Genomic DNA, 115,343 nt, shown 5'->3' on the forward strand with positions numbered 1-115,343 from the left:
AGGAAACTAGCGATTTTTCGCAGAAAACGGTGGAAAACTTGTGTCAGAGGAAGGCGGTTTCGTCAAAGGACCGCAGTTTTCGGCTATGTAGGCGTTCCAAAGGCATAGTTCTGAGCTGTTCCATTGCTTTTATTCCGATCTGCAAATGACGCGCAACCTGTGTCTGATAAAAGCCCGAAGCCATGCCCGGCAGCTTTAGCTCACCATGCAGTGGTTTGTCTGACACACAGAGCAGCGTGCCGTAGGGCACCCGAAAGCGATAGCCATTGGCGGCAATGGTGGCGCTTTCCATATCCAGGGCAATGGCGCGCGATTGGTTGAGACGCTGCACCGGGCCGGATTGATCCCTGAGCTCCCAGTTGCGGTTGTCGATCGTGGCCACTGTGCCGGTGCGCATAATACGTTTGAGGTCATAGCCCTCAAACTGGGTGACCTCTGCCACCGCCTGTTCCAGGGCAATCTGGATCTCGGCCAGCGCCGGGATGGGCGTCCAGACGGGCAGGTCGTCATCCAGCACGTGATCCTCGCGCAGGTAGGCATGGGCGAGGACAAAATCACCCAGCGCCTGTGTGTTGCGCAGCCCGGCACAGTGACCCACCATCAGCCAGGCATGCGGGCGCAGCACTGCGATGTGATCGGTGGCGGTTTTGGCATTCGAGGGGCCGACGCCAATATTTACCAGCGTGATGCCGTTCCCGTCCGCCCGCTTCAGATGGTAGGTGGGCATCTGCGGCAGCTTTGCGGTCGCGGGAATTTCCGCCTGCGGATCCCTGATCTCGTGATTGCCGGTGCTGACAAAGCTGACATAGCCCGACTTTGGGTCTGCCAGCTGAGCGCGGGCATAGGCCTCGAATTCAGCCACGTAGAACTGGTAGTTGGTAAAGAGCACATGGTTTTGAAAATGCTCGGGCGCGGTGGCGGTGTAATGTGCCAGTCGCGCCAGCGAGTAATCCACCCGTTGCGCAGAGAACAAGGCCAGCGGCCCAATGCCATCCTCGGATTTATAGGTGCCATTGACGATATCGTCATTGGTTGTCGCGAGATCCGGAACATCAAAGACATCGCGCAGGGTAAAGTCAGCAGCGCCCTCCTACGGCACCGTCAGATCGGGGCGCGAGGCGACGGCAAAATGCACCGGGATGGGCGTCTGGGACGCCATGATGGTAACGGGCTGGCCGTGGTTCTTGATCAACAGCCCGATTTGCCGGATCAGATAGTTGCGAAACAGATCCGGCCTTGTCACCGTGGTGGCATAGGTTCCCGGCGCTGCCACATGGCCAAAGCTGAGACGGCTGTCCACCTGGGCAAAGCTGGTGGTGGTGATGCGGATCTCGGGATAAAAGGCACGAATGCGCTGATCCGCAGGGGCGGGTTCAGCCATGCTGCGCATGAAGGCCTCACAAAGATAATTGGTGGCCTGTGAATAGAGCGCTTCCAGACGCGCCACTGCCGCGGCCGCATCGGTAAAGCTTTCAGGGGCAAAGGTCTCGGGCTGTTGAATCAAAGCTTCGGGTGCCACTGGGGTCATGTTTGTGTCTCTGATACAGGGTCAATGAGTGGTTCTATTACCGGGATCATCTCAAAGCTGCGCACATCGACAAGGCCAAGATCCGAGATCCTCAGTTCGGGAATGACCACCAGGGCCAGCAGGGAATGTTGCATATAGGCGTTGTTCAGAGAGCAGCCACAGGTCTCCATTGCCTCAACCAGTTTTTGCGCCTTGGCGGCGACCTCAGTGGCGGGGCGGGCGGAAATAAAGGCGGCAATCGGCAGCTCACCAGCGCCAGCCCTTTTCCATCCCCGTAGATGGGGATGCCGCCACCGACCGCGGCCAGGCGATTGGCCGCAAGCGCCATTTGTTCGCGGTCGGTGCCAACCACGATCATGTGGTGACTGTCATGCGCCACGGTCGAGGCCATAGCCATTTTGCCGGTATAGCCAAAGCCGGAAACAAAGGCATTGGTGACGCCGCCGGTGGCGCGGTGCCGCTCAACCAGCGCGATCTGGCAGGTCTCGCTGTCTTTTGCCATAGTGGCCTCGACCAACCCGTCATGCACCGGCAGCTCTGCCTTCAGCGCCTTGGTCGGCGCCTGATTTTCCACCATGCCGATGACATTGGCCGTGACCGCATTGGCGCCTTCGGGGGCAGTGATTTCAAAATCCGCGGCAGTCAGCGCATGGCCCAGATGAATGGTGCCACGGGCGCTGTCAGGCCAGTCCAGATGCGGGCAATCCACCGTAATAGAGCCTTTTTCAGCAACAATCTGCCCCCGTGCCATCACCAGCTCAACCGGCAGCTCTGTCAGGTCAGAGGTCAGGATCACATCGGCGCGCCGACCCGGGGTGATCGAGCCGATATCGCGTTCCATGCCAAAATGGGTGGCGGTATTGATCGTGGCCATTTGCAGGGCAATCAATGGGTCACAGCCACAGGCGATGGCGTGGCGCACCACCCGGTTCATATGACCGTCATGCACCAGCGTGCCAGAGTGGCAGTCATCGGTGCAAAGGATGAAATTGCGCGGATCCAGCCCCTTTTCGGTGATGGCGGTGATCTGCGCCTCGACGTCGTACCAGGCAGAGCCGAGACGGACCATGGCGCGCATCCCCTGACGCATCCGGGCGATGGCATCGGCCTCGCAGGTGCCTTCATGGTCGTCGGCCGGCCCACCCGCGACATAGGCGGCAAAATTGCGTCCCAGATCGGGCGAGGCATAGTGGCCACCAACAGTTTTGCCAGCGCGCTGCGTGGCGGCGATCTCTGCCAGCATCTTTGGGTCGGCATTGGCCACACCGGGAAAGTTCATCATCTCGCCCAGACCAACAATGCCGGGCCACTGCATGGCCTCAGCCACGTCTTTGGCAGTGATCTCAAACCCGGTGGTTTCCAACCCCGGCGCCGAGGGCGCACAAGACGGCATCTGGGTGAAGATATTGACCGGCTGCAACAGCGCTTCGTCATGCATCAGACGCACGCCCTCAAGGCCAAGCACATTGGCGATCTCATGCGGGACGGTGCACATCGAGGTGGTGCCATGTGGGATCACGGCGCGGGCGAATTCCGCCGGCGTCAGCATACCGCTCTCGATATGCATATGCGCATCACACAGGCCGGGGATCATATAGCGCCCCCTGGCCTCGATCACCGCAGTGTCAGGCCCCATGCAATAGCTGGCATCCGGCCCGACATAGGCAATTCGGCCCGCAACGATGGCGATGTCGTGATTGTCGAGCACTTCGCGCGTGTGGACATTGACCCATTTCCCCTGGCGGATCACCGTGTCAGCGGGCGCGCGCCCTGCCGCAACATTGATCAATTGTGGGGCGATATCGGGCCAGCTGGGGAATGGTCTATCTGTCATGTGCCAATTGTTATGATTGCTGCGGCAAGTTCAAGCCCCGCAGTGCGGGCTTACGTTAGAAACACCTATCTCAATGACAAGAGGATGACAGGCGGCACCGGGGCCGCACTTAGGGGCTGCACTGGGGGGGCGCGAGGCGGAATTTTTTGATGGTCAAAGCGGCGCTGGAGGTTCAGGCTGGCGGCACGAACGGATTTACAACAGGAGCCTGCGAGATGAGCGTCACGGAACTGCGCCCCAATATGGACCACTGGCAGGCGCGCGCCGATCTTGCCGCCAGCTTTCGCTGGGTTGAACGGCTCAATATGCACGAAGGGGTGGCCAATCATTTCAGCCTGGCGGTGAACGAGGCGGGCACGCAGTTCCTGATGAATGCCAATCAGATGCATTTCGCCCGGATCACGGCCTCGAACCTGTTGTTTCTGGATGCGGACGACCCCGAGCCCATGGCAAAACCCGGCGCTCCCGATCCCACCGCCTGGGGGCTGCATGGCTCTATTCACCGGCTGTGCCCACAGGCGCGCTGCGTGATGCATGTGCATTCGATCCACGCCACGGTGCTGGCCTCGCTGGCCGACAGCAGACTGCCGCCGATTGATCAGAACACCGCGACGTTTTTCAACCGCTATGTGATCGACGATGGCTATGGGGGGCTGGCCTTTGAGGACGAAGGCGCGCGCTGTGCTGCGATGCTGACGGATCCAAAACAAAAAGTCATGATCATGGGCAACCACGGCGTGCTGGTGATCGGCTCTGATCCTGCGGACACGCTGAACCGGCTCTATTATTTCGAGCGCGCCGCCGAGACCTATATTCGGGCCCTGCAGACAGGGCAGAAACTGCGCGTGCTGTCGGATGAAATCGCCGAGAAAACCGCGCGCGAGTTGGAAGACTACCCCAGCCAGGCCGAAGCGCATCTGCGCGAGATCAAGCTGATCCTCGACAGTGAAGGCTCCAGCTACGCCAGCTAAGGTCTGGGCCAAGTTGCTACCCTGTCTTACAGTCGCTACGCTGTGTCGGCCGTTACCCTGTGCCGCTTCGCATCTGGCGCGGGGTGGCGCCAAAGGCGGCGCGATAGGCGCGGGTCATGGCGCTGGGATCCTCATAGCCACTGCGTAGTGCCACCTCTGCCACCGACAGATCAGTCTCTAACACCAGCTTTCTGGCCTGTATCAGCCGCAGATGCCGGTAGATCGCCTGCGGTGTTGCCCCCAGCTGCGCCTTCATCCGCTGTTCCAGGTCCTTGCGATTGCGGCCGATCTGGCGGGCAATCTCAACGATGGTCAGCGGTGTTTCTATATGGGCCTGCATCAGGGCCAGAGCGCGCGCCACAGACCGGCTGCGGGCCAGTATATTGGTCTGGGTGGTGGCAACAGAGGCGGCGTGCGAGGGGGTGATTTCAGGGCTCATGAACAGGGCCGCAACCTCTAGCCGCAACGACTGCCCATGGCGTTGGCCAATCAGATCCAGCATCAGATCAAAGGCCGCCAGTGCGCCGCTGCAGGTGATTCTGTTGCCGTCCTGCACATGGCGCAGGCGCTGGGCCTCGACCTGCGGGAAGGTCTCGGCAAAACTGTCCAGCTCTTGCCAGTGAATAGTGGCGCGCCGCCCCTCAAGCAGATCTGCGGCCGCCAAAAGCCAGGCACCAGCGTCAAAGCCCGCCATGATCGTGTAATGTGTTGCTGCCGCACGCAGGGCGCGATTGCTGGTGTCATCGACAAAGTGGCGGTAGCGATAGCTTGGCATGGCCACCAACATGTCACCCTGACAGCCGCTGAGCGCCCCATGCGGGGTCACCTCCATCCCAGAGGATGACACCACGGGCGCGCCATCCAGCGTCAGAAACCGCCAGGCATAAACCTGCCGCCCCGCCAGCGTATTGGCAGCGCGCATCGGCTCTACCGTATTGGCCAGGCAGTGACCTGAGAAATCATCAAACAGCAGCATATCTATCTGCTGCAGTGCAGCGTGATCTTTCACCCAAGTCGGCATGATATTGTCCATCTGTGCATGAAGCGACTTTAGCGCGAGGCTAAGCTGTTCAGCAAGCCAGTGAGAAGGACAGGTGCGATGCAGTTTGGCATGACAGAAGAACAGGCAATGATCGTCGAGACGACACGCGCCTTTGTGGAAAAAGAGCTCTACCCGCATGAGCTTGAGGTCGAGCGCAGTGGCCATCTGCCCATGGAGCTGATCAAGGAGATCCAGGCCAAGGCGATGGCGGCGGGGCTGTATGGCGCCAATATGCCGGAAGAGGCCGGCGGTGCTGGCCTCGATACCCTGAGCTGGCTGATGTATGAAAAAGAGCTGGGCCGGGCCAACTATGCCCTGCACTGGACCTGCGTTGCGCGGCCCTCAAACATCCTGCTGGCCGGGACGGATGCGCAGAAAGAGCAATACCTCTACCCCTGCATGAAAGGCGAGAAATGGGACTGTCTGGCGATGACAGAGCCGGGGGCAGGCTCGGATCTGCGCGGCATGACGGCCTCGGCCAAACGCGATGGCGACGACTGGATTTTGAACGGCACCAAGCATTTCATCAGCCACGCGGATATCGCTGATTTCTCGATTGTCTTTATGGCGACGGGCGAAGAAGAGACGCCGCGCGGCCCCAAAAAGCTGATCACCGCCTTCTTTGTCGACAAGGGCACGCCGGGCTACTCGGTGCGCGATGGCTACCGCAATGTGAGCCACCGGGGTTACACCAATGCGGTGCTTGAGTTTGACGACTGCCGCCTGCCGTCCTCGGCCATTTTGGGCGAGGTGCACAAGGGGTTTGACGTAGCCAATACCTGGCTGGGCGCCACCCGGCTGCAGGTGGCAGCCACCTGTCTGGGCCGGGCGGAACGCGCGCTGCAGCACTCGGTGGAATACGCCGCTGAACGCAAGCAATTTGGCCAGCAGATCGGCAAATTCCAGGGAGTTTCCTTTAAGCTGGCCGATATGGCGCTTGAGCTGAAGGCGGCCAATTTGCTGACCTGGGAGGCCGGCTGGAAATTTGATCAGGGCACAGTGACCGAATCGGATATGTCGATGGCCAAACTGAAAGCCACCGAGATGCTGGCGATGGTGGCCGATGAGGCCATCCAGATCCACGGCGGCATGGGTCTGATGGACGAGCTGCCGCTTGAGCGTATTTGGCGCGATGCCCGCGTTGAACGCATTTGGGAGGGGACGAGCGAGATCCAACGTCATATCATCAGCCGCGAAATGCTACGCGCGCTTGGAGGCTGACAGATGACCACGACCACTGCCCACAAACCAAAGGTGACCATCACCTATTGTATCGGTTGCAACTGGATGCTCAGGGCGGCCTGGATGGCACAGGAATTGCTTTCGACCTTTCAGGACATGCTGGGGGCGGTGACGCTGGTGCCCGGTGAGGTGGGTGGGATCTTTGAGATCACGGTGGAAGATGAGCTGATCTGGGAACGCAAACGCGACGGGGGCTTTCCCGATGTAAAAGAGCTCAAGACACGCGTGCGCGACCAGATCAACCCGCAACAGGACCTCGGCCATCTGGACCGGTCCCCAGGGAATGAATAGACACATATGACGTCTCTAAACAGGCTTTTCAGGCCCAAAACCATTGCTGTTGTCGGCGGTGGAGACTGGTGCCGTTTGGTGATTGAGCAATGCCAGAAGATGGGTTTTGACGGCCAGATCTGGCCGGTCCACCCCAAGGCAGATACCCTGGCAGGATTGCCAGCCTACCGCGATGTCGCCAGCTTGCCGGATGCACCCGATGCAACATTTGTCGGGGTCAACCGCTTTGCCACCATTGAAGTGGTACGGGCCCTGGCCGCACGTGGCGCGGGGGGTGCGGTCTGCTTTGCCTCTGGCTTTCTTGAGGCGCAGGCCGAAGACCATGAGGCGGCGGATCTGCAGGCGCAGCTTTTGGCGGCGGCGGGCGATATGCCGTTTCTGGGGCCAAATTGCTATGGCTTTATCAACTACCTGGATGGCGCCCTGCTGTGGCCTGATCAACATGGCGGCAAGCGGGTCGACAAGGGCGTCGCACTGATCACCCAAAGCTCAAATATCGCGATCAACCTCACCATGCAGACGCGTGGCCTGCCCGTTGCCTATGTGGTGGCGGCGGGCAATCAGGCGCAGTCCGGCATTGCTGCCATCGGCGCCGCCCTGCTGCAGGATGACCGGGTGACCGCCCTGGGGCTGCATATCGAGGGCTTTGGCGATCTGCGCGCCTTTGAGGCGCTGGCTGCACAGGCCCGGAGTCTGGGCAAATCTATTGTGGCGCTGAAGGTGGGCAAATCTGCCGAGGCGCAGGCCGCAACAGTGTCGCATACCGCATCGCTTGCGGGCGGAGACGCAGGGGCTGCGGCCCTGTTGTCACGTCTGGGTATTGCGCGGCTGGAGGATTTGCCGACGTTTCTTGAGACCCTGAAACTGTTGCATGTTACCGGCCCGCTGGGGTCGAACCGCATTGCCTCGATCAGCTGTTCGGGCGGCGAGGCCAGCCTGGCGGCGGATACCGCCCATGATCTACCGCTCAGCTTTCCGGCGCTGAATGCGGCGCAACAGAGCAATCTGCGGGTGGCATTGGGGCCGATGGTGGCACTGGCAAACCCGCTGGATTATCACACCTATATCTGGCGTGATTCCGCCGCGATGACGCAGGCCTTTGCCGCGATGATGGATCCCTCACTGGCGATGACGTTGCTGATTGTTGACTTTCCGCGCCCTGATCGCTGTTCTGCCAGTGACTGGGACTGCGCCATTGAGGCGGCTATCGGCTCGCAAAAGCTCTCTGGCGGCAATGTTGCCATGGGGGCCACCCTGCCCGAGCTTTTGCCCGAAGTGGTGGCCGAGCAGCTGATGGCAGCAGGCGTGGTGCCCTTTTGTGGCTTGCGCGAGGCTCTGGAAGCCTGCGCGGCCGCCCGTTTTTCGCAACCCGTGCTTTCAGAGCCGCTCTTGCTGCCGACGCCAACAGTGGAGCCCAGTCTGATCCCCGAGGCCGAGGCAAAGCTGCGATTGTCAGACTATGGTCTGCGGGTGCCAAAATCGCTGCGGGCAAAGACCCCTGGCGCGGCACGGGCCGCTGCGGCTGACATTGGCTACCCGGTGGTGTTAAAGGGCGAAGGGGTTGCCCACAAGACCGAAGCCGGGGCCGTGGTGCTGAACCTGCAAACAGGTGGCGCGGTCAGTGATGCAGCGGCGCAGATGCCAGCCACACGGTTTTTGGTGGAAGAAATGGTCACAGGCGCTGTGGCGGAGCTGTTGATTGGCGTGGTGAAAGATCCGGCGCATGGCTTTGTCCTCACCCTTGCGGCAGGGGGCACCCTGGCCGAGGTGCTGCAAGACAGCGTATCGATACTGGTTCCGGCCAGCGATGCCAGGGTTCTGGCCGCGCTGGATCAGTTGCAGATATCCAGGATTTTGGCAGGATACCGTGGCCAGCCGGCCGCTGATCGCGGCGCAATCCTGCGTGCAGTGCAGGCGGTGCAGGCCTATGTCCTGGCCGAGGCCGAGGCTTTGGAAGAAATTGAAATCAATCCGCTTTTGTGTACACCCAGGGATGCGGTGGCGGCGGATGCGCTGATGCGCAGAAAGGACTTTATGCGATGACTGATGGCACAACGGACCTTGGACCCGTCAAAATCCGGCGCGAGGACGCAATTCTGGAGGTGACGCTGGATCGCCCCAAGGCCAATGCGAGATTGATCTGGCCACTAGCAAGGTGATGGGCGAGGTGTTTCGCGATTTTCGCGATGACCCGGAGCTGCGTGTCGCGATCCTGACCGGTGGCGGCGAAAAGTTCTTTTGCCCCGGATGGGATCTGAAGGCGGCAGCCGATGGCGATGCGGTAGATGGCGACTACGGTGTCGGCGGCTTTGGTGGCTTGCAAGAGCTGCGCGATATGAACAAGCCGGTGATCGCTGCCGTCAATGGCATCGCCTGTGGCGGTGGGCTGGAGCTGGCAATCTCGGCCGATATGATCCTTGCGGCAGAGCACACAACATTTGCCCTGCCCGAGATCCGGTCCGGCACTGTGGCGGATGCCGCCTCGATCAAGCTGCCAAAACGCATTCCCTATCACATCGCCATGGAGCTGTTGCTGACCGGGCGGTGGGTTGATGCTGGTGAGGCGCATCGCTGGGGGTTGGTGAACGAGATCGTGCCGGGCGGGCAGCTGATGGACCGGGCCTGGGAGCTGGCGCGACTGCTCGCCTCGGGTCCGCCGCTGGTCTATGCGGCGATCAAGGAGGTGGTGCGGGATGCCGAGGATTGCAAGTTCCAGGATGCCATGAACCACATCACCCAACGCCAGTTGCGCAGCATTGATGTGCTGTATTCCAGTGATGACCAGCTGGAAGGCGCACGTGCCTTTGCCGAAAAGCGCGATCCGGTCGGGAAGGGTCGCTAAGGGCAAGGGAGCGCTCCCGCCCCTGCCGCAGCAGTCAGAGACTGCCACTTTAGGGTTGGGCCTGGCACCGCGCTGGCGCGCGGTGCCAGGCAGTCCCTTGTGTGCGTTGAGGCCGGAGCGGCCGGGAGTTCAGGCCTTGTTGAACAGCGCGATAAAGGCTGTGTCGTGGCGGTGCTCTGCGCTGGCTGCTGCGCCGTAGATCGAGACTTCTGGCAGAGAAAAACCGGTGATTTTGCCGTCCTGTTCCAGAGCGGCGAAGGCTGTTTCAAAGCCAGCCAGATGGTAGAACTTTTTGTTGATTGACAGGGCAAACTGCGCGCCCCGCTCGGCGACACGGAGCAGTTCTGGAAAAGCCTCAGGGCCGATGTGGCCATGGGTGAAGGTGCCTGAGGAGACGACGCCCTGATAGCGGCCATCGGGCACTGGAATACCGCGGAGAAGATCGGCTTCGATCACGGCGCGGTAGATGTTTTTCTTCGTGGCCTCTGCCAGCATGTCAGCGCTGATATCGGTGGCCTCTAGCTGTGACACCCCGAGATCGGACAAGGCCTGACCGCATAACCCGGTTCCGGCGCCGGCATCCAGAACCGGCCCCCGTTTACCGGACATCAGTCCACCCGCTGTGACAAAGGCCTGTGCGGTTTGAAACGGCAGGTGATAGCTTTGTTGCGCGGCAAAGGAGAGATCATAGCTTTTGGCCCAGTCGGCATAGAGCCGTTTTGAGGCGGCGGGCGAGGTCAGATCATAGGCGGCGGCAAGATCGGGTGCGTCATTTGTCATCCTGCCATCAAAGACCGGCAAAGGATTCGAATCAAGTCTTGCACCTTTGCGGGCTTCTGCCCATTTAGAGACTATGCAAAATACACTTCTTTGTCTTGGCTGTGGGTATACTGCGCGGGCTTTGGTACCGCAGCTTTTGGCACGGGGTTGGCGGGTGCTCGGCACCTCTCGTGAGGCGACAACTGTGCCCGGTGTCGAGATGCTTACCTGGCCCGGAGATGCGATAGAGCTGAGTGGTGTGACGCATATCCTCAGCTCGATTGGCCCAAACGCACAGGGTGATCCGGTTTTGGCACAACTGCGCGCGAGATTGCGGCTGCGGCTCCCGATCTTGTGGGTGGGCTATCTGTCGACCACGGCTGTCTACGGTGACCGCGACGGGGCCTGGGTGGATGAGGCAGCCGGGGTTGCGCCCACCAGCGAGCGCGGCAGCTGGCGCGCCATGGCAGAGGTGCAATGGCAACAGATCCCCGACCTGCCGCTACATATCTTTCGCCTTGCCGGGATCTATGGCCCCGGACGCGGCCCCTTTGCCAAGCTGATGGCAGGCAAGGCGCGGCGCATTGTCAAACCGGGGCAGGTGTTTTCCCGCATTCATGTGGATGACATAGCGCAGTCGCTGCTGGCCTCGATGGATCAGCCACATCCGGGCGGGATCTATAACCTCTGTGATGATGAGCCCGCGCCGCCGCAGGATGTTCTGGGCTATGCAGCCGAGCTTTTGGGCATGCCGGTGCCTGCCGAGGTGCCATTTGACGAGGCTGGCATGACACCGATGGCGCGCAGTTTTTATGGTGAAAACAAGCGGGTGCGGAACAACCGGATCAAGGATGAGCTGGGCATTGAGCTGCTCTATCCCAGTTACCGTGAGGGTTTGCAGGCGGTATTGCTGGCCGAAGACATGAAGGGTTTTGTGCCCCCGGCAGAGCCCCCTGCGCTGTAGTCGTATAGGTTTTGTCGTGATCAGCTTTCAGACCTTGGGCCGATCATAGGGGAGATGGCATCAATGGTCTCAAGAATGGATTGATGCGACCTGGCGCGCGGACTGGCCAAGCGCTTTTGCTGGATCCGTGACTCGTTGGGTTTGTCCAGAAGGCGCAGCTCAGGGAAGCGCGGTAGCCACCTGAAACCGCTCTCGAAAGAGACCCGAACAAAGGGGATTACGCGCGTTTCTCGCCAATCTGCGCAACACCCAGCACCTCAAGCACCTTGGCTTCGATCTGCGGCGCATTCATCGCGGCGACCTCATACATATCGGCAGGGCTGGCCTGATCGATGAAGGTATCGGGCAGCACCATCGAGCGATATTTCAGGCCGGTATCAAACACGCCTTCCTCGGCCAACAGCTGCGCCACGTGGGAGCCAAAGCCGCCCACAGCGCCTTCTTCAATACAGATCAGGGCTTCGTGATTTGCAGCCAGATCCAGAATCATCTCACGGTCCAGCGGTTTGGCAAAGCGCGCATCGGCAATTGTCGGCGTGATGCCTTTGGCCGCGAGCGCTTCTGCCGCTTTGCGGACCTCACCAAGGCGGGTGCCAAAGGACAGCAGCGCCACGCGCGCGCCCTGTTGGATCATCCGGCCTTTGCCGATTTCCAGCACTTCCGGGATCTCGGGCATCTCGACGCCTTCGCCCTCACCGCGGGGATAGCGAAAGGCGATGGGGCCGTCGTCATAGGCGGCAGCGGTGTGGACCATATGGACCAGCTCGGCCTCGTCAGAGGCAGCCATCACCACCATGCCGGGCAGGTTGGACATAAAGCCGATATCAAACGAGCCCGCATGGGTGGCGCCATCAGCGCCAACAAGACCCGCGCGGTCGATGGCAAAACGCACCGGCAGGCGCTGGATGGCGACGTCATGCACCACCTGATCATAGCCGCGCTGCAGGAATGTCGAATACATGGCGCAAAACGGCTTCATCCCGCCCGCCGCAAGGGCGGCGGCAAAGGTAACGCCGTGTTGTTCGGCGATGCCCACGTCAAAGCAGCGCGACGGGTAACGCTCTGCCATCAGGCTCAGACCGGTGCCATCGGGCATGGCGGCGGTCACGGCGCAGATCTTGTCGTCCCTGGCGGCCAGTTTTACCAGTTCATCGCCAAAAACCCCGGTATAGGAGGGCGCGTTTGAAGGCGTCTTTTGCTGCTTGCCGGTGACCATATCGAATTTGGCGGTGGCGTGGCCTTTGTCGCGGGCGGCCTCGGCGGGGGCGTAGCCCTTGCCTTTTTTGGTCAGCACATGGATCAGGATCGGCCCCCTGGCGCGGGCCTTTACGGTGCGCAGCACCGGCAGCAGCTGGTCCATGTCGTGGCCATCAATGGGGCCGAGGTAGGAAAACCCAAGGGATTCAAACAGGGTGCCGCCCACGGCCATACCTTTGAGCATATCCTTGGCGCGTTTGGCCCCCTCCCGGAAGGGTTCCGGCAACAGGGAGGCGGCGCCCTTGGCGACGGCGCGCAGCTCCTGAAAGGGTTCTTCGGCATAAAGCCGCGACAGATAGGACGACAGCGCGCCGACGGGGGGCGCAATGCTCATCTCATTATCGTTCAGGATGACAAACAGACGTTTGTCCAGATAGCCGGCGTTGTTCATCGCCTCAAAGGCCATGCCTGCCGACATCGAGCCATCACCAATCACCGCAATAGCATCACCGAGGCCCTCGGGCACCACGCCGCCGAGATCACGGGCGACGGAAAACCCAAGTGCGGCGCTGATCGAGGTGGAACTATGGGCGGCCCCAAAGGGGTCATAGGGGCTCTCTGAGCGTTTTGTGAAGCCAGAGAGGCCGCCCTTGGTGCGCAGAGTGCGAATGCGGTCGCGGCGACCGGTCAGGATTTTATGCGGGTAGCTTTGGTGCGAGACATCCCAGATCAGGTTGTCGCGGGGGGTGTCAAACACCGCATGCAGCGCCACGGTCAGCTCGACCACGCCCAGACCAGCCCCAAGATGGCCACCGGTGACGGAGACTGCCGAGATGGTTTCCTGCCGCAGCTCATGCGTCAGCTGCAGCAACTGGCTATCGCTCAGGCCCTTCAGGTCTGCAGGGCCTGCGATCTGGTCCAGTAGCGGGGTATGAGGCCGATCAGACATGGCTTCTCCTTCAGGCGGTTCCTGTGGGCAGCTCGAAAGAGCCAGACACAGATGCGGAACGGCGCACTAGCTGTCGCGGGCAATAACGAAACGCGCCGCTTCCTTCAAGTTTTCTGCCTGATCCCCGTAGGGCGCCAGCGCAGAACAGGCCGCGTCACACAGATCGCTTGCGCGTTGTTTGGCCGCCTGCAGGCCAAGCAGCGAGACAAAGGTCGCTTTGCCCGCCTCAGAGTCCTTGCGCAGGGCTTTGCCCATCTTGTCCGCGTCCCCTTCGATATCCAAGATGTCGTCGGCGATCTGAAAGGCAAGGCCAAGGGCGGTTGCGTATTGTCGCAGCGGCGCAGAATCCGCCCCGGCCAAAACTGCGCCAGACGTCGCAGACCATGCGATCAGGCACCCGGTTTTGCGGGCCTGCAGCCGGGTGATTTCAGCAAGGGTCAGGGGCGTGGTGGCGGTTTCGGCCGCGATATCCAGCATCTGTCCCTGGACCATGCCATCCTTGCCCGCCGACTGCGCCAGATCCCGGATCAGTACCAGCGCATTTGGCCCCAGGTCTGGCGAGGCCAGCAGCTCAAAGCCAAAGCTTTGCAGACTGTCGCCGGCCAGCACTGCCATGGCCTCATCCCATTTGCGGTGCAGGGTGGGTTGTCCCCGTCGCAGATCGTCATCGTCCATGCAGGGCAGATCGTCATGCACCAGTGAATAGGCGTGCAGGCATTCGATCGCGAGGGCCGCATCCAGCGCCGGAGCCTGGGCGACACCGTGCAGGCGGGCACTTTCCAGCACCAGAAACCCGCGCAGCATCTTGCCGCCTCGAACCGCATAGCGCATCGCCTGATGCAGGGTGTCTTCGCCGGCCAGGCGCAGATCCAGATGGGCAGAAATCAGCCTTTGGGTTTGCTGCAAGGCAGCAGCGAATCCGAGGCCCGAGGCATCCAGCGCAGTCATGGTCTCAGCCTGCGTCCAACCCCTGGGTGCCGGTCGGGGTGCCGCTGGCATCCAGCGTGATGGCGGCGACTTTTTCTTCGGCGCGCTTCAGCTCGTCTTCGCAGCGCTTTTTCAGCTCGGCGCCGCGTTCATACAGCGCGATTGAGGCATCCAGAGCCACATCGCCACGCTCAAGCTGGCCAACAACGGTCTCCAGCTCACGCATTGCCTGTTCAAAGCTCATGTCTTTTACGGAGGGGGCGGTGGTCTCACTCATGATGCTGCCTTTATCAATTCTTCCACATGCGCGCGGCTGGCCTGCGCAAGGGCGTTCAGATCATATCCGCCTTCCAAAGTCGAGACGATACGCCCCTCACAAAGCTCAGCCGCCAGCGCGCAGAGTTCCGCCGTCAGCCAGGCAAAATCAGCGGTGCTCCAGTTGAGGCTGGCAAGGGGGTCGTCCTGATGCGCGTCAAAGCCGGCCGAGATGATGATCAGCTCTGGTTTGAAGGCGCGCAAGCGCGGAAAGGCCTGCGTGGTATAGGCCGCGCGCATCTGGTCGCCGCCGGAGTCTGGCGGCAGCGGCATGTTGAGGATCTGGCCGTGACTGCCGTCTTCCTCCACCCGGCCAGAGCCCGGCCAGAGCGGCATTTGCTGGCTGGTGATGAACAGGGCGCGTGGTTCGGCCCACAAAAGGTCCTGGGTGCCATTGCCGTGATGCACATCAAAATCCACCACCGCGACCCGTTTCAGCCCGTGGTGGTCCAGCGCATGTTTGGCGGCCAGGGCGGCATTGCCAAAAAAGCAAAAGCCCATGGCGGTCTCTGTCTCGGCGTGGTGCCCCGGCGGGCGAATGGCGGCAAAGGCGTTTTGCACCTCGCCACCCAGCACCATATCCACCGCGCGCACCGCAGCCCCTGCGCCGCGAAAGGCGGCCTCGAGTGAGCCCGGTGACATAAAGGTGTCGCCATCAATCTGGGCATAGCCTTCGCTCGGGTTGGCCGCGCGCAATGTGTGCAGGTGGCTGGCGGGGTGAATGCGCAGGATATCATCCTCGGCCGCCAGAGGTGCTGTGACCCGCTTTAGATCAAGGGTTTCCAGCGCGTGCAGCACATGTTCAAGACGCGCCACCCGCTCGGGATGGCCTTCGGGGGTTTGGTGCAGCAGACAGTCGGCATGGGTGATCAGGGCAGTGGTCATTCGGCAAGTCCTGTTATCTAGGCTCAAAAGAGGCTGGAGTTGACGGCAAGGCGGTGGAGCAAAGGGTCTTGTTCATTTTTGCACCCCGCAGCGAAGGGGCGCTGGTTGATGGAAGAGACGTGTCGAAGCTGCCAGAGGGCAGCCAGCGTGGCCCGGCAAACCTATCATATGCCCGAACTGCCAACTTGCCTAACTGCCTGCAGAAACTTTCGAGCCTCCCTTTGGTCTTAGTCGGGCGCCAGCATGTAGCCAGCTCCGCGCACCGTCTGCAGGTATGGCTGCTGTTTGGGATTGGGCTCAATCTTGCGCCGCAGCCGGGTGATTTGCACGTCGACTGCCCGCTCCTGGGCCTGCCCCCGGTCGCGGCCAAGGTCTTCGACCAGTTTGCTGCGGCTGACAGGCTCGCCGGTGCAGGACGAAAAGATCTTCATCAGCTGGCTTTCGGTTCCGGTGAGCCGGACCAGCTCGTCGCCCTGCCACATCTCACCGCGTTCGATGTCGTAGCGGATTTGCCCCAGATGCAGCACCTTGGGGGCGCTGTCCTGGGCCGAGGTATCTGGAACCCGCCGCAGGATCGCATTGACGCGCAGCAACAACTCCTTGGGCTCAAACGGCTTTGGCAGATAGTCATCGGCGCCCGCCTCAAAGCCGGTGATCCGGTCTTAGGTGTCGCCCTTGACGGTGAGCAGCAGGATTGGAGTGGTCATGGTTTCGCGCAGCGATTTTGTCAGCGAGAAGCCATCTTCCCCCGGCATCATCACATCCATGATGATAAGGTCGAAATCGAGCCCGGCAAGAACACGTCGCGCATGCGCCGCATCGCGGGCCGCTGTGACCAGAAATCCAGCCCGCATCAGGAATTTCTTGAGCAAGCCGCGAATACGCTCATCGTCGTCGATGATCAAAAGATGCGAGTCAAATGTGCTCATGATCCTGTTTCCCGCAAGTTGATGTAGGCCCGACGCATATCCGCATCCATCATCGCCTCCAAAACCTTTCTAAACCCCTGTACCGCCTCGGGGCCTGCGTCTTTGTAGGCGGCGCGCATCCGGGCGCGCTGGGCGTCCGAGAGCCTTGCCTCAAGAGCCTTACCAGCCTCGGTAAGATGGAGATGACGTTCGCGCTTGTCTGCGACACCCACGCGGCTTTCTACCAGGCCATCGCTGATCAGGGTCCGCAGCACACGGTTCAGCGATTGTTTGGTCACGCCCAGAATGGTCAGCATGTTGTTTACGGTGGTGCCAGGCGCGCGGTTGATAAAGTGGATCGCGCGGTGATGGGCACGTCCGTAGGACAGGTCTGCCAAAATGCGGTCCGGATCGGCGGTAAATCCGCGGTAGGCAAAGAACATAGCCTCGATACCCTGACGCAGCTGCTCATCGGTTAAAAAGAGCAGGCTTTCTCCGCCAAACCCCTGGCTTGACCGTCCTGTTGACCGCCCGTTTGAGCCACCCTCTGGCATGGTGCTCTCCCCTCTTACTCGCCTCAGTCCCTGTGGTCGAGTTTATGTCAGCTATATTGACATTCCAAGGGTGAAGATGTATCGAATCGCAGCTTTGGCGCAAGAATATGTCCGTTTCGGTCATTTGTTGCGCAACTTTTGGAAATATTGACCTGCTTTGAGGAGGCTGTGGCATGGCTGGATATGATGATCGTGACGGTGTGATCTGGATGGACGGAGAACTGGTCGAGTGGCGGGACGCCAAGGTGGACGTCCTGACGCACGCGATGCACTATGCCTCTTCGGTCTTTGAGGGGGAACGCGCCTATAACGGCAAGATCTTCAAAAGCCGCGAACATTCCGTGCGTCCGCTCGCCAGCGCCGCTGCGCTGGACATGCCAATGCCCTATTCGGTGGATGATATCGAGGCCGCTAAAGAAGAGACCCTGAAGGCAAGCGGTCTGACAGATGCCTATGTACGGGCGCTGGTCTGGCGTGGCTCGGGCGAGGACATGGGGGTCGCGTCAGCGAAGAACCCTGTGCGGATGGCCATCGCGGTCTGGGGCTGGGGGGCCTACTACGGCGATGCCAAGATGCAGGGCGCCAAGCTGGACATTGCCGAATACAAACGGCCCAGCCCCGAGACCATCCCGGTGCACGCCAAGGCCGCCGGTCTCTACATGATCTGCACCATCTCCAAACACAAGGCCGAGGCCAAGGGCTGCTCGGATGCCTTGTTCCTGGACTATCGCGGCTACGTGGCCGAGGCGACCGGCGCCAATATCTTCTTTGTGAAAGACGGCGAAGTGCACACGCCGCTGCCCGACTGCTTCCTCAACGGGATTACCCGTCAGACCGTGATTGCGATGCTCAAGGACAAGGGCATCACCGTGCACGAACGCCGCATCTTGCCAGAAGAGATGGAAGGCTTTGAACAGTGCTGGCTGACCGGTACCGCTGCCGAGGTGACGCCTGTAGGTGAGATCGGTCCCTATAAATTTGAGGTGGGCCAGATGACCCGCGACATCGCTGCCGAATACGAGGCGTTGGTGCGCAGCTGAGACGGCTTTCCCTGTTAAATTGAAAAAGCGCGGAAGATGCCTTCCGCGCTTTTTCTCTATGAGCACCAGAGGTGCGGTTGGGGATCGCCGCGCTTTCATCTTGCTACAAATACCTCGGAGCGCGAGGCAGAGCCTCGCAAATGGCCTTGTTTGGGGCTCAGTTTACCTGAGTTGTGACCTCGACATTGCCGCGCACGGCATTTGAATAGGGGCAGATCTTGTGCCCGGCTTCTGCAATGCGCTCGGCCTCAGCCTTGTCGACGCCGGGCATGGTCACTGTCAGGGTCACAGCAAGTCCAAAGCCGCCTTCTGCCCGGGGGCCAATGCCAACACCGGCCTCTACCGAAACATCAGCCGGCACTTTGGCAAGGCTGGTGTCCTGTGTCGTGGCAAACTGCATGGCGCCGATATAGCAGGCGGCATATCCGGGGGCAAAAAGCTGTTCGGGGTTGCTGCCCTTACCGTCGCCGCCCATGGCGGGGGGCGTTGCCGGAACCACATCAAGTCCGGATTCTCCCACGACGGCACGGCCATTGCGGCCTCCGGTTGCAGTTCCTGTGGCGGGGGAGACGGGAGAAATGCTCATCGGTGGATCCTCGTTTGGGTGGCAATTGGTGCCATTTACATCGTGCGCGATTTAAATAGGCAAGGAAAAGACCTGTGGCAAGGGGTTGCGATTTAATCGTGTGCGATTTATTTTCACATCATGCTTGATCGTGCCCTCTCTCTTGATGAATTGCTGTGCTTTGCGCTTTATTCCGCCAACAATGCGATGGGGCGGCTGTATCGTCCTATTCTGGCGCAGCACGGCCTGACCTACCCGCAATATCTGGTCCTGGTGGCGCTCTGGCAGCGTGACGGGCAAAAGGTGAATGATCTGGGGGCCGCGCTGACCCTCGAATCAAACACCCTGACGCCGCTACTCAAACGTATGGAGGCGGCTGAGCTTGTGCAGCGTCGTCGCAACCCCGAGGACGAACGCAGTGTGATCGTGAGCTTGACCGCAAAGGGTCGGGGCTTGCAGCAAGAGGCGGCAGGGATCTCTCGCTGTATTCTCGCGGCTGCGGGCGATGATGTTGCGGATCTTATCGATTTGCGGAGCAAGATCCAGCAGTTGGCGACACGGCTGAACGCCTCGGACTAAATCACTCGCCGATTAGCGCCTGACCCATTCAGCCGCCTTTTGGATCAGTGAGAGACCGTGCCTTGCCGCGCACCAGACCAAGGCGGCTTTCGCGCCAAATCACCAGGATATTCCCCAAAATCACCAGCGTCGCCCCGGCCAGCATCACAGCCGTCGGCAGTTCTGCGAACCAGATGTAGCCAATCGCAATGGCAAACAGCATCGAGACGTAGTCATAAGGCGCCAGCATTGAGGCCGGGGCAAAGCGATAGGAGGAGGTCACCAAAATCTGCGCCACACCGCCAACCAGACCGGCGCCAACCAAGAGGGTCAATTCCCGCAAATCCGGCACAACCCAGCCAAAGGGCAGGGTCAGCAGCGACAGCAGCGAGGCTGTGATGGAAAAGTAGAACACGATGGCGGCGGTATTTTCGGTCATCACCATGCGGCGAATGTGGATCTGCACAAAGCCCCGCGCGATGGTGGCAGCAAGAATCAGCAAGACCCCCATAAAGGCGGTGCTGGACATATCAGCGCTGCCGGTTAGGCGGGGATAGATCATGATCAAAACCCCCAGCAGACCAATACCCACAACCCTAATCCGCACCAGACGAATGCGCTCTCCCAGAAACACCGCTGCCAGAATCAGGGTAAAGATCGGCGTGGCGCAGCCAATGGCCGTGACCTCGGGCAGCGGCAGCATGCCCAGCCCCATAAAGGTCATTGCCATAGCAGAAGTGCCAACCAAGCAGCGCCAGACATGGTTCATGGGGCTTTGGGTTTTCAATCCGTGCTTCAGGTCGCCGCGAATCGCTAGCCAGACAACAATGACCGGGATGGCAAAGAACGACCGAAAGAACACCGCTTCTCCGGCCGGTACTGTATCCGATACCGCTTTGATCAGTGCAGAAAGGGCCGTGAACAAGCCTATAGCCACCACCTTCAGGGCGATGGCCAGCATGGGTCGATGCGATGTTAACGGTTTTGCCATGGCACGGACCCTGCGCCCCTGCAGCTCAAAGATCAATGGGTTGATTTCTGCGCGGCCACTGTCCCGCATTCCGCTGAAATGCTATGAGGGCGCAGATGTAGGATGCCGCGCCCAGGGGTGCAGGCCAATGACCAGAGCCACAGCGCAGGTCTCAGGTCAAAAACCATAGCAGCAGGGTGAGGCTGATAAAGGCGCAGCTGGTGGCCGTGAGCATTGCCAGGCTGGCGGCACCTTCCAGCCCCTGGCGCTGGGCAAGCACGGTATAGATGCCAAACATCGGCATCGCCGCTGACAGAATCAGGGCGCTGTGCAGTGCGGGGCTAAGGCTGATCAGCCCGAATGCGAGCAAACCAGCTGCCGCCAGGGCCACCAGCGCGGGGTGCAGCAGCAGCTTGGTTGCGCTGATCTGCGCCGCCAGTGAGCGGTTGCCATGCAGCGGCAGCCCCACCAGCGAGCCGCCAATCACCAAAAGCGAAACCGCCCCGGCCGAAGCCGCCAACATATCGACAAAGCGCAGGAAGGGTCCGGGCAGCGACAGGCCGGTGAGCGACACCAATATCCCCAGAGCCAGACCGATTAACATCGGCATCTTGGCCAGATCCAGCAGGATACGTCCCAGACGCGGCAGCAAGGGCAGGCCGGGGCCACGGCCTGCCAGCTCGACCAGCAACAGGCAAATCGGGATCAGGAGCAGGTTCTCTACCAGCAGGTTCAGCGCCAGAATGACGCCGGCCAGATCGGGAAAGGCCAGCAGCATCACCGGGTAGCCGATAAAGCCGTTGTTGGGACAGGTCGACCCCATCACCCCAAGGGCGCGCCGCTGCGGGTCGGTGCCGCGCAGGGTGAAAAACAGATAAGACAGGATAATCGTCGCCAGCCCGCCCAGCGCATAGGCCGAGACATAACCGGGCTGGAATACCTGCGCCGGACTGCGCGAGGCCAGTGCAGAAAAGATCAGCGCGGGCAGCGCAATATTCAGCACATAGCGGCCCAGAACGCGCATGTCGGCGGCGGTGAACCAGCCTTTCCAGACCACAAAATATCCCAGCGCCATGGCAGCATAGATGGGAAAGGTAATGCCCAGAATGGCAATCATTTCAACAGATCAGCCCAGTGGTCCGGCAGGTCGGTATCCATTTCCTTGGCCAGTTGCCGCAGATAGGCCAGCATCAGGCGGGCGCGTTTACGCGCAATCGAGCGGCCTTTGTCGGTGGCCATATCACCGGGCAGCTTCAAAAGCTTCAGATGCCAGTGATCAATGGACCAGACCTGATCATCCAGCGGCCGGTTGGCGGCAAAGGGATCATCAGGATCACACAGGGGCCGGTCAATCGTCCCCGCAACCATAAAGGTGCGCGCAATGCCAACAGCGCCCAGCGCATCCAGCCGGTCGGCATCGCGCAAAATCAAGGCTTCAAGGCTGTTTGCGGGCAGCCCTGCGGAAAAACTATGGGCCTCGATCACGTGTTGGGCGGCGGTGATTTCTGCCGCGCTATAGCCCAGATCCCAAAGAATAGGCTCTGATTTATCTGCCGACAGCCGCGAGGCTGTCTCGCGCTCGGGGTGGTCCTTGGGCAGGTTGACCAGATCATGCAGATAGGCACCGGCGATCAGAACCCGCAGGTTGGCGCGGGATGCATCTGCCTTGTTTTCATCGCGGGCAATACGATGGGCATTGGCCCAGACCCGGTCTAGATGCGCGATGTCATGCGCCGGATCCTGCAACATCTGCTCTTTGGCGACGCGGCGCAGTTGCGACTGAAGCTGGTTCAGGCTCATGCGCCGATGGTGCCCTGATTTGTTCCGATCTGGCCGCGATGCAGCAGCAGATGGTCCAGAATCACGCAGGCCATCATTGCCTCGGCCACCGGCACAGCACGGATGCCGACACAGGGATCGTGACGGCCCTTGGTGATCACTTCGGCGGCGGTGCCATCCTTGCGGATCGACTGGCGCGGCGTCAGGATCGACGAGGTGGGTTTTACCGCAAAGCGCACAACGACGTCTTGTCCCGTCGAGATGCCGCCCAGAATGCCTCCCGCGTGGTTGGAGGAATAAACCGGCTGGCCATCATTGCCCATGAAGATCTCATCAGCGTTTTGCGAACCCTTCAGACGCGCGGCATTCATGCCTTCGCCAATCTCCACAGCCTTCACTGCATTAATCGACATCATCGCAGCGGCCAGATCCGTGTCCAGTTTGCTGTAGACCGGCGCGCCAATACCGGCGGGCACGCCTCGGGCCACCACTTCAATAATGGCGCCCACGGAATCATGCGCCTTGCGCAGGCTCTGCAGGTAGTCTTCCCAGTCCTGAACAGCGCCAGCATCCGGCATCCAGAAATCGTTTTGCCCAATGGCCTCCCAGTCAAAGCGCGACCGGTCAATCTCCATCTCGCCCATCTGGGTCATATAGCCGGTGATCTTTAGGTCTGGCACCAGCGCCTTGATGGCTTCACGTGCCACACCGCCAGCGGCAACGCGGGCAGCGGTTTCACGCGCGGATGAGCGGCAGCCACCGCGATAGTCGCGATTGCCGTATTTCTGAAAATAGGTGATGTCGGCATGACCGGGCCGGAAGGTCTGGGCGATATCGCCATAATCCTTTGAGCGCTGGTCGGTGTTCTCGATCATCAGCTGGATTGGCGTGCCGGTGGATTTGCCCTCAAACACACCCGACAGGATCTTAACTGCATCGGGCTCATTGCGCTGGGTCATGTTCTTGTTTTGCCCGGGGCGACGCCGGTCCAGCCACTGCTGCAGCATCTCCGGCTCCAGCGGCACATTGGGCGGGCAGCCGTCAACGGTTGCCCCCAGCGCGGGCCCATGGCTCTCGCCCCAGGTGGTGACGCGGAAAAGATGGCCAAAGCTGTTCATCGACATATGCTGGGATCTCCTTTGCGAGATGTGCTTAGCGAGACGGTGGCCATGGCTCAAGAGCTATTGCGGTTTCGCTTGTCTTTGCCGGGGCGCAGACTTAGGTTCGCGACACCTCGGGGAGCGTTGTGACGCTGAGATGCCTGAGCTGAGAAATCAGTCCGGCGAACCCGTAGAACCTGAACCGGCTAGAACCGGCGGAGGGAAGGTTTCGGAGTTCCTCCACCCTTGCCCGATGCCGCAAAGGAGGATGCCATGAAGTATTCTGTTTTTGCAGCGGCACTATTGAGCGTATCGGCAGCCTATGCCGAGACGCCCGAGCTGACTGTATACACCTATGACAGCTTTGTTTCCGACTGGGGCCCCGGCCCTGCGGTGGAAAAAGCCTTTGAGGCCCAGTGCGGCTGTGATTTGAAACTGGTGGGAGCTGGCGATGGTGCCGCTCTGCTGGCGCGGATCAAGCTGGAAGGCGCGCGCTCTGACGCGGATGTGGTGCTGGGGCTGGATACCAACCTCACCGCCGCCGCCAAGGCCACGGGCCTGTTTGCCGATCATGGCGTTTCGGCGGACTACAGCCTGCCCATCGCCTGGGAAGACGCAACATTTGCGCCCTATGACTGGGGCTATTTTGCCTTTGTCCATAATACGGGCGCGACTGTGCCGACTGATTTCAAATCCCTTGGTGCCAGTGATCTGAAGATCGTCATTCAGGATCCGCGCTCGTCCACGCCCGGCCTGGGCCTCCTGATGTGGGTAAAGGCGGCCTATGGCGATGAGGCCCCTGCGATCTGGGGCGATCTGGCTGACAATGTTGTCACCGTCACCAAGGGCTGGTCCGAGGCCTATGGTCTCTTTCTTGAGGGTGAGGCCGATCTGGTGCTCTCCTATACCACCTCGCCGGCCTATCATCTGATTGCCGAAGAGGACGCGGGAAAAGCCGCTGCCGCCTTTGACGAAGGGCATTACATGCAGGTTGAGGTCGCCGGTATTCTGGCGGGCAGCGATCAGCCAGAGCTTGCGCGCGACTTCATGCAGTTCATGGTTTCGGAAGACTTCCAGCCGATCATTCCCACCACCAACTGGATGTATCCTTCGGTGACGCCGGCTGCTGGCCTGCCTGCGGGCTTTGAACCCCTGATCACCCCAGCCGAATCGCTGCTCCTGTCAGCGGATGAGGCTGCAGCTCTGAGCGATGGCGCATTGGGCGAATGGCTCGACGCGCTCAGCCAATAAGCGCACTGCCAGGCGCTGGCGCGGCCCTTGTTGTGGCCGCGCTGATTTTTGGCACGCTGGCGGCGGTGGCGCTGCGGGCCGAAGCCGGGCGTGGCTTTGGCTCCAGCGACTGGGCGGCGCTGCGCTTTACTCTCACACAAGCGGGACTGTCTGCCACGTTGAGCGTCGCACTGGCCATTGGGTTGGCGCGGGCCCTGGCGCGGCGGCGGTTCTTTGGGCGCTCAGTGCTGATTGCGCTGCTGGGCGCGCCGTTTATCCTGCCGGTGATCGTGGCGATTCTCGGTCTGCTGGCGGTGTTTGGCCGCGCGGGCTGGGTCAGTCAGGCGCTGGGCCTGTTCGGGTATGAGCCGCTGCAGATCTATGGGCTGCATGGCGTGGTGCTGGCGCATGTGTTTTTCAACCTGCCGCTGGCAACCCGTCTGATTCTGCAGGGCTGGCAGGAAATCCCGGCCGAGCGCTTTCGTCTTGCCGCACAGCTGAACGCGGGACCCCGGGCGATCTGGCAGCTGCTGGAAGCGCCGATGTTGCTGCGCGTGGTGCCGGGGGCGCTGGCGGTGGTTTTTGCCATATGCCTGTCCAGTTTTGCCGTGGCGCTGACCCTGGGCGGCGGTCCCCGCGCCACCACAATTGAGCTGGCGATCTATCAGGCCTTTCGCTTTGATTTTGATCTGGGGCGCGCCGCCTTGTTGTCGGGGGTGCAATTGGTCCTGACAGGGTTGGCCGCCTTTGTGGCGCTGCGGGTCTCTGCCGCTGACGGGGTGGGCACCGGGTTGGACCGGGCTCTGCGGCGCTGGGACGGAGACACTGGCCTAGCCCGGGGGCTTGATGCCTTTTGGATCCTGTCGGCGGCGCTGTTTCTCATGTTGCCTTTGGCGGCGGTGGTTGCCTCCGGGGCTTCGGGGTTGTTTTTGCTCAAACCCAATGTCTGGATGGCGGCGCTGACCTCTGTTCTGGTCTCGGGCCTCAGCACGGTTGTGTTGCTGCTGCTGGCGCTGCCGATGGCGGCTTCTGTGGCGCTGGGGCGCAGTGCCATGATCGAGGTCGCGGGCATTCTGGGACTTGCGGCCTCACCACTGGTGATTGGCACCGGGCTGTTCATCGTGATTTACCCCATTGCTGATCCCTTCTCGCTGGCGCTGCCGGTGACGGCGCTGGTCAATGCGGTGATGGCGCTGCCCTTTGCGCTGCGCATTCTGGTGCCGCGCGCGCGTGAGGTGATGGCGCGCTATGGCAAGCTGTCGCTCTCGCTGGATATGGCGGGTGGGCCGTTTTTGTGGCGGGTGTTCCTGCCCCGGATGCGGGCACAGGTCGGTTTTGCCGCCGGGCTGGCCGCGGCGCTGTCGATGGGGGATCTTGGTGTCATCACCCTGTTTGCCGACCCCGAGGTGGCCACCCTGCCGTTGCAGATCTACCGCCTGATGGGGGCCTATCAGATGCAGGCCGCAGCGGGTGCGGCGCTTTTGTTGCTGGGGCTCTCAATGGGGGCGTTTTGGATTTTGGACCGCGGAGGACGCTGGCATGCTGAGGCTTGAGAGCTGTCATATTCAGAACGGCGCCTTCACGGTGCAGGCGGATCTGCAGATCAAGGCGGGATCAAAAGTGGCGGTGATCGGCCCCTCGGGGGGGGGCAAGTCCACATTGGTCGAGGCGATTGCGGGCTTTCTGCCGCTGACACAGGGACGGATTCTGTGGCGGGATATGGATCTGACAGAGATGGCCCCGGGCAAGCGGCCGGTTGCGATGCTGTTTCAGGACGGCAATCTGTTTCCACATCTCACCGTGGCGCAGAATGCGGGGCTGGGGCTGCGGGCCAATCTGCAGCTCTCGTCGCAAGAGCAGGCACAGGTGTTGCGTGCTTTGCAGCGCGTTGGGCTGGGTGATTTGGCGGAGCGCAAACCGGCGGCGCTGTCTGGTGGGCAACAAAGCCGGGTCGCGCTGGCGCGGGTGCTGTTACAGCAGCGCGATCTGTTGCTGCTGGACGAGCCTTTTGCCGCCCTTGGCCCCGCACTAAAAGCTGAAATGCTGGATCTGGTGGCTGAGATCGCCTGCGAGACGCATGCCACGGTGCTGATGGTCAGCCATGACCCAAAGGATGCCCGCCGCATTGCGGATCAGGTTATTCTGGTCGCAGACGGCATAGCGCATGCGCCGCTGGCAACTGCTGATTTGCTGGACAACCCGCCCCCGGCGCTCAAAGCCTATCTCGGCTAGGGCGGTGGATCCTCGGACCCACCGCCGCAGTCATAGTCAGGCGACGGCAGCGAGTTTCTGACGTGATTTGGCGATCATCAGCGCGGCCTTGGCGGCTTCGCGGCCCTTGTCGACAAAATGCGCGCGGTAGATTGCGTTGTGGTGGTCGGTTTCGCTGTACTGATGCGGTGTCAGCGAAACCGACAGCACCGGCACGCCCGTCTCCAGCCCAACGCGCATCAGCCCGTCCACCACGGATTGGGCCACAAAATCATGGCGGTAGATGCCGCCATCGACCACAAAGGCGGCGCAGGCGATTGCAGTATAGCTGCCCGTCTTGGCCAGATCCTGCGCCATCAGCGGCATCTCGAATGCGCCGGGAACGTCAAAGACATCGACCTGTTCGGCAGGAATAAGCTGGGTGAAACCAAGCAGAGCCTGGTCGACGATATCGGCATGCCATTGTGCCTTGATAAAGGCGTAGCGGGTGTGTGTCATGGGTATCTCCTTTAAGCGTTTGACACGTCACCCAAGGCGATAACGAACGGCAAAACAGCATTCGGCCCCAGCCGAAAGCGGTCGTGTCGCACGTTCTCTTCCATCCGGACTATGACCGTCGGCTCTGGCATCACACCAGATCTGCTGACACTTTTGGCGTGTTCCACAATTTGTCCAAAAACCGGTTCCCACTTTTTGGATCGTGGCGACGACAAAAGCCGCTCGCGGGCTCACGAAAGGAAACCCTCCGCATACCGCCGGTGGGGAAGTTCACCCCGCCCTGAGAACGGCGCGACCCTGCCAAGAACTGCGGTGATGCGCAAGGCTGGAAGCGCAAACTGACGCGGCGGCGCATAAATTGGCCGGCACTTGGGCTTTCTATTTGAGCATGAGCCTCTAGGCTGCGGCCAAACGACTAGGAGAGCGCTATGAAACTTCACTATGCCCCGACATCCCCCTTTGTTCGCAAGGTTGTGGTGCTTTTGCACGAGACCGACATGCTGGAGGCGGTGGAGCTGCACAATGTCGCAACCACGCCTTAGGCGCCGAGCGCGGATGTGGAGGCCAGCAACCCGCTGGCAAAAATCCCGGCGCTGGAGCGCGGCGACGGCCCGGCACTGTATGACAGCCGGGTGATTTGCGAATACCTCAACGCGCGCGCCGGTGCCGGGCTTTATGCCGGTGGCTGGGATACCAAGGTGCTGGAGGCCACGGCAGATGGCATCATGGAGGCGGCTGTTCTCGCGACCTATGAGATGCGGATGCGCCCCGAGGAAAAACAGTCGCCAGAGTGGATCAAGGCGCAGCTGGGCAAGGTGGTGAGCGCGTGTTCGGCGCTGAATGCGCGCTGGATGAGCCATCTGCAGGGGCCATTGGATATCGGCCAGATCGCTGTGGGCTGTGCTCTTGCCTATGTGGACTTCCGCCACCCGGATGCGGGCTGGCGCACAGGTAACGAGGCGCTGGCGGACTGGTTCAAGGGCTTCGAATCGCGCCCCTCGATGCAGGCGACCCGGCCGCCAGAGGGTTAATTCTTTCTTTAAAAAACGGGGGGTGAGGCCCCGTCGCTGTGGCTTTGAGGGCTCCGTTTCAAAGAAACTTGAAACTGGAGTGGCATGTGCTGCTTTGACCGCTGGACGAAACCGCCTCACCTGTTTAAGACCCGCGATGAGTCACCGCGTTTTCGTGGTGCATGCGCATTTTTGCCCTAAACGGGCGCTGGAAATGGAGAAAACCTCGTGTCCCACGCAGAAGACAACGAAGGAACCCGGAGAGATTTCCTCTACTACGCCACTGCCGGCGCCGGGGCAGTGACCGCGGGAGCCGCCATATGGCCCCTGGTCAATCAGATGAACCCCTCGGCTGACGTCAAGGCGCTGTCCTCAATCCTGGTGGATGTGAGCGGCGTAGAGGTTGGAACGCAAATCAGTGTGATGTTCCTGGGGAAACCCGTGTTCATCCGTCGTCGTACTCAGGAAGAGATCGACGCAGCCCGCGCTGTTGAGCTTTCGGGTCTGATCGACACCTCGTCGGAGAACCCCAACAAGCCTGGCACCGATGCTGCGGATGAAAACCGCACCATGGATGAGGCTGGCGAATGGCTGGTTATGATGGGGGTTTGTACCCACCTCGGCTGTGTGCCTCTGGGCGATGGATCGGGCGATTTTAACGGCTGGTTCTGCCCCTGCCACGGGTCGCACTACGACACCGCTGGCCGGATGCGCAAGGGCCCCGCGCCCCAGAACCTTCACGTGCCCGTCGCTGAGTTCACCGACGCAACAACCATCAAGCTGGGATAAGGAGACGCCAAATGTCCGGTATTCCGCACGACACCTATGAGCCCAAGACTGGCGCAGAAAAGTGGCTAGACAGCCGCCTGCCCATCGTTGGCCTTCTTTACAACACCATCATGATCCCCACCCCGAAGAACCTGAACTGGTGGTGGATCTGGGGCATCGTTCTGGCGTTCTGCCTGGTGCTGCAAATCGTCACCGGTATTGTTCTGGTGATGCATTACACGCCGCATGCAGACATGGCCTTTGCCTCTGTTGAGCACATCATGCGCGATGTGAATGGCGGCTATATGCTGCGCTATCTGCACGCAAACGGCGCCTCGCTGTTCTTTGTGGCCGTCTACATCCACATCTTCCGTGGTCTGTTCTACGGCTCTTACAAGGCACCACGTGAGATCACCTGGATCATCGGCATGATCATCTACCTGTTGATGATGGCCACTGGTTTCATGGGCTACGTTCTGCCCTGGGGTCAGATGTCCTTCTGGGGTGCGACCGTGATCACCGGCCTGTTTGGCGCGATTCCCTTTGTTGGTGAAGCGCTGCAGACATTCCTGCTGGGTGGGCCTGCGGTGGATAACGCCACGCTGAACCGCTTCTTCTCGCTGCACTACCTGTTGCCTTTTGTCATTGCTGCGCTGGTTGTCGTCCATATCTGGGCCTTCCATACCACCGGCAACAACAACCCAACCGGTGTGCCGGTGCGGACGGGCTCCAAGGAAGAAGTCAAAAAAGACACGCTGCCCTTCTGGCCCTACTTTGTGATCAAGGATTTCCTCGGTCTCGCTGTGGTGCTGGTGATCTTCTGGGCCATCGTTGGATTTATGCCAAACTACCTGGGCCACCCGGATAACTACCTTGAGGCCAACCCGCTGGTCACCCCGGCGCATATTGTGCCTGAATGGTACTTCCTGCCGTTCTACGCGATCCTGCGGGCCTTTACCTCTGAGGTCTGGGTTGTACAGATTGCCTCTTTTGTGACCGGTGGCATCATCGACGCCAAGTTCTTTGGGGTTCTGGCGATGTTCGGCGCGATTGCAATCATGGCCCTGGTGCCTTGGCTGGTATCCAGCCGCGTGCGCTCTGGCCGCTATCGCCCGATGTTCAAATGGTGGTTCTACCTGCTGGTGTTCGACTTCTTTGCCCTGATGTGGCTGGGTGCGATGCCGGCCGAAGAGCCCTATGCATCGTTCTCGCTGATCGCATCGGCCTATTGGTTCGGCTACTTCCTGGTGATCCTGCCAATTTTGGGTGTCATCGAGAAGCCACTGGCAGAGCCTGCTACAATCGAAGACGATTTCGACGCTCACTATGGCGAGAAATCCGACGCAGCCACTCCTGCCGAGTAAGAGAGAAGGACAGCTACCAATGTTGAAGAAACTCGCAATCGGTGCCGCCTTCGCTCTGGCCCTTGCCCCTGTCGCATCTCATGCGGCAGGTGGGAGCGGCCACGTCGAGGACTTTCAGTTCTCGTTTGAGGGACCTTTCGGCGCCTATGACCAAAACCAGCTGCAGCGCGGCTTGCAGATCTACACCGAGGTTTGCGCTGCCTGTCACGGGCTGAAGTTCGTGCCGCTGCGCCCCCTGGCGGATGAGGGTGGCCCTGCGCTGCCCGCCGATCAGGTGCGTGCCTATGCGGCTGAGAACTTCACCGTCTATGACGCTGATCTGGACGAAGATGTGCCCGCCAAGCCTGTTGACCATTTCCCGGCCAACACAGCTGCTGGCGCACCTGACCTGAGCCTGATGGCCAAGGCCCGTGCCGGTTTCCACGGCCCCTATGGATCTGGTATGAACCAGCTGTTCAAAGGCATGGGTGGCGCGGAATATATCGCGTCATTGCTGGACGGCTATACCGGTGAGGAAAAGGAAGAGGCAGGGACGCTCTTTTATGAGAACACTGCTTTCCCCGGCGGCTGGATTTCGATGGCGCCACCGCTGTCGGATGAGCAGGTTGAGTTTGCCGATGGCCATGACAATTCTGTGCATCACATGTCGCAGGACGTTGCGGCCTTCCTGATGTGGACTGCTGAGCCCAAGATGATGGCGCGTAAGCAGGCTGGTTTTGTTGGGGTTCTGATCCTGACCGTGCTTTCGGTTCTGCTTTACCTCACCAACAAAAAGCTCTGGGCGCCTCATAAAGGCAAGAAAACCGCCTGATAGGCTGGTTTCAGGTGAAGCTACCCAACTGATCTAAAAAGCCCCCCGCAAGACAGCTTGCGGGGGGCTTTTTATTTTGGGGTTAGTGAGGGCTGGGGGGAATTGAAGAGCAGGGCAGGGGCGCTGCCCCTCTGGGCGCAAGCGCCCATTCACCCCGAGGTATATTTCAGGCAAGATGAAAGAAGGCCTCAGGCGGTCAGCTGGGTGCCTTGGGTGCCAAGGATACGGGCGCGCAGGATTTCACCCTCGGTCTGGGGCTCTGCAAATGTCACCTCGGTGAATTGTTCTGTCCGGCCCATATGTGGGTTTTCCATCAAAATATGATGGGTTTTGCCGATCTGTGCTGTGAGATGACGCGCGACCTGCTTATCGCCGGCAGCGCGCAGCTTTGCAGCCCGCTCTTTGATGAGTTTGCCATTGACCTGACTGGGGATCTTGGCGGCCGGGGTGCCGATCCGTTTTGAGTAGGGAAAGACATGCAGCCAGGTGAGGTCGCAGTCGGAAACCAGCTTGAGCGAGTTTTCAAAATGCGCGTCCGATTCGGTTGGGAAGCCGGCGATGATATCGGCGCCGAATGTCATCTCGGGGCGCAATTTGCGGGCGTCTTCACAAAAGGCAATGGCGTCATCGCGCAAATGCCGTCGCGCCATGCGTTTGAGAATCATATCATCGCCGTGTTGCAGCGACAGGTGCAGGTGCGGCATCAGGCGTTTTTCAGTCGCGATGGCCTGCATCAGGTTTTCGTCCACCTCAATCGAGTCAATCGACGAGATCCGCAGGCGGGGCAGATCCGGCACCAGTCTGAGGATACGCATCACCAGATCGCCCAGTTTTGGTGTCGCGGGCAAGTCAGCGCCCCAGGAGGTGAGATCAACACCTGTCAGCACCACCTCGTTATAGCCCTTATCCACCAGCCGTTTGATCTGGTCGACTACAACACCAGCCGGGACTGAGCGAGAATTGCCGCGGCCATAGGGGATGATGCAAAAGGTGCAGCGATGGTCGCAGCCGTTTTGCACCTGTACATAAGCGCGCGAGCGGGTGCCAAAGCCGTCGATCAGATGGCCTGCGGTCTCGGTCACCGACATGATGTCGTCAACCTGCACTTTTTCGGTCTCGCCAATGAAATTAGGAGCCATGTTGGTCCAGGTTTCTGGCTGCATCTTTTCGGTGTTGCCGATCACCGTGTCGACCTCGGTCATTGCGGCAAAGGTGGCAGGTTCGGTCTGTGCGGCGCAGCCAGTGACCACGATACGGGCCTCGGGGGTTTCGCGGCGCAGGCGGCGGATTTGCTGCCGGGATTTGCGCACGGCTTCGGCGGTGACGGCGCAGGTATTCACCACCACCAGGTCCTGCAGGCCGGCCGCCTGTGAACAGCTCCTTCATGGCCTCGGTTTCATAGGCATTCAGGCGACAGCCAAGAGTGGTGAACTTTGGGGTGCTCATGTCAGAGGCTTTCCAGAAAAGCGCGGGTAAAGCTGCCGCTGAAGACATGCATGGTGGGGCCTGTCATCCAGACGCCGTCGGCGCGCCAGTCAATCCACAGGCTGCCGCCATCCAGGTCGATCTGCACTTTGCGCCCCGTGAGACCCTTACGGGCTGCGGCCACGGCGGTGGCGCAGGACGACGAGCCAGAGGCCAGTGTCACGCCCACACCGCGCTCCCAGACCCGCATACGGATGTGATCGGGGCCAACAAGATGCGCCCCCTGCACATTGGTGCGTGCGGGATAAAGCGGGTGATGCTCATAGCGGGGACCAAATTCGGCCAGCGGCACCAGATCGGCATTCTCAACAAAGAAGGTGCAATGGGGATTTCCCATGCCGGTGGCAGTTGGTGCGCCCTCAACCGGCAGTTCCAGCGTGTCCATCGCCTCGGCCAGGGGGATGTCCTGCCAGTCCAGCTGTGGCTGGCCCATGTTGACCGAGGTCAGCCCGTCGCCCGCGTCGCAGGCAAAGAGGTCGCCACGATCGGTGGAGAGGTGCAGCGCGTCCTTGCCGCTCTCGTCCCTCAGGTGGCGGGCGATACAGCGGGTCGCATTGCCACAGGCACCCGAGGTTGAGCCATCGGCATTGTAAAAGGTGAGATGCGCATCGCCTGCGCCCTGTTCGATCAGTGCAAGCTGGTCAAAACCAACGCCAAACTGGCGATGGGCGATTCCCTTGGCCAGTGCAGGGGTGATCTGCAGATCCTGTGCGCGTGCGTCGACCACGACAAAGTCGTTGCCCAGCCCGTGCATCTTCATGAAGGGGAAATGGATATGTGATTGCATGCTCATATCGGGCATATAGACCTGCGGTGAAAATGAATCCAGCCTGTGACGCATAAAGTTCAAAAAAGGGCTTGACCCAATACCCCGCTAACCGAAGACAGCCGCAAATCGGGACGCAGTGACTGACCGGGTCACAGCAAACGATAGCAAAATAAGTGGTTGATCCATTTGAAAAACCCCCTTAGACCGCCACAACAAAGTGGGCCGTTAGCTGAGCTGGTAGAGCAACTGACTTTTAATCAGTAGGTCGATGGTTCGAACCCATCACGGCTCACCACTTGTCCAATAGGGCAGGTGGTGTCTCACTTTCCGGGGCAGATGTTTTCAATATCAACCCGAAACCGATTTGAGAATCACTGCGTTTGCGCGCCTGCGAGACTGCAGGCCGTGCGCCGGGCCGCGCCCTTATCCATTTTCGCGCCCTTATCCGTTTTGCAGCATGAAGGGGAGATTCAGTTGCGCCTTGCTACCGGTCTGGGCCAGCTGGGAAAACTGACGACCAAGGCGCTGTTCCGCCTGTAGCACGACCTGTGCGGCGGCGCGGGCATCTTCGCCGGCGTCATGGTGGGTGAACTCAAGCCCCAGCTCACGTTTCAGATTGGCGAGCCCATGGCCACCATTGCCCTTGAACTCTGGCCAGGCGGTTCTGGCGATCTTGACGCTGTCGCTCCAACTCAGATCAGGGGGCGCAAGGCGATAGCAGCGGCAGGCGGCCGCTATGGCGGATTTGTCAAAATTGCTGTGCTGCACCAGATGGTGAATATCCAGCAGCGGCAAAAGCTGCGCCCAGGCCTCGGGGAAGGTCGGCGCATCCTATACGGTTTCGGGACCAATGCCATGCAGCTCAATATTGAAGCGGTCAAAGCGGTGCTCGGGGTTCACATAGGTGGCAAAGCTCTCGATCCGGTTGTCTGAATGCACGCAGGCGAGGCCGATCTGGCAAATGCTGGCGGCATCTTTGCAGGCGGTCTCAACATCCAGCGCAATAAAGCGAAAAGGGCCCAAGGGGAGGGATGCAGGGCGGATGTCCTGTGCCAGATCCTTTTCCGTGTCAGGCCGGGTAGGGACGGATTTTGCGTGCGGCATTTGGGTCCTTATCTTCCAGTATTATTCCAGTAGTTGTCGCGCCTTGGCGATCGTGCCGATTGTTGGTCTGTGACCCTTGAGCAATGCATCCTTCCTATGGTGTTTTACGACAAAAGGAAAATCCCCCGGTCTTTGGCCTGTCTTGCAGAGGTGCTGCGTCGGCTGTGCCGGCAATCCGGTGGCTCAGAGCTAATTCATGCCGAAACGTCATGTATTTGGCCGTTAAACTCATTGGAATTCATGACTGTTCTCCCTGATAAAGGGGGCAGAACAGTCGAAGGGATAGCCAATGGACCGCGCTCAGATCGTGCATCAGAACTTTTTGGACCGGGTTGCTGCTGGCGCTTTGCCGCCGAAGGGGGCCGCAGCGGGGGCAGGAGAGAAGGCAGGGCTGGCGCCAGAAACCGCAGTGGCCATCTACCGCGCACAGGTCTTGAGCCGGGCGCTGGATATCACCAGCCGGGCGATGCAAAAGGCGGGGCAGGGGTTTTACACGATTGGCTCGTCCGGGCATGAGGGCATGGCGGCGGTTGCCCGCGCGCTGCGGCCTGACGATATGGCCTTTTTGCACTACCGCGATGCCGCGTTTCAGATTGCCCGCGCCGATCAGGTGCCGGGCCAACGCATCGCCTGGGACATGTTGCTGTCCTTTGCCTGTTCCAGCGAGGACCCAACCTCGGGGGGGCGTCACAAGGTGCTGGGCTCGAAGGCCCTGATGATCCCGCCGCAGACCTCGACCATAGCCAGCCACCTGCCCAAGGCCGTGGGAGCGGCCTATTCCATCGGCGCCGCCAAACGGCATGCGCCTGAGCACCGGATTTTGCCGCACGACGGCATTGTCATGTGCTCTTTTGGCGATGCTTCGGCGAATCATTCCACAGCCCAGGGCGCGATCAACACAGCGGCCTGGACATCAGTGCAATCCATCCCTTTGCCGCTGCTGTTTGTCTGCGAAGACAACGGCATCGGCATCTCGACCAAAACCCCCAAGGGCTGGATCGAGACCTCGATGAGCGCGCGCCCCGGTATCAAGTATTTCAAGACGGATGGGCTGGATCTTTATCAGGCGCATGCGGTGGCACAGGAGGCGGCTGACTATGTGCGCCGTCGCCGGAAACCAGCCTTTTTGCATCTGCGCACCGTGCGGCTTTATGGTCATGCCGGAGCGGACGTGCCGACAACCTATCTGTCCAAATCAGAGGTCGAGGCGGATGAGGCTAATGATCCGCTGCTGCATTCGGTGCGGCTGCTGCAAGAGGCGGCGGCGCTGAGCCCCGCAGGCGGCTCTGAAGATCTATACCGAGACCTGTGCCCGCGTGGAGAGGATCCGCGCCGAGGTGGTGACGCGCCCGCATCTCAAATCCGGTGCCGAGGTGGCGGCCAGCCTGATCCCGCCAACGCGCGCCTGTAAGCCCAGCAATGGCCCCAGTGATGAGACCCGCGCCGAGACCTTTGGCGGCGATATGCGGGCTATGCAGGAGCCGCAGCCGTGACATCGGCTGATCAACTGGGCTCTTACGGATCTGATGCTGCAGCATGGCGAGATCGTCATGATGGGCGAAGACGTCGGCCGCAAGGGCGGCGTCTATGGCGTGACACAGAAACTGCATCAGCGGTTTGGCTCGGACCGGATGATCGACACCCTGCTGGATGAGCAATCAATTCTGGGGCTGGCCATTGGGATGGGGCACAACGGTTTTGTGCCGATGCCTGAAATCCAGTTCCTGGCCTATCTGCACAATGCTGAGGACCAGCTGCGTGGTGAGGCCGCGACGCTGCCGTTTTTCTCCAATGGTCAGTTTACCAATCCAATGGTGCTGCGCATTGCCGGGCTTGGCTACCAAAAGGGCTTTGGTGGCCATTTCCACAATGACAACTCGCTGGCGGTGCTGCGCGACATTCCGGGGATTGTGATTGCCTGCCCCTCGGATGGGGCAGAGGCGGCAATGATGCTGCGCGAGGCAGTGCGTCTGGCGCGCGAAGAGCAGCGGGTGGGGGTCTTTGTGGAACCTATCGCACTTTATCCGATGCGCGATCTGCATGGCGAGAAGGATGGTGGCTGGATGCGGCACTATCCGGCGCCGGACCAGAGTATTGCGCTGGGAGAGGTCGGCCAGCATGGGGCGGGCGAAGACCTCGCTATCGTGACCTATGGCAATGGGCGCTATCTGTCGGCGCAGGCGCAGCCCGAACTGGAAGCGCGCGGCATCACATCCCGCATTGTTGATCTGCGTTGGCTGGCGCCCCTGCCGGCCGAGGCGCTGATTGCGGCGACCAGGGGCTGCAAAAACGTGCTGATCGTCGATGAATGCCGCACCACTGGCAGCCAGTCCGAGGCGCTGATGGCGCTGTTTGCTGAACAAAGCGACATCGCGACAGCGCGGATTGCTGCCGAAGATTGCTTTATTGCCACGGGGCCTGCCTATGCCGCGACCCTGCCGTCGAAAGACAGCATTCTTGCCGCAGCCCTTGATTTGGTCGGAGAGAACGCATGAGCCGCACAGCCGTTTTGATCTGTCCCGGCCGGGGCACCTATAACAAGCCAGAGCTTGGCTATTTGCATCGCCATCATGCCGATAAGGCGGCTTTGTTTGCCGATTTCGACGCAACCCGGGCCGCGCAGGGGCAGGAAGAGGTGACAGCCCTGGATGGTGCGACGCGCTATTCAGTGTCGAAATACGGGCGCGGCGATGTGGCCTCGCCGCTGATCTACGCTTCTGCTTTGGCGGATGTGCAATCGCTGACCGAGGATATCGAGGTGGTTGCGGTCACCGGGAATTCAATGGGCTGGTATATCGCGCTGGCCGCGGCAGGCGCGCTTGCGCCGCAGCAGGGGTTTGAGCTGGTCAATACCATGGGCACGCTGATGCAGCAGCATCTGATTGGCGGCCAGCTGGTATATCCTTTCATGGGCGCGGACTGGCAGAACGACCGGGCGCGCCGGGCAGAGCTGTTGCAGCTGGTGGCCGAGATCAATGAGCGCGCGGATCATATGCTGGCACTGTCGATTGAGCTGGGGGGGATGCTGGTACTGGCGGGCGACGCGGCAGGACTTGCGGCCTTTGAGGCGGCGGTGCCGGTGTTGGGCGGGCGGTTTCCGATGCGACTGGCCAATCATGCAGGGTTTCATACTGCCTTGCAGGCGCCGGTTGCTGCCGAGGGCCGCAGGCGCCTGCAGGCTATGATGCTGGCCCAGCCAGAGGTGCCGCTGGTGGATGGGCGTGGTGCAATTTGGCAGCCGGGGGCCACAGACCTGCGAGCGCTGTGGGGTTATACCCTGGGTCATCAGGTGGTTGAGCCCTATGATTTTACCCGCGCGGTGCAAACAGCTGCGGCGGAGTTCGCGCCTGATCTGTTTATTGTCACGGGTCCAGGCTCCACGCTGGGCGGCGCTGTGGCGCAGTCGCTGGTGCATCGGGGGTGGCAGGGAATGCGTGGCAAGGCGGATTTCAAGGCCAGACAGGAGAGCGATCCGCTGGTGATCTCAATGGGGGATGCGCATCAACGTGCGCTTGTTACAGGCAGATAGATCTGCACTGCGAGGTGGCGCCTTGAGGCGGTGCTATGAGGTGGCGCTGCGTGGTTGGGCTGTGCCCGCAAAAAAGGGGGGGCTCCCGCGTCCAGCCTGTGTTTTGCAGGCCAAAAAACAAGCTGATCTTGGGCCCGGCGCCGCCCGTGCCGGGCGGCGCGCCCGCGCGCCCGGCCGTGCGTGGTGCTATTTGGCCATTGATTTGGGCGCAGGAGGGGGGCCCTTCAATTCGGGCCGTGGCTGCACCGGAGGGGCGGTGAGAAAAGGGGCCACGGCGTAGCTTTCTACCGGTTGGCTGACGTTGTGCAACTTTAGCGCGCCAAGACCGGTAGAGGTTTGGCAGGACTCTGGCAGGGAATTCTGACTCACCACGATCTGATGTCCCAGCGTTTTGCCATAATCCCCAAGGCGGGCGGCGATATTGGCAGCCTGGCCAATAACTGTGAAATCCAGCCGCTCACGCGAGCCGACATTGCCATAGATCACGGTGCCGTAGGCAATGCCACTGGCACACTCCAGATAGGGGAGCGCGTTTTCTGCGGCAACCTGAGCCAGTGCCGGGACAATGCTGCGGGCGGATTTCAGCGCCTGGGTACGGGCCTGTTCGGGATCGTCGCCGGCAGGAAACACCGCCAGACCGCATCGCCGATGAATTTCAGCACCTCACCGCCATTGTCATGCACAATTGTCGAGGCCGTCTCGAAAAAGCCATTCAGCAGTTTGATATAGTCGCGCCGCCCCAGTTGTTCCTCTAGCAAGGTAGAGCCGCGCAGGTCGCAAAACATAATGGCGGCGTCGATCTCATCGCCTTCGCCACGGCGGATCTTGCCGCCCAGAACCCGCGCTCCGGTGCGTTTGCCAACATAGGTTTCCAGCAGCGATTGCGCATTCTCGCGCTGCATAAAGACCTCGTAGTAGCGCGCAATCACCGCTGAACATTCAAAGATCAAACCCAGATTGGCAGTGGTGAAGCCGTCGGGGTGGTCCGAGGCCACAGTAAGCACATTGATCCGCCCGTCAGAGAAGGGCAGCGGCATAGCGACATAATCGGTGGCTCCAGCGGCGCGCAGGTCGCTTAGGATCGGGAAGGCATCATCAGATGCGTCCTGATCGATGCGATGGCGCACGCCGCCAAGACCCTTGGAGACATGGCGCAGCGGGCTGGCATTATAGGCGGGGTGCTCATAAATCTCATAGCTGGGCGTATAGAGGGAGACCTCATTGGTCGCTTTCTCCCAGATGAAATTCTTGCCGGCGATTTGTGGATGCAGTGACCAGGCCAGCACCGAAAGCCGCGACAGAGAGACACCCTGTTCCAACAGCTTTTGTGAAAAGGCCCTGGTGAAATCTGCAGGCGTGGGGATAAAGGCGGCCTCGCGCAGCAGCCAGTCGACCAGAGCGCCGGAGATATTGCCGTATTCGGGAGGCTCCAGCCGGTTGAGCCCCAGATCGAACTCAGTCTCGCTATCTGGCACAAAGCCGACATAGCCTGCGATCTGGGCGGCCTCGGGTTGGGTGGTCTCATAGACCCAGGCGCCATTGCCGATCCGGCCGTCTGCGAGTTTGAGGTCGTGATAGCAGGCGGTGCCTTTGAAGGGGCAAAAGGTTTGCAGCCCCACCTTTTGCGACAGATCAACCATCAGATCAGACCGCGGAAAATAGATGGTCGGCGCCATGCGGGTTTCATACATCACCCGTGCGCGGCTACTTTTGGCCAGCAGCATGCCGTTACGCCGCACCTCGACCTCGCCGCGCAGGGGTTCGACCAGAATGCCATAGCCCTGATTGGCCAGCCCCGTTTTCTGTGGTCGGCCAGAGGTCTGCGGCTGAGAGGGGGCGTGCACATTCATCGGGTCTGTCCTTCTGACCCCCGCTGTCGGGGTGTCCTGTTGCGTAGCCTAGGGCAAATCCCTGCGCCCCAGGGCCGCGTCCACGGGGGGAGGCTGGCCTATATGTGGGGCGCTTGTCATGAATATCCAGTGGCTGGAAGGATCATCCCTGCACAGTCCCTGTGCTCGCTTGCGTTTCACCCGTGTTCCAACGTGCAAAGAGCAGGGTCTCGCGTAAATGTGATCCATCGCAGCCCCTTTTCAGCCCCCTCTCAGGCCAACTCTTTGTCGTCACTGATGGGCCAAGGGGGGCGCCGGGCAGCCGGAGGTCAGATCATTCGGATGACATCCTTGCTGATGGCCAGAACATAGCCACGCTTGGCGATGTTTTTGACCAAAAGCTCGCTCACCATCTGATTGCCCAGCGTGTCGCGCAGGCGTTTGATCCTGGTGGCGCCTGCAGCCTCTTCGCAATCGCTGCTGTGCCGGCCGAAAATCACCGCCTCAATCTCGGCGCCAGACAGCACATCGTCATCCATACGCGCCTCGGCCAGCGCCGAGATTGACTCCATCGCTGCCGGAGTGAGCCTGAAGCCCATGTTGTTGAGGTAGACGGTATGTTCCTCGCGGCTGATCAGCAGTTCGGTCACCTGAATGCCGGAGCGTTCGATCTGGGCCATGCGACGGTTGAGCATCAGCAGCATGGCGAGAACCACCAGAGCCACGATCATCATGGCAGTGGCAAAGACCAGCAGCACAAAGATCACACCCCGGTAGCTGGCCAGTGTGTCGGCAAAGGCGGTGCCGGACTGGGCCAGAATCTCCAGCAGCCTGATCTCGGCCTGGCTTGTCAGGTCGTTTTCCACAAAGAGCTGTTCGACCCGGGCATTAAAGGCATTGGCATCGGGCAGGGTCAGCAGCAACACGGTGCCGGCAATGGCGAGAAGTGCGCCGATAAAGGCGATACCAAAGGCGATGATGCGGCTACCAGCAGTGCGGGCCTCAGAAACGGAGATAGTAGGGTCCGGCATTGGCCTTCCTTTGCTGCAGGCCTTCGGGGCCAAAAACCGCCATCACGTTCAACAGCGTCCAGCCAGCGGGCGCGATCCGGGACTGGATCTCTGCCTTGGCGGCGGCCTTTTTGCAGGCGCCGCTGATCTGGATCACCCCGTAGTGCAGTTTCAGGGGATTGTTCTGCTTGGCCTTGTAGTCGGCATAGCACTCGGCGGCCTGCGCCGGGGCACTCAGCACCAGCAGGGCCGTGCATAACAACGGTATGGCAAGGGAATGTTTCATGACCTTACCCTGCGCTTCATCGGGCTGATATTCAATAACAACGCAGGTTTGAGGCGGCGGTTATTCGATAGCAGGGCGCTGATATTGCCTGTCTTGAGGGGGCCGGGCCAGGTGAGGTCACAGGCTTTGATGCGGTGGATGATTTGCTGTGCACTGCGATCAATAAGGCCGGGACAACAACAGATTTGGAAAGGTTCCGACATGACACAGGACATGCGCCCTAAACAGCACCGCAAATTCATCGCCCTGATTCTGGCAGCCTCATTGGCCATCACAGGGGTCTCGGCGGTGCCGGCTCAGGCGGGGAGTGATGCGGGCAAAATATTCGCCGGACTGGCCGTTCTGGGCATTCTTGGAGCGGCTCTGCACGATCACAACACCCGTGATCATGGTGCAACCGTAACGGCTCCGCAGCCTCCGCACGGCGGGTACAGTCCTCCTCACTCACACCGCCCGCATCACCCGACCCCAAAGCCGCTGCCGCCGCGTTTTGGCCGCTATGACCTGCCTGCGAAATGCGTCAGGACCTTCCCGCGCTATAGCCTTAGCCACAATCTGGTGGGGGCAAACTGTCTGGAACGGAATGCCCAGCAGCTGAACAGGTTGCCACAGGCCTGCCGGGTGAGTTTTTGGACCGGTCGAAAAAATCGCGTGGCCTATAAGCCGCAATGCCTCAACCAGCATGGCTATCGCCTGGTGAACCGGTAAGGCACCCGCCGAAACGTGGCTGATGTGCAACAATTTTGGCAGAGTTTAAGGGGGCTTCGGCCCCCTACTTTTGGGACGCTTGCACGAAAAAATCAGGCCGGGCTTGCAAAACCTGCCGGGTTTGGTTTTGACAGGTGCTATGGAACATCCTGATGACAGCCTAGAAAACGCTGCCCGTGCCAAGGGCTTTTTGCGGATCGCCGGAGTAGACGAGGTGGGCCGCGGTCCTCTTGCCGGACCGGTCACGGCTGCGGCCGTTGTGCTCGATATGACGAGGCTGCCGCCGGGGCTGAATGATTCCAAAAAGCTGAGCGCAAAGAAACGTGCAGCCCTGGCCGAGGCGATCTGGGCCAGTGCCGAGGTCTCAGTCGCCGAAGCCAGCGTCGAAGAGATTGATTCCATTAATATTCTTCGGGCGTCGCATCTGGCAATGGAGCGCGCTGTGGCCGCATTGGACCCCGCCCCGGACTACCTGCTGATCGACGGCAATCTGATCCCCCGAGATCTCACCATTCAGGCCGAAGCAGTGGTCAAGGGCGACGGCAAATCAGTGTCGATTGCAGCCGCCTCAATCGTGGCAAAAGAAGCACGCGACAGCCTCATGGTGGATTTGGCGCAACAGTTTCCCGGATATGGCTGGGAGAGAAACGCAGGATATCACTCAAAGCAACACCCTGACGCCCTGGTCGAATTGGGGGTGACACCACATCATCGGCGTTCTTTCAAACCGGTACACAAGATATTGTATCAAGAGTGAACCGCAGTCCCCTGATCTAAAAAACAAATTGACCTCGAATCCCGGATAAATCATCCTGTGGATAACCAAAATGAGCGCAAAAATGCGCCGAGTGGTTTTGAGGCAGAGCAAATGACTAAAACAATAACGAAGGGCGCCGCGGCGCTCCCTTTGAACACGATTCTTGATGGTGACTGCATTGATGTGATGTCTGGTCTACCGTCCAATTCGGTCGATCTGATTTTTGCGGATCCGCCCTATAACCTGCAATTGAAAAACCAGCTGCACCGGCCCGACAACAGCAAGGCCGATGCGGTGGATGATCACGGGGACCAGTTTCCAGTTTTGCAGCCTATGATGATTTCACCAGTCGCTGGCTGCACCAGGCCCGCCGGATCCTAAAGCCAAATGGCTCGATCTGGGTGATTGGTTCGTATCACAACATCTTTCGCGTTGGCACGGCGATGCAGGACGAAGGCTTCTGGATCCTGAACGATGTGGTCTGGCGCAAATCCAACCCGATGCCGAACTTTCGCGGCAAGCGCTACACCAATGCCCATGAGACAATGATCTGGGCGTCAAAATCCGAAGGCGGCAAATATACCTTTAACTACGAGGCGCTTAAGGCCCTGAACGAAGGCATTCAGATGCGTTCGTACTGGGTGCTGCCCATCTGTACCGGCCATGAGCGGCTGAAGAACGAGAACGGCGACAAGGCGCATCCGACGCAAAAGCCGGAATCGCTGCTGCACCGCATTCTGGTGGGCTCTACCAATCCTGGTGATGTGGTTCTGGATCCCTTCTTTGGCACCGGCACCACCGGCGCTGTCGCCAAAATGCTGGGACGTGAGTTCATTGGCATCGAGCAGGAAGAAGCCTACCGCAAGGTGGCAACTCAGCGGATCAAATCGGTGCGCAAATTCGACCGCGAAGCGCTGCAGGTCTCGACCAGCAAACGGGCAGAGCCCCGGGTGCCCTTTGGCCAGCTGGTGGAGCGCGGCATGCTGCGTCCGGGCGACGAGCTTTATTCGATGAACCAGCGTCACAAGGCCAAGGTTCGCGCTGATGGCACCCTGATTGGTGACAATGTCAAAGGCTCGATCCATCAGGTCGGGGCGCATCTTGAAAACGCGCCCTCCTGCAATGGCTGGACCTATTGGTGTTTCAAACGTGACGGCCAGACTGTGCCGATCGACGTTTTGCGCCAGCAGATCCGGGCTGAAATGCAGAACTAGGCCTGCTTCCCCTTTTCAAATTACGACCAGAGTTAACCGACGGCACCTGTCCTTTGTCACAGGTGCCGCACCTTGCCCCGCCTTTTGGCGGGGCTTTTTTCATGCCGCAGCCAGGCTGGGGGATGTATGCTGGCACAAGAATGACTATCTTGGGCGCAGCAAAAGGGACCGCCTGATGACTGATACCTCTTTGATTTCGCCCAAGCCCGGTGTGATTGACATGACGCGGGCGACGGAGATCGAAGACACTCCTGAGACGCAATATGTCGTGGCGGCCTTGAAAAACCACAAGCGTGAAGGGCTGGAGCTGGCCGTCAGAGCGCGCTGGGTCGCCATGACGATCTTTGCGATCTTTGTTGTCTCGATACACCCAAAATTCGAAGTCATCTATCACGTTGGCATTATGGCGCTGCTCTGTTTGAATGGCTGGTTCATCCAGCGTGTCGGGCGTGTTGGCCGGTCGCGGGTTGAACTGTTGCTGATCTTTATTGACTTGTTGCTCATGACTGTCGGCATGGTCGGGCCGAACCCATTGAGCGTCGATGCTATGCCGCTGGCGATGCAATATCGGTTCGACAACTTCCTCTACTTCTTTGTGATCCTGGCCGTGGGGACCATGGCCTATTCCTGGCGCACGGTGATTGCCATTGGGGTCTGGACCTTTGTGATGTGGATGGCGGCGCTGGGCCTCGCCTGGTGGCTCACTCCGCCGACCCCTGGTCTCAGCGAGGCGGAGTGCGGCCTTTGGCGCCGATTCGGATCTGATTAAATTCCTCGATCCCAACAGCTTTATGCTGCAGTTGCGGATACAGGAGGTCATTGTCTTTCTCATCGTGGCGATCACTCTGGCGATATCGGCGCGCCGTGCCAATACATTGCTGTTGACGAACGCCGGGCTTGAGCGCGAACGCGCCAACCTGTCACGGTATTTCTCGCCCAATGTGGTCGATCAGCTGTCGCAGAATGATGAGCCGCTGAAGCAGGTGAAAATCCAGAATGTCGCGGTGTTGTTCATTGATATTATTGGCTTTACAAGACTGGCGGCCGGGCGGGATCCACATGAGGTGATTGCCCTGTTGCGCGGTTTTCACGGGCGCATGGAGCGCGAGGTTTTCCGCCATAGCGGCACACTGGACAAATACCTGGGCGACGGTTTGATGGCGACCTTTGGCACCCCCTCTGCCGGAGATCGCGATGCCAGCAATGCGCTGGAATGTGCATTGGCAATGCAAGAGGTCCTGACTGTCTGGAACCGCGAGAGGCGCCGTCTGGGCGAGCCCGAGATCCAGGCGGGCATCGGGATCCACTATGGTGAAACCCTGCTGGGTGATATTGGCGCCAACCGGTTAGAGTATGCGGTGATCGGCACTGCGGTGAACGTCGCGGCCCGGCTGGAAGAGATGACCCGGCGGCTGCAGACCCCCATTGTGATGAGCGATGATTTGCGGCTGCAGAGCCTGCAGGAATTGCCAGGAAGCGATCTGGCCCGCGGGTTTGACTGCCATCCGGATCAGGACGTGCGCGGCCTGGATGAGCCAATGAAAGTCTGGGCCAAACGCTGATGCTCTTGCTGCAAAAGGCGGCGACAGTGTTCCATTTTTCCAGGCTGCGGCCTGCTGTTTGCTAGGCGCGCGGCATCGGCGTTTTTGCCTTGTTGTAGGCGCTCCAGTCCGTGATCTCGGGGTAATACATCTGCCGCCACCGCCGCACACGCGGGTTCATCATCCGGCGCCACAGCGGCGGCAACATCGCGGCCATTGTCATCACCGGATAGCCATAGGGCAGCTGCGGCGCATCCGAAGGCGTATGGTTTTGCAGCAGCGGAAAGCGCCGGTCGGGGCGATAATGATGATCCGAGTGGCGTTGCAGATTGATCAACAACCAGTTTGAGGCCTTGTGGGCGGCATTCCAGGAATGATGCGGGCGCACATGCTCGTATTTCCCTTCACCCAGATGTTTGCGGGTCAGCCCGTAGTGCTCGACATAGTTCACCAGTTCCAGCTGCCAGATGGCAACACCCGCCTGCACCAGAAACAGCACCAGACCCGTGAGACCGCCTAATGCGATGGCCAGCAGCAGCATCACCGCCTGCAGCGCCCAGTAGCGAAAGAACGGGTTCTTGCGGCTGGTCCAGGGCAGTTTCTTTTTCGCCAGCTTTTCACGCTCGGCGCGAAAGGCGGACTGCCAGCATTGCCGCAATACACGGGGGTAGTAGCGGTGAAAGCCCTCGTTGTAGCGCGCTGTGACCGGATCGCGCGGGGCGCCAACATAGCGGTGGTGCACCAGCAGATGCTCCGAGCGGAAATGCGAATAGAGCACCATGGCCAGCAGCAGATCCGCCAGATTACGCTCCAGCCGGTTGCGCTGGTGCATCAGTTCATGACTGTAGTTGATGCCAATGGTGCCGGTCACCACGCCCACGCCAAAAAAGACGCCGAACTTTTCCAGCCTGGACAAATGGCTGCCGTCACTGACGTAGTAAATCACACCAAAGAGGCTGATGAACTGCAGCGGCACCCAGGCCGTAGTCAGCCTGCGATACCAGTCGAGATCCTCTTCCGGGGTCATGGGGTCGGCATTCTCAAGGTTCAGCCCCAGCACGCCGTCAAGGGCGGCAAAAAGATACCAGGTCACCAGCGGCGGCAACAGGAGGACCCAGCCTCCGAACAGCGCGGCACTCCAGATCAGCGGCAACAGCAGAAAGGAGATCCAGAAGGGCAGGGCGGATTGCCAGCGTGGAAGAATGTCAGCGGCGATCATCAATCAGTCTCCAAAACCAATGACCTGGATCAGGCCAGATGAGATATGGCAGAGACTAGGCTGGTTTGTCCCGAAACCCAAGGGGCCGAAGTGGCGACCAAATGTGGCAGCCCGCGCCGATCAGCCCTGGGCTGGATTAAAGTCAGAGCCGGACCAGAGGTCAAAGGCTTTGCGCATCACGGTTGGCAGCTCGCTGGGCTGGAACACATGACGCGACAGCACCTCCTGCCCGGGAGTGATGTTAAACCCCTCGGGCAATTGCGCCACTTTCACCTGCAGGATGAGATGGAAATGGGTGAAGGTATGGCGCACTTCACCGCCCAGATCCTGCCAGTCGGCCTCAAAGGGCGCGCGCTCTTCCGGTGCCTCGTTCCAGTCGGATCCGGGCCAGCCCAGCATACCGCCCAAAAGCCCCTTGTCCGGGCGGCGCTCGAGCAGCCAGCAGCCCTCGCTGCTGCGGGCAAGATAGGCCGCCCCCAGTCGGGTGGGTTTGGGCTGTTTTGGCGTCTTTTTTGGCAGCTCAGCGGCGGTGCCCGCCAGCCGCGCCTGACAGGGCGCGCGCCAGGGGCAGATGCCAAAGGCCGGGTTTTTGGGAGAGCAGATGGTGGCGCCCAGATCCATCACCGCCTGGGCATAGTCGCCGGGTCGTGCCACTGGGGTGAGCGTTGCTGCGTGCTGTTTCAGCACCGGTTTCACCCCGGGCAAGGGGGCATGAATGTTGTGCAGTCGCGCCATCACCCGCTCCACATTACCGTCGAGCACGGTTTCCGGCAGATCAAAGGCAATCGAGGCTACGGCGGCAGCCGTATAGGGGCCCACCCCGGGCAGTTTCAGCAGGGCGTCATAGCTGTCTGGGAACTGGCCATCCAGATCAGTGGCAACCACACGGGCACATTTCAGCAGATTGCGCGCCCGGGCATAGTAGCCAAGGCCGGCCCATTCCCCCATGACCTGCGCATCCTCGGCGGCGGCCAGATCCTGAACGCTGGGCCAGCGCCGGGTAAACCGCTGGAAATACTCGGTCACGGCGGCCACGGTTGTTTGCTGCAGCATCACTTCGCTGAGCCAGATGCGATAGGGATCGGGTCTTGCGCCGCGGGCACGATCCGCAGGTGAGGTGCGCCAGGGCATGGCGCGGGCATTGCGATCATACCAGGCCAGCAGCTCTGGGGCCAAATGCTCGGGCGCCAAATGATCCGGGGATCTGTCTAAATCACGCATTCTTTACCCCTTTGACGTGGTGGTTTTGCTGGCCTCTGTAAGAGGACCCTTTACAATAGGGTGATCAGTCAAGCAAAACCAGAATAATGGCATTTAGGCGCAGCAGCACACGCGGGTTCGCACGAACCTCCCGGCTCCTCAACGAGCAGATCCGTAAAGCGGGCGAAAGCCGTGGCTTTGCGGTCTCGCGTCTGCTCACCCATTGGGAAGAGATCGCCGGCAGCGATATTGCCGCCATCGCTCGGCCGGTCAAGGTCGGCTATGGCCGCAGCGCCTTTGGCGCCACCCTTACAGTGCTGACCAATGGCGCCAACGCGCCAATATTGGAGATGCAAAAAGAGCGGCTGCGCGAAAAGGTGAATGCCGTTTATGGCTATAACGCCATTTCCAAGGTTTGGATCACCCAGACGGCACCCATTGGTTTCTCTGATGGCCAGGTAGAGTTCAAACATGCCCCCAAGGTGCAAAAGCTGGCGCAGGCGGATCCCCAGGATCAGGCCGAGGCAGCAAAGGCGGCCAAGGGGGTTGAAAACGAAGATCTGCGCGCCGCGCTTGAGCGGTTGGGGCGCAATGTGCTGACAAAACAAAAAACTCAACGAAAGGGGTATGAATGACCCGTCTCATGTCTGGTGTTTTTGCTGCGGTGGCGCTTGCTGCCGGAGCCTATGCGGTAACAGGGTACAACAGCCAAACCCGGCTGCCCGAAAATCCTCTGATTGGTGCCGCCTCTGCACAAGAAGCCGAGATCGATACCTCGACCATCACCGAAATGGTCCTTGGCGCCGAAGATGCGCCGGTGACCATGATCGAATATGCCTCTTATACCTGCACGCATTGCGCCAATTTTCACACCGGCGTCTTTAAGCAGCTGAAAGAAGAGTATATCGACACCGGCAAGATGAAACTCATCTACCGCGAAGTCTATTTTGACCGCTATGGTCTCTGGGCGTCGATGATCGCGCGCTGTGGTGGCCCCGAGAAATTCTTTGGCATCAGCGATCTGATCTACAAGGGCCAGTCTGACTGGACCCGTGCCGGTGGCGCCTCCGAGATCATTGACGCGCTGCGCAAGATCGGCGGCCTGGCGGGACTTGAAAAAGAGACGCTTGAGGCCTGCCTGCAGGACGGCACCAAGGCCCAGACGCTGGCGGCCTGGTATCAGGAAAACGCCACCGCAGACGGTATCCAGTCGACGCCCTCTTTCCTGCTGAACGGCACCAAGATCGAGAATCAGTCCTACGAGAAATTCAAGGCGCTGATTGATGCCGAGCTCGACAGCTAACAGGCATTAGCCTGAAGAGAGCTGACCAGACCAGTCAAAGCCCGAGGGAGACCTCGGGCTTTTGTCGTTCAGGCTACGTGCTATGAGGGCTGCCCCTAGGGTGGCGGCGGCGCAATCTCCCTGAGACGCGCCATCAGGCTCTCGGCCTGAGCTATCTGCAAACGCACCGGCAGGGTGATCACCTTGTTGCGAAAACTGTCGGGCAGGCGCACGGCGTCTTTCTCGGTGGTAACCAGCTGCGCGCTCTGCAGCCGCGCTTCGGCCTCAAGCCTGTTCATCAGAGCCGTAGACAGCGGCTGGTGATCCTCCAGCGCCTCGGCCCGGATGATCCGGGCTCCAAGGTCGCGCAGGGTGTTGAAAAACTTTTGCGGATGGCCAATGCCGGCAAAAGCCAGAACTGGCGTGTCCTGCCAGGGCATACCTGTCTGCAATGGCTCCAGTGCGGCCTGCACATGCGGCAGCCCCAGCAGTTTATCCTGCCACAGCTGCGAAAACGCGTCCTGGGCGCGCGAGTTGCCAATCGAGAGCACCACATCCGCCCGCAACAGGCCGCGCGGCACAGATTCGCGCAGGGGTCCTGCAGGCAGGCAGCGACCATTGCCAAAGCCCCGCGCGGCGTCCACCACCACCAGCGACAGATCCTTGATCACGCTGGGGTTCTGAAACCCGTCGTCCAGCACAATGACGGTCGCTCCCGCCGTCTCAGCGGCCCTGCAGCCTGCCGCCCGGTCGCGCGAGACCCAGACCTCGCCAAAGGCTGCCAGCAACAAGGGCTCATCGCCGCAGTCGCGGGCGCGGTGTTTGCCGGGGTCAACGGCCACCGGCCCCGTCAGCGCGCCGCCATAGCCGCGGCTGACCACATGTGGCTCGTGGCCCATGTTGCGCAGGGCCTCCAGCAGCCAGATCACGGTTGGCGTCTTGCCAGTCCCGCCGGCATTCAGGTTGCCAACGCAGATCACCGGCACCTGCGCACGGTAGCCCTGGGTGTCGCGCAGCCTTTTGGCGGTGACCGCTGCATAGAGCCAGCCCAGCGGCGCCAGCAGGCTGGCGCGCAGATCAAAGGCCTGTGGGGGTTTGTTCCAAAACTCAGGGGGACGCATTTTTTTCCTCGCGCAGGTCCAGCATATCCTGAATCCTGTCAATCAATTGGTCGGTCATCACTGCGCCCTCGGTCACCGCCGCCCAGCCCGCCAGCGCCATTTCTGCGGCCAGATCCGGAGCCGAGAGGTGAATAACCATCTCTGCCAGCTCCTGAGCGCTGTTCACTTGCTCTGTTGCCTGCACCTGCGACAGCTGGTCGTAGATCTGCTGATGGGTGCCATTGCCCGGCCCATGCAACACAACCGAGCCCAGCGCCAGCGCATCCAGCGGGCTTTGGCCCGGCATCTCGGGGAGCAGGCTGGAGGCCAGCAGGGTGATCGGCGCCAGCCGATACCACAGGCCAAGATTGTCGCTGTCTGTGATCAGAACCTGGGTATAATCATTCGGCTCTTCACCCGCCTCGCGATCGGCACATTGCAGACCCCGCGTGTGCAACAGGCTACGGGTTCGGTCGCGACAATCCGGGCTGTCCAGCGCAATCACCAGCAACAACCGGTGCAACAGCCTCAGGGCGGTGCGATGCGCATCCAGCAGGCTGGGCAGCTCTTCCAGGCGGACCCGCGCCGCCAGCCAGACCGGGCGACTGCCCAAGCTCTGTTGCAGGGCGTTCAGCTCATCGTGGTTGCAGCTGGGGGGCAGGGTAGAGATCCGCAGCGGGCCGGTCAGCTGGACGCGCTCGGGCAAAAGATCCCCCCGCAGCAACTGGCTGCGCACCGCCTTTGAGGGGGTGAGCACCGCGTCAAAGCCGCTGAACATGCGGTGACGTTGGTCGGGGAGCCAGCGCAGCTTGCGGGCCGGTAGCTCCATTTCGCGAATATCCAGCAGCAGCGCTGAGACCCCCTGTTCCCGCATTTGCCGCAACAGCCCCCGCCGCAACTCACCTCCGGCCCAAAGACACAGATCGGGACGCCACCGGGTCAGGAAGGCCTTGGCTTCTGCAGATTGGTCGGCAGGCAGCGGGCCAAGCGCGAAATCGCAGCCTTCAGTCGCGGGCACCTCTCCCATCCCGGCTTCCCAGGTTGCCAGCACAACCAGATCAGGACGCATGGATTTCAGCCGGTGCCAGATGTCACAAAGCGCCAGATAGCGCTGTAGTGTGGTGGCATGGATCCACAGGACTTCGCCGGGGGGGCGCATCAGAGACTGAGGCTCAGTCATGTTGCATATGCAGGGCCATGACCGCTCATCATCGCCCCGGAATGCCAGGGCCCTGTGGATCCAGCGCCTGCAGCAGGGCCAGATGTGCACCGGGGGTGGCGGCCAGGACCCCTTCCAGCAAAGGGGTGGGGTTGTTGAACCTCAAAGAGCCGCCCAAACGGTCGCTGGTGAGGCCGCCTGCCTCGCGCAGGATCAGGTCTCCGGCGGCGATATCCCACTCCCAGCTGCGGCGCAGGGGGAGCATGGCGCTGTAGCGCCCATCCGCCACCCGGGCCAGCCGGTAGGCCAGCGAAGGGCGGTATCTGACCTGAAAACCCGGGGCGGCCCCGCCCAGCCAGTGGCGGCTGTGGAGGTTTGGTTTGGCGGTAAGAACCTTTGCCTGCTCTAAGGCCATGCGCGGGGCCACGGTGATGGGCGTGCCATTGCCAAAAGCCCCCATCCCCCTGGCGGCGGGATACATCAGTTCGCGCTGCGGCAGGAAAATCACGGCAGCGGTGATCTCTCCGCGCGTGGCCACCGCCAGCGAGTGGGCCCAGGTGGTTGAGCCCTCGGCAAAACTGCGGGTGCCATCAATGGGGTCGACGATAAAGACGCGGTCTTTGCTGAGGCGGGCCGCCGTGTCCTCGCTCTCTTCTGACAGCCAGCCATAGTCGGCGCGCGCCTGTGGCAGCATCTCTTCCAGCATGGCATTGACCGCGAGATCGGCCTCGGTGACAGGTCCCTGACCACCCGGTTTGTCCCAGCGCCGGGCAGCGGGGCCAGAGTATTTCAGGGCAATGTCACCAGCCGCCTCGGCGGCGCGGGTCAGGAGGGTGAGGTCGTCAGCTGCCGGCAAGGGTCATTCCTTCGACCAGGAGCGAGGGCACCACCCGCGACAGATAGCTCCGCGCATCATTGGCCGGAATGATCCGCATCAGCATATCGCGCAGGTTGCCGGCGATGGTGCATTCATTGACCGGATAGGCGATCTCACCGTTCTCGACCCAGTAGCCGGCCGCGCCACGGGAATAGTCGCCGGTATTGGCGTTGATGGTGGATCCGATCAGCGAGGTGACCAAAAGGCCGGTCCCCATCGCGGCGACCAGTTCCTCACGGCTTTGCTCTCCCGGTGTCAGGGCGACATTCCAGTTTGACGGCGAGGGAACCGATCCAATGCCGCGCGCCGCATTGCCGGTGCTTTGCAGCCCCAGTTTCTGGCCTCGGCCAAGATCCAGCGTCCAACCTGTCAGCACGCCCTCTGCCACGATGCTGCGCCTCTGCGTGGCAAGGCCTTCGCCATCAAAGGGCCGCGAGCCGGAAATGCGGGGCCGGTGCGGGTCTTCAATCACCGAAAGCGCCTCTGGCAGCCCCAGCTCTCCCAGCGAGTCCTGCAGCCAGGAAGAGCCACGGGCAATGGCCGCGCCGTTGGAGGCGGCCAGCACATGCCCGATCAGCGAGGAGGAGACCCGTTCGTCAAACAGCACCGGATAGCCGCCGGTCTGGGGGCGACGGGCATTCAGGCGCGCCACGGCACGTTCTCCGGCGCTGCGGCCAATGTCGCCGGGACTGCGCAGATCCGCCTGAAAGCTGCGGGAATCACCGTCGGAGTCACGCTCCATTTCAGTTCCAGTCCCGGCAATTGCCGTACAGGAGGTGGAGCGACCAGTGCGCTGGTAGCCGCCGGCAAACCCGTTGGAGGTGGCCAGATAGATCGCGCTATGGCCATAGCCGGCCGCGGCGGACTGCACCTGGCTGACGCCCTCAATGGCATGACAGGCCGCCTCGGCCTCCAGTGCATTTTGCTGCAGAGACTCGGGAGAGGGCGCGTCGCTTGGATCACAAAGCTGCAGCGCGTCGATATCCCAGGACTGGGCCAGCTGATCTGCGGCGGCAAGGCCGGTATAGGGATCCTCAGGCGCCTCACGGGCCATGGCAACGGCGCGTTCGGCCATGGCAGTCATGGGTTCCGGGCGGCTGTCGGACGAGGACACCAGAGCCTGACGCTGGCCAATAAAGACTCGCAGCCCCAGATCGGTTCCTTCCGAACGCTCGGCGTGTTCCAGTTTGCCCTCGCGGACCTCGATGCTGAGAGAGCTGCCTTCGGTTGCCATGGCATCGACGCCATCGGCACCGGCACGTTTGGCGGCATCAATCAGGGCTTGGCAAAGCGCTTGCGGGGACTGGGTCATGGGCACCTACTGAAATTGAGTTGCAACAAGAGCTAGCCAGACCCGGCAGCTGCTGCAAGGGCGTGGCACAAAAAAGGGCCGCACGCGGCGGCCCTGAAGGAGATTTATTGCTGTAAAAGCCGGGCTTATTTGATGCGCTGACCATTGGCGTGGATTTTGCCGTCCTCAGAAACCTGGATTTCCGATGTCAGAGTGTCTTCGCCGTCGCCGGGCACGCCGAACATACCCATCATCATCCGCGCGCCCATGGCGTCGCTGTCACTGAGCAAGCCCATTGTGATCAGGCTGTCGATCAGAGTATTGGCGCCTTCCAGCTGGATATTGGCGACGCCTTCAGGGGCTGGCATGCCGTCAAAGGTCGCCAGATCTTCGTTGTTGAAGGTGAAATCACCGGTGCCGGTCAGTTTTGCGCCCGCAGCAGAGACCAACAGCTGTTTTATGCTGACAGCGTTCAGCTCACCGGGGTCTTGTTCGCCATCTTCGAGCGCCTCAACCGCCTTTGGGTCAAACATATCGAACAGCAGTTTGCCCTTGCCTGCGAGATCCAGAACAATCGTGGCCGGATCATGCGGCAGGGTGCCGGTGGGATCCACCATCCCCCAAAGCATGTCAGGAACCGCAAAATCGCGCAGGGTGATGCCGAGGCCAAAATCCTGCTCTTCATCGGAAGGGTTGACCGGCATCAGCAGTTTAAAGCCGGTTTCCGCCATGGTGAGCGCCAGCGGGAAGGGGATCTCGGAACCGGAGACATCTATCGTGATGTCGCGCTGACCAACATCATAGGACAGGCCCTCTGCGCTCATGGTTACGCCGAAATTGCCGCCCTTAGAGCTGGTCTGCATATCAAAACTGTCGCTGCCAGTGACAGAAATCGCGCTGTTGCCGCCGGAATAGGCAAGGTCCGCGTCAACATTAAAGCCTGCCTTGACCAGATCGAGCAGCAGCGGATTTTCCAGACCGGTTGGAATGACGCTGACCCCTTTGCCGGTGAGGTTCTGAATGCTGCCCGTGATTGTGCCCCTGTCATCCGAATCGGTGTCTTTGAAATTTATATCATAGCTGAGCTCGGCCACCGACATCGCCTGATCATAGCTGCGCTGACCCGCAATCTGCATGTTTGTCTTGGACGAGATCTCATTCAGCACAACGGACATAGACAGGTGATCGGCCGGGATATCTTTGCCGTCAGCATTGATTTTGCCCAGCGTGACCGTGGCTGTGCTGGAGGCATAGTCATAGGCCATCGCAGAGGTATCACCAGAGACCACCATCGGCGCGCCATCGTGGCTGTATATAATCTCGACCGAGAATTTTTCGCCGTCGCCTTCACCTGCAACAGCCATTGGGAATTCTTTGGGCAGCAGCACATTGACGGTGCCATCGCCATTTTCGACAAATTCAATCGCGGCCATCGTCAGATCAAAGCTCTCCCCGTTTTCCGGGATCGGCATGGTCATCGAGATGTCACTGACCGTGAGCACATTGCCCGACTGGGATTCGGTGCCGGTCACGGTGTAGCCTGTGCCGGTCATATAGGCTTTCCAGTCAGACCAGACATCCTGGGCGCTGACATCGGCAAAAGCACCTTGGGCGGAAATAATCAGGACCGCAGCGGCGCTCGTACCGCGCGCGAGGAAAACTGTCATGGGATAACCTTTCTGCAAAACTGCAAATTTAATGGGCATATGGTCAACTGCATGCTTTGTGGGGTCAAGGGGGCCTAGGGCTGGACCGTTCCCCCCAAGCAGTTTACCACAACCGCAAAGAGCGAATTTGGAGACTAATCTGATGGATATCAAGGGTAGAACAGTTGTCATCACCGGTGCCAGCCGGGGCATAGGCGCAGATGCGGCGCGGGTTTTTGCAGCAGCAGGTGCCAATCTGGCCTTGCTGGCAAGGAGCGCCGACAGTCTCGCGGCACTGGCCGAGGAGATCGGCGGAAACACGCTGGCCTTTGCCTGTGATGTCTCACAGCCTGCCGCCGTGGCCGCAGCGCTGCAAAAGGCGCATGAGGCGTTCGGCAGTCTTGATATTCTGATCAACAATGCCGGGGTCATCGACCCGATTGCCCGTATCGAAGACTCGGACCCCGAGGCCTGGGGCCAGCTGATGGATATCAACATCAAGGGCGTCTTCAACGGCATCCATGCCGCGCTGCCGCTGATGAAATCGGGCAATGGCGGCACCATTATCAATATCGGCTCTGGCGCGGCCTATAACGCACTGGAAGGTGGAGCGCTTATTGTACGTCAAAGGCCGGTGTTTTGATGCTGACCCGTGCGCTGCACCTGGAAGAGGGCGACAATGGCATCCGGGTTCTCAGCCTGTCGCCGGGCACCGTTGCCACCGAGATGCAGCGTAAGATCAAATCCAGCGGCATCAACCCGGTGAGCCAGATTGACTGGAACGATCATGTTCCCGCTGAATGGCCTGCCAAAACCCTGCTGTGGATGTGCAGCGCCGATGCCGATGAATTCCGCGGCCAGGAGATCGCCCTGCGTGAGGACAGCATTCGCCGCCGGGTTGGCCTGATATGATTGACCTCGACATCTCTGATGCCGGGCTCTGGACTGTCACCCTCAACCGCCCGGAAAAGGCAAACTCGCTGACCGCAGCGATGCTTGAGGAACTGGTAGAGATTGCAACCCGGGCGCAGGTGGCGCGCGGGTTCATTCTGACCGGCACAGGCAAGGTCTTTAGTGCCGGCGCCGATCTGGATGAGGCCCGCGCCGGGCTTGCCACCTCAACGGTCTGGGAGCGTCTGTCAGCAGCGGTGGCGGATCTGCCCTGTCTCAAGATTGCGGCCCTCAACGGCACGCTGGCAGGGGGGGGCAACGGCATGGCGCTGGCCTGCGACATACGCCTTGCGGTGCCGACGGCCAAGGTTTTCTACCCGGTGATGAAGCTGGGCTATCTGCCGCAGCCCTCGGATGCCGGCCGGATGGCGGCGCTGATTGGGCCGGCCCGCACCAAGATGATTTTGGCGGCAGGCCAAAAGGTTGAGGCCCCCGAGGCCTGCGCCTGGGGTCTGATAGACCGTCTGGTAGAGCCTGAGGCACTGATGGATCAGGCCCGCGCGCTGCTGGATGACGCGCTGGCCGCGAGGCCCGAGGTCGCCAGCGGTATTCTGGCCATGTGCCGGGGCTGACCGCTGGGCTGTCATAGGGGTGCTGGCCTGACCTGTTGCTGAACTGACCTGTTGCCGGTCTGAGCTGCTGCCGCCGACCTGTTGCCGGCCTGAGCAGCAGCGCGCCTGATCTGTTTCCCACCCTCGTCTTTTGTGCGCATCTGCCGTAGATGCGGTGCAAAGGCACGTTGGTACGAGGGTGACATGGATCAGGATCAGGTTTGGGATGCAGTGGTGATTGGTGGCGGGCCTGCCGGGTTGATGGCTGCGGCTGAGATCGCCGCAGCTGGCCACCGGGTTTTGCTGGTCGAAGCCAAGCCCTCCTTGGGGCGCAAGTTTCTGATGGCCGGCAAATCCGGCCTCAACCTCACCAAGGATGAACCTCTCAAGCAGCTTTTGCCGCACTACGGCGCCGCTGCCAGGGCTTTGACGCCGATGGTCACTGGCTTTGGCACCGAGGCCATCCAGGCATGGGCGCGAGGTCTTGAGCAAGAGCTGTTCACCGGCTCTACTGGCCGGGTGTTTCCGCAAAAAATGAAGGCCTCGCCGCTGCTGCGCGCCTGGTTGGCGCAATTGGACAGCTTGGGTGTGACCTGGCGCAGCCGCTGGCGCTGGACTGGCTGGGCAGGGGGTGGTGGACACGAGAATGCGCTGTGTTTTGACACGCCAGAGGGGCCGCAGAAAATCAAGGCGCGCATAACAGTGCTGGCGCTGGGCGGTGCCAGCTGGGCGCGGCTGGGCTCGGACGGGGCCTGGGCTGATCAGCTGGCGGCGCGCGAGGTGGCGCTGGCACCGTTCAAGCCCGCCAATGTTGGGCTGCTGATTGACTGGTCGGCACATATGCATCCGCATTTTGGCCAGCCGGTGAAGGGTGTAAAATGGCAGGCGGGAAAGATCTGGGCGCGCGGTGAGGCGGTGATCTCGGCGCGGTGTCTTGAAGGGGGCGGGATCTATACGGTCAGTGCGGCTGTGCGGGACGGGGCGGCGCTTAGCGTTGATTTGCTGCCGGATCTTGGCCAGACAGAGCTCGTTAGCCGTCTGGCGCGCGGGCGTGGCAAATCCAGCCTGACAAACCATTTGCGCCGGGTTGTGAAGCTGGGGCCTGCCCGCACCGCGCTGTTGCAGGAATTTGGCCGCCCTCTGCCTCAGGATCCAAATGAGCTTGCGGCGCTGATCAAGGCGCTGCCGGTCAAACATGCCGGGCTGCGTCCTATGGATGAGGCGATCTCGACCGCCGGCGGGGTGGATTGGTCCGCGCTGAACGCCGATTTGATGCTGACAAAAATCCCCGGCACCTTTTGCGCCGGGGAGATGCTGGACTGGGAGGCGCCGACCGGCGGCTACCTCCTCACGGCGTGTTTTGCCACCGGACGCTGGGCCGGACAGGGCGCAGTGCGCTATCTGGCAGCCGACTGAGAGATCTGGCCAGTCAGCTATTGCGGGCTATTGTCGGCTATTTTGCCAGCGCAGCAGCGCGTTGATGGGCCGGGCGCGCCCGCATTGCCTTGGCGTAGTCCAGCGCGATCTGGCTTTCGATGGGAAATTTGGCGCCAGAGGCCCAGTTCAGACAGTGGGTCAGGACGATGTCGGCGATGGTGAATGCATCTCCCATCACAAAGGGGCCTTTGATCTTCTGTTCTATCCGGCCGAGGTTGCGGGAAAACTCCCACTTCAGGCTCGGCTTGATCTCGGGCCCCCGCTGCTCCTTTGGCAGGGCAAAGCTATGGGCGGGCGGCGGTCCAGAGCACCGCGTCCAGCTCATCGAGGCACAGCTGCGTCATCGAGTCCTGACGGGCCCGCGCCAGCGGGCCGGCGGGGGCGGTGAGTGCTCCATGTTTGTCCGCAAGATAGGTGAGGATCGCCGTTGAGTCGGTCAGGGTCTCGCCGTCCTCCTGCAGCACCGGCACCTTGCCCGACGCGTTGAGCGCCAGCACCTCGGGGCTTTGTGGTGACGCCGGGTTCAGCTCGTAGGGCAGGCCCATTTCTTCCAAAGCCCAGATCACCCGAAAGGTTCGGGTCATCGGATTGCCAGTAACGGTATACATGCAGGTCTCTCCCTATTTGCTGTGCTGCGCAGGATGGCGGCTGGGAAGGAGAGGTCAAGCCCGGATCAGGGCGCGATGAGGCCATTGACCGCAAAGCGCGATTGCGGGTGTGATTACCGTGCGTGACTAACGGGCGTGATTAGCGGGCGCGGCCCAGCATGGCCAACCGGATCAGGGCGCGCTCCATCAGGGCCAGCGCCGGTGCCGTCTGGCCTGCCGAGCGCAGCATAAGATCGGTGTCCGTCAGGATGGTCAGGGCGCGTTGCAGACGGTCAGCGCCCCAGTTCTGGGCTTGGCGCAACACCCGGTCGCGGCGTTTACCATAGAGCGGCGGGCGCAGAGCGCCGATGCCCTGGGCTGGCCCGCCGGGCGCGGCGGCGACGGTATACAGCGTGCGAAAATGTCGGGTGGCGCCGATGCAGAGCGTCACCGCATTGGTGCCCTGCGACTGCAACCGGCTGATCAGCGGGCCGATCTCTGGCGTGCGCCCCTCGGCCACCACGTTGAGCACATCATCCAGTGCCGCTTCGGTGGATTGCGGCGCCACGGCCTGAATGTCATCCAGCGACAAGGCAGTGTCATCGTCATATTTATACAGCGACAGTTTTTCGATCATGCGGGAGAAATCGCCGTGGCCAATGTCATTGGCGATATCCGTCAGCGCCGACATGCTGTCGGTTGGCACATCGCTAATGTGCGCCGCGCTTAGAATGCGCTCTATCTCAGCCCGCGATGGCGGGTCATCATAGATGCCTGTGGCATAGGCGTTTGAATGCGTCTCAAAGCCTTTGCGCAGTTTCGAGGTCGCCTTGAGCTGACCAGCCGTGACCACAATCTGCGCATCTCCCGGCTGCCATTCTTCAAGGGCGGCCAGAATGGCGGGGGCGGCGGTGGCATTGGCCTCTTCGACAAACACGGCGCGGGCGCCAGGGAAGAAGCCAACGGCCTTTACCGCATCCAACAACTGGGCCGGCTCTTTGCGCAGATCACTGCCTGACATCCGTGTCAGGCGCATTTCCTCATCCGCCGTGGGGCCAAGAAGGGCGGCGAGCATCTGCTGTCGTTTCAGCGCCACCCGCATGGCATCGGCGCCGTAGATCAGCAGACCGGTCTTTTTGGGATCGGGCTTGCCACAATAGGCATCCGTGTCGCGGGGCGAGAGCTTCATTCGGCGCTGGCGGTGATATCCGCAGTTGCAAGCAGGCGGGCGGTGATCTGGTCCGCAAGGATGCGCATCAGGCGCTCAAAGGCGTCGCGTCACCAGCCAGCGTTTCAACAGTGGATCCCGTGGCGGAATAGCCGGTGAAATTGCTCTCGGTGCCGCTGGAGATCACCATGCCATCTGACAGCCGGATCAGGCTGTAGCCAGCCGCGCCGAGAATTGAATAGCGGGTGATCGAGTTGTCGGCGGTGATGGCCTGCCCTTCCGAGCGGGTCGATAGCGTCAGGTTAAGCTGGTAGTTGCCAGAACTGCTGCGCCCCAGACGTTGTTCCAGGTCGCGGACGAGAAAATAGGCATTTGAATCGCCGGTGGCGTCTGCCTGATCCGGCACCGGGATCACGACCTGGCCGTAGAGCGCATTGCCGCCGCCGACCGGGGCATAGACCGGCGTAAAGCCACAGGCACTGGCCACCAAAGCGGCGGCCAGAGTGAGGGTTAGCAGAGGGCGTTTAAGCAACGACATTGACGATACGACCGGGCACCACGATCACCTTTTTCGGGGCACCACCATTCAGCGCCTTTTGCACAGCTTCGTGCGCCAGCGCGAGTTTTTCAACCTCTGCTTTGTCGAGATCGGCGGCCCCGGTGATTTCACCGAGGCGTTTGCCATTGATCTGGATGGGCAGGGTAACGCTTGCCTCGACCAGCATGGCCTCATCGGCGACCGGCCAGGGTGCCGTGGTGATCAGACCGGTCCCGCCCTGATGCGCCCAGATGTCCTCGGACAGGTGCGGTGTCATGGGGGACATCAGCTGCGCCAGCACCATGATGGCTTGTTTTTGCGCCGCTTGTCCGGCCTTGGATTTGGCCAGAGCGTTAGTAAAGGCATAGAGCCGCGCGATGGAGGCGTTGAAGCCAAAGCTTTCGACACCAAGGGTCACATCGCGGATCGCCTTGTGCATCTCGCGCAGCAGCTCTTCGTCACCCTGACCTGCGGCACCGGGCTCCATCGCGGCGATCTTGTCGCAGAGCTTCCAGACGCGGTTCAGGTGCTTATAGGCGGCCTCGGGTCCCGAGGCGGTCCATTCCCCGTGCCGTTCGGGAGGGGAATCAGACAGCACGAACCAGCGGGCGGTATCCGCGCCATAGGCCGAGATGATGCTGAGCGGGTCGACCACGTTGTTCTTGGATTTCGACATCTTGGCCGAGGGGATCACTGTGACCTCAGCACCGCCCTCTTTCAGGAAGGCGCGCCCGTCCCGCAACTCCACCTCTTCTGGGTAGTAATAGGTGGATTTTGAGTACGCAGGCAGTCTTGCGTTGGAATCGTTGGAATTCCAGTCGGTGTCCTTGTGGAAGACATTTTCTGTACTCTTATAAATCGCATGGGTCACCATGCCCTGGGTGAACAGGGCATCGAATGGCTCTTTGGCGCTGTCGGGCAGATGGCCGCAGATGTTCATGGCGCGGGCAAAAAAGCGCGAATACAGCAGATGCAGGATCGCATGCTCAACGCCGCCGATATACTGGTCGACGTTCATCCAGTAGGCGGCTTCCTCCAGATCGGTCGGCGTCTCGGCGTGTGGTGCGGTAAAGCGGGCAAAGTACCAAGACGAGTCAACAAAGGTGTCCATGGTGTCGGTTTCACGCTGGGCGGGCTTGCCACAGGCGGGGGAGGCGCAGTTGCGCCAGCTGGGGTGACGGTCCAGCGGGTTGCCGGGCACCGAGAAATCAATCGCCTTGCCGTCTTCATCATAGGGCAGCGCGATGGGCAGGTTTTCTTTCTTTTCCGGCACAACACCACAGTCGGCGCAATGCACCACCGGGATAGGGCAGCCCCAATAGCGCTGACGCGACAGGCCCCAGTCACGCAGGCGGAATTTGGTGACGCCTTCGCCCCAGCCTGCCTGTTCCGCAAAGTCGACAGTGGCGTTGATGGCCTCTTCGCCGGTGGCCTCGGTGAGGCCGGCAAAATGGTCGACCCAGCGCACCTTTTCCGATTTGGCGGGCACCAGGGCCTCGTTGGCAACCGGTGCGGCGTCATCGGGCATGAAAAAGGCGTTGAGCACGGGCAGGTCATATTTGCGGCAGAAATCCAGATCGCGCTGATCATGGGCCGGGCAGGCAAAGATCGCGCCGGTGCCATAGTCCATCAGGATAAAGTTGGCGATCCAGACCGGCAGCTCCCAATCCGGGTTCAGCGGGTGTTTCACCCGAATGCCAGTGTCATAGCCCAGCTTTTCTGCCGTCTCGATGGCCTCTTCGGTGGTGCCCCCCTTGCGGCATTCCGCAACAAAGGCGGCGACCTCTGGAGAGGATTTCTCCAGCTCTTTGGCGATGGGGTGATCCGGCGAGATGCCCACAAAGGACGCGCCCATCAGGGTGTCGGGGCGGGTGGTATAGACCTCAATCGCCTCTCCACCGTCGCAGCGCTCAAAGCCGAACTGCAGCCCGCGGGACTTGCCGATCCAGTTTTCCTGCATCAGGCGCACCTTGGCGGACCAGTTGTCCAGCCCGTCCAGCCCCGACAAAAGCTCTTCCGAGTAGTCGGAGATCTAAAAGAACCACTGCGTCAGCTCACGCCGCTCTACCAGCGCGCCCGAACGCCAGCCGCGTCCCGCCTCGACCTGCTCGTTGGCCAGAACGGTCATGTCGACCGGATCCCAGTTCACCACGGCATTTTTGCGATAGACCAGACCTTTGTCCAGAAAGTCCAGGAACAGCGCCTGCTGCTGGCCATAGTATTCCGGATCACAGGTGGCAAATTCACGCGACCAGTCGAGCGAGAGGCCAAGCGGCTTCATCTTCCTCTTTCATCGCGGCAATATTGGCGTAGGTCCAGTCCTTGGGATGGCCACCAGAGGCCATGGCGGCGTTTTCCGCAGGCATTCCAAAGGCATCCCACCCCATAGGGTGCAGCACGTTGTGGCCGGTCGACATTTTGTAGCGCGCCACAACATCGCCCATTGTGTAGTTGCGCACATGGCCCATATGCAGCTTCCCCGAGGGGTAGGGGAACATCTCAAGCACATAGTACTTTTCTTTGCCGGGCCTGCGCTCGGCTTGAAAAATACCAGCTTTGGTCCAGGCTTTTTGCCATTTTGCTTCGATTTCGGTGGCAGCGTAGCGCGACATCACAAGAGGTCCTTTAAGAATGAAAACGCCGGGTGGTGACCCGGCGCATGTAATACTGAAGACATGTCATACTGAAAACGGGGCTCTGTTTCAGCAGTGTCTTTGCGGGTCAGAGGTTCTTGTCTGCGATGCGCAGCTGGCGGGCCCGCGACAGGATGGCATCCTCAACAGCGCGTGTTGTGGATGCACTGACGGCCCGGCCACCCTTGGTTTGCAAGGAAACGTTCAGCGACCGCGCATCCAGCGCCGGGTCTTTGATATGCACGGTGGCGCGATAGGCGCGGCCACTGCCGGGAGGGGTGCCGTATCCGGTCACAATCACACCAGTGAAAGGGTCAACCGACTGCACCGGCAAAAACTCCAGCACATCCAGGCTGGCATTCCACAGGTAGCGGTTTACCTGGACCTTTTGGTCCGGGGCACCACCAAACAGGTCCCAAATCGAGGATCTGTCGCTTTTTGCATTCGCAATGTCATCGTTAAACTCTTGCGACGCCTGCCCGGTTGGCGCCACGCGGCCTGCGCGCCCACCACAGGCAACTAAACCAAAGCACAAAACCCCCAACAGGGTAGTCTTAATAATCTTATGCGGTGTCATCGTCGCTCCTGGCAGCAGTCTCTTGCGGCACTCCTATCGTATCGGCGGGCAGCGGAGCAAGAGCTTTGCGTCTGGAGGCCGTATCCCGCGAATCGAATCCGCAGGCTGTTATATATAGTCCCAGTTCAATGTTCGTGAAATCGGGCCGCGAGAGAGCCTTTGAACTGTCGATCTGTTTTGTGAGGTAAAGCATCGTGCCCTTAACAATTTGGCATGTTTCCCAGTGGCAAAGGGAGGCCTGGCTGCAAGACTGTGGCAAAGCTGCACCATCCGAAAGAGCAATGCTGGCTGGCAGATGGGCTGCCCTTGCCAAAATGGGGGTGAAAAAGCGAAACCACTTGTCATACCCACACCGGATTCCCCGGTTTGGGCATCAGAATTGAAAACCGAGGGAAAAATCGATGAAAAAGGTTCTCTTCGCGACTACCGCGCTGATCGCCACTGCCGGCATGGCAGCTGCTGACGTCCGTCTGTCCGGTTACGGCCGTTTTGGTCTGGACTACAACTCCGCTAACGAGCGTGCTGTTGGCGTTTCCGAAACCAACATCACCAGCCGTCTGCGTCTGCAGGTCGACATGTCGACTGAAGCAGACAGCGGTGTTGGCTTCAACGCTCGTGTTCGTATGCAGTCCGAAAGCCGTGACGGCAACCCAGCCGGTAGCGCACCTGGTGGCGACAATGGTTTTAACGGCGCACGCTTTGGCGTGACCTATGGCGGCCTGACCGTCAACGTCGGCAACATCATCGGCGCTGTTGAAAACATGCCTGGTCTGTATGTAACTGGCGCACGTGCCGCTGGCACAGGCGTTGACGGCATGGGCTTCCACTCGCTCGTCATCAAATCCCGCACCGGTACCGCATGGAACTGGGATGCATATTCCTCCGACGGCATGGGCGTAAACGGTATCGAAGCTCTGTACGCTGCAGGCGGTTTTACCGGTCACTTCTCCTACAGCCAGCGTAACGGCGGCACCGTTGCCGGCACCGCAGGCGGCGAAGACCGTAGCGCTCTGATGCTGACTTACTCCTTCTCCGATTACTATGTATCGGCGTCGGCTCAGTCCTCTTCCGTTGCAGCTAACGACATCGTAGCAGTTGCAGCCGGCGGTGACTTCGGTCAGTTCGGTGCACGTATCGCTTACGGTTCCACCGACGCGGCTGACTCGGTTACCCTGCAGGGTAGCATGGATATCGGCGCAGCTTCCAACCTGGCCGTTTGGGTTAACTCCACAGACGTTGCTGGTACTGTTACCGCAGCTGACACAGCTGACGGCACAGCCTTCGGCATCAACTACCAGTACGACCTGGGTGGCGGCGCGACCTTCGTTGCTGGCTATGTTGACGAAGCTGACGACGACAACCAGTTCCAGGCTGGTGTATACTTCAGCTTCTAAGCTGATATACGCTTAGCGTGAATTGGGGGCGGGCTCTTTACAGAGCTCGCCCTTTTCTTTTGCCTCTTACCTTTTGTGCCAAAACAGTGTTGTTCTGGCGTCAAAGCTGGAGAGAGCCAAATGTCGCTGGAAGATATCAAAACCCGTATCAGGACTGCCGAAGCGGCAGCTGGCCGCGCCGCAGGATCGGTCACGCTGATTGCGGTGTCCAAGGTGCAGCCAAATGCGCGCGTTGCTGCCGTGCTGGACGAGGGGCACCGCTGTTTTGGCGAGAACCGCGTCCAGGAGGCGCTGGGAAAAATGGCCTGATTTTGCCCAGACCTATGCCGGGCTGGATCTGCATCTGATTGGCCCTTTGCAAAGCAACAAGGCGCGTCAGGCGATGGAGCTGTTTAATGCCATCCACACGCTGGATCGCCCGAAGCTGGCAAAAAGCATTGCGCGTCTGGCGCAGGAACTCGGGGCCTGCCCGGATCTGTTCATTCAGGTCAACACTGGCGCTGAGCCGCAAAAGGCCGGTATTCTGCCTGCCGAGGCTGATGGGTTTGTCGCGACGTGTCGCGCTCTGGATCTGCCGATCAGGGGGCTGATGTGTATCCCCCCGGTGTCCGAGCCTGCCGAGGCGCATTTTTCCCAGCTTGCTCAGATTGCAGCCCGCAACGATCTCAGCGGGCTCTCCATGGGGATGAGCGGTGATTTTGAGCAGGCCATTGCCCAGGGGGCGACCCATGTGCGGGTGGGATCGGCTATCTTTGGTACGCGCACCACTGAGGTGGTATAGGCTGCCTCAGGTCAGATCGGGGACGATAACACGGCTTCCGGGCTGGACACGGGACGCCAGCCAAAACAAATCGCGGCGACAAAAGGCGATGCAGCCCTCGGTGGGATAGCCGGGGCGCCGCCATTGATGCATGAAGATGGCCGAGCCTTTGCCGGCCACGGCCTCTGGCCAGTTCCAGTCCAGCACCAGTACCAGATCATAAAGCGGATCGGCCCGACGCAGGTGCTCATGGCTAAAGCCATAAGGAGCTGTGACATGGCTGTTGTAGTGCAGATCGCGCCCATCGTCAGACCAAAGGTCGCGGGGGCCGATGGGTTCTGCCCAGGGGGCGGGGCGGGCAATCCGGTCGGGGCGGTACAGCATACCGACGATCCGATGCACTCCCGTAGGGGTGGCACCATCCCCCTCGCGTTTATCGCGGCTAATGCCACCTTTGCCGATGCTGCAGGCAAGCCTCTGGCCCAGGGCGCGCAGCCCCTGTTTGGTTAGTACCAGATCGCTCATGCGGCGGGGCGGCTGGGGATTAGGTGCGGGCATTACAGCATATGGCCGGATTTGGCGGCCTTGGTGGCCAGATACTGCGCGTTATGGGCGTTTTCACCCACTTTCAGCTCCACTCTTTCGGTGACCGTGATGCCGGTCTTTTCCATCATGGCGATCTTTTTGGGGTTGTTGGTCAGCAGTCGCACCTGGTCAAAACCCAGCTCTTTCAGGATGGCGGCGCCGAGACGAAAATCACGTTCGTCGTCCTCGAACCCTAGACGGTGATTGGCCTCAACCGTGTCAAAACCCTGATCCTGCAGGGAATAGGCGCGCATTTTATTGGCCAGCCCAATGCCACGGCCCTCTTGATTGAGGTAGAGCAGCACGCCACTGCCCTCGGCGCCCATCTGCGCCAGCGCGGCGTTCAGTTGCGGGCCACAGTCGCATTTCAGCGAGCCCAGTACGTCGCCGGTGAAACAGGCCGAATGCAGGCGGGCCAAAACGGGCTGGCTGCGGTCAGGGCGACCCACTTCGATGGCATAGTGCTCTTCGGCGCCATCTTCGGGGCGAAACACATGCAGCCGGCCTGCCTCGGCGGCCTGCATCGGCAGGCGGGCGGCGGCAACAGCATGCAGGGGTGAGCTGTGGCTCATCAGCGGTTCTGCCGCGGCTTGCGGCAGCAGGGTGAGGCCATGACTGGCGGCAAACTGTGCACCACCCACCAGTGGAACCAGCAGCGCGGCCGGCAGCAGGCGCGCTGATTTCACCAGCGCTATGGCCAGACGATGCAGGCTGGCAGAGCCGTCCCGCGCACTGATGAGCGGGCCTTTCATCGGATGGCTGAGGTCATCCGCCGGATCCGCAAGGGCCTGAATCCAGCCTAGCGTGGCGGCCTCTGGCAGGCAGATCCGCGCTGTATCGCCGTCATAGGCGCGCGCCTTGAGGGTCTCGGCGCGCCGGGCGGTCAGGGCCAGAGTGACCGGGCCCAGTGCCTGCAGGTCCTGCAACCGGTCCTGCGCCAGGCATTCCGCAGCGATGGCCAGCGCGGCCTGATCGCCATCCAGCAGGACAACAGGCAGACCCATGCGCAGATCGACGCGCGCGCGCGCCAAAAGTTCGATCATGGTGGGCATCAGGCTCATGCGGCAGATCCAGCGCTTCGTGACATAAATACCGGCCTTTCCTAGGCTTAATTGCTGCGGAAGTGAAACAAATCCTTTGCTGTGGACACGTCGGCGTGAGAGTTTTGCAGCATATCTTGTCGTTTCTGTGAGGGAGGCGCATCTGTCTGTCACAGAAACAGGAGAGTAGAGCTATGGCGCAACTGAAGAAAATTCTGCTGGTGGATGGCGATGAGGACCTGCGCGGGGCCCTGAGCGAACAGCTGGTGATGACCGAGGACTTTGATGTCTTTGAGGCCGACAGCGGGCAAAGCGCCATGGAACGCGTCAAGGAGGCGCTGTACGATCTGGTGATCCTGGACGTAGGCCTGCCCGATACCGATGGCCGAGAGCTGTGCCGCCTGATGCGCAAGCAGGGCGTCAAGGCGCCGATCCTGATGCTGACGGGCCATGACAGCGATGCGGACACCATCCTGGGGCTTGATGCCGGGGCTAATGACTATGTCTCCAAACCGTTCAAATTCCCGGTGCTTTTGGCCCGTATTCGCGCCCAGCTGCGTCAGCACGAGCAATCCGAAGACGCGGTTTTTGTGCTTGGGCCCTATACGTTTAAGCCGGCCATGAAGATGCTTTTGACCGAGGATGACCGCAAGATCCGGCTGACAGAGAAAGAGACCAACATCCTGAAGTTCCTCTATCGCTCTACCGATGGGGTGGTGGCGCGTGATGTCCTGCTGCACGAGGTCTGGGGCTATAACGCCGGGGTGACCACCCATACGCTTGAGACGCATATCTACCGTCTGCGTCAGAAGATCGAGCCTGATCCCTCGAACGCCCGCATTCTGGTGACAGAATCCGGTGGCTATCGTCTGATCAGCTAGCGCTCCATTTCTGGGTGTAGATCTGTTGATGTGGATCAAAGACGTATTTTCCACATACCTTAAAAGTGATCATACCCCGCGCATATCCGGGTCATGATATGCACCTCCCTGTTAAACTGGGGCCTTTTAAACTGGGGCCTGTTGGGCTAGGTCGGGCTTTGTGCCCGGCCCTTTTTTTCGGCAAAAACAGGTCTGGAGCGCAATCTGGAAAATCCCCAAGCGGTGGTCTTCTCGGGCCATGCGCGCTGTGATACCGAATGAGGCAACATTGCCAAATGGAGCACTCTCATGGCCTTTACCCTTGCCACCTGGAACATCAACTCTGTCCGCCTGCGCGAGGAGTTGGTGCAAAAACTCCTGAAGGAAGAGGCGCCAGATGTGCTGTGTCTGCAGGAATGCAAAAGCCCGGTAGATAAAATTCCAACCGAAGGGTTTGCCGATCTGGGTTATCCTCACATGGTGGCGCGTGGCCAGAAGGGCTATAATGGGGTCGCCATCCTGTCACGTCTGCCCATCGAGGAAGCAGGCGCAGAGGATTTTGCCAGTCTTGGCCACGCCCGCCATATTGCCGGACGGCTTGGAAAATGGCGTGACCATTCATAACTTTTACGTGCCTGCAGGCGGCGACAAACCCGACCGCGAGGTGAATGAGAAGTTTGGCCAAAAGCTGGATTATCTCAGCGAGATGCGGGACTGGTTCAGGGCAGAGCGTCCCGAGAAGTCTATTCTGGTCGGGGATCTCAATATCGCCCCGCGTGAGGACGATGTCTGGGATCACAAGAAAATGCTGAAGATCGTCAGCCACACGCCGGTTGAGGTAGAGCTTTTGGCGGCTGTGCAGGAGGCTGGCGATTGGGCGGATGTCACGCGGAGCGATATTCCCGAAGGTCTGCTGTATAGCTGGTGGAGCTATCGGGCCAAGGACTGGGATGCAGCAGATAAGGGGCGCCGACTGGACCATGTCTGGGCCACCGGAGACATCCGTCACGCGGCGCATTCCAGCCGGGTTCTGCGCTGCGCGCGGGGCTGGGAAAAGCCCAGCGATCATGCGCCGGTCTTTGCGACGTTTGATCTGTAATCACAGGCTGGTTTTTTGTTGGGGGGCGGCCTTTGCGCAACTCCTCTCTTGGTTTCTTGTCGTCCTGAATCCATATAGGGAACAGGCTTCAAACGGAGAAAATTGAGACAATGGATATTATTGGCGGAGCGGGCACAGCGGCCCCGGTGGGTGACCTGGTCAAGGACGTCGATGAGGCGACCTTTATGCAGGATGTTGTCGAGGCCTCGATGCAGGCCCCGGTGATTGTGGATTTCTGGGCGCCCTGGTGTGGCCCTTGCAAGACGCTTGGCCCCGCTTTGGAAGCGGCCGTGACCAAGGCCAAGGGCGCGGTCACCATGGCCAAGGTCAATGTGGACGAGAACCAGCGTCTGGCGCAGGCGCTGGCGCAGCAGGGCTTGCCGTTGCAGTCCATTCCAACAGTTGTTGCCTTTGTCGAAGGCCGTCCCATTGACATGTTTCAGGGGGCTTTGCCACCCAGTGAGATCGAGGCCTTTATCAAAAAGGCGATTGAGGCTGGTGGTGGCACCGCGGATGGTGGCCTTGCAGAGGCGCTGGAGGTGGCAGAGCAGATGCTGGTCGATGGCGACTACGCGGATGCAGTCCAGACCTTTGCGGCAATCATTGGTGAGGACGACAAAAGTGCTGCCGCCTATGGTGGGCTGGCGCGGGCGCATATTGCGCTGGAAGATCTTGATCAGGCCGAGGCCGTTCTGAACGGCGCCCCCGCGTCGATTTCCGAGGCGGCTGAGATCGAGGCTGCACGGGCGCAGATCGAATTGGCGCGACAGGCAGAAAACGCCGGCCCCGTGGCCGAGCTGGCCGCCAAGGTGGAGGCCAGTCCCGACGACCACGAAGCCCGGTTCGAGCTGGCTCAGGCCCTGCATGCCGCAGGAGACGCCGAGGCGGCCGTTGATGCGCTGTTGGAATTGTTCCGTCGCGACCGGGAGTGGAACGACGGAGCTGCCAAGACGCAGCTCTTTACCGTTTTTGATGCGTTGCAGCCAAATGATCCGGTGGTTCTGAACGGGCGGCGCAGATTGAGCTCGATGATATTTGCTTAATCGGGCCGTCGCCCTAGAGTAATATATCATGTTCCCTTCTTCTGATCTGCCGGACACCATTGCAGTCTTTCCATTGCCCGGGGCGGTCCTGCTGCCCCGGTCGCGCCTGCCGCTGCATATATTCGAGCCACGCTATCTGCAAATGCTTGAAGATGCTTTGAAAACCCCGCAACGCCTGATTGGCATGGTGCAGCCCGGTCCTGGTCAGAAGGGCGAGGGGTTGCATGCTATTGGCTGCGCCGGACGCGTGACGCAGTTTTCTGAAACCGAAGATGGCCGCTATCTTGTGACTCTGTCGGGGCTGTCCCGGTTTCGCATTTTGCAAGAGGTGACCGGATTTAGTCCCTACCGGCGCTGTGATGTGAGCTGGGCCGGGTTCGAGCGTGATCTTGGCGGCTCTGAAGCGGACCCAACGTTTGATCGGGCGGCGTTTCTGGCTTTGTTGAACAGGTTTCTGATGCTGCGTGGTCTGTCCACGGATTGGGACTCGTTGCAGGACGCCGAGGATGAGTTGCTGATCAACTCTCTGTCGATGCTTTTGGAGTTTGAGCCGGAGGACAAACAGGCCTTGCTTGAGGCTCCCAGTCTTGTCACAAGACGGGAAACCCTTGTGACTTTGATCGAATTTGCGCTTCGGGGTGGGGCATATGAGGACATTTTGCAATGAATGATACCGCCAAGACAGTGGCCTTTGATCGTCGCATGCTTGAGGCACTTGTCTGCCCGAGGACGCAGGCGACGCTGGAATATGATGCCGAGGCACAAGAGTTGATCTCGAAGGCGGGCAATCTGGCGTTTCCCATTCGCAATGGCATTCCGGGGATGCTGGTGGACGAAGCCCGCGCGCTCGAGTGACGGAGCAGGTCGTGCGGTGCTTAGGCGCGACAGGCCAAGACTCGACAGGCCAAGACTCGACAGGTCGAGACTCGACGGGCCGGTATTCGATAGGCCAGTATTCCCTAGGCCGGGAAGGGAGCTCTCCCGCGCCCGCAGATGTCCCAAGGGACACCTTGGCGGCCTTGGGCCCGGCGCTGTGCTCACGCACAGCGGGGACATACCTCAGACCAAAGAGCACCATATCAACTTTGCTGATTGTTTGTGATGTGTCTTGGGATCTGTTTTGCCAACCCGGGTGATATCAGCGGTGCAGCGCCTTGCCGTGTGGCAAGGCGCTTGGCCCAACGGGAGCACTGCAATCTTTGATTGCTGCCGCGACGGGCGGGAGCACTACCTTGCCGAATGCGCCCAGATCAGATGGCTTTGCCTTGCAGCAGGCGGGGCATATCCCCTGTCAATCCAGCCGCTTCGCGCATGAAGCGACGTCTCAGCCCCGGCAGGCCCGCCACCACGCCCATGCCAATGTCGCGACCAAGGCGCAGGAGCGGGTTGTCATTTGAGAACAGCTTGTTGACCATATCTGTCGTGGCAGCAAGCGTGGCCGTGTCAAAACGGCGCCATTGCTGATAGCGCTCCAGAACAAGCACAGAGCCAATGTCTTCCCCGCGCCGCGTGGCCTCTGTCAGCACCTCGGCCAGTGCCCCGACATCGCGCAGGCCTGCGTTCAGTCCCTGCCCGGCGATAGGGTGCATGCCATGGGCGGCATCGCCGACCAGGGCCAGCCGCGCGCCGATGAAACTGTTGGCGATGGTCAGACTCAGCGGGTAGGTAAAGCGCTTGCCCGTCAGGGATATCTCCCCAAGGAAATCCCCAAACCGGGGCTTCAGCGCGGCAATATAGTCGCTATCGTTCAACCCCTGTATTGCGGCCGCCATGTCACTTTTCTCGCTCCACACGATGGACGAGCGGTTGCCGGGCAGGGGCAGGATCGCCAGCGGGCCGGCCGCCATAAAGAACTGATGTGCAATGCCATGATGCGGCTTTTCGTGCGCGATGGCGCAGACCAGCGCGGTCTGGCCGTAGTCCCAACCGCTGCGTTTGATGCTGGCGCGCGCGGCCGTGCCGCTTTTGCGACCGTCACAGCCCACAAGCATCCGCCCGCGCAGCTCGTCTCCGTTTTCCAGGGTCAGGGTCACGCCGGTCTGATCCACGGCCTGGGCAATGACCCGGCGCTGATTGATCAGGGTGATGCGCGGCTCTTCATCCATGGCCTGCAGGAAGGCGCGGCGTAAAAACCGGTCCTCAATCATATAGCCCATCGGGCCTTCTTCGATTTCACGGTGATCGAAATGCAGGAAAAACGGAGCGGCCCCCTCGCCGGCATGGCCATCGCTGGCCTTGATCTCCAGCATCGGCTGCGCATGATCTGCCACCCTTGACCAGACCCCTATCTGGTCCAGCAACCGCTGCGAGGCCAGTGCCAGGGCATAGCTGCGCCCGTCAAAGGCATCCTCTTCAAAATCGCCCCGCGGCAGGGCGTCTACCACGGTCACGCCATGGCCGGTTTGCGCCAAAGCCAGAGCCAAAGCAGGGCCGTTGAGGCCGCCGCCGACGATCAGGATATCGGATGTGTTTTTCATGCTTTGCAATATGCGCCGATTGCCGGGATTGTCCATGCGGTTGTCGCTGAAATCCGACCAGAGGCCCTGCGGTCAAAGGGTTTGAAACACAGGCCTGCTGAGATGTTCGAAATGCCTCTTCGGGATTGTGCCACCCCAAGCGGAGCGCTACCGTTCGCAAAATTTCCACGGGAGTGATGGCTATGCAGGACGGGCTGAATATGCAGGACTGGCTGAAAATGAGTGCCGCTGATCTGGGACGCGGGATCGACGCGGGGACGATCGATCCGGTCGCCCTGACGCAGGCCTATCTGGCCGCCATCGATGCGCATCCCCATCGCGATCGCATCTTTAGCGCCGTCACCCATGATCGCGCCCTGGCCGAGGCAGAGGCGGCAGCGACACGCGCCAGGATGGGGCTGCGTCGCTCGGCTCTGGACGGGGTGCCGATCAGCTGGAAGGATCTGTATGATTCTGCGGGCGCCACCACCGAGGCAGGCTCTGATCTGCTGAAAGGCAGGGTGCCGGATCAGGATGCGCTGGTTCTTGAGGTCGCCACCGCCATGGGCAGTGTGTGTCTGGGCAAAACCCATATGAGCGAGCTGGCCTTTTCAGGCCTCGGCCTGAACCCGATCAAGGAAACACCCCCCTGCACCAACGATGAAGCAGCCGTGCCGGGGGGGTCATCTTCCGGCGCTGCCGCCTCGGTGGCCTTTGGACTGGCGGCGGGCGCAATAGGCTCTGATACAGGCGGATCTGTGCGTATCCCGTCGGCGTGGAACGATCTGGTCGGGCTGAAAACCACCGCCGGACGATCAGCCTTGAGGGCGTGGTGCCGCTCTGTCTAAAGTTCGACACGGTCGGGCCTCTGGCGCGTACGGTTGAGGATGCGGCGCTGTTTCTGGGCGTTCTTGAGGGCACGCAAGGCCCGGACCTGCGCAATGCAGATAGCGTGAAAGGGCGGCGGTTTGCCGATCTGCAGACCATCGCACAGGACGATCTGGACCCGGTTGTGGCCGAAAGCTACGCAGCCTCGCTGGTCAAGCTGCAAGAGGCCGGTGCCGAGATCGTGCCGCTTGAGGTGCCCGAACTGGCTGAGGCCATGGCGCTCAGCGCGATTCTTTTCACCACCGAGGCCTATGGGCTGTGGAAGGATGTGATCGAGGCCAGCCCTGATCTGATGTTTGGCGAAATTCTTGCGCGCTTTCGGTCGGGCGCTCAGTTCTCCGGGCCGGACTATGTGGCCGCCTGGGCCAAGCTCGAACAGGTGCGCATGGCCTGGGATCAGGCAGCAGCCGGGTTCGACGGCGTGCTGTCGCCCAGCTGCCCGATCCTGCCACCGAATCTGGCGCGTTTGCAAACAGAGCACGACTACTATGTGCAGGCCAACCTGCTGACCCTGCGCAATACCCGCATTGGCAATCTCATGGGCCTTTGCGCGCTGAGCCTGCCGACCGGAACCCCCAGTTGCGGTTTGCAGATCCTTGGCCAGCCGGATTGTGAAGAGGCATTGCTGCGTGTTGGTGCGGCGGTTGAGGCCGCTCTGGCGGGGTAAGGGCTGCGGCCCGCCTGTTCATTTCAAAGGTCAAACGGGTGGTGCTGCCGAGGGGCGGCGCGGCCCCAGACCGGGCTGCGTCTGGGGCGAGACTGGCCCGGGTCTGGCCCGAGGCAGGGCCGAATCTGGCCGGAATGCCACAAAAATGGTTCAGGCGGTATGCTGCGGCTGGACGCATCGGCTCTTGCTCTGTAATTTATCTTTAAACGGGGCGTGAATGATCCCGGATTTGAGGCCTAGATATGACTTTCCCTGAGCGGTTTGCGAACCTCCCAGCCTATGCGTTTCCGCGCCTGCGGGCTCTATTGGACCATCACGCGCCCGGCGGCGACGTGGTGCATATGACCATTGGCGAGCCAAAACATCAGTTTCCCCAGTGGGTCACAGATGTCATTGTGGAAAATGCTGCTGGGTTTAACAGCTATCCGCCCAATGACGGATCGGATGAGCTGCGCGCTGCGATGGCAGACTGGATCTTGCGCCGCTACGGCGTGAACATGGACGCGGCCACCCAGATCATGGCGCTGAATGGCACCCGCGAGGGGCTGTATAACGCCGCCATGGCGCTGTGCCCGGAGCAAAAGGGCGGCAAAAAGCCCACGATCCTGATCCCGAACCCGTTTTATCAGGTCTATATGGTGGCCAGTCTTTCTGTCGCCGCTGAGCCGGTCTTCGTTTCGGCAACCCGTGCAACGGGGCACCTGCCGGACTATGAAAACCTGCCAGAGGATGTGCTGCAACGCACGGCCATCGCCTATATCTGCTCGCCTGCTAATCCGCAGGGCGCTGTGGCGAGCCGGGACTACTGGCAGCGCCTGATCCGGCTGGCAGAACAGTATGATTTCAAAATATTTTCTGATGAATGCTACAGCGAGATCTACCGGGATGACGCCCCCGTTGGAGCACTCACCGTGGCGCAGGAAATGGGCGCTGACCCTGAACGGGTGGTGCTGTTCAACTCGCTTTCCAAACGCTCGAACCTGCCGGGATTGCGCGCCGGGCTGATTGCAAGCGGGCCGGAAAATATCAAACGGATCAAGCAGCTGCGCGCCTATTCCGGAGCACCTGTTCCGAGCCCACTGCAGGCCGCGGCGGCACGGGTCTGGGCGGATGAGGCGCATGTGGATGAGAACCGTGCGCTGTATCAGGAAAAGTTCAAAATTGCCGATGAAGTGTTCCAGGGCCTGGAGGGCTATATGCCGATTGAGGCTGGCTTTTTCCTGTGGTTGCCGGTGGCTGATGGTGAGGCTGCCGCGCTGAAGCTGTGGCGTGAGACCGGGGTGCGGGTACTGCCGGGCGCTTATTTGGCGCAGGGCGCACTTGGTCAGAACCCCAGTCAGAATCCCGGTGAAGGTTATATCCGGGTAGCGCTTGTGGGTTCGGCCGAGGTGACGCGGCAGGCGCTGACTGCGCTGCGAAAGTGCCTGTACGACGACTAGACTGACTGCATCGGTGCGCCCTTTTTGGGGGAGTATCGGTGCCAAGATAAATACGGCCGGTGATCAGAACCTGCGGCAACAGCAGGGCACATCGGCAACAATGAACTGAGGTAGACATGGCATTTCAAACCCGCAGCAGAGACCCCCTGCTTGACAGCTCGATGCAGGCGGCGATCGAAAAGCGCGGCAAAGAGTTGATTGGGATCTTCCTGATCGCTTTGGGTCTGATCGTGGCTGCGATGGTTGGCTCTTATACACCGGATGACCCCAATTGGATGGTCTCGACGGATGCGCCGGTGCAAAACTGGCTGGGCCGCCCCGGGGCCTCGATTGCGGCGCCTTTGTTTATGATCGTGGGCTGGGCCGCCTGGAGCCTGGCTCTGATGCCGCTGGCCTGGGGGCTGCGGTTTGTGTGTCACATTGGTGAAGAGCGGGTGCTCAGCCGGATGATCTTTGCGCCGGTCCTGCTGGCGGTGGCTGCGATCTATGCTGCGACTTTGGTGCCGGGTGCGGCGTGGAAAGTGACCCATAGCTTTGGCCTGGGTGGCCTGTTTGGCGACACCGTCATGGGTGCTATGCTGACGCTGTTGCCCGTGAGTTCGCATTTCGCGGTCAAGCTGATGTCGCTGCTGATGGCGGCAGGCATGCTGACCCTTGGGATCTTTGTTGCCGGCTTCAGTCGCGCCGAGATGACGCGGGCTGGTGGCTATCTGATGCTGGGATTTGTGCTGATCTATGGGGCGATTGCCAGCCTGTTGGGGCGGGGCGCAACCAGCGGCTTTCAGGCTGCGATGAGCTATCGCAACGAGCGCCGTGCAGCCGCTGAATTGAAGGCCGAACAAGAGGCATGGGCGGCGGACAATGAAGACTCTCAGATGTTTGAAAGCTATGCGCCCGACCCTGCATTGGATGGGGCAGGGGATGCGGATGCGGTGACTGCTGCGGACAAGCCTGAGAAAACCGGGTTGTTTGCACGGGTGCCCGGCCTGATGCGCCGCGCAGATGCAGAGCCCTTGTCTGAGGCCATGCCTGCAACGATGCCCGAGCCCGAATTGGTTGAGACCGACGCCAGTGGCGAAGCCTTGCTGACTGGGGATGCGCGGATCTCAGAGAAAATCGCCAGTGCGGGCGCATTCGTCGTGCCGCGACCAAGGCGCCCGGACCGGATCCGGATCTGCCCCTGACAAAGGGACGCGGACGCCGGGCGGAACCTTTGCTCTTTAACCCAGAGGCGGCCCCTGCAGGTCTGCCGCCGGAGCCACCCCTGACGGCATCGCAAACTGTGCCCTTTGCCCCGTCTGTTGGCGCAGCAGCGACCTCTTTTGTACCAAGCGCCCCCGCCCCCGCCCCTGCGCTGCGCCTGTGTCAGACCCCTTTGAGCCTCAGGATGCTGTGGCGCGGGTTGCGACAGAACAGGCTGCAACAGCTGACCTCTCAGAGGCACAGCGGGACACCACACCAGAGAGTGCGCCAGTGGCACCAGATCAGGACCTTTCTGATGGGCTGCCGACTGGACAGCCGACTGAGCTGCCAAGCGGGATTCAGACTGGGCGGGTGCTTCAGCGCGAGGCACCCGGCGCGCAGTCAGGCGCGCAGCCAGACGGACAGCCTGTGGCCCAGCCTCAGCAACCACGAGCCTCGGATCCTGTGAGCTACGATTTGCCCGTGGCCGAGCCGCGCAAGCCGGTAGTGGAACAGCCGCAGCGCAAAGCCGTGGTGCCCTCCACACGGGCCAAGGCCGAATCCCAGCCTGCTCTGGCCTTTGAAGAAAGCGACGCGGGGTTTGAATTGCCACCGCTGTCATTGCTGAGCCATCCAAACGGGGTTGAGCGTCACCATCTGAGCGATGAGGCGCTGGAAGAAAACGCCCGGATGCTGGAAGTGGTTCTGGACGACTATGGCGTCAAGGGTGAGATCGTCTCGGTGCGTCCCGGCCCCGTTGTCACCATGTATGAGCTGGAGCCTGCGCCGGGTCTTAAGGCGTCACGCGTTATTGGCCTGTCGGATGATATTGCCCGCTCGATGTCGGCGCTGTCTGCGCGGGTCTCGACGGTGCCGGGCCGTACCGTCATCGGCATCGAGCTGCCAAATGAAAAGCGCGAGATGGTCAGCTTTCGCGAAATCCTGTCGTCGCGCGACTATGGCGATGGCACCCAGCACCTGCCGCTGGCTCTGGGCAAGGACATTGGCGGGTCAGCCATGGTGGGCGACCCTGGCCAAGATGCCGCATTTGCTGATCGCCGGGACCACGGGCTCGGGTAAATCGGTGGCGATCAACACCATGATCCTGTCGCTGCTTTATAAACTGTCGCCGCAGGAATGCCGCCTGATCATGATCGACCCCAAGATGCTTGAGCTGTCTGTCTATGATGGCATCCCGCACCTGCTGTCGCCGGTTGTGACCGATCCCAAAAAGGCGGTTGTCGCCTTGAAATGGGTCGTGGGCGAGATGGAAGACCGCTATCGCAAGATGTCCAAGATGGGCGTGCGCAACATTGCCGGCTACAATGGCCGCGTCAAAGAGGCCCTGGACAAGGGCGAGATGTTCAGCCGCACGGTGCAGACCGGTTTTGACGATGATACCGGCGAGCCGGTGTTTGAGAGCGATGAGTTCGCCCCCGAGGCGCTGCCCTATATCGTTGTCATCGTCGACGAGATGGCAGATCTGATGATGGTTGCCGGCAAAGAGATCGAGGCCTGCATCCAGCGTCTGGCGCAGATGGCGCGGGCCTCTGGGATTCATTTGATTATGGCGACACAGCGCCCCTCGGTTGACGTGATCACTGGCACCATCAAGGCTAACTTCCCCACCCGGATTTCGTTTCAGGTGACCTCAAAAATCGACAGCCGGACAATTCTGGGCGAAATGGGGGCCGAGCAGCTTTTGGGCATGGGCGACATGCTCTATATGGCGGGCGGCGCCAAGATCACCCGCTGTCACGGACCGTTTGTATCGGATGAAGAAGTCGAAGAGGTGGTCAATCACCTGAAACTGTTTGGCCCGCCTGAATATGTTGGCACCGTTCTGGATGGTCCCGAAGGCGAAAAGGCCGAGGACATCGACGCGGTTCTGGGGCTGTCTACCGGCGGCAATACCACCGGCGAAGATGCGCTTTATGATTCTGCGGTACAGATCGTGATCAAGGATCGCAAATGCTCAACCTCCTATATTCAGCGCAAGCTGGCCATTGGCTACAACAAGGCCGCGCGCCTGGTTGAGCAGATGGAAGACGAGGGGCTGGTCTCGCCGGCCAACCATGTGGGCAAGCGGGAAATCCTTGTTCCCGAACAATAACCGCTCATGCGCAATAAACCGCGAGGCCGACCCATAAATGGATCGGCCTCTTTTCTTTTGCGCCCCAAGGCTTATCTAAACCTCATGAAAAAAATTCTTCGTGTTCTGGCGCTGAGCCTCCGGGCGCCCTTGTATGCCGCCCTCTGTGCCGCCCTGTTCGCCCCTCTGTTTGTTTCTGCGGCCTGGGCTGGTGAAAAGCTGAGCCTGGCTGAGATTTCCGGCTATCTGAACGGTATGAAAACCGCGACGAGCAGCTTTACCCAGATCAATGATGACGGCAGCCTGTCGACCGGCAAGCTATACCTGCACCGGCCCGGACGGATGCGGTTTGAATATGACGGCGATGGCGGCAGCACAGTTGTTGCGGGCGCGGGGGCTGTGCGGGTGCATGATCCCAAATCAAACCAGCCGCCCGAGACCTTTCCGCTGCGGCCGCACGCCGCTGTCGATCATCCTGGCGAAACAGGTCAACCTTGGTCAGGCAAATATGGTTGTGGGGCACGGCTTTGACGGCACCTCAACCGTGGTGCAGGCGCAGGATCCGGAGCATCCGGATTATGGCAGTCTTGAGCTGATGTTCACCGGTGCGCCTGTCGAGCTGCGCAAATGGGTGGTGCATGACGGGGCAGGGGGCAAAACCACTGTGATTCTGGGCGCTCTGGAAACCGGCATGCGCCTGCCCTCGACCCTGTTCAGCTCTGGCGGTGGCAACAGCTCACCTTAGGGTGCCTCATTTTGAGGGCGGGATGCGCCAGAGCGTGGGAAATGCCAGTCTGCGGGAAAGGCCAGTCCTAAGGCCTCTCCCGGTGTTTCAGTTTGGCGTTGGCTCAGACCTTCACCCGCTCCGACTTTGGATCATACATCGGTTTCAATGAGACCTCGGCGCGCACCCTGGTGCCCATGACGTCGATCTCATATTGCGATGCCAGCACCTGCGCCGCTGTTTCGCCGTCGCAAGGCACATAGCCCAGCCCCACCGCCGCGCCCAGCGTGTGGCCATAGCTGCCCGAACTGATGTAGCCGACGATCTCCCCATCGCGCAGGATTGGCTCGTTATGATACAGCAGTGGCTCGGGGTCGGTCAGTTTGAACTGCAACATCCGTGCCCTGGGACCGGATGCCTTGCGCGCAAGCACCGCGTCACGGCCAATGAAGGCGGGTTTGTCCGTCTTCACCGCAAAGCCAAGCCCCGCATCAATCACATGGTCCTCGCAGGTGATGTCATGGCCAAAGTGGCGAAAGCCCTTTTCAATGCGGCAGCTGTCCATCATGTGCATGCCGCAGAGTTTTAGCCCCATGTCCTGCCCGGCCGCATGCAGGGTTTCAAAGGCATGCCCCGCCATATCCGCGCTGACATATATCTCCCAGCCGAGCTCTCCGACATAGGTCACCCGGTGCACCCGTGCCAGCCCCATGCCCAGCTCAATCTCTTGTGCGGTGCCAAAGGGGTTCACCGCGTTTGAAAAATCATTCGGCGAGACCTTTTCGAGCAGTTTGCGCGCATTTGGACCCATCACCGCCAGCACGCCTTCGCCCGGCGTGACATCGGTGAATCACCACGCGGTGGTCTTTTACATGTCGCCGCATCCAGCTCTCATCCGCCAGTCGCGTTGCCGCCGGGGTCACCACCAGATAGGCGGTCTCGCTCAGCCGGGTCACGGTCACATCCGCCTCGACGCCGCCACGGGGGTTGAGGAACTGGGTATAGACGATCTTGCCCGCAGGCACAGACAGGTTGGCGCCACAGACATGGTTCAGGAAGGCCTCGGCCTCGGGGCCTTCAACGCGGATTTTGCCAAAGGAGGACATGTCATACATGCCGACATTTTCACGCACGGCACGGTGCTCGGCGGCGGAGTTTTCAAACCAGTTCTGTCGTTTCCAGCTGTAGTGATACTCGGCCTGCTGGCCCGGATTGGCAAACCAGTTGGCCCGGTCCCAGCCGGCCAGCTCGCCCATCACCGCGCCCTGTTCAATGAGATGCTGATGAAACGGCGTGCGGCGCACACCTCGCGCGGTGGCTTTTTGCCGATAGGGAAAATGGTCGGCATAGAGCAGCCCCAATGTTTCCCTGGAGCGCTCATAGAGGTAGTGTTTGTTGCCCTGAAAGGGCTGCATCCGGCTGATGTCGACATCGCCCAGATCAAAGGGTTTCTGCCCCTCGTCCATCCACTGCGCCAGCGCCATGCCCGCGCCCCCTGCCGACTGAATCCCGATCGAGTTGAACCCGGCAGCGACCCAGAAATTGTCCATCTCGGGCGCAAGCCCCAGATGGTAGGCATCATCGGGGGTAAAGCTTTCGGGGCGGTGGAAGAGGGTGTGAATCCCCGCCTCTCCCAGCATCGGCATCCGGTTGCAGGCGTTTTCCAGAATGGGCTCGAAGTGGTCGAAATCCTCGGGCAGCTGGTCAAATTCAAAACTGTCGGCAATGCCCTGCATGCCCCAGGGTTTGGCGATGGGCACAAAGGCGCCCAGCAACATCTTGCCTGCGTCTTCTTTGTAATAGGCGCATTCATCCGGCACCCGCAGCACTGGCATCTGGGTCAGACCCTTGATGGCCTCGGTGACGATGTAGAAATGTTCGCAGGCGTGCAGTGGCACGTTGACGCCTGCCATGCGACCCACCTCGTGCCCCCACATGCCGGCACAATTCACCACCATATCGGCCTTGATGTGGCCCTGCGTACTGCCGTCGTCGCTGATCCAGTCCACACCGCTGACACGACGGCCCTCTTTGCTGAGGCCGGTGACCTTGATGCGTTCCCTGACCAGCGCGCCGCGCTGACGCGCACCTTTGGCAAGGGCCAGCGCGATATTGGCCGGATCTCCCTGACCGTCGAGCGGCAACCAGACGCCAGCCGTAACATCGCCGATGTTCAGGTGTTCATATTTAGCCTTCACCTCTGCCGGTGAGATCTCTTCAACCTCAACCCCAAAGGCGCGGGCCATGGCCGCCTGGCGAAAGATCTCTTCGCGGCGTTCGTCGGTCAGCGCCACAGTGATCGAGCCACAGCGTTTAAAGCCGGTCGCCACGCCGGTCTCATCCTCCAGCGCGCCATAAAGCTCCTGACTGTATTTCGCCAGCTTGGTCATATTGGCGGTGGCCCGCAGCTGTGCGATCAGACCGGCGGCATGCCAGGTGGTGCCCGAGGTGAGCTGCTTGCGCTCCAACAGCACCACATTTTCCAGCCGAGTTTGGGCAGATGGTAGGCAACTGAGCAGCCAATGACGCCACCCCCGATGATGACCACGCGGGCCTGTGTTGGAAGATCGCTCATAACATCACTCCGAAAGATCACGACTACATCCCGATTATCACCGTCAGGCGTCACGGAATGTATGAAAAACGCCAAAATCGCTGGGCTATTCTCCGTCCGATGTAAAATCCTGCAGTGCAAAAGCCTGCGGTGCAGTCTGACCCGGGCGGCGACTTTTGCGCAGCACCAAGGGCGTGATGCCAAAGGTCGCTTTGTACAGCGAGGAAAAGCCGTTCTGAAACCCGCAGGCCAGGCCGATCTCACGCACGCTCAGAGAGGTGTTCAGCAACAGGTTATTGGCCTTGTTCAGCCGCATTTCGCGGTAAAACCCGGTTGGTGTCGTCGCCAGATAGGTCCTGAATTTGCGCTCTAGTGAGCGGGTCGAGATGCCCAGCTCGGCGACAATATCGCCAATCGGCATTGGCTCTTCTATATTGGCCTGCATCAGGCGGATGGCGTGATCAAGATCGGCGTCGCCGGTGATGGTTGGCTTGGCCCCGGCAAAGGGCTGCAGGGAGGAATAGTCGCGCACCTGCTCATGCAGCATAATATTGGCGACGCTCATCTGCGCCGCTGCCGAGGTGAGCCGCCCAATCAGCGCCAGGACGATATCCGTCGTCGCTCCCATGCCGGCACAGGTGACAACCGGACCGTTCTCGCTGGCTAAGGCGTGACTGGCCTCAAACAGGCCCAGACGTTCCCGCAACAGAGCCGCGTTCTCCCAATGGGTAGAGCCAGCCTCGCCCTGATCCTTGAGATAGCGCGCTGCCGCCTCGGCCAGCAGATAGACCCGCGCACCTCTGTTGGTGTAGCTTTTGATCACCCGTCCCAGCGACAGGTCGGGATGGTCAGGGTCACTATTGCCCAGCACAAAGGCAAAATCCGCCTCGGGACGATCAACAAAGCCCAAGGTCTCAACCAAAAGCCCGGCCCGGCAGGACAATGCCCCCCCGCGCGCTGAGCGCATGCAGAGGCGAAAGGGCGGCTGCGCCAGAACCCGGTTTGCAATGCGCAGAGCGTCGGCCACAGCGGCCATCTCTGTCAGCACAAACCCCTCGGCCGCCAGAATATCGACGGTCCAGACCCGAGGGGCGCTGGCGTGCTGCTGACGTCCCGTTTCCTTGCCCATGATCGTCGCCTTTCTCAATTCAGGGGATCAGACGATCTGATGCCCCGCTGCGCGCAGCTGCTGCGCCAGTTCTGCAATATGAGCCGGCCCAACTTCGCAGCAACCGCCAACAATCGTGGCCCCCTGCGCCACCCAGCCCATGGCAAAGGCGGCATATTCAACGGGGCCCAGATCATGGCGCTGCTGCAGCGCCTCAACCGTGGGGGCCTCTTGCAAAAACCCTTCGGTAATTCTGGTAAAGCCATTGGCAAAGGCGCCAAAGGGCTTGCCAAAGGTTTTGATGATCTCCAGCCCTGCAGCAACCACCTCGGGGCGTGAACAGTTGATCAGCACCGCTGCGGGCTGGAAGGTCTCAACCAGATCCGCCAGCTCCTGCAGCGGCTCCCCAGAGCGCAGTCGGGTGCCATCCTCATCCATGACCGAGACGGCCAGCCAGATGGGTTTATCCGTTGCGCGGCATCCCATCAGGGCACCACGGGCGTGGTCCAGGGAGACCACAGTTTCCAGTATAAACAGATCCGCCTTAGCCTGCAGCAGGCGCACCTGTTCGGCAAAGAGCTTTTGCACCTCAGCCAGAGGCGGCAGCAGATCGGGGCGGTAGGACGCGCCAAGCGGGCCTAAAGCCGCAGCAATACGCCCAGAGCCATGGGCGGCGCGGGCCTGTTCGGCCTGTCTCATGGCGGTGTCCAGCAGGGCCTCAAAGTGATCTTCAAGCCCGGCGCGCCGCAGGCGGTCACGGGGCACGGTATAGGTATTGGCGGTGGCGACAGTGGCGCCAGCTGCAAAATAGTCGGCATGGACCGCCCCCACCACGTCAGGCTTTTCCAGCATCACCGATGTGGACCATAGCGGCGTTGGACGATCGCCAGAGCGTTTGACAATCTCCTGACCAATTGAGCCGTCCAGCAGTGTTATGTCCATGCGTCTTATCCTTTTGCGAGGCACCGTCTGGCGAGCCCCGTCGCGCGCCAGTATCCCCCCTGCGAAGCCCAGAGTTTCCAGGTCTCAGGTCTCACAGGGGCGGGATGCTGGCGTGCTATCAAACCACGGTCAGGCGCGCAAACGCGCGTTTTCAGGATCCCACAGCGGCCTGTCTTCCTGCACAACGGCGCGACACATTTTGCCGTAGATCTCGACCTCCACCTCGCTGCCCGGAGCCGCAACATCCGCCCGCACCGTCCCCAGCGCGATAGAGGCATTGACGCGGTAGCCCCAGTCGCCAGAGGTGGTTTCACCCACAATCTCGCCATCCTTCCAGATGCAGGACATATAGGGCGCATCGGCTTCTCCGGCCTCAACCACCAGGGTGACAAAGGCTTTCTTTGGCCCCTGTTGCAGCTCGCTCTGAATGGCGGCCTTGCCGGGGAAATCCTGCGGCTTGTCGAGTTTGACAAACCGGCCCAGCCCGGCCTCCAACAGGCTGTAGTCGGTGGAAAGATCGCCCTTCCAGGTGCGATAGCCTTTCTCGATCCGCAGAGAGTTCAGCGCATACATGCCAAAGGGTTTGGCGCCCGCCGCAAGGATCGCGCTGTAAATGGCAGGCTGGTCCGCATTGGCGCAATGCACCTCCCAGCCCAACTCACCCGCAAAGGAGACCCGCGCCAGAAAGGCTGGTTTACCTGCGACTGTGGCCTGCTGATGCGTCAGCCAGCCCAGAGTGAGATCCGCATCCGACAGCGCGGCAAACAGATCGCGGGCCTTGGGGCCAGTGACGATCATGGCGCCAAATTCGGTGGAGTGATCCGTCAGGCTGAGCCCCGCTGGCAGCGCCTTGCGCAGGATCTCAAAATCGTGCCACTGGGCCGAGGCGGCTGTGATCATGGTAAAGTGGTCTTCGCCCTGGCGAATACAGGACATCTCGGTCAGGATGCGGCCGTGATCAGTTGAGAAATAGACCAGATTCATCCGGCCCACCTTGGGCAGGCCACCGGTCACCATGCCGCGCAGGAAGTCGGCTGCACCTTCGCCGGTCAGGCTGAACCGCGAGAACCCCGGCAGATCAAGCACGCCAACATGGTCACGCACGGCCTCGCATCTTCCCTGATGCGCTGCTGCCAGGGGCCGGAACGATCCCAGGTATGGGTTGCCGCTTCGGAGGTGTCATCGCCCTCTTTGGCAAACCAGTTGGCACGTTCCCAGCCGTTATAGGCCCCCATGACGCCGCCCTGTTGCTGCACCTCGGCATGCACCGGGCTGAGCTTTTTGTCACGCGCCGCAGGCCATTCGTGATGTGGGAAGTGCATGGCATATTCATTGCCATAGACCTCTTTGCCCTTTTGCACGCAGTAGTCGTGATCGGTGTAGTCGGTGTAGCGGCGCGGATCGACCGCCCACATGTCCCATTCGGTCTGACCATCAATGCTCCATTCCGCCAGACATTTGCCCGCCCCACCGCCCTGAGCGATGCCAAAGGTAAAGACGCAGGCCTCAAAGGCATTGTCGACACCGGGCATCGGGCCAAGCAACGGCAGCCCGTCCGGGGCATAGGGGATGGGGCCGTTGATGACGCGGGCCACGCCAGAGGTCGCCATCAGCGGCACCCGTTCCATCGCGTCCGTTACAATATCCTCAATGCGGTCAAGATCGTCATTCCACAGCTGGAACGAGAAATCCTCGGGCATCGGGTCCACATCTGTGTCCCAATGGGCGCGGCAGTTGGGCTCGTAGGGGCCCAGGTTAAAGCCGTGTTTTTCCTGGCGCAGATAATAAGACACATCAACATCCCGCAGCAGCGGCAGCTTCTGGCCGCCATTGGCCTTGGACCAGGCCTCTACCTCGGGGACCTCTTCGGACAAAAGATATTGGTGGCTCATCACCATCATCGGCACCGTGCGGCCCCCGAAGGGTTTGAACCATTCGCCAACCCGCTGGGCGTAGTAGCCCGCCGCATTGACCACATAGTCACAGGCGATATCGCCATTTTCCGTGTGTACCACCCAGGTTTTGTCTGCCTGTTGCGTCACACCTGTGGCAGGGCAGAAGCGGATGATCCGGGCGCCCATGTCGCGCGCGCCCTTGGCCAGCGCCTGGGTCAGCTGCGCCGGGGCGATGTCACCATCTGAGGGGTCATACAGCACGCCTTCGAGATCATGGGTCTCCAGAAACGGATAGCGCTCTTTGGCCTGTTCAGGAGTCCAGATCTCCATCTTGATGCCCTGATAACGCCCCATAGAGCGGGCGCGTTCAAACTCTTGCATCCGCTCCGGGGTATGGGCCAGCCGGATTGATCCGGACTGGTGATAGTTCATCGGATAGTCAACTTCTTCGCCAAGACGCGCATATAGCTCGGTTGAATAGCGCTGCATGTTCATGATCGACCAGGAGGTGGAAAAGGTCGGCACATTGCCCGCGGCGTGCCAGGTGGAGCCCGCTGTCAGCTCGTTCTTTTCCAGCAGAACACAATCGGTCCAGCCCTTCTTGGCCAGATGATACAGCGACGAGGCACCGACAACACCGCCGCCGATAATGACAACACGGGCCTTGGTTGGAAAATCAGACATGGTAGCTCCCTTGTTCTTAGTCCTTTTGCGGCACGCTATCGGCGATCTGGTAGTAGTCGCCCTTGTCGCGCACAAAGATATGTTTCTCGAGCGTAAGCCCCGTTGGCCCATCCACGGCCCCCAAGGCAAAACTGGTGGTGTCTTCGTCATGGGCCTTCCAGAACAGGAAGGCACCGCAGCGCGCCCAACTGCCGCGCCTGGCCTGCGGGCTGGCGGCATACCAGTTCACCGGGCCCGTGATTTTAAGATCCGCATCCGCCACATAGGCCGAGGACCAGATACCGCCGGATTGTTTGCGGCACTGGCTGCAATGGCACATCGACGCCCCTCTGGGCTGGGCTGCGGTCTCGAAATGGATATCGCCACAAAGACAGGATCCGGAAATCATTGCAAATTCTCCAGTTGCGGCGTGCTGCTGGCGCCCAAAAGCACGCCGTAAACAATGAAGCAAATGGCCAGAACGCGGCGGATCCATGTGCTGAACACCGCCTTGAGCGCCGCCTTGCCCATCAGGGCACCCAGCAGAGTAAAGCCGGTGTAGCTCAGCGCTGTGAGCACCAGCGCGGTTGGCATGATGACCCCCATCTGCTGCCAGATCGGCACCCCGGGCTGCACGAATTGCGAAAAGGCCGCGAGATAGCCGGCCACGCTTTTGGGGTTGATTGTCGCCACTGCCAGCGCATGCAGATAGACATGCCGCGCTGGGCGCTCTGCCTTTGGCGCTGGCTTGCTGGCATTGCGCCAGCCGCGCAGGCCGAGAAAGATCAAAAACCCGGCACCAATGATTTTGGCGACAAAGAACCCGGTGGGCGAGGTGGCAATTAGTGCGGTGACCCCCAGCGCCGAGAGCAGCAAGAACAGCGTTGCCTGCGTCAGGATTGCCAACACCCCCAGCATTGCCTTGGGAAAGCTGAGCGACATGCCATTGCTGATGCAGTTCACCGCATTGGGCCCGGGCGTGGTTACAAAGACCGCCCAGAACAGCGCAAACAGGCTCCAGGCCTCGAAACTCATGTGACAGCCCTCATGATCTTAATATACCTCATGGTCATCAATACACCGGCGGCGCGATGACCCAGACGGCCATGGCGGGTTCATCATAGGGGTTGGCCCATTGATAGGGCTGGTGCTTGATGCGGAAACTGTCGCCGGGCCCCACGGTAAAGGCCTGACCGTCGATCAGCAGATCCAGTTTGCCGGAAATCATATATCCAACCTCCTGCGTTGGGCGGTCTGCGGGCTGTTGCATGCTGGAGTGCGGCTGGAAGGTGGAATGCACCATTTCAAAATCGTCGGTCAGATCCGGCGAGAGCAGCTCTTCGATCAGGCCTTCTTCGCCCGAGCCCATGGGTCGACGCGCGCCAGCCCGCACCACATAGCCCTGCTCCTCGGCTGGGGCCGCAGAATGGGAAAACAGCATCGACATCGGCACACCAAGACAGGTGGCAATCTGGCGCAGATCTGAGATCGACGGCTCTGACAGATCCCGCTCGACCTGGCTGAACCAGCCTACCGAGCGCTGCATCTCGCCGGCGATATCTGCCAGGGTCATGCCGCGTGCCTTGCGCAATGCGCGAATGTCGGCGCCAAGAGTGGCAGTCTGGGGGGCTTGGCTGGTCACGCCGTGTCTCTCCTGTTGGTAAGCGAAGCTATTGGCCTGTTTGAAGATGAACCTGTTGGAAGGTGAACCTGTTGGAAAAGGCGTGCGTGAAATTTTTGCGCCGTTTTTCACGATGGCGCGAATCGGTGAAATTTCCAAGCGTTTTTTCACCATAGTTTTCCGTTGCAGTCAGACCCCCTCTGCGTCAGTCTCAAACCTAGCCTTGAGAGACCGCAAATGCCGACAGAGATATGGACCTGGGCGCAGCCCTATTTGCTGGCCGTCAATGGGCTGAGCTTTCTGGCGTTTTCTGCGGATAAGTTCTGCGCCATACACGGCTTTTGGCGCACCCCCGAGGTGCGGCTTTTGCTGCTGGCCGCTCTTGGCGGCACCCCGGCTGCCTATGCCGCGCGCCGTCTTTTTCGACACAAGACACACAAACAGCCCTTTAGCAGGCGGTTGCATATAGTCGCCTGGAGCCAGTTGGGGGCCGCCCTTATTTGGCTGCTTGGCTTTACCTAGGCGGCAAAGACCTGGGCCAGGATCGCCGTCAATTGCGTGGCATCCTCGCGGGTAAAGGCATCGGGCTGGTCGCTGTCGATATCCAGCACCGCAATCACTTCACCGTCCTTGTTCCAGACCGGCAGCACCACCTCAGAGCGGGTGGAAGAGGCGCAGGCGATATGGCCGGGGAAGGCCTCAACATCGGCCACCAGCTGCACCTCGCCGCTACGCGCCGCTGCGCCGCAGACACCGCGCGAAAAGGGGATTTGCAGACAGCCATGACCGCCCTGATAGGGGCCGATCTTCAACATCTCAGGCGCCACAACGCGGTAAAACCCGGTCCAGTCAAACCGGCTGTCGCTGTGGTGCAGCTCACAGGCGACGGTCGCCATCAGCGCCACCAGATCATCCTCGCCCTCGGTCAGGGCTGCAATTGTCTTGGCCAAAAGGGGATAGTCAGCGCGCATGAGGGCTCTCAGGGTGGCATTGCTATGGGTCGAAATAGAATTGTGGGGGCACTTGTGCCCCCAGTTGTTGCTTTGGTCAATTCCTGCCGAGCCATCTAGGGCCAGCAGGTTTTTTCAGTTGTGGATCAGACCAACTCGATCGCGATGGCAGTGCCTTCGCCGCCACCAATGCAAATCGCCGCCACGCCGCGTTTGAGGCCGCGCGTCTCCAGCGCGTTCAGCAGCGTCACCATGATGCGTGCACCAGAGGCGCCAATGGGATGGCCCAGGGCGCAGGCGCCGCCATTCACATTCACCTTGTCGCGCGCAATGCCCATCTCATGCATAAAGGCCATCGGCACCACGGCAAAGGCCTCGTTCACCTCCCAGAGATCCACATCTTCGACGCTCCAGCCGATCTGATCCAGCAGCTTTTTTGCCGCCGGAACCGGTGCAGTGGTGAACCAGCCCGGCGCCTGCGCGTGGCTGGCATGGCCCAGAATGCGCGCCCGCATGGTCAGGCCCTGCGCTTTCGCCGCCTCTTCTGAGGCCAGAACCAGGGCGGCAGCCCCATCCGAAATCGACGAGGAATTGGCTGCCGTCACCGTGCCATCCTTGCGAAAGGCGGGCTTTAGCGTCGGGATCTTTTCGGGGCGGGCATTGCCGGGCTGCTCATCCGCCGCGCTGGTGGTTTCGCCTTTGCGGGTCTTGATAGTCACAGAGGCGATTTCGCGATCAAAGGCACCGCTGTCCTGTGCGGCCAGCGCATTGGACAGCGATTTCAGCGCATATTCATCCTGGGCTTCGCGGGTGAACTGAAAATGTTCGGCGCAGTCCTCGGCAAAGGTGCCCATCAGGCGGCCCTTGTCATAGGCGTCTTCCAACCCATCGAGGAACATGTGGTCGATCACCTGTCCGTGGCCAATCCGGGCACCGCTGCGCTGGTTGGGCAAAAGGTAGGGCGCATTGTCATGCTTTCCATCCCGCCGGCCACAACCGTATCCGTCTGGCCCAGGGCAATCTGGTCATAGGCGATCATCGCCGCTTTCATGCCGGAGCCACACATTTTGTTCAACGTCGTCGCGGTAACCTCTTCACCCAACCCGGCGGCAAACCCTGCCTGCCGCGCCGGAGCCTGGCCCTGGCCTGCGGGCAACACGCAGCCCATCAGAACCTCATCAACCGTCTTGGCGCCAGCCCCCTCAAGCGCGGCCTTGATGGCAACGCCGCCCAGCTCAGCGGCGGGCAGGCTGTCAAATACGCCCTGAAATCCGCCCATTGGGGTCCGTGCTGCCCCAGCAATCACAACATTTTTCATCAGATCATCCTCCAATCGTCGTCAACATGCATACCGAATGCTAAGGTTTGAGGTCTAGACTAGTATAAATACGTTGAGATAACTCCCGGGGAGAACACTATGAGCCTGACAAGTACCAAGGCCGATGGTGCACAGATTGTGACTGTAAATGCTGAACGCATCGATGCAGCTATGGCCATTCAATTCAAAGAAGACATGCGATCCGAGACCGAGAGCGGTCCTGACCGAGTGATTCTCGACCTGTCATCTGTGCAATTCATCGATTCGAGCGGCCTTGGCGCCATCGTGGCCGCCATGAAGCAACTGGGGCGTGATCGTCGCCTGGACCTGGCTGGACCGACGCCAATGGTCGAGAAAGTGTTCCGACTGACCCGGATGGATACCATCTTCAACCTTTATGGCTCGCTGAATGAAGCCATATCCGCAAACAAGTCCTGATCCTTGCCCAACCAACAGCAATTTGGCGGTAAGTGAGAAATTGAATGGCTGAAACATTTGCATGTTCGTTCACGGCAACCGAGCTGAATGCACGCTCTGGCATCTCACAGGTGATGACGCAGCTGCGAGATTTTGATCTGCCGGAAGAGAGCGCTGGAGATGTTCAGATCGCTCTGGCCGAGGCCGTGAACAATGTTGTTGAGCACGCCTATTCGGGCCGGGTATCGGGTGATATCTACATCAAATGCAATCTTTCTGCGCAGGAGTTGTGGATCGAAATCAGCGATTTTGGACATCCGCTCCCCTAGGAACATCTGCCTGAGGGCTTGCCCGCCGATGTGACCTGTTCCTTTGACAGCCTGCCTGAGGGAGGCTTTGGCTGGTTTTTGATTCGCGAATTGACCAGTGATCTCAGATACCAGCGACAAAACGACAGCAATCTGCTCTCGCTTTGTTTTACCATTCCCTCCCCTCTCGGCTGATGCAGAACTGGATGCAGGCGGGCTGCCCCCTCGCTGCCTGTGGATGGGCTGCCCCCTGGGGGTCTGTGGACGGGCTGGCAGGTCAGGCTGCTGGCTAAGTGGGCAAACAAAACCCCCGCCTCGCAACTCCCGCCTCGCAACCCCCGCCACACAGCCCTCGCCACACAGCCCTGTCACATAACCGCCGCAATTCCGGCCCACTCTCGCCGCAGCCTTGAGTGTATAATTAACGCGTAGCTGAACAAAGCTTCCCCTGGCGCCGGACATCCAAGCCCCCGCCGATCGTGCGACGCCTGGGATACTTCGGCTTTCCTCCTCAGACATCTTGAGCCGCCCTGCGGGTGCCAGCCTGTTTATGACCCAGGTTATGACCCAAGGTTTTGCATTGTCATTGCGACCGTAGCCACTAACCTGTCGGGCAAATCAGCTAGGGTGGATCATGCGCGACTTTCAATCTCCCGGACGCTCTGCCGTCTATGCTCAGAACGGCCTCTGCGCCACGTCACATCCGCTGGCAGCAGGGGCTGCAATAGATGTGTTAAAGCGCGGCGGAAACGCTATGGATGCCGCCATTGCCGGCGCTGTCTTGCTGGGCATTTGCGAGCCACAGATGACAGGCATCGGTGGCGACTGCTTTGTGCTCTTCTCCCGGGGCGGCAGCGATGAAATCCATGCGGTGAACGGCTCGGGGCGGGCACCTGCTGCTGCCACTGCGGCCGATCTCCGGGCCAGGGTTTGGATGCGGTTCCCCTGCGCAGCGCCCATGCTGTCACCATTCCAGGCGCCATAGAGACCTTTTGCCACCTCGCTGAAACCGAGGGAAAACTGGGTCTGGATGCGCTGCTTGCCCCGGCCATTCACTATGCGGAAACGGGCGTTCCGGTGGCGCCACGTGTGGCCTTTGACTGGGGCAATGATGCGGAGGCCCTGCAGGGTGCTGCCCGCAACGCCTTCTTATTCGATGGCAAAGCCCCCTCTGTTGGTCAGATCTTTCGCGCCCCCGGTCAGGCCGAGGTGCTGCGCCGCGTCGCCCGCGACGGGCGTGATGCCTTTTACAGCGGTGAAATTGCCGAAGATATGATCGCCACGCTGCAGGCCGCCGGAGGGCTTCACACCGCCGAGGATTTTGCCAGTGCAGCCTGTGATCGGGTGACACCGGTTTCCGCGTCCTACAAGGGGGTTGATCTGGCCGAGCATCCACCCAACGGCCAGGGTGCAACTGCATTGCTTTTGCTCAATATTCTGGCGCATTTTGATATTGCCGCGATGGATCCCTTTGGTGCCCAGCGGGCCCATATCGAGGCCGAAGCCTCCAAGCTGGCCTATGATGCCCGCAACCGATTTCTGGCCGACCCAGATCACACGTCGCGGCTTGAGCATATGCTGTCTTTGGAAACAGCGGCCAAATTGGCGGCTCTGATTGACCCCAAACGCGCCATGGCCGCCGCCGCACCCCTGAGTGAAGCGGTCCATAAAGACACCATCTACATCACTGTGGTGGACAAGGACCGCATGGCGGTGTCGCTCATCTATTCGATCTTTCACGGCTTTGGCGCGGGCCTCGCCTCCGATAAATTTGGCATCCTGCTGCAAAACCGTGGTGCCGGCTTTACCCTGCAAGAGGGCCACGCAAACGAGCTGGCAGGCGGCAAGCGGCCGATGCACACTATCATTCCGGGCATGCTGCGCAAAGAGGGAGGAGTTGTGATGCCCTTTGGTGTCATGGGTGGCGCATACCAACCCACAGGTCATGCCCGCTTTGTCTCTAACCTGCAGGATTTTGGCATGGATCCCCAGTCTGCCATTGATGCGCCCCGCTGTTTCACCGATGCCGGCGTGCTGAAGGTCGAGCGCGGCTATAGTGATCAGACCCGACAAGAGCTGAGCGATCTGGGGCATAGCGTCGAAATCCCCGGGACCGCCCTTGGCGGCGCCCAGGCAATCAATATACGTCCCGATGGCATTCTAGAAGGGGCAAGTGATCCCCGCAAAGATGGCTGCGCTCTGGGCTACTAAGCTGCGTTCGGGCGACTTACCTGTCCTCTTTGAGCGATAAATGGGGGCAAGACCCACAGGTGCTGCATCACAATCCTGCGCGACCGCGCCGGGCCTTTGGCCCGGCGCCATGCCCAACGCATGGGGCAAGCTGGCTGGTACAGCCGGCTCTGTCACAGGGGGCGGGAGCCCCGCGCCAGACGTGCTGGATCACAGCGGCGAGACCCGCAGCACATGGAGAGCAACGCAATAGAATAAAGAGTGGGGGTTAGTTCAGCTGATACTGCAGCGAATAGGCTGCACCATCGAACTGGTCAAACATCTCCGGCAGGTCCGGATGGCTGATTGGTTCGCCGGAATAGTCCGCAACCAGGTTCTGCTCCGAGACATAGGCCACGTAGTAGGTCTGGTCGTTTTCCGCCAGCAAATGATAAAAGGGCTGGTTCTTCACTGGTCGGCTGTCTTCAGGAATCGCCTCGTACCACTCATCCGAATTTGCGAACTTGGGATCAACATCAAAGACCACACCCCGAAAGGGGTGTTTGCGGTGGCGGACCACCTGTCCCAGATTATATTTTGCGCGCGTTCTTAACATTTTCAGACAGTCTCCGTGACTTGTTACTACCGCAGAACGCTGTCAAATGTCCAACTGTTGACACAAATTTTCGAGGAAACAGTCTGTGAACCTGGCCGTAACAGTACTTGAGATCACTGCCCCCGTTTTCCTCCTCGCCGGTGTAGGGTTCACCTGGGTGAAACTTGGTTTTGAATATCGCATCCAGTTCGTCACGCGGCTGGCGATGACCCTGGCGGTTCCCGCTCTGATCTTCACAGCCCTGATGAAAACCGAGCTGGACAAGGGCACCCTGGGAGTCTTTGTTATTGCCGCCCTGCTGGGCCATGCGCTGCTGACCCTGATTGGCGCCCTGCTGATACGGGCCGGTCGCTTGAGCCGTCAAACCTATCTGGCGCCCTTCATTTTTGGCAATACCGGTAATCTTGGCATCCCTCTGGCCCTGTTTGCCTTTGGAGAGGCCGGGCTGGGATATGCCGTGGTTATGCTGGCGGTCTCTGCGGTGTTGTCCTTTACCCTTGGCCTTGCGCTGGTGCGGGCAAGGGGGGCGGCGCAAAGGCGCTGCGTGAGCCGAGGGTTTGGGCCACCCTGCTGGGCGCGCTGTTTTTGTGGCAGGACCTGGCAGACGCCACGGTTTCTGACCAACGCCCTCGATCTCATTGGCCAAATGGCCATCCCCATGATGCTGATAACCCTTGGCGTGGCCATTGCCCGGCTGACCCCCGGAAAGACCGGCCTGGCCGTAGTCTTTCCTTCGCCAAGCTCTGCGTCAGTGTCGCTATCGGCTGGGGGCTGGGGGCTGGCCTTTGGTCTTGATAAGACCGCCTTTGGGGTTCTGGTGCTGCAACTTGCCACGCCGGTTGCTGTCACCTCCTATCTTCTGGCCGAGAAATTCGGCGCCGACGCCGAGGCCGTGGCGGGCTTTGTGGTGGTGTCCACCCTGATGTCTATCGCGGCGCTGCCACTGCTGCTGTCGGTCTTGATCGATTTGTGATTTTCTCTTTTGCCGAAATTCGCTAGAATGCCAAAAAAAAAGATAACAAACTTAGGCAGAGGCAATGAGCAGAATCATCGTCGCACTGACCCTCCTTCTGGTCGTTGCGTCCTGCGGTGGGGGCCCCAATACGCCACCGCGCAGTCTGGACAACGCGTGCAGTATCATCAAGGAGCGGCCCAAATACCTGAAGGCCTTTCGCGCCACCGAGCGGCGCTGGGGCGTGCCCATGCATGTGCAGATGGCCACGATCCATCAGGAAAGCAAATTCCGCGGCAACGCCCGCACGCCGCATAAATACCTGTTGGGCGTGATCCCCATGGGGCGGCAATCCAGCGCCTATGGCTATGGTCAGGCTCTGGACGGAACCTGGGAAGACTACAAGCGCGAGACCGGTCGCCGCCGCGCCAAACGGGACCGTATCGAGGACGCCACGGATTTCATGGGCTGGTATATGAACACCAGTCTCGAAAAGAACGGCATTCCGCTCTATGACGCCCGCAACCAGTATCTGGCCTATCACGATGGGCATTCCGGATATGCCCGTGGCACTTACAAGTCAAAAACCTGGCTATTGCGGGTGGCCAGCAAGGTCGAGGCGCGCTCGCAAACATATCAGGCCCAGCTGGCAACCTGTCGTCGTGCACGCTGACCGAGTGTTGACTGGGCGTTGACTGGGCGTTGACTGGGCGCACAGGTGCACAGACAGGCGTGCAAATCGGCTGGTAAATCACACCTGGCGCCAGAGCTGGGCCAGAGCTGGGTCAGAGCTGCGCCTGAAATTCACCCGAGATTGCCTGCCGCGCAGCAGTGCTCTTGGGCTATGTGATGCGCGTTTCCGGCTGGCCTGTGGTGCGCCAGGCCAGCAGGTGAGAGCGCCGGTTTTGCGAAGTTACATAGTATTCTAACTATTTTGTCGCAGAGATTTAAGCCGCAGACTTGCAGCGGATTCAGGATTTGTAAGGCTTTAAGCTGCAAGCCTTTTCGAATGAAATTTTTAAGCCCAGATACCGCGTTCATTATGGCTTCGATCATGATGGTCATTTGTTCTCCTATTTTGTCGCTGCTCGTATTGCCGCGGCCGCAGGCAGGGGAGATCGCATTGGTTATCGCTGCTCCCTGGGGAGATGCTGCCGGTATTGCAGACAGGGCTAATGTTAGTGAAGTCGCCCCCGAGAGTGCCCCTCTGGGTGTTTTGGTGGCTCTGGATAGCCCGCAAAGTGTTGCCCGCCTCTATTCTCAGGGCGCCTGGTTGGTGATTGATGGAAAGGGAGTTTTAGAATTATGCGCAACATAATGTCGAAGGCAGGAAAGCTGGGCAACGCCAATTCGGTGTTCTCGAATGAACGCAGTATTCAGCAAATTACCAGTTGGCTGCTGGTGCCGGGTCCTGGTCTGGCCGCCTACTATCTGACGGGCAATGCAAACTGGTATGTCTTTGCCGGCCTTAGCGTTGTTCTGGGGGTTCTGGCGTATTTTTCCAAAGCGATGCCGCCATCGACCAGAGATTACCTGCTGAGCTTTTGCTTTGTCGCGCATTGTATCCTGCTAACGTCTTCGTTGAGCGGCCACGCCTGGCAGCTTGATGCGCATATGCTGTTCTTTGCCGTTCTTGCGATCGTGTCGACCCTGTCGAACCCAAAGGCGCTGATCTTTGCGACTGTTCTGGTTGCCTTGCATCACGTGTCCTTTAGCATTTTGTTGCCAAAACTGGTGTACCCAGGCGGCGATCTGGTCGCAAACCTGCAGCGGACCGTGATGCACGCGGTGATTGTCTTGCTGGAAGCGGGCGTTCTGCTGCTCAGCCTGCTCAAAAGCCTTGCCGCAGACACTGAACTCAAACGGCAGCAAACAGCGGCAAGTGCGCAGACCGCAGTTGCCGAAGCGGCACAGGCTGAGGCGACACAGAGCCAGCGTGATGCCGACTTTGTGGTTACGACAGTTGGGACACATCTGACTGAAATGGCGCGTGGTCAACTCGACTGTGCAATCCATGAAGATTTCCCCGAGGCCTATGACGAGCTGCGCACGACGTTCAACACCACAGTAACCACGCTCAAAGAGACCATGGAGCAGGTTGTGGAGGCCAGCGAGAGTATCGCCAATGGTGCCACAGAGATCAGTCAGGCCTCTGATGATCTTTCGCACCGGACAGAAAGCCAGGCGGCGACGCTGGAAGAGACAGCTGCGGCTCTGGAAGAAATGACCGTCTCTGTGAAATCCGCAGCTGACGGGGCGCGCAATGTGGAAAGCACAATGGATGAGGCCCGTCTCGAAGCCGAAAACAGCGGCAAAATTGTCAGCAACGCCGTGGCTGCGATGACGACGATTGAGGCGTCTTCAGACAAAATTGCCCAGATCATTGGGGTGATCGACGACATCGCCTTCCAGACAAACCTGCTGGCGTTGAATGCAGGCGTGGAAGCGGCGCGGGCCGGCGAGTCCGGCAAAGGCTTTGCGGTTGTGGCTTCCGAGGTCCGCGGGCTGGCGCAGCGATCGGCGGATGCGGCAACTGAGATCAAGACCTTGATCACAGAAAGCTCCCGGCAGGGGATCAGGGGGTCACCCTGGTTGGAGACGCCGGCAAATCCATCGACAGCATCGTCTTGCGGGTCAACCAGATCTCAAAGCTGATTTCGGACATTGCCAACGGCGCCAATGAGCAGTCGACCGGTCTGGGTGAAATTAACTCAGGGGTCAGCCAGTTGGATAGTGTGACGCAGCAGAATGCGGCCATGGTCGAACAGGCAACGGCGGCGGGTCATCTGCTGCATGCGGATGCCACCAAACTGTCGGCTCTGATGGCGCGCTTCGAGCTTGCGAAGCAGGCCGGGCAAGCCGGACAAGACAGTCTGACTGCAGCCGCCTGACATACAAAGGCGCAAAACAAACCTTATGGGCACCCGGCATTTCAGCCTGGTGCCCATTTTGCTATCTGCTGCCGGGCTGTTGTAGGGCGTTGCCCTTGTGCGGCTGATGTTCAGGCCTGACGCCAAAGTCAGGCAGAAACCTGTCAGGCAGGATCATGCTGTGCAAATCACAGTATTCCTGGTGGCCCGATTCCATTAGCTGCCCCTCTAACCACGAGTTTTGACGCGAGAAATCTCGCAACGCTTGCGCCAAATTCCACAAGTGAGTAGTCATCGTGCATGGAGATACTGGACTACTCTCATAACACATTGCTGGTTGTTGCCTCGCTTCTGGTTGCAACAATGGCTGGGTTTACCGGCTTCTCTTTGACCAAAGGTCTGTCAGAGCGCAGCGTTGCCCATCGCAAGATCCTGATCGCTCTGGCGGCAATTGCGCTGGGCGGCGGTATCTGGTCGATGCATTTTGTCGCCATGCTGGGCCTGCAGCTGCCTATCCTGTTTTACTATGATGCGGCCATCACCCTGGCCTCGGCTCTGATTGCCATTCTGGTGGTCGGAAGCGCCCTGCTGATTCTGCATTTTCGGCAACGATCCCGCGCGACGCTGGCGCTTGCGGGGATGATTGTTGGGCTGGGTGTGCTGGCCATGCACTATCTGGGCATGTCGGCAATGGAGCTGTGTCAGCCGCTCTATTCGCCAACGGGCGTTGCTCTGGCCGCGGTGTCGTCCTGTGTGCTGAACATCGCCGCGTTTTCCATCGCCTATGGCCAGCGCACGCAGCGCAATATTATTGTTGGAACCCTGTTTTTCGGCTGCGCTGTCTTTGCGGTTCATTTCATCGCCATCAGCGGAGCCGATTTTGTCGCCGTAGATGTTTTGAGCGAGGTTGGCCCTCTCATCAGCAATGAGGTCATGGCGATTGGCGTGGTCCTCAGCAGCTTTGTTCTGTGCGGCGCATTTTTGTTGACGGCGGTGACCTTTCTGGTGCCAACACAGCCACAGGCTGCTCAAGAAGCCGTGCCCGAGCCGGAGCCGCAGGCGCCGCGCCCTGCAGTAGAGCCGGTGGTCGCTGTTGCCTCAAAACAAATTCCCTACGAGCTTGAGGGGCGGACGTTTTTTCTCGATCCACAGGATGTGGCCGCGATCCGGGCAGAGGGGCACTATACGCATCTCTATACGGCCACGGACAAGCTGTTCTGCGCCTGGTCTATCACCGAGGCGGAAAAACGGCTGAGCGCGGGGGTCTTTATCAAAGCACACCGCAGCTATTTGATTAACCCGGCCTTTGTGACCGGATTCGAACGCCTCAAGGACAACGGGGTTTGCCACTTTGAGGTGGCCAGCCTGACCAAGGTTCCGGTCAGCCGATCCCGACTGCCTCTGATCCGTGAGGCACTGGGCGTCTGAACAAGGCGCATTCCGTGCAGCCTGTTTCGCATTTCGTGCGCAAAGCTTCCATTTTCAATCAATAATTGATGCAACACTGCGCGGTCGCGACGCAGGCTCTTGCAAGCCAGAGGATTTGCACGTCAGGGAGGACCAGCAATGATACCAGCGGCGTTCGATTATTATCGACCCAAAACCATGACCGAGGTCATTGCCATATTGCAGGAGCATGGAGATGATGCCCGTGTGATGGCAGGCGGCCACAGTCTGATCCCCATGATGAAGCTTCGGATGGCCGAAGTTCCCCATCTCATTGACCTTCAGGATATCGCCGATTTGGCGGATATCGCGATCGAAGGGCAAAAGATTACGCTGGGCGCCATGGTGACACAGCACGCGCTGATCGACCACACAGGCCTCAGCTCTGCCGCACCAATCCTGCGTGAGGCGTCTTTGCAGATTGCTGATCCGCAGGTGCGCTACATGGGGACGATTGGCGGCAATGTCGCCAATGGCGATCCCGGCAACGATATGCCGGGCGTGATGCAATGCCTGGATGCCCAGATCAATCTGGTTGGTCCCGATGGCAGTCGCAGTGTTGCGGCGCGCGACTACTATGAAGCGGCCTATATGACGGATCGCGAGGATGACGAAGTTCTGACCTCGATCAGTTTCCAGGCCCCGACCGGCGGCTATGCCTATGAAAAGCAAAAGCGCAAAATTGGTGACTACGCTACGGCGGCCGCCGCTGTGCTGATTTCAAAATCAGACGGCAAAGTCGCCTCCGCCTCGATTGCCATGACCAACCTGAGCGACGTGCCAGTCTGGTCCGAAGAGGCAGGTGCTGCCCTGGTTGGGACAGCCTGTGATGCGGCGGCGCTCGAGGCTGCCGTAGCGGCAATGCTGGGCGATATTGACCCTGCAGAGGACAACCGCGGCCCGGTGGCGTTTAAGCGCCACGTGGCTGGCGTCATCCTGAAGCGCGCGATTTCACGCGCCTGGGACCGGGCATAGGGGAGCGAGAAACATGTCAGACAAAATGCATATCAAACTGAAGGTCAACGGCGAAGACAAAGAGTTTCTGGCCGAACCCCGCGAGCTGCTGATCTTTGCGCTGCGCGAAAAACTGGACATCACCGGCCCGCATGTGGGCTGTGAGACCTCGCATTGCGGTGCCTGCACCGTGATCATCGACGGCAAATCGGTGAAATCCTGCACCATGTTTGTCGGTCAGGCCAACGGCTCCGAGATCACCACGATTGAGGGCATTGGCGAGCCTGATGCACTGCACGTGCTGCAAGAGAGCTTTCGCGAGCACCACGGGCTGCAGTGCGGTTTCTGTACGCCGGGGATGATCACCCGCGCCACCAAGCTGCTGGAAGAAAACCCGACTCCGACCGAGGAAGAGGTACGCTTTGGCATGGCAGGCAATATCTGCCGCTGCACCGGCTATCAGAACATCGTGAAATCCATCCTCGCTGCAGCAAGTGAGTTGAATGCAGCCAAGGAGGCGGCACAATGAACGACCTATCTCCAGATCGCGAAGAACGCTCCGCCAATCTCAAGGGCCTGGGCTGTTCGCGCAAACGTGTCGAAGACGCGCGCTTTACCCAGGGCAAGGGCAACTATGTCGATGACATCAAGCTGCCCGACATGCTGCACGGCGATTTTGTGCGCTCTCCCTACGCCCACGCACGAGTTGTCTCGATCAACAAAGAGGCCGCGCTGGCGCTGCCCGGTGTTGTTGCCGTTCTGACCGCAGAAGACCTTGCGCCGCTGAACCTGCACTGGATGCCCACTCTGGCGGGCGACAAACAGATGGTTCTGGCCGATGGCAAGGTGTTGTTTCAGGGCCAGGAAGTGGCCTTTGTGGTGGCCTCTGACCGCTATGTTGCGGCTGACGCGGTTGAGCTGATCGAGGTGGAATACGAAGAGCTGCCAGTGATCACCGATCCCTTTGAGGCGCTGAAATCCGATGTGGTCCTGCGCGAAGACCTGGAAGGTCAGACCGAGGGCGCCCACGGGCCGCGCAAGCACCACAATCATATTTTCACCTGGGAGCAGGGCGACGAGGAAGGCACCAACCAGGTGGTTGATAACGCCGATGTGGTTGCAACCGAGTCGATGTATTACCACCGCACCCACCCTTGCCCGCTGGAGACCTGCGGCTCTGTCGCCTCGATGGACAAGGTGAATGGCAAGCTGACGCTCTGGGGCACCTTTCAGGCGCCGCATGTGGTGCGCACCGTGGCCTCGCTGCTGTCGGGGATCGCAAGAGCACAACATCCGTGTGGTCTCGCCCGATATCGGCGGCGGCTTTGGCAATAAGGTTGGGGTTTATCCCGGCTATGTCTGCTCGATCGTGGCCTCCATCGTGACCGGAAAGCCGGTCAAATGGGTCGAGGACCGGATGGAAAACCTGATGTCGACGGCCTTTGCCCGCGATTATCACATGACCGGCAAGATCGCGGCCACCAAAGAGGGTAAAATCACTGGTCTGCATTGTCATGTGACGGCGGACCACGGTGGCTTTGACGCCTGTGCCGACCCGACCCAAATTTCCCGCTGGTTTCATGAACATCTGTACCGGATCCTATGACATCCCGGTGGCCTATCTGGCCGTCGATGGCGTCTATACCAACAAGGCTCCGGGGGGCGTGTCCTATCGCTGTTCCTTCCGCGTCACCGAGGCGGTGTATTTCATTGAGCGCATGATTGAGGTGCTGGCGATAGAGCTGAACATGGACGCAGCCGAGCTGCGCCGGATTAACTTTATCAAGAAAGAGCAGTTCCCCTACACAGCCGCGCTGGGCTGGGAATATGACAGCGGCGACTATCACACCGCCTGGGACAAGGCGCTGAAGACAGTCGACTACGAAGGTTTGCGCGCTGAGCAGGCCGAACGGGTCGAGGCCTTTAAGCGCGGTGAAACCCGCAGCCTGATGGGGATTGGTCTTAGCTTTTTCACCGAAATCGTCGGTGCCGGTCCGGTCAAGAACTGCGATATCCTTGGTATGGGTATGTTTGACAGCTGCGAGATCCGCATCCACCCGACCGGGTCTGCGATTGCGCGTCTGGGCACCATCAGCCAGGGGCAGGGCCACGCGACAACCTTTGCGCAGATCCTCGCCAGTGAGATCGGCATCTCTGCTGACAGCATCACCATCGAGGAAGGCGACACCGATACGGCGCCTTACGGTCTTGGCACCTATGGCTCGCGCTCAACGCCGGTTGCAGGCGCTGCTACCGCGATGGCAGGGCGCAAGATCCGCGCCAAGGCACAGATGATCGCGGCCTATCTGCTTGAGGTGCACGACAACGACGTGGAGTTCGACATCGACCGCTTTGTGGTCAAGGGTGCGCCAGAGCGGTTCAAGACGATGAAAGAGATCGCCTATGCCGCCTATAATCAGGCCATTCCCGGGCTTGAGCCAGGTCTGGAGGCGGTCAGCTATTATGACCCGCCCAATATGACCTATCCCTTTGGCGCCTATGTCTGTGTGATGGATATCGACGTTGATACCGGGGTTCCGGAAATCCGCCGCTTTTATGCGCTGGACGACTGCGGCACCCGCATCAACCCGATGATCATCGAAGGCCAGGTGCATGGCGGCCTGACCGAGGCGCTCGCCGTCGCGCTGGGCCAGGAGATTGCCTATGATGATATGGGCAACGTCAAGACCGGCACGCTGATGGACTTCTTCCTGCCTACCGCCTGGGAGGTGCCAAACTACGAGACAGACTACACTGTCACCCCCAGCCCGCACCATCCAATTGGTGCCAAGGGGGTTGGCGAAAGCCCGCATGTGGGCGGTGTGCCGTGCTTCTCTAACGCTGTACAGGATGCCTTCCGCGCCTTTGGCCTGCGCCATACCAACATGCCCCATGACCATTGGCGCATCTGGCAAACCGCCAATAGCCTTGGCCTGCACGACTAAAGCGACCGGGGCGGCCCTCCTGCTTCAGGGGCGCCCCTTTACCGCGCGAGGAAAATCATGACTTGGAGAGCACTTCAAACCGCCATGGCGGAGCAGGGCTATATTGCCGATGACGATCTGGCGATGGCCGTGCATCTGGCACTGGCTCTTGGACGGCCCCTGCTGCTTGAGGGGGCTGCCGGTGTGGGAAAGACCGAGGTGGCCCGCGTGCTAAGCCAGCTGCGCGAAACGGAACTGATCCGCTTGCAGTGCTACGAGGGGCTGGATGCGGCGCAGGCCATTTATGAATGGAACTATCAGCGCCAGTTGTTGTCGATCCGGGCGGCTTCTGAGGATGGCGAAACCGGCCGCAGCGTCGAAGCGCGCATTTTCTCCGAGGAATTCCTGCTGGAACGTCCCTTGCTGAAATCAATTCGGCAAGACACCCCGCCGGTCCTGCTGATCGACGAGATCGACCGTGCCGATGAGGAATTTGAAGCCTATCTGCTGGAAATCCTGTCGGATTTTCAGATCACAATTCCCGAGCTGGGCACCATCACCGCCACCACACGGCCCATCGTTATCCTGACAGCCAACGGCACTCGCGATCTGAGCGACGCACTGCGGCGGCGTTGTTTGTACGCCCATGTGGCCTATCCTGAGCGCGCCACTGAACTGGCAATCCTAAAAGCCCGCTGCACCGAGATCGAAGACAAACTGGCCGGACAGATCATCGGATTTGTGCAGTCCTTGCGCAAAGAGGATCTGGAGAAAAAACCAGGGATCGCCGAGATGCTGGACTTTGCAGCCGCCCTGATGGGGCTCGGCATTGCCGATTTGACGCAGGATCCTGCAGTGCTGCAGGCCAGCCTTGCCACCCTGCTGAAAACTGAGAGCGATCGCTTCAATATCACCACAGAGGTGGCGCAGCGTCTTGCAGGCAAGGCGGCATGAGCCGCGTCACCAAATTCGCCGCCCGTGATCCGGGCCCAACCGCGCGATTGGTGGGGTTCATGGCGCATCTGCGCGACAACGGCATGCGGCTGGGGGTTGGCGAGGCCGAGCTTGGCCTTGAGGCTCTGACCCATGTGGAAGCCATAGACCCCAAAGATGTCCGCCACGCCCTGCGTGCGGTCTGCACCGGCTGCGTCGAGGACGTGGAACGGTTTGATGATCTGTTTGACGCCTTCTGGATGAATGGCGGCCGGGTGGCGACTAAGACCATTCCCACCCAGACATCCGCTTCGGATCATGTACATAGCTCGCGAAATGCGGCAGGCGCGGACATGAGCATGGGGGCTGGGGCACCCAGCACCCCTGACGGCGATGGCGAGGAGCCGGCCGAGGCTGATGGCGAGGGCAAGCTTGTCGCGAGTTTGGCGCAGGCGACGATGAAGAAAGACCTGCGCGATCTGGTTCGGCCTGAAGAGATCGCCGAGGCGCAGATCGTGGCCCAGCGACTGGGGGCCGCCCTGCGAGACCGCCGGTCCCGGCGACGCAAACAAAGTCGCAAAGGCGACCGGATCCATTTCAGAAAGGTGATCCGCCAAAGTCTCGCTACCGGCGGCGAGCCCTTGCATCTGGCAAAGATGCGACGTCCCGAGCGGCCGCTCAAAATCGTGACGCTCTGCGATGTGTCGGGATCGATGACGACCTATGCGCAGGTATTTCTGGCCTTTGTCGCCGGGATGATGCGCACCGACCCTACCGCCGATGCCTATTTGTTTCATACCCGTCTGGTGCGGATTGCCGAAGCCCTGCGGGACAAGGATGCTTTGCGCGCGCTGGGGCGTCTTTCGGTTCTGGCGGATGGGTTTGGCGGAGGGTCAAAAATTGGCGTCTCGCTGACGCAGTTCGCCCAAACCTATGCCCGCCGGTTTGTTGATGGCCGCACAGTGGTGCTGATCCTGTCCGATGGTTACGACACCAACGATCCGGAACTGTTGGGCGCGGCGCTGCAAAAACTGAAAAAACGTGGCTGCAAGATCATCTGGCTCAACCCGCTCAAAGGCTGGGACGGCTATGAGCCGGTGGCGCGCGGCATGGCCGCCGCCCTGCCACATCTTGATCTGTTCAACCCGGCAAATACTCTGGCCGATCTGGCTGCACTGGAACCGGAGCTGACCCGCCTATGACCCCAGCCGAACTCACAGATTCAGAAATTGCCACGCTGGCGCAGGACATGCGCGCCCGCGGTGAGCCCTTTGCCATTGCCACAGTGGTGCGCACTCTGGGCGCAACTGCGGCCAAGCCGGGCGCCAAGGCGCTGCTGGATGCCGAAGGCGCTATTTTGCAGGGCTGGATTGGCGGCGGCTGTGTGCGTGGTGCGCTGACAAAAGCGGTGAGGCGGGCCCTGTCGGAGGGTGCGCCGCAACTGATCTCGCTGCACCCGCAGGACCTGCTGGATGAAAAGGGCGTCAGTGCCGGCGACGATGTCGAGGGGGTGCGCTTTGCCCGCAACGGCTGCCCCTCCAAGGGCTCGATGGATATATTTGTTGAGCTGATTGTGCCGCTGCCAGAGCTGGTTATTTATGGCGATTCGCCTGTGGCCCAGTCTCTGGCAAAGCTGGCGGCGCAGTTCCAGTGGTCGGTGACCCAGGGCACGGCTGAGGCAGCGGCTCCGTCATCTGCTGGAGGGGAAAGCCGCATGATCGTGGTGGCCACGCAGGGCAAAAACGACCTGGCCTGCCTGAAACAGGCCCTGCAGACATCCGCACGGTTTGTCGCCTTTGTCGGCAGCCGCCGCAAATTCGCAGCCTTGTCGGAAAAGCTGGTCGCACAGGGCGTAGCAGAGGCCGATCTGGCAGCGGTACAGGCGCCGGCCGGGTTGGCGATCGGGGCTGTGACCCCGGATGAAATTGCCCTGTCCATTCTGGCGCAGCTGACCGAGATCCGCCGCCGCCATCAGCGCAATGAAGACGACAGCCATGCGTGAGCGCGGCGCTGAAATATTCGCGCGGGCCCTCAGATCGGAGGATTTTTGATGCACCGTATCCTTGCCTCTCTCTTGAGGCATTTCTCACCTGCTCCCCTGAGCAAAGAACAGGCCGATGTACTGGCCACGATAAAACACCCCTGTTGTTGAAAAGGACACTCAAGTGGAACTGAAAGACGAAATCACCATCAATGCCCCCATGACGCAGGTCTACGCCGCGCTGAACGATCCCGAAGTGCTGCGCCAGTGCATTCCCGGCTGCGAAGAGTTGATAAAACACTCGGAGACCGAGCTGGAAGCCAAGGTTGTTCTCAAGATCGGCCCGGTAAAAGCGCGCTTTGGTGGCAATGTGGAGCTGGATACATCCGGCGCGCCAGATGCGTTTTCCCTGACAGGTCAGGGCAGCGGCGGCGCTGCCGGCTATGCCAAGGGCGGCGCGGATGTCACGCTGGTTGAGGTCGATGGTGTGACCACCCTCAGCTATACCGCAAAGGTCGATATTGGTGGCAAACTGGCGCAGCTCGGCTCGCGCCTGATCCAGAGCACCGCCAAAAAACTGGCCGGGAAGTTCTTTAAGACCTTCGCCGAGGTTGTGGACGCAGTAGAGGCCTGATGCCGGGCGCAGGGGGCGGTACGCTGCCCCCTCACTAATGGCCTGAAAGATGGCTCTGCGCGATCAGATCGCTGGCCTTTTCTCCAATCATGATCGCGGGCGCATTGGTGTTGCCGCTGACAATTTCGGGCATGATGGAACAATCGGCTACCCGCAGCCCTGCGATGCCATGCACACAAAGATCCGGGCCAACAACTGCATCCGCCGACAGCCCCATCTTGCAGGTGCCTGTCGGGTGATAGATCGACGCCGTATTGTTGCGGGCCCAGTCCAGGGTGGCGTCGTAGTCGTCCATGTCGAGGCTGGCATGCGGGCGGAACTCTTGCGAGATTTTTGAACTCAACGGCGCGTGGCGGGCGATGGTGCGGGCAATATTGACCCCTGCGACGATGGTTCTGCAGTCGGTTTCGGTCGCAAGGTAATTCGGGATGATCTTTGGATAATCCTTTGGGTCACTGGAGTTCAGCCGGATCTCGCCGCGCGATTCCGGGCGCAGCTGACAGACTGACATGGTGAAGGCGGAAAACCTGTCGGCGCCCGTGCCGGGGTTTTCCGCTGACAGGGGCTGCACGTGAAACTGAATGTCAGGGGTTTCCAGATCCGGGCGGGTCTTCATAAATCCCGTGGCAAGGCTGGCCGCCATGGTCATAGGGCCGGCCCGGAACATCAGATATTTCAACCCGATTCTGGCCTGGCCAAACAGCGAGCTGACCTCGTCGTTCAGCGTGGGCTCGTTGCATTTATAGACCAGGCGGGCCTGCAGATGGTCCTGCATATTCTTGCCAACACCCGGCAGATCCGCCACCACCTCTATGCCATGCTCTGTCAGCTGCCCGGCCTCGCCATTGCCCGAAAGCATCAGGATCTGCGGTGAGTTGATAGCGCCGCCCGAGAGGATGACTTCGCGATTTGCCGTGATGATATGCTCTTGTCCGCTGCGATCCCTATAGCAGACGCCGGTGGCGCGACGGCCCTCGATGACAACACGTTGCACATGGGCATGGGTGATGATCTGCAGGTTTTCACGCGATTTCACCGGGTTCAGAAAAGCCACCGCCGCAGAGCAGCGACGCCCGTTGCGCGCGGTGAGCTGAAAGAAACCCACGCCCTCTTGATCGGCACCATTGTAGTCCGGGTTGAACCGGTAGCCAGCGGCCTGTGCTGCCGAGACCCAGGCATCGGTTATAGGGCGCTGAATGCGCATGTTAGAGACCGAAAGTGAGCCCTGATCGCCGTGAAAATCATCGCCGCCGCGTTCGTTGTTTTCTGAGCGTTTGAACAGGGGCAGCACATCGTCCCAGCCCCAGCCCTCGTTGCCCATCTGCCGCCAGCGGTCATAGTCCTGCGACTGGCCCCGCACATAGAGCAGGCCATTGAGAGAGGAGGAGCCACCCAGCACCTTGCCGCGGGGCCAGTCGATAGAGCGGCCGTTCAATCCGGGGTCGGGCTCGGTCTTGTAGCACCAGTCCACCTTTGGGTTGTGAATGGTTTTGAAGTAGCCGACAGGGATGTGGATCCAGGGGTTGGTATCTTTGCCGCCGGCCTCCAGCAGAACAACCTTTTTGCTGGGGTCCGCGCTAAGCCGGTTGGCGATGACGCAGCCCGCCGAACCCGCTCCGACGATGATGTATCTGCCTCCAAAACCCGTCCCTCCGGTTAACCATGAAAAAAAGTCTATGCAGATTGCATGATATAGGCTAGCTTTTTTTGAGATAAAACGTCTCAATAATGACCATCTAGGGAGGAATACGATGGGACTCAAGGAGAATCTGAACCACATCTCACGGCGTGACCTGTTTCGGGTCGCCGGGCGCTACGGCATGAGCTCGACACTTTTGGCGGCGGGGGGCTTTGGAGGGGCCATGAGTCTGGCCAATCTCGCGTCAGCCGCAGAAAGCACCTATGACAAGCGCTACGCCAAGCCGGCCAAGCACACGCTAAAGTTCGGCGCCTCGGGGTTTAATGCGCAGAACCTGTTGATCGAACGGGCCGGGGCACTGGAATTTGCCCGCGATCTTGAAAGCCGGACGGATGGGGAGATCCGTATTGAGTTCATCGGCAATAACCAGATTTGCGGCCAGACATCCTGCGTTGAGAAAACCCAGCAGGGCATTGTTGATATCTATGCGGCCTCGACCCAGAACTCGGCCGGGGGTGCGCCCTATCTGAACGTGCTTGATTACGCCTATATGTTCCCGGGCCGCGCCTCGCAGTATCATTTTCTCTACAGTCCCGAATCACAGCGTATCCTGCGCGAGCCGCTTGAAAAGCGTCATGGTCTGAAGTTCCTGTTCAGCCATTGCGAGCTGCGCGGCATCCAGCTGGGTCTTGGCTGGCAGGACAAGCCAACAGTGACCAAGCTTGAGCAGCTTTTTGGCACCAAAAACCGCGTAACGGGCACGCAGCTGGGCCGGATTGCCATGCAGGCGCTGAATCTGAACCCGGTGCCAGTGGCCTGGGAAGAGACATTGGATGGTCTGAAGCAGGGCCTGAATGGCGCCGAAACCTTGGCTTCGGCTGTGGCCTACGCCAATATGGCGCCGGTGGTCAGCCAGTCGGTGGATCTGAAATTCTTCTGCGGCACAGAACATACCTCGATGAGCGCCTCTGTCTTTGACGGGCTTGAGGGCTATCTGCAGGACGCGGTGATGGAGAGTTCCTATTGGGCGCAGACCCATGTGCAGGCCGCCAATGAGGCCGCACTGGTCAAGACGGTTGGTCATTCTGATCCACAGATGCCGGGGACGATCTTTGCCGAGAACAACGTGCGCAATGCTTTCCTCGCGGATGATCAGATCAAAATGGCCGAGGAAATGTGCTCGCCCGAATTCCAGCCGCAGCTGTGGGAGCAGTGGCGCGAACGCCTGAATGGCTGGGCTGGTGGCATCGACACCTATCAGGAAATCTATGACAGCGGCCGGCAAGTGCCCGCAGACATGAAGCCTGAAAATGTCGAACCCCGCCGGTGGTGGAAGTCCTAAAGTCAGACAGTGAGACCACAGGTCGGCGTGCTTTTGTGCGCCGATCAAACTTGTCCAAACGCACTGGGGCATCTCGGCGAACATCACCGGGACACCTCGGCGGACATCAGGGAGGAAGAGATGGCACTCTGGTCTGAGATCAGCGACATTATTCGTGCATTTGCGTCGCAAGACAGCTGGGAAATCCGCAACGCGCTCAAATCAAACGGGGCCTGGGTCTTTGGCACCATCGCGACCGCGCTGGGGGGGCTCATCATGCTGTGGGTTTACAAGGCGTTGCCCTGGCTTGACCGCCACCTTGAGCGCACGATCATGGTCTATAGCTACCTGGCGATTGCGCTGATTATTTTCTGGGGCGTGATTGACCGGTTTATCTTTTCCAATCAGCAGCCCTGGTCCACGACCATCCCGCCCTTGCTGTTTATGATCATGGCCTGGTTTGGTGCTGCCTTTAATGTGCGCTTGCGCACGCATCTCAGCTTTGCTGAATTTCGCACCGCGATGCCGCGCAGAGGTCAGATGGCCTGCCTGATACTGGATGCGGTGCTGTGGTTTGTCTTTGCGGTGATTGTGCTGGTGACCACCTCCCGGATGACGGCGCTGTCGGCGTCAAACTTTCAGATCGTGCTGGGCACCGACAATGTCATGCAGTGGTGGTTCCTGATCACTGCACCTTTGTCCTTTGTGCTGATGGTGGCGCGGGTTTTTGAAAACCTTTTTGAGGATTTCGACAATTGGCGCAGAGGCGCGCCGCTGATCAAACAGGCTGTGATTGGAGGAGATATCTGATGACGGATGGGTCTTGGGTCACGCTGATCTCGCTTGGGGTCACATTTTTATTCATGCTTGGAGTGCCTGTGCTGCTGGTGATTGCCTATTGGGTGATTGGCTGCTCCTTTTTGCTGGGTCTGACGCTCGACAATATGGGCGCAGAGCTGCTGAACGTCTTTAACAAGGGCTTTGCCCTGCTGGCGATGCCGCTGTTCATCCTGACGGGGGATCTGATCAACCAGTCCGGCATTGCCCGGCGATTGTCGGATTTTGCCTATGCCTGTCTCGGCTGGCTGCGCGGCGGGCTGGCCATGGCGGCGCTGGGCGCCTGTGGCCTGTTCGCAGCCATCTCTGGCTCAAACTCGGCGACCACAGCCACGATTGGCTCGATGCTGCACCCTGAAATGGTCAAAGGCGGCTACGACGAGCGCTTTTCGGCGGCCACGGCGGCGGCGGGCGGCACAGTCGGGATCATCATCCCGCCGTCGATCATCTTTATCGTCATGTCTTCTTACTGAACCTGCCGATCTCAGAGCTGTTTGTGGCCGGAATTCTGCCCGGAGCCCTGATGGTGATTGGCATGCAGCTGGCCTGCTGGATCATCTGCCGCATCAATGGCTGGGGCCATCTGATCCCTTTGCAGCTGACCCGCGTGCTGAAAACCGCCTTTGGTGCCTGGCTTGGCTTTTTTGCTATCGGTCTGGTGCTTTGGGGGATTTACACTGGTAAATTCTCACCGACCGAGGCTGCCGGTGTCACCGTTGGCTTCTGTGTGATTGCCGGGCTGGTCAGCTATCCGCTGAACCGCATTCTGGGCACAGGCCGGGACAAACCGCTGAGCGAAAAATCCTACGCCGAGATGCTGGTGGTTGAGGGCTTCACCATTCCGCAGATTCCTTCGGTGGTGATCCGATCGGCGCAGATCACCGGCATTTTGGCGCCGCTGATTGCGATTTCGGTGGTGATGCAGCAGATCCTGTCCCTGCTGGGGGCACAGCAGGCGATTGGTGATTTTGTGACCTCGATGGGCGGCTACTATGCGGTGCTCTTTACCTCGATGGTGATCGTGTTCTTCTCGGGAATGGTATTAGAGAGCCTGCCTGTCACCATCATTCTGGCACCGATTCTTGCGCCGATTGCGGCCTCCGTGGGGATTGATCCGATCCACTTTTCGGTGATTTTCCTGGTCGGGGCCTCCATCGGGTTCATCACGCCGCCTTATGGGCTTAACCTCTATGTTGCATCTGGTGTTACCGGCGTTCCCTACTTCCGTCTGCTGCGCTATACGGTGCCCTACCTTATAGCTTTGATTAGTGTCTGGATACTGGTGGCACTGGTTCCTGATCTGGCTCTGATCCTGCTGCCCAACAGATAGACCTGACGCCATGCCAACTGAGACGACCTCTTCCAAAGAGACACAAATCCCAACCAATCTGCGATTGTTGTTGATCCTGGAGGAGGTCGCCCGACGCGGCGTCGCCGTCAAACCTGCGCAACTGGTCGAGACCCTGGGCCTGCCCAAGCCAACCCTGCACAGGCTGTTGCAAACGGCTGAAGAAGAGGGCTTTTTGCAGCGTGATATTGATGGGCGCTCTTTTGGGCCGGGCCCGCGGCTGCGCGCCCTTGCGGTCAATACGATCTCATCCGAGCACCTGCGCACGGCGCGTCTTGCCATTCTAAAGGCTGTTGCCGAGGACATCGGGGAGACCTGTAACCTTGCCACGCCAGACCGCGAAGGCATGACCTATCTGGACCGGGTCGAGACCAAATGGCCGCTGCGTATTCAATTGCCGATTGGCACGCAGGTGCCGTTCCATTGCACCGCCAGCGGCAAGATGTACCTGTCAACGCTGCGCCCGGCGACTTTGAACAGTGTCCTGTCTGCCCGTGCGCTGGAGCCGCAGACAGAAAAAACCATCACCGCCCCGGATGCCCTGCGCGAAGAGCTGCAAAAGACACGAGACCGGGGCTACGCCACCGACGATGAAGAGTTCATGACGGGAATGGCTGCGATAGCGGTGCCCATCCTTGATCCGCAAAGCCGCCTTATGGCGACACTCTCGGTTCATGCTCCGGTGCAACGTCGTTCGCTGGCCCAAATCCTGGAGTTTTTGGAGCCGTTGCAGCGCGCGGCACAAAGGCTGACCGATCTGAATGAAAACCAAACGGACGGGTCCTGACAGTTTGGTCCTGACAGTTTGGTTTTGGCCAGCTGAAATCCAAGACGTCCCCGCCTGGCAGAGGCCTAGCGGTCCTGGGCCTTCTGGCGGTCCTGGGCCTTCTAGCGATCCTGGGGAGGTATATCTTTGATTCGCGCAACGTGGTTGGCAATGTCCTCAGCGGTGAACCTAGAATAGCGCCGCTTCTTTTTGGCAGGGTGATATTCCAGGCCAAGCTGCAGCTCTGGGCGAAAGGAGGTTTGGGGTCGGAATGGCCGAGGCATAAAGCCGCCACCGCATGTGGGGCAGACATTTTGCAGTCGTTTCTCGACGCAGGTCGCACAATAGGTGCACTCATACGAGCAGATCCGGGCCTCCGGTGAATTGGGCGGCAGGTCTTTATCGCAGTGCTCGCAATTGGGTCTGAGTTCCAGCATTTAGCATTCCTTTTTTGCCGTATTTTTTTAGCCACATCCGCCCAAGGACAGGGCCCAAAAACACCAAACGTCCTTCTTCAGGCTGGTGCCACTGTGGCAGAAAAATCTGACCTAAGGGTTACTTTTCCAGCGCCCTGCGCTCTGGTGGGCGCTTTGCTTGCTTTGCATCACAATCCGCGATGTAAGAATAACATAAACGGCGCTTCTCCTTTGCCAGCGACCTGCGATAAAGGCACATCAAAGGAGCCCACGATGATCGAAGCCGCGCGCGAAAATACCGATACCCCGCAGGGATTGGCTTTTGCCATTTCCGCCTATGTTCTGTGGGGGTTCCTGCCGCTCTATATGAAGCTGCTGGCGCATATTCCGGCGGCAGAGGTGGTGGCGCACCGGGTGCTCTGGTCGGTGCCGGTTGCCGGTCTTTTGCTGGTGGTGCTGGGACGCACCAGCGATCTGCGCGCCGCTCTCACCAGCCCGCGCACCCTGGTGATGGCCTGTGTCACGGCGGCGCTGATCTCGGTGAACTGGGGCATCTATGTCTGGTCCATTGCAAGCGGGCATGCACTGGACGCGGCGCTTGGCTATTACATCAATCCGCTGTTCAGCATCGCGCTGGGCGCCCTATTGCTGCGCGAGCGGCTGACACGAACGCAGCTGGCCGCCATTGTCCTGGCGGCAGCGGCGGTGGTGGTTCTGACACCCGAGGCCGGGCGGCTGCCCCGGGCCGCCGGGGGGCTGACACTCAGCTGGGGGGTTTACGCCTTTTTCAAAAAGATGCTGCCGGTAGGGCCGATTCAGGGCTTTATGCTCGAAGTCCTGATCCTGACGCCGCCCGCGCTTGGCTATCTGGCCTATATGTCGGCAACGGGTGGCACTCATTTTGCTGGCTTTGACATGTTGTTGCTGATGGGCTGCGGCCTGGTGACGGCGGTGCCGCTGATTGTCTATGCCAATGGCGCCAAACTGTTGCGGCTCTCAACCATCGGCATTTTGCAGTATATCGCCCCACGATGATCTTTCTGGTCGCCGTTTTTGCCTTTGGCGAAGAGTTCGGCCGCGCCCGCATGATTGCTTTCCCGATGATTTGGGCCGCTTTGGTGATTTATTCGATCCCCTTGATCCGTCAATTGCGCAGCCCGGCAAAACCCGCGCCCTAGGGCGGCGGTGCCTGTTCGCTCTGCGAGGCGGCGAGGTGATCAAGGATCTTCTCGCCCAGTCCCAGTGCCCAAAGCCGATAGGCCTGCGCACTGGGGTGATAGCCATCTGCCGCAGCCAGGGCAGGGTCCTGCGGCAGCTGAAACGGCATATGCGCAACAGCGGGATGCTCTGACGCCAGCGCTGCCAGCACGTTGTCCAGCCGGGCGGACTGTCGCCCCAGAACCCAGGCCAGCGGCTGTGGCAGAGCCGGAAAATGCTGCATCTGTGGCACGCCACAGGCGAGGATCAGCCTGGGCTCAAAACGGTCCAGCAAAAGCTGCATCAGCTGCGATTGTTGCCTGTAAAAGCGCGTGCGCGTGGTGCCATGGGTCACATCATTGACGCCAAGGGCCAGAATTATCACGTCAAACTGCTGTTTCGGCAGGGCCTGCAGTCGCGTGATAGTATCGCGGGTCTGGTGTCCTGTGGTGGCTTCAAGGCGCCAGTGAACCTCAAACTGCGCCGACAGCTGCGCGGCCAGCTGACCGCTCAACCCCTGGCTTTGCGCGCTCACGCCAACGCCGGCAGCAGAACTGTCTCCTGCAATCAGCACCCGCAGCTGGCGCTCCTGTTCCAGTTCGCCCTGTTGTAGTCTCTCCTGCGCCATCTGCCCCTGACGCGGACCCCTGGGTTCGGGCAGAATAAGGGCCCGCCGCCGCACAGTGATTGCCTGCAGCGCCAGCAGGGGCAGCAGCGGTAGCCGCAGGATTTGATCAAGGGCGAGCATGAGGTGGCGCCTGTCCCGTTTTTAGAG

At 60.3% G+C, this 115,343-nt stretch carries 79 protein-coding genes, 1 tRNA gene, 29 pseudogenes and 2 riboswitches; of the genes and pseudogenes, 59 read left to right on the top strand and 50 right to left on the bottom strand.

Annotation, left to right across the window (positions count from 1 at the left end; genetic code table 11):
- Positions 1-43 precede the first annotated feature (43 nt).
- Positions 44-1,528, bottom strand: a pseudogene (locus B4968_RS00265) (AMP nucleosidase).
- A pseudogene (locus B4968_RS00270) lies at positions 1,525-3,362 on the bottom strand (adenine deaminase). The pseudogenes B4968_RS00265 and B4968_RS00270 overlap by 4 nt, the downstream one beginning before the upstream one ends.
- A 215-nt stretch (positions 3,363-3,577) precedes the next feature.
- Between B4968_RS00270 and B4968_RS00275 the strand changes: the two are divergent.
- Positions 3,578-4,333 carry a class II aldolase and adducin N-terminal domain-containing protein gene (locus tag B4968_RS00275; protein WP_083095846.1) on the top strand — a complete coding sequence of 252 codons (756 nt, stop codon included), beginning with the start codon at positions 3,578-3,580 and terminating at the stop codon, positions 4,331-4,333.
- Positions 4,334-4,385: 52 nt separating this feature from the next.
- Here the strand turns inward: B4968_RS00275 and B4968_RS00280 are convergent, their stop codons facing one another.
- The gene (locus B4968_RS00280; protein ID WP_083095847.1) at positions 4,386-5,354 is read right to left on the bottom strand and encodes a GlxA family transcriptional regulator; all 969 of its coding nucleotides are present in this window, start codon (positions 5,352-5,354) and stop codon (positions 4,386-4,388) included.
- Between the two features lie 78 nt (positions 5,355-5,432).
- Between B4968_RS00280 and B4968_RS00285 the strand changes: the two genes are divergently transcribed.
- The 4 genes and pseudogenes from B4968_RS00285 (at position 5,433) to B4968_RS00300 (ending at position 9,750) form a co-directional block, all read left to right on the top strand.
- A complete protein-coding gene (locus B4968_RS00285; RefSeq protein WP_083095707.1) occupies positions 5,433-6,596 on the top strand; it encodes an acyl-CoA dehydrogenase family protein in 1,164 nt (387 codons plus the stop codon).
- A 3-nt stretch (positions 6,597-6,599) separates the two neighbouring features.
- The gene (locus B4968_RS00290; RefSeq protein WP_083095709.1) at positions 6,600-6,908 is read left to right on the top strand and encodes an Rdx family protein; all 309 of its coding nucleotides are present in this window, start codon (positions 6,600-6,602) and stop codon (positions 6,906-6,908) included.
- Between the two features lie 6 nt (positions 6,909-6,914).
- Positions 6,915-8,951, top strand: coding sequence for an acetate--CoA ligase family protein (locus B4968_RS00295; protein ID WP_083095710.1), 2,037 nt, complete (start codon positions 6,915-6,917; stop codon positions 8,949-8,951).
- Positions 8,948-9,750, top strand: a pseudogene (locus B4968_RS00300) (carnitinyl-CoA dehydratase). The gene B4968_RS00295 and the pseudogene B4968_RS00300 overlap by 4 nt, the downstream one beginning before the upstream one ends.
- 129 nt (positions 9,751-9,879) lie before the next feature.
- Here the strand turns inward: B4968_RS00300 and B4968_RS00305 are convergent.
- Complete coding sequence (locus B4968_RS00305; protein ID WP_083095849.1) at positions 9,880-10,530, bottom strand: class I SAM-dependent DNA methyltransferase; 651 nt, start codon at positions 10,528-10,530, stop codon at positions 9,880-9,882.
- Between the two features lie 73 nt (positions 10,531-10,603).
- Here B4968_RS00305 and B4968_RS00310 point away from each other — a divergent pair, with 73 nt between their 5' ends.
- Complete coding sequence (locus tag B4968_RS00310; RefSeq protein WP_083095712.1) at positions 10,604-11,473, top strand: SDR family oxidoreductase; 870 nt, start codon at positions 10,604-10,606, stop codon at positions 11,471-11,473.
- A gap of 217 nt (positions 11,474-11,690) precedes the next feature.
- On the opposite strand, the gene dxs is transcribed toward B4968_RS00310, so the two are convergent.
- From dxs to B4968_RS00340, 6 genes and pseudogenes are all read right to left on the bottom strand, one after another.
- Positions 11,691-13,619, bottom strand: a complete 1,929-nt coding sequence (gene dxs, locus B4968_RS00315) for a 1-deoxy-D-xylulose-5-phosphate synthase (protein ID WP_083095713.1) — start codon at positions 13,617-13,619, stop codon at positions 11,691-11,693.
- 66 nt (positions 13,620-13,685) lie between these two features.
- A complete protein-coding gene (locus B4968_RS00320) occupies positions 13,686-14,567 on the bottom strand; it encodes a polyprenyl synthetase family protein (RefSeq protein ID WP_083095715.1) in 882 nt (293 codons plus the stop codon).
- Between the two features lie 4 nt (positions 14,568-14,571).
- On the bottom strand, positions 14,572-14,823 hold the full coding sequence (locus tag B4968_RS00325) for an exodeoxyribonuclease VII small subunit (protein ID WP_083095716.1): 252 nt from the start codon (positions 14,821-14,823) through the stop codon (positions 14,572-14,574).
- Positions 14,820-15,746 (bottom strand): histone deacetylase family protein, encoded by a 927-nt coding sequence (locus B4968_RS00330; protein WP_083095718.1) that lies wholly within the window; start codon positions 15,744-15,746, stop codon positions 14,820-14,822. The genes B4968_RS00325 and B4968_RS00330 overlap by 4 nt, the downstream gene beginning before the upstream one ends.
- Positions 15,747-15,973: 227 nt before the next feature.
- Positions 15,974-16,675: pseudogene (locus tag B4968_RS00335) on the bottom strand (response regulator).
- A complete protein-coding gene (locus tag B4968_RS00340; protein WP_083095719.1) occupies positions 16,672-17,208 on the bottom strand; it encodes a MarR family winged helix-turn-helix transcriptional regulator in 537 nt (178 codons plus the stop codon). The pseudogene B4968_RS00335 and the gene B4968_RS00340 overlap by 4 nt, the downstream one beginning before the upstream one ends.
- Positions 17,209-17,381: 173 nt before the next feature.
- On the opposite strand from B4968_RS00340, the gene B4968_RS00345 reads away from it, so the two are divergent.
- A complete protein-coding gene (locus tag B4968_RS00345; protein ID WP_083095721.1) occupies positions 17,382-18,248 on the top strand; it encodes a branched-chain amino acid aminotransferase in 867 nt (288 codons plus the stop codon).
- A 157-nt stretch (positions 18,249-18,405) separates the two neighbouring features.
- Here B4968_RS00345 and B4968_RS00350 read toward each other — a convergent pair whose 3' ends face one another.
- Positions 18,406-18,834 carry an organic hydroperoxide resistance protein gene (locus tag B4968_RS00350; RefSeq protein ID WP_083095723.1) on the bottom strand — a complete coding sequence of 143 codons (429 nt, stop codon included), beginning with the start codon at positions 18,832-18,834 and terminating at the stop codon, positions 18,406-18,408.
- A 120-nt stretch (positions 18,835-18,954) separates the two neighbouring features.
- On the opposite strand from B4968_RS00350, the gene B4968_RS00355 reads away from it, so the two are divergent.
- Positions 18,955-19,392 (top strand): MarR family winged helix-turn-helix transcriptional regulator, encoded by a 438-nt coding sequence (locus B4968_RS00355; protein ID WP_083095724.1) that lies wholly within the window; start codon positions 18,955-18,957, stop codon positions 19,390-19,392.
- Between the two features lie 28 nt (positions 19,393-19,420).
- Here B4968_RS00355 and B4968_RS00360 read toward each other — a convergent pair whose 3' ends face one another.
- From B4968_RS00360 to aroC, 4 genes are all read right to left on the bottom strand, one after another.
- The gene (locus tag B4968_RS00360; protein ID WP_083095850.1) at positions 19,421-20,362 is read right to left on the bottom strand and encodes a DMT family transporter; all 942 of its coding nucleotides are present in this window, start codon (positions 20,360-20,362) and stop codon (positions 19,421-19,423) included.
- A gap of 151 nt (positions 20,363-20,513) precedes the next feature.
- Positions 20,514-21,458, bottom strand: coding sequence for an AEC family transporter (locus tag B4968_RS00365; protein ID WP_083095726.1), 945 nt, complete (start codon positions 21,456-21,458; stop codon positions 20,514-20,516).
- Entirely contained in the window at positions 21,455-22,141 is a 687-nt protein-coding gene (locus B4968_RS00370; RefSeq protein ID WP_083095727.1) for an HD domain-containing protein, read from the bottom strand. Before B4968_RS00370 ends, B4968_RS00365 begins: the two co-directional genes overlap by 4 nt.
- On the bottom strand, positions 22,138-23,244 hold the full coding sequence (gene aroC / locus B4968_RS00375) for a chorismate synthase (protein ID WP_083095729.1): 1,107 nt from the start codon (positions 23,242-23,244) through the stop codon (positions 22,138-22,140). The genes B4968_RS00370 and aroC overlap by 4 nt, the downstream gene beginning before the upstream one ends.
- Before the next feature lie 101 nt (positions 23,245-23,345).
- Positions 23,346-23,461: riboswitch (TPP riboswitch) on the top strand.
- A gap of 32 nt (positions 23,462-23,493) precedes the next feature.
- Between aroC and thiB the strand changes: the two genes are divergently transcribed.
- Genes thiB through B4968_RS00390 form a run of 3 tightly spaced genes read left to right on the top strand, consistent with a single transcriptional unit; the run spans position 23,494 to position 26,682 of the window.
- Positions 23,494-24,471, top strand: a complete 978-nt coding sequence (gene thiB / locus B4968_RS00380) for a thiamine ABC transporter substrate binding subunit (protein WP_083095730.1) — start codon at positions 23,494-23,496, stop codon at positions 24,469-24,471.
- Positions 24,447-26,003: a thiamine/thiamine pyrophosphate ABC transporter permease ThiP gene (locus B4968_RS00385; RefSeq protein ID WP_083095732.1), complete on the top strand. Its 1,557-nt coding sequence runs from the start codon at positions 24,447-24,449 to the stop codon at positions 26,001-26,003. The genes thiB and B4968_RS00385 overlap by 25 nt, the downstream gene beginning before the upstream one ends.
- Positions 25,990-26,682, top strand: a complete 693-nt coding sequence (locus tag B4968_RS00390) for a thiamine ABC transporter ATP-binding protein (RefSeq protein ID WP_083095852.1) — start codon at positions 25,990-25,992, stop codon at positions 26,680-26,682. Before B4968_RS00385 ends, B4968_RS00390 begins: the two co-directional genes overlap by 14 nt.
- Before the next feature lie 36 nt (positions 26,683-26,718).
- On the opposite strand, the gene B4968_RS00395 is transcribed toward B4968_RS00390, so the two are convergent.
- A complete protein-coding gene (locus B4968_RS00395; protein ID WP_083095734.1) occupies positions 26,719-27,159 on the bottom strand; it encodes a 6,7-dimethyl-8-ribityllumazine synthase in 441 nt (146 codons plus the stop codon).
- Positions 27,160-27,247: 88 nt separating this feature from the next.
- Positions 27,248-27,451, bottom strand: a riboswitch (FMN riboswitch).
- Between the two features lie 136 nt (positions 27,452-27,587).
- Between B4968_RS00395 and B4968_RS00400 the strand changes: the two are divergent.
- The 4 genes and pseudogenes from B4968_RS00400 (at position 27,588) to B4968_RS00415 (ending at position 31,112) form a co-directional block, all read left to right on the top strand.
- A pseudogene (locus tag B4968_RS00400) lies at positions 27,588-28,190 on the top strand (glutathione S-transferase).
- Positions 28,191-28,397: 207 nt separating this feature from the next.
- On the top strand, positions 28,398-28,958 hold the full coding sequence (gene petA, locus B4968_RS00405) for a ubiquinol-cytochrome c reductase iron-sulfur subunit (protein ID WP_083095735.1): 561 nt from the start codon (positions 28,398-28,400) through the stop codon (positions 28,956-28,958).
- An 11-nt stretch (positions 28,959-28,969) separates the two neighbouring features.
- Positions 28,970-30,301: a cytochrome b gene (gene petB / locus B4968_RS00410; RefSeq protein ID WP_083095737.1), complete on the top strand. Its 1,332-nt coding sequence runs from the start codon at positions 28,970-28,972 to the stop codon at positions 30,299-30,301.
- 19 nt (positions 30,302-30,320) lie between these two features.
- The gene (locus B4968_RS00415; RefSeq protein WP_083095738.1) at positions 30,321-31,112 is read left to right on the top strand and encodes a cytochrome c1; all 792 of its coding nucleotides are present in this window, start codon (positions 30,321-30,323) and stop codon (positions 31,110-31,112) included.
- 188 nt (positions 31,113-31,300) lie between these two features.
- On the opposite strand, the pseudogene mtaB reads toward B4968_RS00415, so the two are convergent.
- Both mtaB and dapF read right to left on the bottom strand, forming a co-directional pair.
- Positions 31,301-32,558, bottom strand: a pseudogene (mtaB, locus tag B4968_RS00420) (tRNA (N(6)-L-threonylcarbamoyladenosine(37)-C(2))-methylthiotransferase MtaB).
- A 1-nt stretch (position 32,559) separates the two neighbouring features.
- A complete protein-coding gene (gene dapF / locus B4968_RS00425; RefSeq protein WP_083095853.1) occupies positions 32,560-33,399 on the bottom strand; it encodes a diaminopimelate epimerase in 840 nt (279 codons plus the stop codon).
- 186 nt (positions 33,400-33,585) lie between these two features.
- Between dapF and B4968_RS00430 the strand changes: the two genes are divergently transcribed.
- Positions 33,586-33,661: transfer RNA gene (locus B4968_RS00430), tRNA-Lys, on the top strand.
- A gap of 146 nt (positions 33,662-33,807) precedes the next feature.
- Here the strand turns inward: B4968_RS00430 and B4968_RS00435 are convergent.
- A pseudogene (locus B4968_RS00435) lies at positions 33,808-34,470 on the bottom strand (3'-5' exonuclease).
- Positions 34,471-34,759: 289 nt separating this feature from the next.
- On the opposite strand from B4968_RS00435, the pseudogene B4968_RS00440 reads away from it, so the two are divergent.
- Together B4968_RS00440 and B4968_RS00445 are read left to right on the top strand one after the other, a co-directional pair.
- Positions 34,760-36,965: pseudogene (locus tag B4968_RS00440) on the top strand (dehydrogenase E1 component subunit alpha/beta).
- Complete coding sequence (locus B4968_RS00445; protein WP_083095740.1) at positions 36,962-37,999, top strand: acyl carrier protein; 1,038 nt, start codon at positions 36,962-36,964, stop codon at positions 37,997-37,999. Before B4968_RS00440 ends, B4968_RS00445 begins: the two are co-directional and overlap by 4 nt.
- 186 nt (positions 38,000-38,185) lie before the next feature.
- Here the strand turns inward: B4968_RS00445 and B4968_RS00450 are convergent.
- From B4968_RS00450 to B4968_RS00460, 3 genes and pseudogenes are all read right to left on the bottom strand, one after another.
- A pseudogene (locus B4968_RS00450) lies at positions 38,186-39,849 on the bottom strand (DUF427 domain-containing protein).
- Positions 39,850-40,157: 308 nt separating this feature from the next.
- On the bottom strand, positions 40,158-40,859 hold the full coding sequence (locus B4968_RS00455; RefSeq protein ID WP_083095741.1) for a winged helix-turn-helix domain-containing protein: 702 nt from the start codon (positions 40,857-40,859) through the stop codon (positions 40,158-40,160).
- The gene (locus B4968_RS00460) at positions 40,831-41,124 is read right to left on the bottom strand and encodes a hypothetical protein (RefSeq protein WP_083095743.1); all 294 of its coding nucleotides are present in this window, start codon (positions 41,122-41,124) and stop codon (positions 40,831-40,833) included. The genes B4968_RS00455 and B4968_RS00460 overlap by 29 nt, the downstream gene beginning before the upstream one ends.
- 201 nt (positions 41,125-41,325) lie before the next feature.
- On the opposite strand from B4968_RS00460, the gene B4968_RS00465 reads away from it, so the two are divergent.
- From B4968_RS00465 to B4968_RS26000, 4 genes and pseudogenes are all read left to right on the top strand, one after another.
- Complete coding sequence (locus B4968_RS00465; RefSeq protein WP_173907517.1) at positions 41,326-41,832, top strand: hypothetical protein; 507 nt, start codon at positions 41,326-41,328, stop codon at positions 41,830-41,832.
- A 139-nt stretch (positions 41,833-41,971) separates the two neighbouring features.
- A complete protein-coding gene (rnhB, locus tag B4968_RS00470; protein ID WP_083095745.1) occupies positions 41,972-42,589 on the top strand; it encodes a ribonuclease HII in 618 nt (205 codons plus the stop codon).
- 111 nt (positions 42,590-42,700) lie between these two features.
- Positions 42,701-43,803, top strand: a pseudogene (locus tag B4968_RS00475) (site-specific DNA-methyltransferase).
- 175 nt (positions 43,804-43,978) lie between these two features.
- Positions 43,979-45,365, top strand: a pseudogene (locus B4968_RS26000) (adenylate/guanylate cyclase domain-containing protein).
- 61 nt (positions 45,366-45,426) lie between these two features.
- On the opposite strand, the gene B4968_RS00485 reads toward B4968_RS26000, so the two are convergent.
- Positions 45,427-46,563, bottom strand: coding sequence for an alkane 1-monooxygenase (locus B4968_RS00485; RefSeq protein ID WP_083095746.1), 1,137 nt, complete (start codon positions 46,561-46,563; stop codon positions 45,427-45,429).
- 120 nt (positions 46,564-46,683) lie between these two features.
- Entirely contained in the window at positions 46,684-47,784 is a 1,101-nt protein-coding gene (locus B4968_RS00490) for an A/G-specific adenine glycosylase (RefSeq protein ID WP_083095748.1), read from the bottom strand.
- 86 nt (positions 47,785-47,870) lie between these two features.
- On the opposite strand from B4968_RS00490, the gene B4968_RS00495 reads away from it, so the two are divergent.
- Entirely contained in the window at positions 47,871-48,398 is a 528-nt protein-coding gene (locus B4968_RS00495; RefSeq protein ID WP_083095750.1) for a DUF721 domain-containing protein, read from the top strand.
- The gene (locus B4968_RS00500) at positions 48,395-49,066 is read left to right on the top strand and encodes a DsbA family protein (protein ID WP_083095751.1); all 672 of its coding nucleotides are present in this window, start codon (positions 48,395-48,397) and stop codon (positions 49,064-49,066) included. The genes B4968_RS00495 and B4968_RS00500 overlap by 4 nt, the downstream gene beginning before the upstream one ends.
- 95 nt (positions 49,067-49,161) lie before the next feature.
- Here the strand turns inward: B4968_RS00500 and lpxK are convergent, their stop codons facing one another.
- From lpxK to B4968_RS00525, 5 genes are all read right to left on the bottom strand, one after another.
- Entirely contained in the window at positions 49,162-50,166 is a 1,005-nt protein-coding gene (gene lpxK, locus B4968_RS00505) for a tetraacyldisaccharide 4'-kinase (protein WP_083095753.1), read from the bottom strand.
- Positions 50,153-51,325, bottom strand: coding sequence for a 3-deoxy-D-manno-octulosonic acid transferase (locus tag B4968_RS00510; protein WP_083095755.1), 1,173 nt, complete (start codon positions 51,323-51,325; stop codon positions 50,153-50,155). Before B4968_RS00510 ends, lpxK begins: the two co-directional genes overlap by 14 nt.
- Before the next feature lie 28 nt (positions 51,326-51,353).
- Entirely contained in the window at positions 51,354-52,160 is an 807-nt protein-coding gene (locus B4968_RS00515) for an inositol monophosphatase family protein (protein ID WP_083095756.1), read from the bottom strand.
- Positions 52,147-53,493: a TldD/PmbA family protein gene (locus B4968_RS00520; RefSeq protein WP_083095757.1), complete on the bottom strand. Its 1,347-nt coding sequence runs from the start codon at positions 53,491-53,493 to the stop codon at positions 52,147-52,149. Before B4968_RS00520 ends, B4968_RS00515 begins: the two co-directional genes overlap by 14 nt.
- A gap of 125 nt (positions 53,494-53,618) precedes the next feature.
- Positions 53,619-55,139, bottom strand: coding sequence for a DUF2125 domain-containing protein (locus B4968_RS00525; protein WP_083095856.1), 1,521 nt, complete (start codon positions 55,137-55,139; stop codon positions 53,619-53,621).
- Positions 55,140-55,281: 142 nt separating this feature from the next.
- Here B4968_RS00525 and B4968_RS00530 point away from each other — a divergent pair.
- The 3 genes and pseudogenes from B4968_RS00530 (at position 55,282) to B4968_RS00540 (ending at position 58,036) form a co-directional block, all read left to right on the top strand.
- Positions 55,282-56,030 (top strand): annotated as a pseudogene (locus tag B4968_RS00530) (SDR family oxidoreductase).
- On the top strand, positions 56,027-56,641 hold the full coding sequence (locus B4968_RS00535; protein WP_083095759.1) for an enoyl-CoA hydratase/isomerase family protein: 615 nt from the start codon (positions 56,027-56,029) through the stop codon (positions 56,639-56,641). The pseudogene B4968_RS00530 and the gene B4968_RS00535 overlap by 4 nt, the downstream one beginning before the upstream one ends.
- A gap of 183 nt (positions 56,642-56,824) precedes the next feature.
- Positions 56,825-58,036: a TIGR03862 family flavoprotein gene (locus B4968_RS00540; RefSeq protein ID WP_083095760.1), complete on the top strand. Its 1,212-nt coding sequence runs from the start codon at positions 56,825-56,827 to the stop codon at positions 58,034-58,036.
- Positions 58,037-58,073: 37 nt separating this feature from the next.
- Here the strand turns inward: B4968_RS00540 and B4968_RS00545 are convergent.
- From B4968_RS00545 to B4968_RS00565, 5 genes and pseudogenes are all read right to left on the bottom strand, one after another.
- A pseudogene (locus B4968_RS00545) lies at positions 58,074-58,665 on the bottom strand (glutathione S-transferase family protein).
- A 139-nt stretch (positions 58,666-58,804) separates the two neighbouring features.
- Complete coding sequence (holA, locus tag B4968_RS00550; protein WP_083095762.1) at positions 58,805-59,833, bottom strand: DNA polymerase III subunit delta; 1,029 nt, start codon at positions 59,831-59,833, stop codon at positions 58,805-58,807.
- Positions 59,830-60,350: pseudogene (gene lptE / locus B4968_RS00555) on the bottom strand (LPS assembly lipoprotein LptE). Before lptE ends, holA begins: the two are co-directional and overlap by 4 nt.
- A pseudogene (gene leuS, locus B4968_RS00560) lies at positions 60,337-62,962 on the bottom strand (leucine--tRNA ligase). Before leuS ends, lptE begins: the two co-directional pseudogenes overlap by 14 nt.
- A gap of 109 nt (positions 62,963-63,071) precedes the next feature.
- Positions 63,072-63,560 carry a DUF3576 domain-containing protein gene (locus tag B4968_RS00565; protein ID WP_083095763.1) on the bottom strand — a complete coding sequence of 163 codons (489 nt, stop codon included), beginning with the start codon at positions 63,558-63,560 and terminating at the stop codon, positions 63,072-63,074.
- 401 nt (positions 63,561-63,961) lie between these two features.
- Here B4968_RS00565 and B4968_RS00570 point away from each other — a divergent pair, with 401 nt between their 5' ends.
- Positions 63,962-64,954: a porin gene (locus B4968_RS00570; protein ID WP_083095765.1), complete on the top strand. Its 993-nt coding sequence runs from the start codon at positions 63,962-63,964 to the stop codon at positions 64,952-64,954.
- A gap of 120 nt (positions 64,955-65,074) precedes the next feature.
- A pseudogene (locus B4968_RS00575) lies at positions 65,075-65,735 on the top strand (YggS family pyridoxal phosphate-dependent enzyme).
- Positions 65,736-65,741: 6 nt separating this feature from the next.
- Here B4968_RS00575 and B4968_RS00580 read toward each other — a convergent pair.
- Both B4968_RS00580 and ribA read right to left on the bottom strand, forming a co-directional pair.
- Complete coding sequence (locus B4968_RS00580) at positions 65,742-66,239, bottom strand: L,D-transpeptidase family protein (RefSeq protein WP_173907518.1); 498 nt, start codon at positions 66,237-66,239, stop codon at positions 65,742-65,744.
- Positions 66,240-66,271: 32 nt separating this feature from the next.
- A complete protein-coding gene (ribA, locus tag B4968_RS00585; RefSeq protein ID WP_083095766.1) occupies positions 66,272-67,360 on the bottom strand; it encodes a GTP cyclohydrolase II in 1,089 nt (362 codons plus the stop codon).
- Positions 67,361-67,533: 173 nt separating this feature from the next.
- Between ribA and B4968_RS00590 the strand changes: the two genes are divergently transcribed.
- From B4968_RS00590 to B4968_RS00610, 5 genes and pseudogenes are all read left to right on the top strand, one after another.
- Positions 67,534-68,220 (top strand): response regulator transcription factor, encoded by a 687-nt coding sequence (locus B4968_RS00590; protein ID WP_083095768.1) that lies wholly within the window; start codon positions 67,534-67,536, stop codon positions 68,218-68,220.
- 288 nt (positions 68,221-68,508) lie between these two features.
- Positions 68,509-69,298: pseudogene (locus B4968_RS00595) on the top strand (exodeoxyribonuclease III).
- Positions 69,299-69,408: 110 nt separating this feature from the next.
- Positions 69,409-70,341, top strand: coding sequence for a tetratricopeptide repeat protein (locus B4968_RS00600; protein ID WP_083095770.1), 933 nt, complete (start codon positions 69,409-69,411; stop codon positions 70,339-70,341).
- A gap of 28 nt (positions 70,342-70,369) precedes the next feature.
- On the top strand, positions 70,370-71,008 hold the full coding sequence (locus B4968_RS00605) for an LON peptidase substrate-binding domain-containing protein (RefSeq protein WP_083095771.1): 639 nt from the start codon (positions 70,370-70,372) through the stop codon (positions 71,006-71,008).
- Positions 71,005-71,196 (top strand): Trm112 family protein, encoded by a 192-nt coding sequence (locus tag B4968_RS00610; RefSeq protein ID WP_083095773.1) that lies wholly within the window; start codon positions 71,005-71,007, stop codon positions 71,194-71,196. Before B4968_RS00605 ends, B4968_RS00610 begins: the two co-directional genes overlap by 4 nt.
- A gap of 395 nt (positions 71,197-71,591) precedes the next feature.
- Here B4968_RS00610 and B4968_RS00615 read toward each other — a convergent pair whose 3' ends face one another.
- On the bottom strand, positions 71,592-72,818 hold the full coding sequence (locus tag B4968_RS00615; protein ID WP_083095774.1) for an FAD-dependent monooxygenase: 1,227 nt from the start codon (positions 72,816-72,818) through the stop codon (positions 71,592-71,594).
- A gap of 200 nt (positions 72,819-73,018) precedes the next feature.
- On the opposite strand from B4968_RS00615, the pseudogene B4968_RS00620 reads away from it, so the two are divergent.
- From B4968_RS00620 to B4968_RS00635, 4 genes and pseudogenes are all read left to right on the top strand, one after another.
- Positions 73,019-74,352: pseudogene (locus B4968_RS00620) on the top strand (amidase).
- Between the two features lie 242 nt (positions 74,353-74,594).
- A complete protein-coding gene (locus tag B4968_RS00625) occupies positions 74,595-75,791 on the top strand; it encodes an aminotransferase class I/II-fold pyridoxal phosphate-dependent enzyme (RefSeq protein WP_083095776.1) in 1,197 nt (398 codons plus the stop codon).
- 116 nt (positions 75,792-75,907) lie between these two features.
- Positions 75,908-79,086 (top strand): annotated as a pseudogene (locus B4968_RS26005) (DNA translocase FtsK).
- A gap of 84 nt (positions 79,087-79,170) precedes the next feature.
- Positions 79,171-79,810 (top strand): annotated as a pseudogene (locus B4968_RS00635) (LolA family protein).
- A 103-nt stretch (positions 79,811-79,913) separates the two neighbouring features.
- Here B4968_RS00635 and B4968_RS00640 read toward each other — a convergent pair.
- The 7 genes and pseudogenes from B4968_RS00640 to B4968_RS00670 all read right to left on the bottom strand — a co-directional run bounded on the left by B4968_RS00640 (position 79,914) and on the right by B4968_RS00670 (position 88,593).
- A pseudogene (locus B4968_RS00640) lies at positions 79,914-82,364 on the bottom strand (GcvT family protein).
- Positions 82,365-82,449: 85 nt separating this feature from the next.
- On the bottom strand, positions 82,450-83,472 hold the full coding sequence (locus B4968_RS00645; protein ID WP_083095777.1) for a GlxA family transcriptional regulator: 1,023 nt from the start codon (positions 83,470-83,472) through the stop codon (positions 82,450-82,452).
- A gap of 27 nt (positions 83,473-83,499) precedes the next feature.
- Entirely contained in the window at positions 83,500-84,393 is an 894-nt protein-coding gene (locus B4968_RS00650; protein WP_083095779.1) for a homocysteine S-methyltransferase family protein, read from the bottom strand.
- Positions 84,394-84,522: 129 nt separating this feature from the next.
- Positions 84,523-86,972, bottom strand: a pseudogene (locus tag B4968_RS00655) (GcvT family protein).
- Between the two features lie 16 nt (positions 86,973-86,988).
- Positions 86,989-87,360 (bottom strand): GFA family protein, encoded by a 372-nt coding sequence (locus B4968_RS00660; protein WP_083095781.1) that lies wholly within the window; start codon positions 87,358-87,360, stop codon positions 86,989-86,991.
- Positions 87,357-87,986 (bottom strand): LysE family translocator, encoded by a 630-nt coding sequence (locus B4968_RS00665; RefSeq protein WP_083095783.1) that lies wholly within the window; start codon positions 87,984-87,986, stop codon positions 87,357-87,359. The genes B4968_RS00660 and B4968_RS00665 overlap by 4 nt, the downstream gene beginning before the upstream one ends.
- A gap of 37 nt (positions 87,987-88,023) precedes the next feature.
- Entirely contained in the window at positions 88,024-88,593 is a 570-nt protein-coding gene (locus B4968_RS00670; protein WP_173907519.1) for a helix-turn-helix domain-containing protein, read from the bottom strand.
- Positions 88,594-88,809: 216 nt separating this feature from the next.
- Here B4968_RS00670 and B4968_RS00675 point away from each other — a divergent pair, with 216 nt between their 5' ends.
- Positions 88,810-89,094 (top strand): DUF1294 domain-containing protein, encoded by a 285-nt coding sequence (locus tag B4968_RS00675; RefSeq protein WP_083095787.1) that lies wholly within the window; start codon positions 88,810-88,812, stop codon positions 89,092-89,094.
- Here the strand turns inward: B4968_RS00675 and B4968_RS00680 are convergent.
- Together B4968_RS00680 and B4968_RS00685 are read right to left on the bottom strand one after the other, a co-directional pair.
- Positions 89,091-89,543 carry a GAF domain-containing protein gene (locus B4968_RS00680; protein ID WP_083095789.1) on the bottom strand — a complete coding sequence of 151 codons (453 nt, stop codon included), beginning with the start codon at positions 89,541-89,543 and terminating at the stop codon, positions 89,091-89,093. The genes B4968_RS00675 and B4968_RS00680 overlap by 4 nt on opposite strands.
- A gap of 125 nt (positions 89,544-89,668) precedes the next feature.
- A pseudogene (locus tag B4968_RS00685) lies at positions 89,669-90,771 on the bottom strand (acetyl-CoA C-acyltransferase).
- A gap of 168 nt (positions 90,772-90,939) precedes the next feature.
- Here B4968_RS00685 and B4968_RS00690 point away from each other — a divergent pair.
- From B4968_RS00690 to B4968_RS00700, 3 genes and pseudogenes are all read left to right on the top strand, one after another.
- Complete coding sequence (locus B4968_RS00690; RefSeq protein ID WP_083095791.1) at positions 90,940-91,278, top strand: STAS domain-containing protein; 339 nt, start codon at positions 90,940-90,942, stop codon at positions 91,276-91,278.
- Positions 91,279-91,322: 44 nt separating this feature from the next.
- Complete coding sequence (locus B4968_RS25500; RefSeq protein WP_338153179.1) at positions 91,323-91,586, top strand: ATP-binding protein; 264 nt, start codon at positions 91,323-91,325, stop codon at positions 91,584-91,586.
- 613 nt (positions 91,587-92,199) lie between these two features.
- Positions 92,200-93,776 (top strand): annotated as a pseudogene (locus B4968_RS00700) (gamma-glutamyltransferase family protein).
- Between the two features lie 247 nt (positions 93,777-94,023).
- On the opposite strand, the gene hspQ reads toward B4968_RS00700, so the two are convergent.
- Positions 94,024-94,350: a heat shock protein HspQ gene (gene hspQ / locus B4968_RS00705; RefSeq protein ID WP_083095792.1), complete on the bottom strand. Its 327-nt coding sequence runs from the start codon at positions 94,348-94,350 to the stop codon at positions 94,024-94,026.
- An 85-nt stretch (positions 94,351-94,435) separates the two neighbouring features.
- On the opposite strand from hspQ, the pseudogene B4968_RS00710 reads away from it, so the two are divergent.
- From B4968_RS00710 to B4968_RS00770, 12 genes and pseudogenes are all read left to right on the top strand, one after another.
- Positions 94,436-95,323, top strand: a pseudogene (locus B4968_RS00710) (AEC family transporter).
- A 64-nt stretch (positions 95,324-95,387) separates the two neighbouring features.
- Positions 95,388-95,975 (top strand): transglycosylase SLT domain-containing protein, encoded by a 588-nt coding sequence (locus tag B4968_RS00715; RefSeq protein WP_083095794.1) that lies wholly within the window; start codon positions 95,388-95,390, stop codon positions 95,973-95,975.
- Between the two features lie 336 nt (positions 95,976-96,311).
- Positions 96,312-96,620, top strand: a complete 309-nt coding sequence (locus B4968_RS00720) for a hypothetical protein (protein WP_083095796.1) — start codon at positions 96,312-96,314, stop codon at positions 96,618-96,620.
- 581 nt (positions 96,621-97,201) lie between these two features.
- Positions 97,202-98,163, top strand: a pseudogene (locus B4968_RS23920) (methyl-accepting chemotaxis protein); the annotation flags it as partial.
- A gap of 309 nt (positions 98,164-98,472) precedes the next feature.
- Positions 98,473-99,600, top strand: a complete 1,128-nt coding sequence (locus tag B4968_RS00735) for an MHYT domain-containing protein (RefSeq protein ID WP_083095800.1) — start codon at positions 98,473-98,475, stop codon at positions 99,598-99,600.
- A 138-nt stretch (positions 99,601-99,738) separates the two neighbouring features.
- The gene (locus B4968_RS00740; RefSeq protein ID WP_083095802.1) at positions 99,739-100,593 is read left to right on the top strand and encodes an FAD binding domain-containing protein; all 855 of its coding nucleotides are present in this window, start codon (positions 99,739-99,741) and stop codon (positions 100,591-100,593) included.
- A 13-nt stretch (positions 100,594-100,606) separates the two neighbouring features.
- Positions 100,607-101,101 carry a (2Fe-2S)-binding protein gene (locus B4968_RS00745; RefSeq protein WP_083095803.1) on the top strand — a complete coding sequence of 165 codons (495 nt, stop codon included), beginning with the start codon at positions 100,607-100,609 and terminating at the stop codon, positions 101,099-101,101.
- Positions 101,098-103,517 (top strand): annotated as a pseudogene (locus tag B4968_RS00750) (aerobic carbon-monoxide dehydrogenase large subunit). The gene B4968_RS00745 and the pseudogene B4968_RS00750 overlap by 4 nt, the downstream one beginning before the upstream one ends.
- Before the next feature lie 57 nt (positions 103,518-103,574).
- Positions 103,575-104,450, top strand: coding sequence for an AAA family ATPase (locus B4968_RS00755; RefSeq protein WP_083095805.1), 876 nt, complete (start codon positions 103,575-103,577; stop codon positions 104,448-104,450).
- Complete coding sequence (locus B4968_RS00760; protein ID WP_083095807.1) at positions 104,447-105,631, top strand: vWA domain-containing protein; 1,185 nt, start codon at positions 104,447-104,449, stop codon at positions 105,629-105,631. The genes B4968_RS00755 and B4968_RS00760 overlap by 4 nt, the downstream gene beginning before the upstream one ends.
- Positions 105,628-106,431 (top strand): XdhC family protein, encoded by an 804-nt coding sequence (locus B4968_RS00765; RefSeq protein WP_083095808.1) that lies wholly within the window; start codon positions 105,628-105,630, stop codon positions 106,429-106,431. Before B4968_RS00760 ends, B4968_RS00765 begins: the two co-directional genes overlap by 4 nt.
- 163 nt (positions 106,432-106,594) lie before the next feature.
- Positions 106,595-107,044, top strand: a complete 450-nt coding sequence (locus B4968_RS00770) for an SRPBCC family protein (RefSeq protein WP_083095810.1) — start codon at positions 106,595-106,597, stop codon at positions 107,042-107,044.
- A gap of 34 nt (positions 107,045-107,078) precedes the next feature.
- Here B4968_RS00770 and B4968_RS00775 read toward each other — a convergent pair whose 3' ends face one another.
- On the bottom strand, positions 107,079-108,722 hold the full coding sequence (locus B4968_RS00775; protein ID WP_241525484.1) for a GMC family oxidoreductase: 1,644 nt from the start codon (positions 108,720-108,722) through the stop codon (positions 107,079-107,081).
- Between the two features lie 73 nt (positions 108,723-108,795).
- Between B4968_RS00775 and dctP the strand changes: the two genes are divergently transcribed.
- The 4 genes and pseudogenes from dctP (at position 108,796) to B4968_RS00795 (ending at position 112,976) form a co-directional block, all read left to right on the top strand.
- Positions 108,796-110,025, top strand: coding sequence for a TRAP transporter substrate-binding protein DctP (gene dctP / locus B4968_RS00780; RefSeq protein WP_083095813.1), 1,230 nt, complete (start codon positions 108,796-108,798; stop codon positions 110,023-110,025).
- 120 nt (positions 110,026-110,145) lie between these two features.
- Complete coding sequence (locus tag B4968_RS00785; RefSeq protein WP_083095859.1) at positions 110,146-110,814, top strand: TRAP transporter small permease; 669 nt, start codon at positions 110,146-110,148, stop codon at positions 110,812-110,814.
- Positions 110,814-112,171 (top strand): annotated as a pseudogene (locus B4968_RS00790) (TRAP transporter large permease). The gene B4968_RS00785 and the pseudogene B4968_RS00790 overlap by 1 nt, the downstream one beginning before the upstream one ends.
- A 10-nt stretch (positions 112,172-112,181) precedes the next feature.
- Positions 112,182-112,976, top strand: coding sequence for an IclR family transcriptional regulator (locus B4968_RS00795; RefSeq protein ID WP_083095814.1), 795 nt, complete (start codon positions 112,182-112,184; stop codon positions 112,974-112,976).
- A gap of 101 nt (positions 112,977-113,077) precedes the next feature.
- Here the strand turns inward: B4968_RS00795 and B4968_RS00800 are convergent, their stop codons facing one another.
- Positions 113,078-113,392: a DUF1272 domain-containing protein gene (locus tag B4968_RS00800; RefSeq protein WP_083095816.1), complete on the bottom strand. Its 315-nt coding sequence runs from the start codon at positions 113,390-113,392 to the stop codon at positions 113,078-113,080.
- Positions 113,393-113,644: 252 nt separating this feature from the next.
- On the opposite strand from B4968_RS00800, the pseudogene rarD reads away from it, so the two are divergent.
- Positions 113,645-114,549, top strand: a pseudogene (gene rarD, locus B4968_RS00805) (EamA family transporter RarD).
- Here the strand turns inward: rarD and B4968_RS00810 are convergent.
- Complete coding sequence (locus B4968_RS00810; RefSeq protein ID WP_083095817.1) at positions 114,546-115,316, bottom strand: SGNH/GDSL hydrolase family protein; 771 nt, start codon at positions 115,314-115,316, stop codon at positions 114,546-114,548. The pseudogene rarD and the gene B4968_RS00810 sit on opposite strands and share 4 nt — an antisense overlap.
- Positions 115,317-115,343 lie beyond the last annotated feature (27 nt).

This window comes from Pseudophaeobacter leonis (assembly GCF_002087335.1).
Classification (GTDB): domain Bacteria; phylum Pseudomonadota; class Alphaproteobacteria; order Rhodobacterales; family Rhodobacteraceae; genus Pseudophaeobacter; species Pseudophaeobacter leonis.

Excerpts from the sequence above, each read along its gene's own strand:
- B4968_RS00275 (WP_083095846.1), top strand. The coding sequence starts at position 3,578 with ATGAGCGTCACGGAACTGCGCCCCAATATGGACCACTGGCAGGCGCGC.
- B4968_RS00280 (WP_083095847.1), bottom strand. The coding sequence starts at position 5,354 with ATGCCGACTTGGGTGAAAGATCACGCTGCACTGCAGCAGATAGATATG.
- B4968_RS00285 (WP_083095707.1), top strand. The coding sequence starts at position 5,433 with ATGCAGTTTGGCATGACAGAAGAACAGGCAATGATCGTCGAGACGACA.
- B4968_RS00290 (WP_083095709.1), top strand. The coding sequence starts at position 6,600 with ATGACCACGACCACTGCCCACAAACCAAAGGTGACCATCACCTATTGT.
- B4968_RS00295 (WP_083095710.1), top strand. The coding sequence starts at position 6,915 with ATGACGTCTCTAAACAGGCTTTTCAGGCCCAAAACCATTGCTGTTGTC.
- B4968_RS00305 (WP_083095849.1), bottom strand. The coding sequence starts at position 10,530 with ATGACAAATGACGCACCCGATCTTGCCGCCGCCTATGATCTGACCTCG.
- B4968_RS00310 (WP_083095712.1), top strand. The coding sequence starts at position 10,604 with ATGCAAAATACACTTCTTTGTCTTGGCTGTGGGTATACTGCGCGGGCT.
- dxs (WP_083095713.1), bottom strand. The coding sequence starts at position 13,619 with ATGTCTGATCGGCCTCATACCCCGCTACTGGACCAGATCGCAGGCCCT.
- B4968_RS00320 (WP_083095715.1), bottom strand. The coding sequence starts at position 14,567 with ATGACTGCGCTGGATGCCTCGGGCCTCGGATTCGCTGCTGCCTTGCAG.
- B4968_RS00325 (WP_083095716.1), bottom strand. The coding sequence starts at position 14,823 with ATGAGTGAGACCACCGCCCCCTCCGTAAAAGACATGAGCTTTGAACAG.
- B4968_RS00330 (WP_083095718.1), bottom strand. The coding sequence starts at position 15,746 with ATGACCACTGCCCTGATCACCCATGCCGACTGTCTGCTGCACCAAACC.
- B4968_RS00340 (WP_083095719.1), bottom strand. The coding sequence starts at position 17,208 with ATGCCAGAGGGTGGCTCAAACGGGCGGTCAACAGGACGGTCAAGCCAG.
- B4968_RS00345 (WP_083095721.1), top strand. The coding sequence starts at position 17,382 with ATGGCTGGATATGATGATCGTGACGGTGTGATCTGGATGGACGGAGAA.
- B4968_RS00350 (WP_083095723.1), bottom strand. The coding sequence starts at position 18,834 with ATGAGCATTTCTCCCGTCTCCCCCGCCACAGGAACTGCAACCGGAGGC.
- B4968_RS00355 (WP_083095724.1), top strand. The coding sequence starts at position 18,955 with ATGCTTGATCGTGCCCTCTCTCTTGATGAATTGCTGTGCTTTGCGCTT.
- B4968_RS00360 (WP_083095850.1), bottom strand. The coding sequence starts at position 20,362 with ATGGCAAAACCGTTAACATCGCATCGACCCATGCTGGCCATCGCCCTG.
- B4968_RS00365 (WP_083095726.1), bottom strand. The coding sequence starts at position 21,458 with ATGATTGCCATTCTGGGCATTACCTTTCCCATCTATGCTGCCATGGCG.
- B4968_RS00370 (WP_083095727.1), bottom strand. The coding sequence starts at position 22,141 with ATGAGCCTGAACCAGCTTCAGTCGCAACTGCGCCGCGTCGCCAAAGAG.
- aroC (WP_083095729.1), bottom strand. The coding sequence starts at position 23,244 with ATGTCGATGAACAGCTTTGGCCATCTTTTCCGCGTCACCACCTGGGGC.
- thiB (WP_083095730.1), top strand. The coding sequence starts at position 23,494 with ATGAAGTATTCTGTTTTTGCAGCGGCACTATTGAGCGTATCGGCAGCC.
- B4968_RS00385 (WP_083095732.1), top strand. The coding sequence starts at position 24,447 with ATGGCTCGACGCGCTCAGCCAATAAGCGCACTGCCAGGCGCTGGCGCG.
- B4968_RS00390 (WP_083095852.1), top strand. The coding sequence starts at position 25,990 with ATGCTGAGGCTTGAGAGCTGTCATATTCAGAACGGCGCCTTCACGGTG.
- B4968_RS00395 (WP_083095734.1), bottom strand. The coding sequence starts at position 27,159 with ATGACACACACCCGCTACGCCTTTATCAAGGCACAATGGCATGCCGAT.
- petB (WP_083095737.1), top strand. The coding sequence starts at position 28,970 with ATGTCCGGTATTCCGCACGACACCTATGAGCCCAAGACTGGCGCAGAA.
- B4968_RS00415 (WP_083095738.1), top strand. The coding sequence starts at position 30,321 with ATGTTGAAGAAACTCGCAATCGGTGCCGCCTTCGCTCTGGCCCTTGCC.
- dapF (WP_083095853.1), bottom strand. The coding sequence starts at position 33,399 with ATGCCCGATATGAGCATGCAATCACATATCCATTTCCCCTTCATGAAG.
- B4968_RS00445 (WP_083095740.1), top strand. The coding sequence starts at position 36,962 with ATGAGCCGCACAGCCGTTTTGATCTGTCCCGGCCGGGGCACCTATAAC.
- B4968_RS00455 (WP_083095741.1), bottom strand. The coding sequence starts at position 40,859 with ATGCCGGACCCTACTATCTCCGTTTCTGAGGCCCGCACTGCTGGTAGC.
- B4968_RS00460 (WP_083095743.1), bottom strand. The coding sequence starts at position 41,124 with ATGAAACATTCCCTTGCCATACCGTTGTTATGCACGGCCCTGCTGGTG.
- B4968_RS00465 (WP_173907517.1), top strand. The coding sequence starts at position 41,326 with ATGACACAGGACATGCGCCCTAAACAGCACCGCAAATTCATCGCCCTG.
- rnhB (WP_083095745.1), top strand. The coding sequence starts at position 41,972 with ATGGAACATCCTGATGACAGCCTAGAAAACGCTGCCCGTGCCAAGGGC.
- B4968_RS00485 (WP_083095746.1), bottom strand. The coding sequence starts at position 46,563 with ATGATCGCCGCTGACATTCTTCCACGCTGGCAATCCGCCCTGCCCTTC.
- B4968_RS00490 (WP_083095748.1), bottom strand. The coding sequence starts at position 47,784 with ATGCGTGATTTAGACAGATCCCCGGATCATTTGGCGCCCGAGCATTTG.
- B4968_RS00495 (WP_083095750.1), top strand. The coding sequence starts at position 47,871 with ATGGCATTTAGGCGCAGCAGCACACGCGGGTTCGCACGAACCTCCCGG.
- B4968_RS00500 (WP_083095751.1), top strand. The coding sequence starts at position 48,395 with ATGACCCGTCTCATGTCTGGTGTTTTTGCTGCGGTGGCGCTTGCTGCC.
- lpxK (WP_083095753.1), bottom strand. The coding sequence starts at position 50,166 with ATGCGTCCCCCTGAGTTTTGGAACAAACCCCCACAGGCCTTTGATCTG.
- B4968_RS00510 (WP_083095755.1), bottom strand. The coding sequence starts at position 51,325 with ATGACTGAGCCTCAGTCTCTGATGCGCCCCCCCGGCGAAGTCCTGTGG.
- B4968_RS00520 (WP_083095757.1), bottom strand. The coding sequence starts at position 53,493 with ATGACCCAGTCCCCGCAAGCGCTTTGCCAAGCCCTGATTGATGCCGCC.
- B4968_RS00525 (WP_083095856.1), bottom strand. The coding sequence starts at position 55,139 with ATGACAGTTTTCCTCGCGCGCGGTACGAGCGCCGCTGCGGTCCTGATT.
- B4968_RS00535 (WP_083095759.1), top strand. The coding sequence starts at position 56,027 with ATGATTGACCTCGACATCTCTGATGCCGGGCTCTGGACTGTCACCCTC.
- B4968_RS00540 (WP_083095760.1), top strand. The coding sequence starts at position 56,825 with ATGGATCAGGATCAGGTTTGGGATGCAGTGGTGATTGGTGGCGGGCCT.
- holA (WP_083095762.1), bottom strand. The coding sequence starts at position 59,833 with ATGAAGCTCTCGCCCCGCGACACGGATGCCTATTGTGGCAAGCCCGAT.
- B4968_RS00565 (WP_083095763.1), bottom strand. The coding sequence starts at position 63,560 with ATGACACCGCATAAGATTATTAAGACTACCCTGTTGGGGGTTTTGTGC.
- B4968_RS00570 (WP_083095765.1), top strand. The coding sequence starts at position 63,962 with ATGAAAAAGGTTCTCTTCGCGACTACCGCGCTGATCGCCACTGCCGGC.
- B4968_RS00580 (WP_173907518.1), bottom strand. The coding sequence starts at position 66,239 with ATGAGCGATCTGGTACTAACCAAACAGGGGCTGCGCGCCCTGGGCCAG.
- ribA (WP_083095766.1), bottom strand. The coding sequence starts at position 67,360 with ATGAGCCTGATGCCCACCATGATCGAACTTTTGGCGCGCGCGCGCGTC.
- B4968_RS00590 (WP_083095768.1), top strand. The coding sequence starts at position 67,534 with ATGGCGCAACTGAAGAAAATTCTGCTGGTGGATGGCGATGAGGACCTG.
- B4968_RS00600 (WP_083095770.1), top strand. The coding sequence starts at position 69,409 with ATGGATATTATTGGCGGAGCGGGCACAGCGGCCCCGGTGGGTGACCTG.
- B4968_RS00605 (WP_083095771.1), top strand. The coding sequence starts at position 70,370 with ATGTTCCCTTCTTCTGATCTGCCGGACACCATTGCAGTCTTTCCATTG.
- B4968_RS00610 (WP_083095773.1), top strand. The coding sequence starts at position 71,005 with ATGAATGATACCGCCAAGACAGTGGCCTTTGATCGTCGCATGCTTGAG.
- B4968_RS00615 (WP_083095774.1), bottom strand. The coding sequence starts at position 72,818 with ATGAAAAACACATCCGATATCCTGATCGTCGGCGGCGGCCTCAACGGC.
- B4968_RS00625 (WP_083095776.1), top strand. The coding sequence starts at position 74,595 with ATGACTTTCCCTGAGCGGTTTGCGAACCTCCCAGCCTATGCGTTTCCG.
- B4968_RS00645 (WP_083095777.1), bottom strand. The coding sequence starts at position 83,472 with ATGGGCAAGGAAACGGGACGTCAGCAGCACGCCAGCGCCCCTCGGGTC.
- B4968_RS00650 (WP_083095779.1), bottom strand. The coding sequence starts at position 84,393 with ATGGACATAACACTGCTGGACGGCTCAATTGGTCAGGAGATTGTCAAA.
- B4968_RS00660 (WP_083095781.1), bottom strand. The coding sequence starts at position 87,360 with ATGATTTCCGGATCCTGTCTTTGTGGCGATATCCATTTCGAGACCGCA.
- B4968_RS00665 (WP_083095783.1), bottom strand. The coding sequence starts at position 87,986 with ATGAGTTTCGAGGCCTGGAGCCTGTTTGCGCTGTTCTGGGCGGTCTTT.
- B4968_RS00675 (WP_083095787.1), top strand. The coding sequence starts at position 88,810 with ATGCCGACAGAGATATGGACCTGGGCGCAGCCCTATTTGCTGGCCGTC.
- B4968_RS00680 (WP_083095789.1), bottom strand. The coding sequence starts at position 89,543 with ATGCGCGCTGACTATCCCCTTTTGGCCAAGACAATTGCAGCCCTGACC.
- B4968_RS00690 (WP_083095791.1), top strand. The coding sequence starts at position 90,940 with ATGAGCCTGACAAGTACCAAGGCCGATGGTGCACAGATTGTGACTGTA.
- B4968_RS25500 (WP_338153179.1), top strand. The coding sequence starts at position 91,323 with ATGGCTGAAACATTTGCATGTTCGTTCACGGCAACCGAGCTGAATGCA.
- hspQ (WP_083095792.1), bottom strand. The coding sequence starts at position 94,350 with ATGTTAAGAACGCGCGCAAAATATAATCTGGGACAGGTGGTCCGCCAC.
- B4968_RS00715 (WP_083095794.1), top strand. The coding sequence starts at position 95,388 with ATGAGCAGAATCATCGTCGCACTGACCCTCCTTCTGGTCGTTGCGTCC.
- B4968_RS00720 (WP_083095796.1), top strand. The coding sequence starts at position 96,312 with ATGAAATTTTTAAGCCCAGATACCGCGTTCATTATGGCTTCGATCATG.
- B4968_RS00735 (WP_083095800.1), top strand. The coding sequence starts at position 98,473 with ATGGAGATACTGGACTACTCTCATAACACATTGCTGGTTGTTGCCTCG.
- B4968_RS00740 (WP_083095802.1), top strand. The coding sequence starts at position 99,739 with ATGATACCAGCGGCGTTCGATTATTATCGACCCAAAACCATGACCGAG.
- B4968_RS00745 (WP_083095803.1), top strand. The coding sequence starts at position 100,607 with ATGTCAGACAAAATGCATATCAAACTGAAGGTCAACGGCGAAGACAAA.
- B4968_RS00755 (WP_083095805.1), top strand. The coding sequence starts at position 103,575 with ATGACTTGGAGAGCACTTCAAACCGCCATGGCGGAGCAGGGCTATATT.
- B4968_RS00760 (WP_083095807.1), top strand. The coding sequence starts at position 104,447 with ATGAGCCGCGTCACCAAATTCGCCGCCCGTGATCCGGGCCCAACCGCG.
- B4968_RS00765 (WP_083095808.1), top strand. The coding sequence starts at position 105,628 with ATGACCCCAGCCGAACTCACAGATTCAGAAATTGCCACGCTGGCGCAG.
- dctP (WP_083095813.1), top strand. The coding sequence starts at position 108,796 with ATGGGACTCAAGGAGAATCTGAACCACATCTCACGGCGTGACCTGTTT.
- B4968_RS00785 (WP_083095859.1), top strand. The coding sequence starts at position 110,146 with ATGGCACTCTGGTCTGAGATCAGCGACATTATTCGTGCATTTGCGTCG.
- B4968_RS00795 (WP_083095814.1), top strand. The coding sequence starts at position 112,182 with ATGCCAACTGAGACGACCTCTTCCAAAGAGACACAAATCCCAACCAAT.
- B4968_RS00800 (WP_083095816.1), bottom strand. The coding sequence starts at position 113,392 with ATGCTGGAACTCAGACCCAATTGCGAGCACTGCGATAAAGACCTGCCG.
- B4968_RS00810 (WP_083095817.1), bottom strand. The coding sequence starts at position 115,316 with ATGCTCGCCCTTGATCAAATCCTGCGGCTACCGCTGCTGCCCCTGCTG.